Here is a 115,343-nt window from a genome sequence, read left to right as displayed (position 1 = left end):
GGCGCTAAACAGCAGCGAGACGGAAATCCAGATCAACGACCAAATGGCAGCTTGTTTAAATGACATGGTTTGTGCGCCACGACGTCCCTGCAATAAGAGATCGATCGCCAGCATGATGAGCACAACCACTGCAAAACTGCCCCAAAGCAATGGCGTTCCTACAGTTTGCATAATCGTATCCTGTTTAGAAATAAAAAAGGCTGAAGTCAGAAGACATCAGCCGCTTATTTTGATGTAAGCAAACCTCGCCTTCCGGCAAGGTCTCACTTACAACACAGAATGTTATTCCAGGTTGCCTGATGACCGGATGCTTGCGCACCGTAATGACGATCAATCAGCTTACAAGTTACTCCCCTTTGCAAACCGTAAAGTACGGACTTCACGGACAGGAAGCAATCGCGGCCAGTCATATTTAGAAATATTTACACTCCACCCTGATCGGCTGGAAATATCACCCCGGTTTGCTGACGAATTTGAGTCAGTAGCGCGGCAGTGATGCGTGAAATTTCCAGCGCAGGATGATCAACCTGACGTTGTTCAACCAGACGCACAAAGGCTTCAGCCTCATAAAGCATCGTATTAATGTGCTGCGGCTGAGTCAGATCTTGTTTATCGCCGCCGCGCGGAATAAAGCTAATTTGCTGACATTCGGAGATTTTTTGTATAACTAACGCGCCCGCTTCACCTTGAATTTCGCTGGGAAGGGCGGAATCGCTGACTTTGGAGTGCAAAATGGTTACGTCAAAATCACCATAATCCAAAACCACGACGCCATGTGCGTCGACGCCGGTATCCAGTAAGGTGGCCTGTGCCTGAACTTTTTTCGGTTCACCCCACAACGTGATGGCGCTGGCTAAGCAGTAATAGCCAATATCCATAATTGAACCGTTGGACCAACGCGGATCAAAGGTATTAGGATTTTCGCCGTTGAGATAGCGTGGGTAGCGCGAGGAATACTGACAATAATTGAGCAGCGCTTTACGCAATTTCCCCAACTGCGGCAGCGCCTGTTGCAGCTGCAAAAAGTTAGGTAAGCTGGCGGTTTTGAAGGCTTCAAACAGGATTACCTGATTCTCACGCGCGCAGGCGATCATCGCTTCAACTTCTTTGAGATTAGAAGCCAACGGTTTTTCGCAAATCACATGTTTGCCGTGCGAGAGAAACAGCAATGCCTGTTCGCAATGCAGCGCATTAGGGCTGGCGATATAAACGGCGTCAATATCCGCGCAGGCTGCCAGCGCCTCCAGTGAGGTAAACGTCTGGTTGCAGGGATAATCTTCAATAAATGCGTCTGCCTGCTGCTGGCTGCGCGAATAGACCGCGCTGAGTTTCATGCTTCCGCTCTCATGAGCGGCATCAATGAACTGGCGAGTAATCCAGTTGGTTCCCACAATGGCAAAACGAATCACGATGGTTCTCCTGCAGAGGTAAAGCGGCAGAGTAGCATGTCCCACGTGTCACGCAACGCAGTCGACCAATGTGAATTTGATCCTGCGATCCGCATTCCAATATTATGATCAAGCAACGGTTTATGGCAGAAAGAAGAGGCGCAGGTGAAAGGAAGTAAACACGCACTAAACTGGACCACTTTGTTAATTGCCATTCCGGTCGGCTTCGCTGCATCACTGGTTACGCTGGCTTTTCGCGGCATTATTGAGCTGATTAATCATCTGCTTTTTGGTAGCAGTAGTGAAATTACCGAGGCGATGCATGTCTGGCCGTGGATCCTCTGGCCGCTGCTGGTGGGTGCAGGTGGATTGCTGGCAGGGTTTTTCTTGCGTTATGCCGTGAACATTGAGCAGCAGCAAACGCTTAAAACTGATTATCTCGAAGTGATTAACGCACGGCTTGATGCGGTGCCGACGAAAACGTCGCTGTTTCGGGCATTATCCTCGATTGCCAGTATCGGTAGCGGCGCTTCTATCGGTAAAGAAGGGCCGATGGTGCAGCTTTCAGCGCTGTGCGGCAGCATGATAGGGAAATTTTTGCCCGCCTCGCTGAACCTCAAAAACAGTGATGTAGTGGCAATGGCCGCTGCGGCTGGCCTCTCTTCGGTTTATCACGCCCCGCTGGCATCGGCGATTTTTGTGGCTGAGATCGCCTTTGGTATTTCAGCGCTTCAGCGCCTTATCCCACTCATTATCTCTTCTGCCGTCGCGGTCATGACAATGTGGACGCTGGGTTTTCGCAGCGCGCTTTACCCGCTGGCTGATGTTAACTTCCACATGGACGCCAGTAGTTTATTCATGACGGTGATTATCGGTCTCTGCGCCGGGCTGGCAGGTTGGCTGTTGATCACGTTGATTGCGCGCAGCAAAAAGTTGTTTAGCCGTGTTAGCTCGCTGCCGCTGCGGCTAGGCGCAGGGGGTTTTGCGGTGGGTTTACTGGCGATCGTCTCAACCGATATTTTGGGTAACGGATATGAAGTCATCGTTAAAGTCATGGCGGGAGATTATCTGTTGCCGGGATTGCTATTGCTGCTGGTATTGAAAACGCTGGCGACCAGTTTGTCGGTGGGATCAAATGCGGTAGGGGGGCTATTTACGCCATCGCTGTTGATTGGCGCGTTGTTAGGTGTGGTGTTGGCGACGTGCGGACTGGCGTTGCATTTGCCCCTTGGTAATAGCTTGTTGTATGCCGCAATTGGTATGGCGGCGGTGCTGGCTGCGGTTAGCCAGGCGCCGCTCATGGCGATATTAATGGTGCTGGAGATGACGCTCAACAGCAGCTTGCTGTTCCCACTGATGATTGCGGCAGTATTGGCATCGATGGTGGTTTATCGCCTGCAATCCGCCAGTACCTATCCGGTCGTGAGCAATCATTTCAACCGTTCAGAAGCCAAATATGACTTTGATAATATGCGAGTGGCTGAGCTGATCATACCTGGCGCGGCCCTGAAACCCCAAGAGTCGGTTGGGCAAGCGCTGGCCGTGAGCTCACTAAAGCGTGAGCGTTATGTCTATGTGATTAATGACGAGGGCGCATTTCTTGGCGTGGTATCGATTCACGAAATATCGCGCAAAGTGCTGGCACAGGAAATTACGCTGGATTCGCCGGTACAGCAGGTGATGGATGACAACTTCCCCTGCGTTTATCAGAATCAAAGTATGCGAGAAGGCTGGGAAGCCTTCGCGCTGGTGACGCTGGAGCGCTTGCCGGTACTCAATAATCCACACGAACGCCGCTTCCTGGGGGCGCTAACCAAAACCAGTCTGATTCAGAAAGCGCAGGAGTTTCTTTAAGCGGCGTTACCGCGCATGGCTTGATCGGTCATCCACAGGCGAGCGTCAAATTCGAGCTGGTGGTAATCTGGCTCCATGTGACAACAGAGCTGATAAAAAGCTTTGTCGTGCTCTTTCTCTTTAAGATGCGCCAGCTCGTGAACCACAATCATGCGCAGAAAGGGTTCGGGCGCCATACGAAAGAAGGTGGAAATACGGATTTCCGCCTTGGCTTTAAGGTTGCCGCCCTGCACGCGAGAAATGGCGGTATGTAAACCCAATGCATGCTTCATCACTTTAATTTTGTTATCCCAAATGACTTTACTGATGGGCGGTGCATTTCGCATAAAGCGGTTTTTAAGCGATTGCGTAAAGTCATACAGGGCTTTATCGCTGATAACATTGTGCGTATCGGGATACCGTTCTTGCAGAAATGTCCCTAAACGCTGATGTTCAATCAACGTATGAACCTGCTCAAGAATGGGCTCAGGATAACCCTGAAGGTAGATCAGTGAGGACATTAGGGATTCCCGGTGAAAGACAGTATACTGCGCCCCCCTTTTTGGGGCGAAAATCAACCAAAGTGTACCATGCCGGAGAATTCATGAGCCAACTTGAACTGAACGATCGCACACTGATCCTGCATCGTTTCCCGCAGATGCGTGACGAAAGTCCGTTACAAGCCTGGGATGCGGCTGATGAATACCTTTTGCAGCAGGCGCTGCCAGAAGGTCCGATACTGGTATTTAACGACAGCTTCGGTGCGCTGACATGTGCGTTGAATCCCCGTCCGGTTTGGCATATCAGCGATTCATGGCTAAGCCAGCAGGCGACGCGTCAAAACCTGATTCTTAATGAACTTGATGATGGTGAAGTCCATTTCCTTGATAGCCTTGCGACATTGCCTGCCGCGCCCGCGGCGGTACTGATTAAGGTACCTAAAACGCTGGCCTTGCTGGAGCAGCAGCTGCGTGCAATACGTCAGGTAATTACCGTGGAAACGGTAATTCTGGCTGCCGCGCGTGCCAAGGAAATTCACAATTCGACGCTGCAATTGTTTGAGCAGATCATTGGTGAAACCAAAACCTCGCTGGCGTGGAAAAAAGCGCGAGTGATTTACAGCACCTTTACTCAGCCCGCTTTACGTGAGCAGCCGCTCACGACCGTTTGGCCGCTGGATGATACGCCTTACCAGATCCACAACCATGCCAACGTCTTTTCCCGATCCTCTTTGGATATTGGTGCGCGACTGTTTGTTCAGCATCTGCCTGAGAACATTGAAGGTGAAATTGTTGATTTAGGTTGCGGCAACGGTGTGATTGGGTTGATGGCGTTGGAACGCAACCCGCAGGCTGAAGTGCATTTCCTGGATGAGTCCTACATGGCGGTTGAATCCAGCCGCCTGAACGTAGAGATCAATCGTCCAGACGATCTGGCGCGTTGCCAGTTCCGCGTGAATAACGTGTTGAGTGGATATCCTTCTGACCGTTTACATGCGGTGTTGTGCAATCCGCCGTTTCATCAGCAGCACGCCGTTACCGATCATCTGGCATGGCAAATGTTCCGTGATGCCAAACGTTGCCTGCAATATGGCGGCGAACTGCGGATTGTCGGTAATCGCCACCTCGATTATCACCATAAGTTGAAAAAACTGTTTGGCAACTGCACCCTGGTGGCATCGAATCAAAAGTTCGTTATCTTGCGTGCAGTAAAAATGCGTTAAATTTTAGATTGTTAATGCCAGTTGTGTGGCCTGTGCAATGGCGCGTCGCGCATCTAACTCCATTGCGACATCAGCACCGCCAATCAGTCTTACCGTTTTCCCATTTTCACGCAGCGCAGCTTCCAGCTCGCGCTGCGGCTCTTGCCCAGCGCAAATAATCACATTATCAACGGGTAACAGCACCACTTCTCCCTCTCGCCGAATATGCAGACCCTCATCATCAATCAATAGATATTCAACGCCGCCCCACATCTGTACGCCGCGAGCTTGCAGGCTGGCACGATGGATCCAACCCGTGGTTTTCGCCAGTGTTGCACCGGGTTTACCCGCTTTACGCTGTAACAGCCAGATTTGACGCGTTGACGGATGCGGATGCGGATGCGGAGCGGTCAGTCCGCCGCGTTGCGTCAGGCTGCGGTCAATTCCCCACTCGGCAAAAAAGGTACTCAAGGTCTCTTCACCGTTGGGATTCGATAAATATTCTGCGGTATCAAAACCAATCCCGCCTGCGCCAATAATCGCAACACGGTTTCCGACCCGTTTTTTATCCTGAATTACATCAAGATAAGTGAGCACTTTAGGATGATTAATGCCTGGAATTAGCGGCGTACGCGGCTTGATACCACTCGCTAAAATCACTTCATCAGCATCCTTTAACAGCGCGATATCCGCTCGACAGGCAGTTTTTATTGTCACACCCGCCGCAGCTAATTGGTGGCGGAAATAGCGCAGCGTTTCATTGAATTCTTCTTTACCGGGGATTTGGCGAGCGATATTGAACTGCCCACCGATTTCAGATGCGGCTTCATAAAGGGTGATTTGATGACCACGCTGTGCCGCCTGTAAAGCAAACGCCATGCCTGCGGGACCCGCGCCCACAACAGCCAGGTTTTTCGGCGCTTCGCTGGCAAGCACGGGCATCAGTGTTTCATGACAGGCACGTGGATTCACCAGGCAAGAGGTCACTTTCCCGACAAAGATTTGATCGAGACAGGCTTGATTACAGGCAATGCAGCTATTAATACTGTCTGGTTCGCCGCGCTGTGCTTTGCTGACAAAGGCGGCATCAGCGAGAAACGGGCGCGCCATCGAGATCATATCCGCGCAGCCATCCTGCAAAAGTTGTTCAGCGACGTCAGGATGATTAATACGGTTGGTGGTGATCACCGGTACAGAAACATGGGCGCGCAGACGCTTGGTCACCCAGGCAAAAGCGGCCCGCGGTACACAAGTAGCAATGGTGGGAATGCGTGCTTCATGCCAACCGATACCGGTATTGAAGAGTGTCACGCCGCACTGCTCAAGTTCATGGGCCAGTAATAACGTCTCTTCCAGAGAGCTGCCTTGATGAATAAGATCGAGCATCGACAGACGAAAAATAATGATAAAGCTGTCGCCGGTTGCCTGGCGGACTGCACGTGTGATAGCGAGTGCGAACTGCATGCGCTGATTGAAATCGCCGCCCCAGCGATCGTCCCGTTGATTGGTGTGTTTAACCAAAAACTGATTTATTAGATAGCCTTCCGAACCCATGATTTCCACACCGTCATAGCCCGCTTGTTGGGCGAGGCGCGCGCACTGGGCAAAATCTGCAATGGTTTGCATAATTTCTGAATCGCTCATCGCTTTGGGGGTAAAGGCATTGATAGGAGCCTGAAGAGCAGAGGGGGCCACCAAATCTTTTTGATAGCTGTAGCGGCCCGTATGCAAGATCTGTAGGGCAATCTTCCCGTCATGTTGATGAACAGCTTCGGTTATTTGCTGATGCCAGGCGCATTGATCTTCATGAGTCAGCAGGGCGCCATGTGCCATGCCAACCCCCTGTGCATTGGGTGAAATGCCGCCGGTGACAATCAGCGCAACACCTTCGCGTGCACGCTCGGCATAAAATGCAGCTAGCCGAGCCGCACCTTCAGCATGTTCTTCCAACCCGGTATGCATTGAACCCATCAGGAAACGGTTTTTTAGCTGGGTAAAGCCTAAATCCAGTGGGGAAAATAATGCGGGATAAGATGCATTGCGCTCAGTCATCATCACTCTCAAGTAAGTGGTCGGATGAGTTTACTTTAGCGAGTTCTGCATTAAACAACAGGGCGACGATATGAGGTTGTGAGAGATATCAAAAAAGAGCAGGGTTCTGAGTCGCAGGCGACAGAAGTGGATTTCTGTCGTACAGGCACGGGAAGATACTCAGAACCCTGTAAAAGCATGAAGACCGGCTAATAAGATTAGCTCTGTTTGTAATGAATTCCTGTTTTCAATATAACCTGGTTTTTAACACTGAAATAAATCAGTATGATTTATGATAATCTGTTAACTGATAATATTCAGCAAGACCTGTCTCAATTAATGACCTAACAGGTTCCATTCCTGCGAGCCAGCTCGATAATTTCCACCAGGTTTTTAGTTTCAAGTTTTTGGAATATTTTTGTTTTATAGGTACTGACGGTTTTGTTGTGTAAACCCAGTTCACTCGCAATCATTTTATTACTTTTCCCCATGGCCAGTTGGCGAAGAATCAACATTTCCCGTGTGGTTAATTTTGACAGTAAATGTTGTTCACCTAAATAATCTTTTTTACGTTTAACCAGTTCGACCGGTAAGTAGTCTACGCAGTTATAGACACAACTAATGGCTGTAATCAGTGTTTGGATGTGCTCATGTTTTGAGACAAAGCCATTAGTACCGTTGAGAACAGATTGCATAATCAAGTTTTCGTTACTGCTTTGACTTAACAAGATTATTTTAATGTATCGCTTTGATTTTACGATGTCGCGTAAAAAGGCAATGCCATTATTATGTTTAAACTCAGGATCAAGAATCACAATATCAACGTGATGATGGGTTACTTCGTTTATCCCATCGTTAACGGTATTCACAACGTCGACATACTTAAAACCAGACATTAATAATAGGGCCTGGATACCCGATGAAACTAAGCGATGCTCATCGACGATGAGTATTTTTGCATTAAACATAACTTCCCCTTTCCGCTGGCACGATCAGGGGTGCCAGGGATTATATATTTTTAAAATATTATCTCCTTGAGTTTAATTTTATGAATCGAGAAATGTCCCGATAAAAAATTATTATTTTACAACTAACTCAGTTGCATCACCCTTGAGAGTTAATCAGTTGTTGATCGATATTTTTAATTTCATTCGTAATGTTTTCAATTAATGGCGCTAACGCAACCTCGTTTGTACGATTGTTTTCCAGCTCACGCCCCAATTGTTCAAGCACGGTAGCATTAAGTATTTGTGCGCCGCCTTTTAGCTTATGGCCTAACTCTGAGAGCGTATCGCGATCGGTGGATTGTTGTATCGCCTTCAGCAACGTTGCATGGCTGGTTTGAATACTTTGCAGCATCATTAGGTATCCGGCAGGATCTTTTTCAGCAAGTTGTGTCAGCAGAGGAGAGAAAAGTGGTGTGTAGTTTGCCTCTCCTGGTGCTTTCACCGGTGGTGAAATGAACTGTTTTGACGCGGGTTCACCTGAACGTTTATGGGTGCACCGAGTAAGATAATTTTGCAGCGCTCCCAAATCCAACGGCTTGAATAAGCAGTCATCCATACCGGCGTCAAGGCAGCGCTGGATGGTTTGACGTTCAGCCGATGCAGTTAACCCATAAAGCGTAGCGGGCATTAAGCCGCGTTCAGCTTCTTCTTTACGTAAGGCGCGGGCAAATTCGAATCCATTCATGCCGGGCATATTGCAATCGGTAATGATCAAGTCAAAGCGCTGCGGATCTTCATTCCACACAGCTAACGCCTGCGAGGCACTTTCAGTCACCATGACTTGATGACCGGCGAATTCCAGTTGCTTACCCAGCAACAGACGATTTGGTGCATGATCGTCAATGATCAAAATCGATAACTGTTCTGGATGAGGCGACGCGTCGACAGGTTGGAAAACAAATTCTGAGGGCTGGCTATGCGAAGCGCGAAAGGCGAAAGAAAAAACGGATCCTTCCCCTGGTTCGCTCTCCACGCGAAGCTCTCCGTTCAGCAGGTCGGCCAGATGGCGACAAATACTTAAGCCTAATCCGGTTCCCAGTTGCTGCTGCTGACGCGATCCAACCTGGACAAAGGGCTCAAAAATCGCCTGTCGCTGCTCTTCGGTTAACCCACAGCCACTGTCACTGACTTCAACGACAAATTCACCGTAGCCGGCTTCTTCGTCAATACCCTGTATTAGCACGATGCTGACCGCGCCTTGATCGGTGAACTTAATCGCATTACTTAATAAATTGGACAGAATTTGATTGAGAATAAGCGGATCGGTTTTGATCCAGCCTGTATTGACATCGATCTCGCACAGAAGCTGTAATTTTTTGTTGCTCGCCTTGGCGTAGAAAAGCGCTGCGATTTTATTGACCACATCGGGCAAATAAACGGTTTCTAATGTCGGCTGATGAAGCCCTGATTCGATTTTAGAAAGATCCAAAATGTTGCCTAACAAGGCCAGCAGCGCGCGTGCGGATCCATAAGCAACTTTTACATTTTCTGATAGGTTTTCAGGATGCTGGCGGTTCTCCATTTCCAGCAGACCGATAATGGCATGGAGTGGGGTGCGAATTTCATGACTCATACTGGCCAGAAAATCACTTTTAGACTGGTTAGCTTTTTCAGCTTCTTCTTTTGCCAGTTGCAGTTCACGAAGTAAAACATTGCGCTCACTGACGTCAACCCAACCTCCAATAACACCCACAACCTCTTCAAGCCGATCGCGGAACGGCAATGTCCAGTGATAGAGCGAGTAAGTGTGTTCCTCAACGTTCACTTCAATATCGCTTATAACCACTTCGCCACTGAGTAAAGTTTGCTGGTAGCTTTGTTCAATGCTGTCGATCATCGCATTATTGCTATCAATAATGTCTGAAAGCTTTTTACCTAGCACATCTTTCTCATCGACATTAAAAAAGCGGAGGTAAGCTTTATTGCAGTCAACCAGCCGCATTTGCTTGTCACGAATGCACATGGCAACAGGCGAATCATTAAATAGTGTGTGAGTAAAATTAAGCTGATTTTTCAGGGCATTTTCAGCTTGGGTTCGCTTTTGAATGACCTGACGTAAATGGTAATTCCACAGAATGACCAGCAGCATTAACCCGGCAGAAATAGTGATTACCAGTAAAATGGTTTGCTTATAATTTTGCCATGAGGTGATTAATAAGGGCGTTTCGGCCTGACGCCATCCTGCCAGCAGCTTGAATAACGTTTGGGGTGGCGTGGCCAGTAAAGCTTTATCGAGAATTGACACTAATTCAGGATGCTTTTTATCAACGCTCATGACGAAACGTGCAGCCTCAACATCTAATGCTTTCTCGATAATTAGCACGTTGGAAAAACGGTTGTGCAGATGATAATCCGCAAAGATTTTTGGCAAGATTACGGCATCTATTTTCTGCGCTTTTAAATCATTAAGTGCCTCAAGTGGTTTTTCAATCGGTAAAATCTGTAGTCTAGGATATTGCTCATTTAACCACGCTTGTGTGGTCTCGTTTTTAAGAACGGCAACGCGATTACGGCCTGATAATGCACTCTTTTGCTTTTCTTTTATTGCCTTTCGCGTGACAACAACCCAATGTGAAACCAACCAAGGACGCGTCAATACTGTTGGATCTTTATCCGTTTTCTCCATGATTTTTAACGGATTAATGCGTGGCAGTTGAGCCTGGCGTGAATCATGAACAGTGGGCCCTGAAGTGATAAAGGTTAAATTTCCTTGGTGTGCGAGCATGTTTAATAAGTCTTGTGCCATACCTTGCGACTGCTGATCTTTTTCCTGTTTTATCAGTGGCATTAACTCTGTTGTCATGGTTGCCAAAATAGAGGGGTGTATTTGCAGCCATGTCTCCTCTTCCGGTGTTAATCCCAGCGGATTGCTCTGCATGACATGGCGTGAATTGAGCTGCCAGCGGTTAGCAATTTGCATACGATTTGCTAAGGGAATCATAGACATTGCTTGATTCACTGCTTCTGCCAACTCGGGGAAATGTGGGCTGATACCAAAACTGACATTCAACGGGACCGAGTTTTCATGGCGTGAAAGCGTTAAGGCATCGGAAAAAAAATAGTGATTGAGATGAGTTAAAGTGGCTGCGTTGCCCAATACCTTGTCAGCCTGGTTGTAAATTACGGCTGCTACGGCATCATACTGGCTGGGATAATGTTGAGATTTTAGGGCAGTGAATTTCTGCAGCAACGAAGTATTTAATGTTTCGCTACCTGTCCAGGCCAGCGTCTCTACGTCTTTCGAGGAAGAGTCCATGTTTGCCGTGATTTGGCCAATAACACTGTAATCCAGCAGCCATGGCGGCCCGGCGATGAGCTGTAATGCTTCTGGCGTTTGCTGAGGTTGATACAGGGCCATCAGCTGCATTTCACCGCTCTTAACTGCGCGTAACGCTTCCTCCTGGGTTTCAAAATGATAAAGCTCAAGATCAATTTCCAGCATGGTTTGCAACAGTGAAAGATATTCTGCTGCAATGCCCTCAAAGCGTCGGCTATCTGCATCCATATAAAGAGGCGGTTGTGGCTTCCCGGCGATAGCGACTTTGACCGTTTTATCCTTAATTTCCCTCTGCACAGAAATAGGCATGTGCAGTATCGGTTGAGCATTGTCGTATCCGGGCTGTAATTGCAGCGGACGTAACGCAGCATGCGTGTCCAGCACCGTAAGCATTACGCTAACAAAAACGAACAGCAGCGAGAAAATAACTTGCTTATACACAGCGGTTTCTCTTTATATGAAAGAATAAATTAAGCTATTAAAAGATTTGAATAACTAATGGGGCGTGATTATAAGGAGTTCTAAGGAAATTATGAGCGCTTTCTCATTTGTTAGGCTTTTTTGCGACCATTCTCAAATTACTGTTATAGGATGGGCGTTTCTTGCGTTAAAAATTATAATTGATAGGCTGTGGCAATAAAATTGCTGCTTAAATTGCATGTTTAAGAAATGTCTTGTGTGGTCTTGTCTGTTTTCTGCGTCAGAATTTCTTTCATCAGCTATGCGGCGAATTTAGCATCTGTTTGTTGGGTTTTATAAATAAATCAATCAGTAAAGATTTTCCTAACGGGCGGTTATTATTTGTAAATAAGATGTAGCAGGCTGTTGGGTTATTGCATTGGCGTGTTTGTACATAATGACGCCAATAAGAAATGAAAGCTGAGTTGCTTTTATTTTTTTATTTTTATTTAAGATGTCTGTTTCCTTATTCCAAAGGCCGAAATCCTCCCGGAGAATTTTAGTCTAAGAAGTTTCTACGCTTCAATTGGTGTGGTTATCAAATAGGGGTGAGTGGTTTCACTGTAACAATAGGAATTTAATGATGAACGCCCACAACAAGCCAGTACGTGTTGCTGTACTAGATGACCATCCTATGGTCCGCACTGTATTTGAGATGTGTCTGAAACAAGAAGCAGACATAGAATTAATCGGAACGTGGGGATCCAGCGGCGAAATTTTTAATCAACTTAAGCAATCCACTGTTGATGTACTGGTACTTGATTTCTTACTTGGTGAGAACGAGTTAGACGGTTTAGCGTTAGTGAAACAATTAAGAAATCATTATCCGGATCAAAACATTTTAATTTCATCTTCAATGGAGAGCCCTGCCATTGTCAAAATGGTGCTTAGTGCTGGGGTAAAAGGCTTTATAGGCAAGAGTCACAAAATGCAGGAAATTATTCATGCAATTCGGCAGGTCGCTCAGGGGCGCTTGTATCTTTCCCAGGAAGTCGCTTACGAAGTTGAACATCTCTATGTAGTGAATGAAAAAGCGCTGCAAGAAAATTTCGATCTGGGCACCAAAGGCAATATGTATGAGAAGGTCAAACTTCTGAGCCCGCGTGAAGTTGAAGTTGTCCGCTGTTTTTTAGACGGGTTAAGTGTTTCACAAATCGCGGTAAAATTTAAACGGAGTCGCAAAACTGTCAGTGGCCAAAAGCAGTCGGCACTCAAAAAATTGGGATTACGTTCAGACTCAGAATTATTCAAATATAGCCATGACCTCATGTCTGGCAATTAACCCTAACGGCAGCGAGAGGCAACAGGCGAATCGCTGCCCATAAAGCAGTCACCTCGTTAAAAATTTGAATAACAGATTTGCCAATTTATTGACAGTACCTGGGCTCTGTACGCCCTTTTTATTTCCGTCGAATCCACGAGAAGCGTGATTGATAATCACTATTAAAATGCGTGTTATAGCGATAACTTGAACCTGCTTCTGCCATACAGTAAGTGCAAATGTTAACGTTCTCGATTTGGCTGTCCGGGATGCCCGCCTGAATCAACATCTGCTTCGCTAACTCAGGAAGATCAAACCAAATTCCGTTTTGTTGGGGATTGGCTTGTTTGCGTTGAGCATGAGAATTTTTCGGCTGTGATTGATGCCACTTTATGTGCTGCGGCACGCCCTCTGTTCGTTCGATTTCTGCCAGCATGCTTTCCCCCAATTCATAGCAACAGGGCGCGATAGCGGGTCCGATAGCAACGTAAAGACTTTGTGGCGTCGCACCCAATTCACAGAGCTTTTCTACTGTGCGATAAAGCACGCCCTTGAGCGTACCTTTCAAACCTGCATGTACCGCAGCGACGTTTTGCTGTTTAGCATCTGCAATTAACACCGGTAAGCAGTCTGCGGTATACACCGCTACTGGCCTTTCATCAGTGGCAATTACACCATCGGATTCACAACGCTTGGGGGGGAAGTTCTGACTCGCTAAAACCACGTTCGCACTGTGACGCTGATGTCCGTAAGCCGCATCGGCGGGTGGTGGCATTCCTGCAGGTTGAAAAGCGTAATCGACCCAACCGAGTGAATTAAGCAACGGTGAGCGTGGGTTCACGGACATAAGAATCTCCTGTCATAACGGCGCGTGTTCTGCTGCCCACAGCTTACGTTAACTGCTACATTTTTGAAGCTTTACGCAAACTGACCTTTCACACCTTAAGGATGAAACGATGAAAACTTCAGCGATTTTCGCTGTTACCAGCATAACGGCGCTGCTGCTAACTGGCTGCGCGCAACCCGCTCAACGCCAGGCACAACAGCAGCTTAACCAACAAACAGTATCAGCAGTTAACTGGTTCCAGCAATCGGGTGAATATGAAGCGTTGACCTGGCAAGCGTTTAACAGCGCACGATTGGCATTTGATCATGCGCCTTCTCTGACGGGTAAACCTAAAGCAGTGATTGTCGATTTAGATGAAACCATGTTGGATAACAGCGCTTATAGCGCCTGGCAGGCGAAAGGGGATCAACCTTTTACAGCAAAAACCTGGTCAGCATGGACGCAGGCAAAGCAGGCTAAAGCAGTTCCTGGCGCGGTTGAGTTTGCGCGTTACGTTAACAGCCACGGCGGCACAATGTTTTATGTCTCTAACCGCGATCAACGGGATTACGCTGCAACCGTGGCCAACATGCAGCAATTGGGCTTTACGGGCGTGAGCGAGAAAACCGTGCGTTTGAATACCGAAACATCTAATAAGCAGGCGCGCTTTGATGCCATTAAAAATGAAGGCTACAACGTGGCACTTTATATTGGCGATAACCTGAATGATTTTGGCGGTGCAACCTGGCATCAAGGTAATCAACAACGCCGTGAATTCGTGAACCTCAATCATCAACATTTTGGTACGCAGTTTATTGTATTGCCCAATCCGCTTTACGGTGACTGGGAAAGCGGAATGGCTGAAAACTACAATAAGTTAACGCCTGAGCAGCAGCTTTCGACACGCGCATCACGACTAGAAAGTTGGAACGGTAAATAATTCGTCAAGAAAAAGAGCCTGAGCTCTTCAGGCTCTTCTAAAAAGTGGATCTGATTTACTTTTCTGCGTCACTATATCCCTGCAAATTAAAATACCTATCTCTCGCTTTAAATTAAACGCACTTCAAGCATAAAATTTTGGTAAACCGGTTTTTACCCAGTGCATCTCGCTAATGGTAAGTTTTTATAATTAAGAGTATTCCTAACACTAGCGCATCATTATTGCCCGTAATGAATAGCGCTATAATTAGTACGTGTATTTTTACGTCAATAGTAAAAATACCTTTTCGCCTTTTATCCCTTTCAATCTATTGAATTTAAAGTTTTTTTTATTTATTTCTTTTTGCTTGCTTCCTGTTTGGCGCTTAATGATTTTTACCTGTCGCTGACATTAATTGAATTATTATTTACATTTGGAATTGTATTTTAATTACTTGAATCATTAATGGTGCAATCTGAATCATTAGCGTCTATAACCTTTTTCTGTGATGCAGTGCTTATTTCTATACGGCTCAACATTATTAGGTGAGCTGATTTACTCCGTGTTTTACCTGGAACCGATATTCCCGGCCGTGAAGAGAAGATGAATGTGACGACACTTAAACCCTTATTAGCGAAAAATCGCAGTTGGGCATTACAGCGCCGCCAGCGCAATCCAAATTACTTCGAAAAATATCTTCATCAGCAAAAACCGCATTCATTATGGATAGGATGTTCGGACAGTCGCGTACCGGCGGAAGTATTAACCGGGTCGCATCCAGGTGAGCTTTTTGTTCATCGCAATATTGCCAATATGGTGGTTGCCAACGATGACAACCTGCTGAGCGTCTTGCAATACGCCATTTTCTATCTTGGCGTAAAGCGCATCGTATTGAGCGGACATTATGGTTGTGGCGGGGTTCAGGCTGCGTTGAATTTGCCCGAAAGTCCATTGGCAGACGAGAACTCTGCATTAGCCAGACGCATTGCAACGTTACGTAATGATTTAAAACATGGGCTAAGCGCGCTTAGCGCTTCAAATGAAAATGAAATGGATAAGCTCAATCGTTTAGTTGAAGCCAATGTTATCGCCCAGTTCTCCCATCTGGTAGCAGTAGAACCGGTACGTAAAGCCTGGCAGTCGGGCCAGGAACTGGCTGTGTTTGGTTGCGTTTACGATCTGCAATCAGGCCATTTGAAAGAGTTGATTCAGCAATCAGCAGAGGAGCCTTTACCATGAACCTTGATACCTTGCGCCGGGATATACCCGCCGGTTTAGTGGTTTTTCTGGTCGCATTGCCGCTCTGTCTTGGCATTGCGCAGGCCAGTGGATTACCCCCATTTGCCGGCTTACTGACCGGCGTTATTGGCGGTCTGCTGGTAACGTCACTGAGTCCATCGCGCTTTGCCGTAAGTGGACCTGCGGCGGGACTTGTCACTATCGTGGTGGCGTCGATGGCCTCGCTGGGCAGTTTCTCTGCCTTTCTCACCGCATTGATCATCGCAGGCGCGATGCAGTGCCTGCTAGGATTACTGCGAGCCGGGCGCTTTATTTCTTTGGTGCCAGGCAGCGTGATTAAAGGCATGCTCGCCGCCATCGGTATTTTGCTTATCATGCAGCAAATTCCGGTAGCACTTGGCGCCTCAAGCGATGCTGAGCTCATTTCCGTGGTCAATGGCGAGATGACATTTTCGCTACCCGCGATGGCAGTAGCCGCCATTGGCTTGGTTATTCTCTGGTTCTGGACGACATCGGTGGTGAAAAGCGTTAAAGCGCTGGCATGGATTCCCGGACCGCTGATCGCAGTGTTGTTTGGTTGTCTGGCAACTGTGTTCGGTGGACGTTTTTTTCCCGACCTTGCTGGCGCTTTACCGCGTATCTCATTACCCGCTTTCGACAGTGTATCTGCGTTAATGAGTCAACTCGAAACACCGGACTGGATGGCCTGGCAAAATCCGCAGGTATGGATTGTGGCAGTGACTTTAGCGCTGGTCGCGAGTCTTGAAACATTACTCAGTCAGGAAGCGTTGAAAAAGTTGCGTTCGCAAAGCCCTGCGCCTTCGCCGAATAAAGAGATGTTTGCTCAAGGTATTGGTAATCTGACAGCCGGCTTTTTAGGTGCAATGCCAATCACCGCCGTGATCGTGCGTAGCTCGGTCAATGTGAGTGCTGGTGCACAAACCAAGCTGTCGATCTTTATTCATGGCGCTTTGCTGCTGATTTGCGGCTTGTGGTTCAGTGAAATGCTGAATGCGATTCCATTGGCGAGCCTGGCTGCGGTACTGCTCTATACCGGTTATAAGCTGGCTACACCCCGTCTCTTTATTGAACAATTCCGCATGGGGCCGCAACAATATGTGCCATTCCTGGCAACTATTGTCGGCATCATTACGCTGGGAATGCTGGTAGGAATTGGCATCGGTATCGCCACGCAAATTTTGTGCAGCATCTATAAAAGTCATCATAATGCACTGCAACTTACACGTTATGACGATCACTACGTTTTACGCTTTCAGCAAAACCTGACTTTTATGCACAACCCTAAGCTGCAAGGGTTGCTGGATGAGATACCAGAGAACAGTGTGCTTATTGTCGACAACGATAATGCTGAATACATCGATCCGGATGTCAAAGCGGTGCTGAAGGATTTTGGTGATAATGCGGATAAACGAGGCATTCGACTTAGTCAGTGGCCGGTAGCAGTAAAATAGTCATAAACTGCCGCTGAAAAAGGCATTACATAAGAAAAAATCGGATATCTCGGATAGCCGATTTTTTTATTTAAGGCGCATAATTGGCGCCGTTTCTTGCTGCCGTTAGGCTTAACCTGCATCGAATTCTGCTTTTTTTCGAAGTAAGGTCATGAAGTTGCGCTTTTCAAAGGATAACTTCGGTGGCGAATAGCGTTTAATTATTCTGACGCCAATCACCTCTATATTGGCGTGTACAGCAAGTGTTCCTGGTACAAGGTCCAGACGTATGCGCGTTAAGCTGTTTGAAGAGCACAATTTTAAAAAAAATATCCTTTCGCTATTTCTCATCACACTGCTGTTTTGTTTTGTCGGCAGTCATTTGCGGATCCCAGAAGAACTGTCACTTTTTTGGCCCGTAAACGCCCTGATTGCCGGGTTGATGGTACGCAATCCTTTTTTGCATCAGGCGCGTTATTACCTCGCCTGTTTCTCCGCCATGGTTTTTAACGACACCGTTTTTTCTGGCTGGGCACTTCCTGCTTTTACGCTCAACGTTGCCAATATTCTGTTTGTTCTGGTTGCGGTTTCGATGCTGATAAAACATTTTCAGGATCAATCCGGCAGCGAACGCATTACCCACGCGCTGCGTATTTTTCCCGCCTGTTTGCTGGCTGCTTTTGCCTGCGCAACCTGGGGCGCACTGGCGCAAGAAGGGAAATTTAATATGCAACTGGCTACCGCTTGGGGGGATTGGTTTAGTGAGCAATTTTCTACTGGCGCGATGTTGCTGCCTTGTTTGTTGATTCGTCACTGGCAATCTACGTCGTTTCGCCATCTTTTACAGATCAACAAAATTTCGCCCGTGATTGCTGTGATTTTATCATTAGGCCTGGGCGCAATGATGGGTGGGGCAGGTAGCCTGACGTTTCCGGTTCCCGCATTGATATGGTGCGCAATTGCCTTGCCCGTTCCGATGACGAGTCTGGTGATTTTAATCACGGGCATCGCTGAAATCATATTGGTTTCACATGGCGTAATGAACATTGAGGGCAACGAAAATTTGTTGCCACTAAGTCATCTCACCTCGGCACGTTTAGGGGTCGCCACCGTCGCGCTCAGCCCATTAATCGTTGCGGTGAGCATGGATGCTATCCGTCAACTCAACCAGCGTTTAGCGTTACGGGCCGATTATGATTTCCTGACTCAACTTCTCTCCCGCTCGGGTCTGTATGAAAGTTTGAAACAAGAGAAATTTAGCGCGGATCGCAATATGGGTGTGATCTTGTTAGATGTCGATTATTTCAAAGCAATTAACGACAATTTTGGCCACGATGCAGGCGATAAAGTATTAGAAGAGATCGCTCGGCGTATGCAGCGCGTAGTCGGTAATGAAGGTCACATTTGTCGCTTTGGTGGCGAAGAGTTTGTCGTTGTGCTCTTTGATCAAAACCAACATCAGCTCTACAAATTAGCCGAGGCGATTCGCCAAACGATGGTGAAAGAGAAGTTCTGGTTACATGGGAATACTGTCACCGTCACCGTTAGCCTTGGACTGGCATTAGACAGACCTGCCGAAGAGCGTGAATGGCAAAGCCTCGCCAATCGTTTAATCTCATCGGCAGATAAAAATCTTTATATATCAAAGCGTAATGGCCGTAATCAGACGTCACCGGTGAACGCTAAACACGAATTCACCAGCAACGTTGCCTGAAGGGGCTTTTAGCTTACGCTGTTTTTCAACTGGCTGGCTTGTTGATGGCGCTCTAGCGCCAACTCAATCAGCCGGGTGATCAAATCTTGATAGCTAACGCCCGCAGCTTGCCACAATTTTGGATACATGCTGATGTTAGTAAAGCCTGGCAATGTATTGACTTCATTAACGATTATTTCGCTATTCTCTGTTAAGAAAACATCTACACGCGCCATGCCACAGCATTCCAATGCGCTAAAAGCGCTGATCGCGACGCCACGAATGGCATCGCTGATTTCGGGCGAGATTACCGCTGGCACAACAGTTTGTGCACCGCTCTCGCTGATATATTTGGTGTCGTAAGAATAAAACGCATCATGAATCACAACTTCGCCGCAAGGGCTGGCTTGAGGATGGTCGTTGCCCAATACGGCACATTCAATTTCGCGACCTTTAATACCTTGTTCAATAAGAACTTTTCTGTCAAAAGAGAAGGCGAGCTCCAAAGCCACATCGAATTCTTCGACGCTGTTTACTTTGCTGACACCGACAGACGATCCCTGATTGGCCGGTTTAATAAAGAGCGGCAACCCAAGTTTGGCAATCACGGCTTTTACATCCAACTGCGCGCGTTGCGCCTGTGTGACGCTAATCCAGGGCGCTACCTGCAACCCCGCATCCCGCAACAGGCGCTTGGTAAAATCTTTATCCATGCTGACCGCAGAACCTAACACATCAGAACCGACAAAAGGCAACGACGCCATACGCAGTAAGCCCTGCAAAGAACCATCTTCCCCTAACGTGCCATGTACGATAGGGAAAATGACATCAACCTGAGACAGCGGATGTGAGTTGTGGCTGATGATCAGCTGCTGCTGAGTTTGACCTGGAATCAGCGCGACGTTATCTGTTGAACGATTCAGTGCAATGCTTGCTGGGTTCTCAGCATTTAACAGAAAGTTCGACGCATCGTTAAGATGCCAGCATCCCTGTTTATCAATGCCCAGCATCACTACGTCGAAACGCGTTTTATCAATGGCGTCGAGGATATTTTTTGCTGACTGTAACGATACTTCATGCTCAGCTGACTTCCCGCCAAACACAATGCCTACCCGCAATTTAGTCATCAATCTGTGTCCACTAAATAAAGCAAACGAACAAGATAGCATGCGGATTCGTGATGGAAACAGTCCAATGAAAGTATTCTACTGAGGCGCTTCATCGCCGGTTTTTTCACGGTTATCTGCAAACGGTTACACCTTCACACCAAATTTCCAGCTCGGTTTTGAATAGCGCATAAAGTGTCATAGCTCTGATCTACGTAACGCTAATTAAGCTGTTAGATGAGTTTTTTATACTGACAAATCACTCAGTATCTATTTGGTTTGCACGCTGCTCGTTACGCAGTAGCTGAATGGAATTAGAAACTCATGATTTGAAGTTAGTCCTGAAAGGTAGGAATGGCTTAAAGGATACATTATTGATAAGCCTGGACAGCTGATAGGTTTAGAGCGCAGTTCATTAAAGGTGTAGGGCACTTGCAGAAACGGTTATCAGAGTAATTGTCATTTCTTACGTCACCCAGCTTCTATTACATCATCCACTACAACATTTTAATCGCACCCAAAGAAAAAGGAGCCAGATGATTTCCCATCTAACTCCTTGTTTATTTGGTGGCCCCTGCTGGGTTTGAACCAGCGACCAAGCGATTATGAGTCGCCTGCTCTAACCACTGAGCTAAGGGGCCAGCGGAGCGGGGATTATAAAGTATCTGCTCGGGGCGATCCAGCATTGAACGGTTGGTTGCTGAAATAATCAGCATTTGATGACTGGTTGATTTTTATAGGAAATAATCTGAATAATTACAGAAAAGTCTCGAATCTGGATAAAGGGTTCACTCTTTTACTTCGATATTGATCTGCTCTTGCGGCTTTGCTGTACATAACATTCATAATTTTTTGACGCGCGGACTGCATCTGGCCGGCCACACGCGTTTTATTTAATAACCGGCTCTCGCCATAAAATTTGCTTTCAACTTAGCGTTGACGATAACGCGATGCTGACTGATCACGCGAGAGGAAAGGCAGCATCGCACCGCGAGCACGGTCATATTCGTGCCACAAAGCCAACTCTTCCAAAGCAGGAATAGTCACCGCTTCACCGCTGTCGAGGCCCGCGAGCGCTGCATCAACCATCTCATCTACATCCATCAGCATCTCTGCTGGGATCTCGCTAATAGACTTACCTGAACGATCAAAAATTTCGGTACGCGTTGCGCCAGGTAAAACGGCTTGCACCTGAACGCCACTTTCAGCCAGTTCATGCTGCATTGCTCGCGTTAATGTCAGGACATAAGATTTCGAAGCGTTATACGCGCCATTGAAATTTTCATGTACCAGCGACAACACGGAGGCAATGTTAATGATTGTCCCATTCCCACGCGCTTTGAACGATTGTGCCGCAGCATGAGCAAGTCGTGTCAGAGCAACAATATTCAACGTGAGCATGGTATCAATACGCTCGATATCGGCATTGATGAACTCGCCATCAACGCTCATACCAGCATTATTCAAAAGCAGGCTAATGTGCGAATGGGTTGTAAGTTCATGTTCTACACGGGCCAGATCCTCAGAGAGCGTTAAATCGGCTGTTAAGATTTTGACCTGAACGCCGTGCTGCTGAGTCAATGAAGAAGCCAGCGTATCCATGCGTGCCTTATCACGTGCGACCAAAATGAGATCATATCCGCGTGCTGCCAGCCGTTTCGCGTAAGTCGCGCCGATACCGCTTGATGCGCCCGTGATCAAAGCAAAACCTAAAGGAGATGCGTTCGACATAATGTATTCCTCGTATGATGGGTGTCATAATTTCATTCAATATGACGGTCATCATATATGGCGTCAAGCTGGAATATGATGATCATAATAATTACTATGATTGTCATAACGTATGCACAGCAAAATTGAGAATGATGATATGGAGAAACAAACGCACAAAGCGCGCACGCGCCAGCGCATTCTTGAAGAGGCCGCTCGTGTAATGCGCGAGAAGGGGACGGAAAGCATTGGCGTCGCGTCGTTAATGAAACGTGTGGGATTAACGCATGGCGGTTTTTACGCGCATTTCAGCTCGCGAGATGATTTAGTTCAGGAAGTGATGAAGCAAATGTTTGCGGATTCCGCGCAACGGGTTGAGCCTGCGGCGCAAGATGCACCGCCTGCACAGCGCTTGGTGGCTTTTATCAATTATTACCTTTCGGTTGTTCACCGTAATGCGCCCGCAGAAGGGTGCCCACTGCCCGCTTTGGTGAGTGAAGTGGCGCATCTTCCAGAGGAAGCACGGCAAATATTTTCCCAGGGAATGCATTCTGTTCATGAGCGACTGGCGAAGCCGTTGCGGGAAATGGGGCACGATCAGCCTGAAGCATTGGCATCCAGCATGTTAGCGGAAATGGTCGGTGCACTGGCATTAGCGCGAGCCTGTCCCGATGATCTGCTCGCTGATGAAATGCTGGCGCGCAGTCGTTACGCCTTAATGACCCGAGCTGGGCTGGAGTCTTAATGAGCGAGCACACCATCACCGATATTATTGCGCCTGACTTAAACGTACTCTTTTGCGGCATTAATCCGGGCTATTCCACCGCGCATAAAGGGTTCCATTTTGCGCATCCGGGGAATCGATTTTGGAAGGTTATCTATCTGGCGGGCTTCACGCAGCAACAGCTCAAGCCTGAGGAAGAGCAGCGCTTACTTGATACAGGATGTGGTATCACAATGTTAGTTGAGCGCCCGACTGTACAGGCAAGCGAGCTAGCAGTTAATGAGCTACAAGAGGGTGGTGAGCGTTTGATGGCAAAAGTTTTGCAATATCAGCCCGCCGCTTTGGCTATTTTGGGGAAAGATGCGTTTAAGCGCGCGTTTGGAAAAAACAAAGTTGAGTGGGGCGCGCAGCCGATATTTATGGGAAAAACCCAAGTGTGGGTGCTGCCTAATCCAAGCGGGTTAAATCGTGCGTCACTGGAAGAAATGGTTGAAGCATATCAACAGCTTCATCATGCGTTAGAAGCAAAACGGATGAAGAGTGACTGAGCAAAGCACAACGCGACTGATCATTAGCAATGTATCGGCAGGGAAGGGATCAGGAGTGAAATAGCAGAGGAAAAACGGCGGAAAAAGTACGCTGAAATAAAAAACCCCGGCGAACCGGGGTTTAGCTGACTTAGTCGTCGAGGAAGCTACGCAGCACTTCCGAGCGGCTCGGATGGCGCAATTTACGCAAGGCTTTGGCTTCAATCTGACGAATACGCTCACGCGTAACGTCGAACTGTTTGCCCACTTCTTCCAACGTATGGTCAGTGTTCATATCAATACCGAAACGCATACGCAGAACTTTGGCTTCACGTGCAGTCAGGCCAGCCAACACATCGTGAGTGGCATTACGCAGGCTTTCTGAGGTAGCAGAATCCAGCGGCAGCTCTAACGTGGTGTCCTCGATAAAATCGCCCAAATGTGAATCTTCATCATCACCAATCGGCGTCTCCATTGAGATCGGCTCTTTAGCAATTTTCAACACTTTGCGAATTTTATCTTCTGGCATCAGCATGCGTTCAGCCAGTTCTTCTGGCGTCGGCTCGCGGCCCATCTCTTGCAGCATCTGACGCGAAATACGGTTGAGCTTGTTGATTGTCTCAATCATATGCACCGGAATACGGATGGTACGCGCCTGGTCAGCAATAGAACGGGTAATCGCCTGGCGAATCCACCATGTGGCGTAAGTAGAGAACTTATAACCACGACGATATTCGAACTTATCAACCGCTTTCATCAGGCCGATGTTACCTTCCTGAATCAAATCAAGGAACTGCAGACCACGGTTGGTGTACTTTTTGGCGATTGAGATCACCAGACGCAAGTTGGCTTCCACCATTTCTTTCTTCGCGCGACGCGCTTTGGCTTCACCAATCGACATGCGACGGTTGATATCTTTCACTTGCTCAATGGTCAGGCCGGTCTCTTCTTCAATCTGAGCCAGTTTTTGCAGGGAACGCATAACGTCATCCTGCACTTCAAGCAGCTTTTCAGACCACGGCTTGTTCATTGCCAGCGCAGCTTTGAACCAGCTTTCATTGGTTTCGTTGCCGGTGAACAGCGTGATGAAGTTTTTCTTCGGCATTTTGCACAGTTCAATACACAGCTTCATGATCAAACGTTCCTGAGTACGGACACGTTCCATCATTACGCGCATGCTGTTTACCAGGTAATCGAACTGCTTCGGCACCAGGCGGAACTGTTTAAATACGTCAGAGAGATTCTGAATTTCAGCAACGGCATCAGCGTGGCTGCGGCCCTTGCTTTTGATAACGGTACGCGTAGTTTCATACTGCGTACGCAGGTCAGAAAACTTCTCACGTGCCAGCTCTGGATCGATTGAGTTATCGTCATCAGCACTGTCGTCATCTTCTTCGTCATCTTCTTCTTCATCGTTACGATCTGCTTCAGAAAGTTCAGAACCGACATGCGTTGCAGTCGGTGCGATATCTTCTTCAGCATTCGGATCGACGAAACCGGTGATCAGATCAGACAAGCGTGATTCGCCTGCTTCAACTTTATCGTACTGATCCAGCAGATAAGTAATCGCTTCCGGGTATTCAGCAACAGAGCATTGAACCTGGTTGATACCGTCTTCAATACGCTTAGCGATGTCGATTTCGCCTTCACGCGTCAGAAGTTCAACGGTACCCATTTCACGCATATACATGCGAACCGGGTCAGTGGTGCGGCCAATTTCAGATTCAACGCTGGATAATACCTGAGCGGCCGCTTCTGCAGCATCTTCATCAGTATCGGAGCTGTTTTCGTTCAGCATCAGATCGTCAGCATCCGGGGCTTCTTCAACCACCTGAATGCCCATGTCGTTAATCATCTGGATGATGTCTTCGATCTGATCGGAGTCGACGATATCTTCCGGCAGATGGTCATTGACCTCAGCATAGGTCAGATAGCCTTGCTCCTTACCACGGGTGACAAGAAGCTTGAGCTGTGACTGCGGGTTTTGCTCCATAAGACGGTATCCACACTTCTGTTAATTAGATTGGTGTCGGTCGGCAGCGAGCCAACAATAGCAGTGAAGGCATTATATTCTTGCCGCTACCCTCGTCGCGGCGTGGGCTACGCCCATCAGTAATCGGCACTTAAGCCGCAAATCTTGCTGTCCGAGATGGCCTTCATAACCCTTTGCAACGCGGCAAACGGGCGGCAGTAATGATCTCTCTGGAACAATGTTAATTAGGCTTGGCTTTTATGCCGACGTCTTCAAATTGACGAGACGCGCCTTTAAAACTGATTAGCCTGCTTTACTGCCATTTCTGGCGTCTTCAACTTCAGGCCCAATGAAACTGTTATTTCTTTGCAAGAGCCTGGCTCAAAGCCCAGAACTCACGGCGTTCTTCAGCACTTAATCCCTGTGTACGATCGCGTGCGATGAGCGCTTCAAGCCGCTGTTCAAGCGCGGAGTCGTAAACACTGGCCAGCGAGTCCTGAAACACCTCTTCAGCTTCCTCATCCACTATCATGTGGTTCCAGATTGCCAGGGTTTCAAGAGTCTGACTAAAATTTGTTCCGCGATATAACTCTAGTAGCTGGCCAGTGGTCAAGCCAGGATTCTCGTTACAACGGTTGATTAAGTCGACAAACAGCGGCAAACCGGCCATTTTCGATTCAGCAAGCCCGTCAAGCGACGGCACCATCGTGGCCAGTTGCGGATTCTGTATCAATAAGGCAACCAACACGCGCATGGTCGTTCGCTTAAGCGGCGGCGCAATCGGCGCCGCTCCGCTTGTAGCCAGCTTGGGCATCAACTTTTCAAGCTGATTGTCATCCAAAATGCCGAGCTTATTTCCCAGTTCCTGACGCATATAAATACGCAAGGTTTCACCTGGGATTTGTGAAATCAAAGGTAGTGCTAACGTGCTCAAGCGCGTTTTGCCATCACGTGAACTGAGATCGACCTGCGGCAGCAAAGAATCAAATAAGAAAGAGGAGAGCGGCATTGCCTGCTCCATACGCGCTTCGAACGCCTCTTTCCCTTCTTTGCGTATCAGCGTGTCTGGATCTTCGCCATCCGGCAAAAACATAAAGCGTAGCTGACGACCATCATTCATGTAAGGTAATGCGGTCTCGAGGGCACGCCATGCGGCTTCGCGACCCGCGCGATCGCCGTCATAACAACAGATGACATTATCAGTGCTGCGAAACAGCAATTGAATATGTTCGGCTGTGGTTGACGTACCGAGCGACGCTACAGCGTAATCAACGCCAAACTGCGCAAGCGCGACCACATCCATGTAACCTTCAACCACTAAAAGTCGTTTTGGTTCAGGATGATTTTTTAGTGCTTCATACAGGCCATAAAGCTGACGGCCTTTATGAAAAATGGGTGTTTCTGGCGAATTTAAATATTTGGGCGTGTCGTTACCCAATACGCGTCCACCAAAACCAATGACACGGCCTCGCTTGTCGCGAATTGGAAACATGACGCGCTCGCGAAAGCGGTCATAGGTGCGGCCCTTATCATTGGTCACTAACATGCCGGCTTCCATTAATGATTCACGATCGTCCGGCTGCTTACCAAAACGTTTGAGAACATTGTCCCAACCGGCGGGAGCATAACCAATCGCGAAATGATTAATGATGTCGGCGCTCAGGCCGCGGCGGTCAAGATAGTCGCGTGCGGGCTGGGCATTGGATTGCTGCAGGCTTTGCTGATAGAAACCATTCAGATTATCCATCAACTGATAAAGGCTTTGTCGCTGATGACGTTCCATCGGCGTTGGCCCGCTGCCTGCTTCATAAGGCACTTCTAAACCGTGGGAAGTGGCTAACTCTTCAATACTTTCAACGAACTCAAGACGATCATAGTTCATTAAAAAATCGATAGCGTTGCCGTGGGCACCACAGCCAAAACAGTGATAAAACTGTTTCTCACCGTTTACGGTAAAAGAGGGCGTTTTCTCGTTATGGAAAGGACAGCATGCGTGGAAATTCTTACCCTGCTTTTTCAGCTTAACGCGGGCATCGATAAGATCCACGATGTCCGTGCGGGCAAGCAAATCATTAATAAATACGCGTGGAATTCGTCCAGCCATACGCCCCAAATTTTTAGCTCATAAACGGCAACAAGCCGCGCTTCCTTTCGGAAAGCACGGCCTTTTACTTGACTCTGTCTGCGTATATTACGCGATGGAGGCGAACCTCCAGAAGAACTTAGTACAGACGAGTGCGGCGTGCGTTTTCGCGAGCCAGTTTCTTGGCGTGACGCTTAACTGCAGACGCTTTAGCGCGCTTACGTTCGGTAGTCGGTTTTTCATAGAACTCACGACGACGAACTTCAGCCAGAACGCCTGCTTTCTCGCAAGAACGTTTAAAGCGACGCAGTGCTACGTCGAACGGCTCGTTTTCACGTACTTTAATTACCGGCATGTAACCTCTTACCTCAATAATATTCGGTTTTGCTGCTGACTGCGGCGCCAGCACATTTCAAAATGGTGCAGCATTTTACTCCAACTCAAGTTGGTTTGTAAAGCGCCATGTATAATTTGAAACCAACAGGAGCGATTACCTGTGCGGCTGCCGGTTTTTTTTCAGGGGCGGAAGTATAGCGCACTCTTTAGGCGGCAGAAAATCACTTTTTGCAGGGTTTGGCACCTCTGTCTGCACATTTGCTGTGCTAAACTGCGCGCCGCAAGAAAGAGGTGATGCAATGCGAATTTTGGGTATTGAAACGTCATGCGATGAAACCGGCATCGCAATCTACGATGATCAGGCCGGTCTGCTGGCTAATCAACTTTATAGTCAGGTAAAACTGCACGCCGATTACGGCGGCGTCGTGCCTGAACTGGCGTCACGCGATCACGTGCGCAAAACCATTCCACTGATTCAAGCCGCGTTGAAACAGGCAAATTTACAGCCGCAGCAGATTGATGCGGTAGCGTATACGGCGGGTCCAGGTTTGGTCGGCGCGCTGCTTGTAGGGGCAACCATTGGCCGTGCGTTGGCCTTCGCCTGGAAAGTGCCGGCTGTGCCTGTTCACCATATGGAAGGGCATTTGCTGGCGCCGATGTTAGAGGATAATCCTCCCTCCTTTCCGTTTGTCGCGTTATTGGTTTCTGGTGGGCATACACAACTGATCAGCGTAACCGGCATCGGTGAGTATGAACTGTTGGGTGAATCGATTGATGATGCTGCCGGTGAAGCGTTTGATAAAACCGCTAAGCTGTTAGGACTCGATTATCCGGGCGGACCAATGCTGTCAAAAATGGCGCAGCAAGGTACGGCAGGCCGCTTTAAATTTCCCCGACCGATGACCGATCGCCCGGGGCTGGATTTTAGTTTCTCTGGCTTGAAAACCTTTGCAGCGAACACGATTCGCGGTAACGATGACGATGATCAAACGCGAGCCGATATCGCACGCGCGTTTGAAGATGCGGTGGTGGATACGCTCTCGATCAAGTGCAAGCGCGCGTTAGATCAAACCGGCTTTAAGCGTTTGGTCATTGCAGGTGGCGTCAGTGCGAACAGCACGTTGCGTGAGCAGATGGCTAAAATGATGCAGGCGCGCGGTGGAGAAGTTTTTTACGCTCGCCCTGAATTCTGCACCGACAACGGCGCAATGATTGCCTACGCGGGCATGGTGCGCTTAAAAGGCGGAACCCGCGGTGAGCTAGGCGTAAGTGTTCGTCCTCGCTGGCCGCTAGCGGAATTACCCGCCATTTGACGTAAAAAAAGCCGGCTAGCCGGCTTTTTTATTCTTCGCGCTTTTTCTTACGCTTCCAGATTTTTGTTTCTTGTCCGCGCCACAGGCGCTGGATGTTGTCGTGATGGCGCAACAGAATAAGACAAGAAAGCATCGAAACCGGGAACGTAAACTGCGGTTTAAACCACCATACGTAAAATGGCGCAATCAGTGCACTGATTATCGCACCCAACGATGAGTAGCCGCTTAATAATACGGTCAGCAACCAGGTTCCCGTCATTAATCCCGTCAGATCCCAGCCAATCGGCGCAATCGCACCTAATGCTGTTGCTACGCCTTTACCGCCGCGAAAACGGAAAAACACCGGATAGATGTGACCCAGACAAGCAGCAATTGCCGTTAAGCCAAGATAGAGCGGCGATACGTGCAACACATAAGCGAGCCAGACGGGCACCATGCCTTTCAATACGTCGAAAATCAGAACGCAGATCGCTGCCGCTTTGCCGCCCACGCGTAACACATTAGTCGCACCAGGGTTTCCTGAGCCGTGAGCGCGAGGATCGGGCAGGCCAGCGAGTTTGCAAACCAGGATCGCACTGGAAATCGAACCGCAAAGATACGCGAAAATAATCATACCAAGCGCGATAGCACTCATAACACAGTACCGTTTCCTTTAGGGTCGTTTTGTTCTCTTTAACCATGGATAATACGCATAATCCGCCGGAAGTGGTATCCGGCTTAGCCAAAAACAGAGACTGACATCATGGATATCGTATTTATAGAACAACTCACGGTGTTCACCACCATTGGCGTTTACGACTGGGAGCAAGGTATTCAACAGAAGCTGGTGCTCGATGTCGAAATGGCTTGGGATAACCGTTTAGCCGCGAGCAGCGACGATGTGAAGGATTGCCTGAGCTACGCTGACGTCTCCGAAGCCATCCTGACCCACTTAAACGGCAGCCGTTTTGCGCTTGTTGAGCGCGTAGCTGAAGAAATCGCGGATCTGTTGATGAACCGTTTCAATTCGCCGGGAGTACGTATAAAGGTAGCAAAACCGGGGGCTGTAGCCCAGGCAGCGCAGGTTGGCGTTCGAATTGAGCGCGGGACTATTCCTAAATAAACTCGATGTGATTGCCATCACAATGAAACCAAACCAAATTACTGTTTGTCATAGCAAGTGCCGTTTCGTTGCTTAACGCGAATTAGCCCAAAAACGTAAGGTTTTATTCAGGCGAATGCAGGCAGAATTTCAGGCGATAGCCCTCGCGCTACCGCCTTTTTAATGGTTTTAACACGGATAGAGGGAAAATTTGATGGCAGATATTCATCAGCTTTGGGTAGCTGCAATCCTGGGCATTGTCGAAGGGTTAACCGAGTTTTTACCGGTCTCTTCAACAGGGCACATGATTATAGTTGGCCACCTGCTGGGCTTTGAAGGGCAAAAGGCTGAAACGTTTGAAGTAGTGATTCAGCTGGGTTCGATTCTGGCGGTAGTGGTGATGTTCTGGCGCCGCCTGTTTGGTTTAATTGGTATTCGCTTCGGTGAAGTGAAACATGAGGGCATCGGCAGCGGACATTTAACGCTGATCCACATTCTGCTGGGCATGGTGCCAGCCGTGGTGGTTGGGCTGGCATTTCATGATCAAATCAAAACGCTGTTTAACCCGATAAACGTGATGTATGCGTTAGTGGTAGGGGGTGTGCTGTTGCTGGCGGCGGAGTTTTTCAAACCTAAGCAGCCTAAAGCGGTTGGTATTGACGATATCACTTATCGTCAGGCGTTTATGATCGGTTGCTTCCAGTGTCTGGCGCTGTGGCCGGGCTTCTCGCGTTCAGGTGCGACTATTTCTGGCGGCATGCTCATGGGCGTGAGCCGCTATGCGGCATCAGAATTTTCATTCATCCTGGCGGTGCCGATGATGATTGGCGCAACAGGATTAGACCTCTACAAGAGCATCGGTTTCCTGACCATGGAAGATTTCCCGATGTTTGCGGTGGGTTTCATTACTGCATTTGTCGTCGCGATGATCGCCATCAAAGTCTTCCTTGAACTCATCAAGCGAATCTCTTTCGTTTCGTTTGCTATCTACCGCTTCATCCTTGCAGCGGTGGTTTACACGATCTTTATGTAAACCGTTTCGCGGCCAGTCATGCTGGCCGCGAAGTCGTAATACCCTCAGCGACGGCAGCAATACGTCGTCGCGTGAGCTCCTCCCGCACTTCAATTCCTTTAAATCCAGCCTCAACCACTGCCTTGGTGGGTACAGCTTGTGCCACTGCAAAAGCGCGGCGTAAATAGTCGCCTTGCGGATAAGGCATGCTTTCTAAACCTGCACGTCCACGCGCATCCGCTTCACTGGTCAGCGCCATCTGTTCAACACGTTGGGGTTTACGCCAGGCATCAATGCGATCAAACAACGCCACTAACGACTCTGCAGATTGGCGCTCAATAGTATGCACCACGTCATGAAACTCAGTGACGACCAAGGCTAAATCTCGAATGGCGTTTGGTACGCGCAGGCGCTGACACAATGCTTCAACCAAGGGAACGCCTGCCGGGCCATGTCCATGATGGCTTGGCCACTTTTCGGGCGGCGTCAGGGCCTTGCCAATATCATGAAACAGCGTGGCAAAACGCACGTCCAATGAATCAGATAAAGCCGCTGCCATAGCCAGTGTCATCAAGGTGTGAACGCCTGTATCAATTTCTGGATGCCATTTTGCCGGAGCCGGAATACCAAAAAGATTATCGATCTCGGGGAACAACACCTTGAGTGCACCGCAATCACGTAAGACCTGAAAGTAAACCTGAGGATTACGCGTCGTCAGGGCTTTCTCAGTCTCTTTCCAGACACGCTCAGCGGTGAGATCAGCAAGTTCTCCGCTTTCCACCATCGCCCGCATTAGCGCTTGGGTTTCATCGGCAATGCGGAAATTAAGGTGTGCGAAGCGGGCTGCGAATCGCGCAACACGCAACACGCGCAGCGGGTCTTCATTAAAAGCCATGGAAACGTGGCGCAGCAGGCGCTCAGCAATGTCGCGTTGGCCATGATAGGGATCGAACAGGCGACCTTCTTCGTCGCGGGCAATGGCGTTAATGGTCAGATCGCGACGCTGCAGATCTTGCTCCAGCGTTACGTCCGGTGCCGACCACGTTACAAACCCGGTATAGCCTGTGCCGTTTTTGCGCTCGGTACGTGCCAACGCATACTCTTCCCGGCTTTTAGGATGGAGGAAAACCGGGAAGTCGCGCCCAACTTGTTGATAGCCTTGCTCAAGCATGGCTTCTGGCGTGGCACCAACAACGACCCAATCTTTGTCTTTAACCGGCAGATTCAAGAGCGCATCACGTACTGCGCCACCTACAAGAAACGTCTTCACTCAACAACTCCAGAGATAAATAAGTGACTTACGCACCTGCGGCTTCCTGCTCCTGAATTCAGGTGTGCATGTTGTTTTATTGTTGCACACATTTGCCAGATTGCAGGCATGCGAAAAAGGGCATCTGGCGATCCCCTTTTATAAACAAACAGATACGCGTTAGTTCATCCAGCGATCTTTTTTCTTCCGGCTTGGGATCATGTGTGGCAATAACAAGCCCAACAGCAGACCAACACCGAGTACGCCGCCACCATACATAAACCACTGCATAATGATGGTGCGCTGTTTGTCATCCAACTGCACGTTAGCGGCGCTGACTTTCTTCTGGGCGACAATCAGCTCGTTTTTCAGCTTCTGATTATCATTTTGCAGACCGGTAATGACGCTGTCGCTGTTAGCGACTTTGTTCTGCATTTCAGAGGTGCGTTGATTCCAGCTGTTATCGATGTTATCCAGCTTGGCGGTAAGATCTTTAACCTGCTGCTCTAGCTGCGGCACGCGTGTACGCAGGCTTGGACTGGCGCTCAACTGTGACAACGGAATCCACGTAGTGCGGCCTTCTGAATCACGGATCTGGCCGTAATTCGTGTCGTTGTTGGTTTGCACCAACTGCACTTCTTCACCTGCGTTCAGCTTACCAAGCAGGCGAAACTGATCGCCTGGTCCGCTGCGAACCCAGGTAGACAATTCATCAGAAACGTAACGTTTTTCTTCGGCGTGGGCAGGTGCGAGAGTGCTGAGAGCCAGCAAAGTAATTCCAGCGAGTGTGATTTTTTTCATTAGATTTCGTATTTGCTTGATGACTAAAAATTTACCGGCACAGTCTGGAGAGGCTTCGCATAAATCTGAATGAGAACTATCCTGGTCTCAATTACCTGCGAAAAGGGCTGCGAAAGCACAAAGAAAGCAGAGACAGCCCGGCTTCTGTGCATTAATCTTCGCCTGATAACCCCTTTAGCTTTCAAGCTGCAACTGCATTAATTCGCTGATTGCGGCCTGGAATATGCGAGGGAAAACCTCTTAAGTGCCAGCGGCGTATTGAATAAAAAATTATGACCATTGAAATCGAACTAAAGTTCATTGCGACATCACAGGCTGCCGAGAAATTGGCAGACGCACTCGTGGCGTGGCCGCATCAGTATCAGGCTGCGCGTGAGTTAACCAATATCTATTTTGAAACCGACGACAATCAGTTGCGTCGTTGGGATATGGGTTTGCGCATTCGTGGTGTCGATCAACGCTATGAAATGACGCTAAAAGGCGGCGGCAAAACGCTGGGTGGTTTACACCAGCGCCAGGAATATAACGTAGATCTGGTTGAGCCGAAACTCGATATCACTCAATTACCTGTTGAAATCTGGCCGAAAGAAACCGACATAGCTGACTTGCAGCAGCGTTTGCAGCCACTGTTTACTACGCATTTCCAACGCGAAATTTGGTTGGTGACCTTCGGCGGCAGTGAAATCGAAGTCGCATTTGATCGGGGTGAGGTTGCCACAGAGTCTTTCAGCGAGCCGCTGTTTGAAGTCGAGCTGGAACTCAAACAGGGCGAGCGTAGCGACATGCTGGCTTTCGCTCAACAGCTGATCGCAGTCAGCGGGCTTCGATTGGGCAGCCTGAGTAAAGCTGCACGTGGCTATCAACTGGCGCAGGGCAACCTGCCTCGTCCCGTTCGTGCTTTCTCCGTGTTGAAAACCGATGCAAAAGCCACGGTTGAAGAGGGCATGATTGCCGCGCTGTCAGCTGGACTAAACCATTGGCAATACCATGAAGAAGTTTGGTTACGGGGTAATGGCTCTGCGCAAGATGCCGTGCGCGAAGCGCTGGAAGTTTTACGTCAGGCGTTTGCTTTATTCGGCGCTTTAGTACCACGTAAAGCCAGCAGCGAGCTGCGCCAAAAGCTGACAACGTTAGAAGAGATCTTAGCGAATGAAGAGGTCAACGCGCAGGATTTTTGCTTCTCTCCACTCTCTGTTGAAACACAGTTAGCACTCACTCGCTGGTTGGTTGAATCGCACTGGCAACAATGGATTGATGAAAAAGGAAAGACCAAGCTTCAGGCTTCCTTCAAACGTTTCAGCGATATTATGTTAGCCCGCATCAATGCCGATCTTAAAGAGACGTTTAGCGCGGTCAAGCAGCCCAATGAGTACCATGACAAAGCGACACGCCTTGCTCGTCAGCTGCTCACCGTTCACTTGCTGGCAGGCGCGTATGTGCAGGAAGCCGTGGCGATTTGGCTGGCGCCATGGCAACAGCTGCAACTGGCTATTGAGGCGCACGAGGAAAATGGATTGCCGTGGCTGGCTGGGCAGGCCATCAAGCAACCTGCTTTCTGGAAAAGCAGCGGTCCAGCGCGTTAAGTCCGAACACATCATCAGGGAGGGAATATGTTGCCAGAATTACCTGCATTATTACGATCACAAGCTGAAAGTGCCGCAGTGCGATTGGGCGCGCCTTTTGCCTCGTTAAGCGCAGAGCAGGTCCCGGGCCTGGCGTTTAGCGATTTCGTGGTGGAAAATCTGCAACAACATCCCGACTGGTGGCAAGAGATCCAGCGAGAGTCGCCGCAAGCGGATGAGTGGCGACATTACGCTAACTGGCTGGCGTTGGAAATGCAGACAGTCGACAGCGAAGCAACATTGATGCGTGTGCTGCGGCTGTTTCGTCGTCGAATGCTGGTTCGCATTGCATGGATGCAGTGCTTGTCTCACGCGAGTACCGAACAAAGCCTGCAGCAGCTGAGCGTTTTAGCCGAAGTCCTTATTTGCCGCGCCCGTGATTGGGTGTATCAGGATTGCTGCCAGGATTTTGGCACGCCCTGCAACGCAGAAGGCGATGCCCAGCCGATGCTGATTCTCGGCATGGGTAAGCTCGGTGGAGGAGAACTCAACTTCTCCTCTGACATCGATTTAATCTTTGCCTGGCCAGAAAATGGCGTGACGCGTGGAGGACGGCGGGAGCTTGATAACGCGCAGTTTTTCACGCGCATGGGGCAGAGACTGATTAAAGTATTGGATCAGCCCACGATTGATGGCTTCGTTTATCGGGTTGATATGCGTTTGCGCCCGTTTGGTGATAGCGGCCCGCTGGTGCTCAGTTTTGCCGCACTGGAAGATTACTATCAGGAGCAAGGCCGAGACTGGGAGCGTTACGCCATGGTCAAAGCGCGCCTGATGGGCGATGAGCAGGATCGCTGGAGCCAGGAACTGCAACAAATGCTGCGACCTTTTGTCTATCGTCGTTACATCGACTTTGGCGTGATCCAGTCGCTGCGTAATATGAAAAGCATGATCGCGCGTGAAGTACGTCGACGCGGCCTGAAAAACAATATCAAGCTGGGTGCGGGTGGCATTCGTGAAACCGAATTTATTGTTCAGGTCTTTCAGCTGATTCGTGGTGGACGTGAGCGTTCACTTCAACTGCGTGCCCTCATGCCAACGTTGGCGGCGATTGGCGAGCTGGCGCTGTTACCCGCTGAGCAAATTGACGCATTACGTAATGCTTATCTGTTTCTACGTCGGCTGGAAAACCTACTGCAAAGTCTGGGCGATCAACAAACGCAAACCTTACCTGACGATGAACTTAATCGCGCGCGACTAGCATGGGCGATGAATACCGATGGCTGGCTGGCGTTAATGGCGCAAATGGAGACGCACATGTCATCCGTGCGCGCTATTTTCGATGAGTTGATCGGTGAAGATACACCCGACATTGACGACCAGCGCGAACTGGCTGAATTCATCGGGCTGTGGCAGGACAAGCTGGACGAGGATGATCTGGTGCCGTTAATGCCGCAACTCAATGAAGAGCAGCGTCGTTCGCTGCATCAAACGCTGGAGGCGTTCCGTCAGGATATTAATCGGCGCACTATTGGACCGCGTGGACGCCAGGCGCTTGATCAGCTCATGCCGCGCTTGCTCAGTGAAATCTGCCTGCGAACAGATGCTGCGGTGACGTTTAGCCGTTTGACACCTTTATTACTCGGCGTCATTACGCGCAGTACCTACCTTGAGTTGCTAACCGAATACCACGGTGCGCTGCGCCATCTCATTCGCCTCTGTGCCGCTTCACCGATGGTCGCCAGCCAATTGGCGCGCCATCCTTTACTGCTGGATGAGTTGCTTGATCCCGCTACGCTGTATCAACCTACTGCCACTGATGCGTATCGTGATGAATTACGCCAATACCTGATGCGTATTCCTACCGATGACGAAGAGCAACAGCTTGAAGCGCTACGCCAATTTAAGCAGGCCCAGCTTTTGCGTATTGCAGCAGCGGATATTGCTGAAACCTTGCCGGTAATGAAAGTCAGCGATCACTTAACCTGGCTGGCAGAAGCGATTATAGAATCCGTGGTGCAGCAAGCGTGGAACATGATGCTGCACCGCTATGGTCGACCTTCACACCTTAAAGATGAAAATGAGCGTGGTTTTGCGGTATTAGGCTACGGCAAGTTAGGCGGTTGGGAACTGGGTTACAGCTCAGATCTTGATTTAGTGTTCCTGCACGATTGCCCACTGAATGCAGTCACTGAGGGTGAACGCAGTATCGATGGCCGCCAGTTTTACCTGCGGCTGGCGCAGCGGGTGATGCATTTGTTTAGCACCCGTACCTCTTCCGGCATTCTCTATGAGGTTGATGCCCGCCTGCGGCCTTCGGGCGCAGCAGGCATGTTAGTCAGTACTTTCGACGCCTTTGCTGAGTATCAGCATCAAGAAGCCTGGACATGGGAGCATCAGGCGCTGGTGCGGGCTCGCGTAGTGTTTGGCGAACCCGCATTAGGGGAGCGTTTTAGCGAAATTCGTCGCGGTGTTTTATGTTTGTCGCGTGAGGCGGGTGGCCTGCAAACTGAAGTGCGGGAGATGCGCGAGAAAATGCGTACCCATCTCAGTAACAAGCATAAAGGTCGTTGGGACATCAAAGCCGACGAAGGCGGCATAACCGACATTGAATTCATCGCGCAATATCTTGTCCTACGCTACGCCACACAGCAACCAGCGCTGACGCGCTGGTCGGATAATGTGCGAATTTTCGAGCTGATGGCAAAGCACCACATCATGCAAGAAGATGAGGCACTCGCGTTGACGCAGGCTTACGTCGCGTTGCGTGATGCATTGCATCATCTTGCCTTACAGGAGCTTCCTGGCCATGTTGAGCCAGAAGCATTTGAAGTCGAACGACAAACGGTGAAAGAGAGCTGGCAGCGTTGGCTGGTTTCACCGGTTTCTCTCTAAGCGCCGGCTAATAGCACATTTCGCAACTGTGATATTATCCGCGCACTATTTTTACAGCAGTCTGGAGTGTCTGGAATGAAAGTGACTCTGCCCGCGTTTGGTCAAGCCTCGGTGCTGGTCGTCGGCGATGTGATGTTAGATCGTTACTGGTATGGCCCAACCAGCCGTATTTCACCTGAAGCGCCGGTACCGGTAGTGAAAGTGGACACGGTTGAAGAGCGTCCTGGCGGCGCGGCGAACGTAGCAATGAACATTGCTGCACTTGGCGCAGCATCACGTTTGATCGGTTTGACGGGCGAGGACGATGCGGCACGAGTACTGAGTAGCGCGCTGAAAGACGTCAATGTTAACTGTGATTTCGTGGCAATAAAAAGTCATCCTACCATCACTAAGCTGCGCGTACTTTCCCGTAATCAACAGCTTATCCGCCTTGATTTTGAAGAAGGATTTGAGCAGGTCGATCCAGAGCCCATTCATCAGCGTATGCGTCAGTCGTTAGCCTCCACCGGTGCGCTGGTGCTTTCTGATTACGCTAAAGGCGCCCTGAGCAGCGTGCAGGCAATGATTAAGTTGGCGCGCGAAGCGAAAGTACCGGTATTAATCGATCCTAAAGGTACTGATTTCGAACGCTATCGCGGTGCGACCTTACTTACCCCTAACTTTTCAGAGTTTGAAGCAGTGGTTGGCAAGTGTAAGAGCGAAGACGAAATCGTTACGCGTGGCATGCAGCTGATTGCAGACTATGACCTGTCGGCATTGCTGGTAACCCGTTCTGAAAATGGCATGACATTGCTTCAGCCGGGCAAAACGCCGCTGCATTTACCGACCCAGGCGCAAGAAGTTTACGACGTTACGGGAGCGGGCGACACAGTAATTGGCGTATTAGCCGCAGCCTTGGCCGCCGGAAACTCACTGGAAGAAGCCTGTTTCCTTGCCAATGCGGCAGCGGGTGTTGTTGTCGGAAAATTAGGCACATCAACGGTTAGCACCGTTGAGCTGGAAAACGCGATCCACGCCCGCCCTGAACAGGGTTTTGGCATCATGAGCGAAGCGCAATTGAAAGTGGCCGTTGAAATGGCACGCAAGCGCGGCGAAAAAGTGGTGATGACCAACGGTGTATTCGACATCCTTCACGCCGGTCACGTTTCTTATCTCGCTAATGCACGTAAGCTGGGTGATCGTTTGATTGTTGCGGTTAATAGCGACGCTTCTACCAAGCGGTTGAAAGGTGAAAGTCGTCCGGTTAATCCACAAGAAAACCGCATGATCGTACTGGGCGCGTTGGAAGCGGTAGATTGGGTTGTGGTGTTTGAAGAAGATACGCCGCAGCGTTTGATCGCCGGTATATTGCCTGATTTGCTGGTAAAAGGCGGCGATTACAAACCTGAAGATATTGCGGGAAGCAAAGAGGTTTGGGCCAACGGCGGTGATGTACGTGTGCTGAACTTTGAAGACGGTATTTCAACGACCAACATTATTAAAACCATTCGTGGCCAGTAAATAATGTAATAAGCGGGAGAAGGCTCTCCCGCTTTGTCATTTTATTCCGGGGTATTTTCCGGTTTGATCACTGCCGCTTCCTGTGGCGTGATCACTGCGGGTGCCGGTGCGGGTGCGTTTTGGCTCTCTAACTGTGCCAAACGTTGCTCCAACGCAGACAGTTTCTCGCGTGTACGCAGTAATACCTGCGTCTGCACATCAAACTCTTCGCGGTTGACCAAATCCATACGCGTCAGTTGCGCCTGAAGAACCTGACGAATTTTCTTTTCGACATCGTCACCAAACTCACGAATTCCCTTCGGCATCGCTTCATGGACCTGGCGTGCAATTTGTTCAATTTTTTTCGTGTCGATCATGATTATTTCCTGGTTACGGGTTGCTGATGGCAGCAGTTGTGCGCACTCGATATCTGCTAAGTGTAATGCCAGAAATGAAAAGGTTAAACCTGAAATCGGTAACGCAGGAAATGCCAAAGCATTTGCAGTTTTGTTGATTGCCGCTCCAGTTGATCGGCGCTATAGTAATTTTGCTTATTCTCAGGGCGGGGCGAAACTCCCCACCGGCGGTAAATCAGCGTCAGCTGAAAGCCCGCGAGCGCTTCACAAGTGATCGTGAAGGTCAGCAGATCCGGTGTAATTCCGGAGCCGACGGTTAAAGTCCGGATGGGAGAGGGTAAAGACATCTGCTGGGCTTTTTGTCCACGCCACGTTATTGCCACGTCTGTTGACGTCACTCCTAAGCTCGCCCTGATTCTGGTAACCCAATACATTTAAAAGGTTTTTATTACCATGAATCAGACGCTACTTTCTGAATTTGGCACGCCGGAACAGCGTGTAGAACGTGCCATCGCCGCACTGCGTAATGGACGCGGTGTGATGGTGCTTGACGATGAAAATCGTGAAAACGAAGGCGATATGATCTTTGCCGCTGAAACGATGACCGTTGAGCAAATGGCGCTCACCATTCGTCACGGCAGCGGCATTGTTTGTCTGTGCCTGACTGAAGAACGTCGTCAACAGCTCGATTTACCGATGATGGTGGAAAATAACACCAGCTCATACGGCACCGGTTTTACCGTCACTATTGAAGCTGCTGAAGGCGTTACCACCGGCGTTTCGGCCAAAGACCGCATCACAACGATCCGTGCAGCTGTTGCTGACAATGCCAAACCGAGCGATTTGAATCGTCCTGGCCACGTATTCCCTTTGCGCGCTCGCGATGGCGGCGTGTTAACGCGCGGTGGCCATACTGAAGCAACCATTGATTTGGTTACGCTGGCTGGTTTTAAACCCGCAGGCGTATTGTGTGAGCTTACGAATGATGACGGTTCGATGGCGCATGCACCTGAAGCTATCGTGTTTGCGAAACAGCATGATATGCCGGTAGTGACTATTGAAGATTTAGTGGCTTTTCGTCGCGATCGTGAAACGCGCCAGGCGAGCTGATTAACCTGCGTTATAAATGAAATGAAACAGGCCGGATTTCCGGCCTGTTTTGTCTTTTATCTACTGGCATAAAAAATGTGATTACCGATCACAACGGTACGTTCAAATGCGTGACGCCAGCCGGGCTTAACCCGATGAGCATGAAAATAAGTTGCTCCTTTCGTCACATCTTCCACTTCCCCATTAATAATTCTGTTCGCAAGCTCTTGCGCTCGCTGCCAGCTTTTGTCATGTGCTGGGGGATGTGAATGCGGATTTTTTTTTAGAGATGTCCAGGAAAACTGTTTCGGTGCATACACCACCGGACAGATTTCTTTCACATCCCATTTTGCCCTGTTCATGGTTACCGTGCCGACGGCAATTTGTCCCATTAACGGTTCACCACGCGCTTCGTGATAAATGTTCAGCGCCAGGCATAATATGGCACCTTGGACTAACATAACGCTCCGTTGGTTTATTGACGTGCAACGGAGTGTAATTAGTGAAGGTGGCCGACCGTACAAGACCCGTCTCGGTTAGAGGTTTATTGAGTATAAATCATTCAGCAATGCTTTTTTTATCAGTGATTTGCGACGATTCTTGCTCAGCCGATACCGGTGGTTTGTAAGAGCGTCAGGCTTAAACCCATGACGGTCATGCCACATAATACGCCGTAACTAGGATTGTTATGCGGGTCAATTTCGCGCGCTAATGGCATCAGTTCATCCACGGATAAAGCCACCATAATTCCTGCAACGGCCGCCATAACGGCAGCGATAATCACTGGCGAAACCATGGGTCCCAGCAGCATAAAAGCGATAATGCCACCTAAAATTTCTGCCATTCCCGATACGCAGGCCCAAAAGATTGCTTTCATTTTTGAACCCGTGGCAGCATACATCGGCCCGGCGACAGCTAATCCTTCCGGAATGTTATGTATGGCCACCGCAAGCGCGATCCCCATACCAAGTTCCATATCACTGCTGGCGGTAACATAGGTGGCAACGCCTTCCGGGAAGTTGTGCAAACTAATGCCCAACGTCAACAAGATAGCGGTACGACGCAAATTAGTCGGACGGCGTTTAACCGCGACCATATCTTGTGGATGCTGATGCGGCAGCATGCGGTCTAAAGCGAAGTATCCCAGCAGGCCCAGCATAAACATGCCATAACCCAAGATTGGCGACATACCTTCCGCATGTAATGCAGCAGGCAGCATCTCCATAAGCGAGATCAGCAGCATGATGCCAGCAGCAAAACCGAGAGCAAATGCGAGCACTCGATTAGAAGGTTTTTGTCCTATCACACCCAATAGCGCGCCGATAAAAGTCGCGGCACCTGCCAGCACGGTAAGCAGTAAAGGTACTGACATTGCACTCTCCTTAATGATAATGATTCCCAGTTAAAGTACCTTTAACCTTACAAAAGATCGAGTTTTGTTACGTAAAGAAATGTCGAAAAAAGATCATTCAAATTCTCTGATGATCATCATCATGCTTATCCGCGTGATTAGCGGCACAAACGGCGTATCGTAACGGCTATCAAGGCGGCACTTTTTAGGAAAGGTTTATGAGTCAGTTACGTATGCCGGCGCTGTTTTTGGGACATGGCAGCCCTATGAACGTGTTAGAAGAAAACCGTTATACCGAAGCCTGGCGGGAAGCAGGTGAAACGCTACCGCGCCCACGCGCCATTCTTGCTATTTCTGCGCACTGGTACACGCGAGGCACCGCAATAACGGCGATGGAAAACCCACGCACCATTCATGACTTTGGCGGTTTTCCTCAAGCACTGTTTGACACACGTTATCCTGCGCCGGGCTCGCCTGATTTGGCGGAAGAGATTGCTAAATTGCTGTCGCCTGTTCCGGTCCAGCTTGATCAGGAATGGGGATTCGATCACGGTTCCTGGGGCGTATTGATTAAAATGTATCCTGAAGCCGATATTCCTGTGGTGCAGTTGAGTATTGACGCGACTAAACCTGCAGCCTGGCATTTTGAAATGGGGCGTAAATTAGCAACGCTGCGTGATCAGGGCGTGATGATTGTGGCAAGCGGCAATGTGGTACATAACCTGCGAATGGTGCGCTGGGGCGGCGGGGATGACATCTATCCGTGGGCAAGTCGCTTTAATCAATTTGTGCGTGAAAATCTGGCATCACAAAGTGAGGCTGAAACGCATCCATTGGTGAATTTTATGCAGCATGAAGGGGCCAGCCTTTCGAATCCTACGCCGGAACATTATCTGCCACTTCTGTATGTTTTGGGCGCACGTCAGCCGGATGAACCCGTGACCATTCCCATTGATGGTATGGAATTAGGAGCAATCAGTATGTTGTCAGTACAGGTTGGGTAAAAATACTGAACAGGCCATTTATCTGGCCTGTTCATTTTTATTCAATAAAGGCGTGCGGATAAAAGCGAGAAAGATCTTGGGTGATCAAGTCACGATCTTCACGTAAGCCAATCCCGGCGGGTTGATCGTCTATTAGCCAACTGCCGATCAGCGTATAGCTGTCGCCAAATTTTGGCAGCGGATAAAATTCCTGCACAATCATGCCTTCTTCACCGTACGGCCCGTCAACGCGAGCAATTTCAGTACCATTCTCAACAATACGAATATTGGCACCTTCGCGTGAAAATAGCGGCTTGACCACATACTTCGTCATAGGTGGAACATCATCTTCCGCGAAATAGGCAGGCAACAAATTCGGGTGATTTGGGAACATCTGCCACAACATGGGCAACAAGGCTTTGTTCGACAAAATGCTTTTCCAGGCAGGCTCTAACCAGCGTACGCCAGCATCTGCCAACTTGGTTGAAAACATCTCGCGCAGCATGAATTCCCAAGGATAGAGCTTGAAGAGATTACTGATTACCTGATCGTGAGCATCAGTAAACTCGCCTTTTTCACCCAAACCAATTTCATCAATGAAAAGAAATTCGCTCGGTAAACCCGCTTCGGTCGCGCAATCTTGCAGATATTGCACGGTGCCGCGATCTTCATCAGTGTCCCGACAGCAGGCAAAATGCAACCACTGGAAGCCATGCTGCTGATGTAGGTTAGCGAAGCGCTCAATCAGCTTTTCTTGCAGGCTGTTGAATTGATCGCTGCCGGCCGGCAATTGGCCTGCATTAAGCTGATCTTCCAGCCAAAGCCATTGAAAAAAAGCCGCTTCATACAGTGAGGTTGGGGTATCGGCATTATTTTCCAGCAGCTTTGCATCACCTTTACCGTCCCAGGCGAGATCGAGACGCGAATAAAGAGAGGGTTGACGCTGTTGCCATGAATCGCGGACAAAATCCCACGTATGTTTGGGAATACGGAATTTAGTCAGCAACGCCTCGCTGCTCACCACTTTCTCCACTACCTGCAAACACATCTGGTGTAATTCAGCAGTGGTCTCCTCTAGCTGGTCAATTTGTGCCAGCGTGAACTGATAATAAGCGTCTTCACACCAGTAAGGCTCGCCATGCATGGTATGAAAACGAAAACCAAATTCAGTGGCTTTTTCTCGCCAGCCTGGGCGCTCAGAAATAGCAATGCGTTGCATATGGCGGTTTTAGCCTCCCAGCGAGCGGTTGGATGTTCCGGTGGCGCTGCTGCGTTGCATGGCATTTTGCTTGGCGACGGTTTCACCGAAGCCACCCCGCGTTACGGTTGACGTTGTCGCGGGTTTAGGGGCTAATGCGGTTTTTGGCACATTCATAGTGCGGCCTGAAGTGGCAGAACCATAGTTACGGCCTGAAGCATCAACAAACTGGCCTCGTGCTGGGCTGTTTGCGGCTTTCGGTGAGAACAGTGGTTGCTGCGCGAATCCCGCGCCGCCGCCCATCATGCGGCCCATCATATAGCCAGCCATTAATGGCATCCAGAAGCTGCCACTCTGTTGGTTTTCGGCATTATTCGTGCCGACGCCTGCTTGAGCAGGTGTTTGCTGGCATTGGTTTTCACCAAATTCAGCCACACAATCTTCACGCGTTGCATATTTTGGTGCAGTACGTTCTGCTTCCTTTACCGCGTTGTTGTAAGCCGTGGTGCATTGCGCGCTCTGACTTGGATTGGCTTTCGCACATTCATCCGCATTCTGGTAGAGCGACACGGTTTCATCGTTTTTTTCGCAGCCAGCCAGCATAAATACCGCCGAGACGGCGATAGCGACTGGCGTTAAATGTCTGGCTTGCCAGCTTTTGCGAAAAGCAGCATAGCGAATAGATTTTGTCCGTTTCATTATCATGATCCTTTGCCCAAAGGTAGCACTTAGGATAGGGGATGGAGGGGGGAAATTGAAGCTGAAGCCGGGAAGGGGAAAGGATCTTTACGTAGCTATACGTTTGAAAGAGAAGCGGGCCGCAAAGCGACCCGCATCAGGATTAATTACCGAATGGGTTTCCGGTATTTCTGGCTGCAGCAGGACGTGCAGCTGATGCCGATGCATTAGCAGCAGGGCCATTATCAACGCGAGCTGTTTGCTGAGCATTTTCAGGCGCAACAGTTTCTGGTGAAGTCGCGATCTCTTTACCCAGTTGGCTGTTCAGCGTCTGCAGGTTTTGCTCATTGAGCGTACCCAGCGCATAGCTGATGTTAAGCTGGTTAATCAGATAGCTATAACGTGCATCAGAAAGTTGCTGTTTGGCGTTGTATAACGTCGTGGTCGCATCCAACACATCAACGATAGTACGCGTACCAACTTGATAACCCGCTTCTGAAGCATCCAGTGAGCTCTGAGCAGAAACAACCGCCTGTTTGTAGGCATCAATGCTACTTACTGAAGCATTAACGTTGTTGTAAGAAGAACGCACGGTTTGCACGGCAGAACGGTGCGCGCTTTCTAACTGCTCGCTGGCACTGACAAAGTTGTACTGCGCTTGTTTAACCTGCGACGTGACCGAACCACCACTGTACAGCGGTAATGAGAAGCTCAGACCAACCTGATTCGAGCCTGTAATCGAGTCAGCTGAACTGGTTGATTGATTCGCACGGCTGCCACCGTATTTGCTGTTAGACATACCCGTTGAAGCAGTCAAATCCAGCGTTGGCATGTGGCCCGTTTCAGCAGAACGAATTTGCTCACGCGCTAAATCTTGGTTCAGGCGTGCGGACAACAAGGTCAGGTTACGGCTTTCCGCTTGCTTCAGCAGTGCGTTCACTGCATCTGGCTTGCTGGTTTTGAAGCGATCAATATTCAGTGATGCTAACGACAAATAATCCATACCGGTAATCTGACGCAACGACTCAACGGTATTATCAAGGTTGTTGCGTGCAGTCACTTCGTCCGCTAAGACGCTGTCATATTGCGCACGGGCGTTCTGCACGTCAGTAATGGCAACCAATCCCACATTAAAACGCTGTGTAGTTTGATCTAATTCACGATAAATCGACTGTTTCTGCGCTTCAGTGTAGGAAAGGGTATCAATCGCTTTCAACACGTTGAAGTAGGCGGTCGCCGTGTTCAGGATCAGATCCTGTTGTGCAACCTGGTAAGTGACATCCTGGATGCCCGCAGCTTTCTCTTGCAGCGTCAGCGCACGCCATTTTGACATGTCAAAGATGGTTTGCGTTAATTGTAAGGTTCCGCTAGTGGTATTGGAGTGAAGTCCGCTGCTGTCGCGATAACCGTTATTGTAGGTGTAATCTGCACCCAAACCGAGTTGGGGTAATAAAGGGCTTCGCGCTTCGTTGATTTTCTCAAATGCTGAATCACGATCTGCCGCAGCACTGCGCAGATCTGGGTTACTCAGTCGCGCTTGTTGATAAACCTGAAGCAGGTCTTCTGCCTGACTGGCGAAGCTGAAACCGCCCAGGCTCAGCCCAATAAAAAATGGGAGCAGTTTTTTCATTTGCATTCCTTTTGTTGCAGCAAATTGCAGTGGTAGCGCTGCCGAATAAGCCAAAAAATTATCGCCGATTCTAGCAGAGTGCAACTGTGTGATAAGTTGGCTGAACGTGCCTTCTACGCCTAATTTACGTAAATAATTCAGAAACAACCACTCGGATAAAGCATAAAGGTTGGCTTTTATTCGCTCCATCCCAATCTGGATAAGGAATAAGAAGATGTCGGAAGAAAAAAAATCCCCTGTGACTTTTACAAAAAACGATGTAGAAATTATTGCACGCGAAACAGTCTACGACGGTTTTTTTTCGATTGTGCGCTATCGCTTCCGGCATCGTCGTTTTAATGGCGAAATGAGTGCGGAAGTGCAGCGTGAAGTTTTTGAGCGCGGACATGCCGCCGTACTGCTACCTTATGATCCCTTACGTGATGAAGTGGTGCTGATCGAACAGATCCGCATCCCTGCTTATGATGCGGGTTCCACGCCCTGGCTGCTGGAAATGGTGGCGGGGATCATCGATCCAGGTGAAAGCGTTGAACAAGTGGTACGCCGTGAAGCGGTCGAAGAGGCGGGATTACAGGTTGGGCGAGTCAAACCGATGCTCAATTACCTCGCCAGTCCCGGTGGCACCAGCGAAAGATTGTCGATTTTGGTCGGAGAAGTGGATGCCAGCCAGGCTCAAGGATGCCATGGTCTGGAGGAAGAGAATGAGGATATTCTTGTGCATGTGGTCAGCCGCGAACAGGCTTACCGCTGGGTGGAACAGGGGATAATTGATAACGCTGCGTCTGTCATCGCACTGCAATGGCTGGCGTTGCACCATGAGAAATTAAGAGAAGAGTGGGCACAAAAATGAAACAGCGCTATACCCCTGACTTTCCGGAAATGATGCGGCTGTGCGAAACCAATTTCGCTCAGTTGCGCCGTTTGCTGCCGCGCAGTGATGAGGCGGGCGCATCGGTGGTTTATCAGGTGAGTGGCGCCCGTTATCAGCTGACAATAGAAGAGTCGACGCGCTATACCACCTTGGTTGAAATTCGCCAGGTCGCGCCATCTGTGAGTTACTGGAGTCTGCCTTCCATGTCCGTAAGGTTGTACCATGATGCGATGGTCGCTGAAGTGTGTTCCACTCAGCAGATCTATCGTTTTAAAGCACGTTATGATTATCCTAATAAAAAATTGCATCAGCGTGATGAGAAACACCAGATAAATCAGTTTCTCGCGGACTGGTTGCGCTATTGCCTGGCACATGGTGCAATGGCAGTGCCTGTTTGCTGAATGCGTATAATGCATCAAATGGCGTGGAGATGAAGGAAACGCTTTGGATAGCCTGCTAACTCTTCCTGCGGCAAAAGGGTCCGAAATCAGGATTTTACAAATCACGGATACCCATCTTTTCGCGGGAAAACATGAATCGCTGCTTGGGGTTAATACTTGGGCGAGCTTTGACGCAGTATTGGATGCGATCATTGCTCAGCAACGCGACTATGACCTTGTTATCGCGACCGGCGATCTCGCTCAGGATCACTCTGTTCAAGCTTATCAGCATTTCGCTGAGGGCATTGCTCGTTTGCCAAAGCCCTGCGTCTGGCTGCCCGGAAATCATGACTTCCAACCCGCCATGGTTGATACCCTGGCAGAGGCAAAGATCAACGCCGAGAAACATGTCTTGCTGGGCGAACATTGGCAACTTGTGTTGTTAGACAGTCAAGTCTTCGGCGTTCCACACGGCATGCTAAGTGATTACCAGCTGGAATGGCTTGAAAAAACGCTGGCGCGCCATCCAGAACGTCACACGTTGATTTTGCTGCATCATCATCCGCTGGCCTCAGGTTGTACCTGGCTTGATCAACACAGCTTACGCAATTCGCATCAGCTGGATGCGGTATTGCAAAACTATCCGCTGGCCCAAACCCTGGTCTGTGGGCACATTCATCAGGAACTGGATATGGACTGGCGCGGACGCCGCGTATTGGCTACGCCCTCTACCTGCGTTCAATTCAAACCGCATTGCACCAGTTTTACCATTGATACTGTCGCACCCGGCTGGCGCTGGTTTACGCTCCATCCACAAGGCAAAGCAGAAACCGAAGTCGAACGTTTGCAAACTGATGCGTTTTGCCCCGATCTTGATTCAGAAGGATATTAACGGATGGCTGCGCTGCTTTATCTCCATGGCTTCAACAGTTCACCGCAATCGGCGAAAGCGACCCAGTTTCAACAATGGCTTAATACACATCATCCTGAAATCGACATGATCATTCCGCAACTGCCGACATTCCCTGCTGAGGCGGCTGCCATGCTGGAAGATATCGTGTTGAGTCGTAGCGGAGAAACGCTCGGCCTGGTGGGCTCTTCATTAGGCGGTTATTACGCAACCTGGCTGTCGCAATGTTTTATGTTGCCAGCGGTAGTGGTGAACCCCGCAGTGCGTCCTTTTGAGCTGCTGGTGGATTTCCTTGGTGACAATCAGAATCCCTACACCGGCCAACAATATGTGTTAGAGTCTCGGCACATTTACGATCTGAAAGTCATGCAGATTGACCCGCTGGAAGCGCCGGATTTACTGTGGTTGCTACAACAAACCGGCGATGAAGTACTCGACTACCGTCAGGCGCTCGACTATTACAGCGCGTGCCGACATCATGTAGAAGAGGGCGGTAATCATGCTTTTATCGGATTCGAACGCCATTTCCCGCAGATTCTGGATTTTCTAGGCTTGAATCACCCTTAAGTGATGCGGAAATCGCAACTATTTCACCCTTCTAATCAGACATTTACCATGAGTCAATCAAACTATAACGCGGATGCTATTGAGGTCCTGACTGGCCTTGAGCCTGTTCGCCGTCGCCCGGGTATGTATACCGACACGACGCGACCTAACCATTTGGGTCAGGAAGTGATTGATAACAGCGTCGATGAAGCGCTGGCAGGTCACGCCAAGCGGGTTGAAGTGATTCTACACGCCGATCAATCACTGGAAGTGATTGATGACGGACGCGGTATGCCAGTGGATATCCATCCCGAAGAAGGCATTCCTGCGGTTGAGCTGATCTTTTGTCGTCTGCACGCAGGCGGCAAATTCTCCAACAAAAACTACCAATTCTCTGGCGGCTTACATGGCGTAGGGATTTCCGTGGTTAACGCCTTATCTAAACGCGTTGAAGTTACCGTTCGTCGTAATGGTGAAATCTATGACATGGCGTTTGAGAACGGCGACAAGGTGCAGGATCTCACTGTTTCTGGCACCGTTGGTAAGCGCAACACCGGCACGCGCGTGCATTTCTGGCCTGATGAAAGCTTCTTTGACAGCCCACGCTTTTCCGTTTCTCGCCTGTCGCATCTGTTGAAAGCTAAAGCGGTGTTGTGTCCCGGCGTGGAGATTGTCTTCAAAGACAAGCTGAACAATACGGAACAACGCTGGTGCTACGAAGATGGCCTGACCGATTATCTGCTTGAGGCTGTGAATGGCTTGCCAACGCTGCCAGAAAAGCCGTTTGTTGGCGCATTTGCGGGTGATGTTGAAGCGGTTGATTGGGCGCTGCTCTGGTTACCGGAAGGTGGCGAACTGCTGACTGAAAGCTATGTCAACTTAATCCCCACCATGCAAGGCGGCACGCACGTGAACGGCCTTCGCCAGGGTTTGCTGGATGCAATGCGTGAATTTTGTGAATACCGCAACATTCTGCCGCGCGGCGTGAAGCTTTCTGCGGAAGATATTTGGGATCGCTGCGCCTATGTCTTGTCGGTGAAGATGCAGGATCCGCAATTTGCTGGACAGACCAAAGAGCGCTTGTCGTCGCGTCAATGTGCCGCCTTTGTTTCAGGGGTGGTTAAAGATGCGTTCAGCCTGTGGCTCAACCAGAACGTGCAGGCAGCAGAACAGCTTGCTGAACTGGCGATTAGCAGTGCGCAACGTCGTATGCGCGCAGCAAAAAAAGTGGTGCGTAAAAAACTTACCAGCGGCCCGGCGCTGCCTGGCAAACTGGCAGATTGCTCTGCGCAGGATCTCAATAAAACCGAACTGTTTTTGGTGGAGGGGGATTCCGCAGGTGGATCGGCCAAGCAGGCACGCGATCGTGAGTATCAAGCGATCATGCCGCTTAAAGGTAAAATCCTGAATACCTGGGAAGTCTCTTCCGACGAAGTGTTGGCTTCTCAGGAAGTTCATGACATTTCAGTCGCGATTGGTATTGATCCAGATAGTGAAGATCTAAGCCAACTGCGTTACGGCAAAGTGTGTATTCTCGCCGACGCCGATTCAGATGGCTTGCACATCGCCACGCTGCTCTGTGCGCTGTTCGTTAAACACTTCCGCTCGCTGGTAAGAGGTGGCCACGTTTATGTCGCCATGCCGCCGCTTTATCGCATCGATCTTGGCAAAGAAGTTTACTACGCGCTGGATGAAGATGAAAAAGAGGGCGTATTGGAGCAGTTGAAGCGCAAAAAGGGAAAACCCAACGTTCAGCGCTTCAAAGGTTTGGGCGAGATGAATCCGCTTCAGTTGCGAGAAACCACGCTTGATCCAAACACGCGCCGTCTGGTGCAATTAACTATCGATGACGATAATGTTGAGCAGACGTTACGCGTTATGGACATGCTGCTTGCTAAAAAACGTTCCGAAGACCGGCGCAACTGGTTGCAGGAAAAAGGCGACATGGTCGACATCGAAGTGTAAAAATCGGGACGCAGCGGCGTCCCGATTTATTATTTGTTTCCGGCTACGCTAAGTTTTAGACATTATTATTGACAGGTGAAGTGAATTTTTCATTTAACAAAAATCAAAGTAACGTCTTCAGACTTGACCCTTAAAGTGTTACTCAGTTCCTATTTCGGCTTCCCTGTCAGTTATTTTAAACTTTATTAAATCGTGTCAGAAATCAAACCTAAACGATGATGATGAGCGCTGTTCCCTGGCATAATAAAACGTTCAGCCTGTTTTTCCGTTTACGATATTATTGTTTGATATTCATTAACGATTCGGATCCACCGTTGCTACAGTGAATTGTTCGATATAACGAGGTATCGATTAATCCTGGCCTGATTTATTGGGATAAATATCAAGATAAACCCTATGTGGTTCACGAAAGACAGGAAGAGAGAGTGAAAATCACGCTGGAAGAATTGCGCGCTTGGGTTTCAGTGGTCGATACCGGTTCAATAACGGCTGCGGCTGAACAATTGGGGCAAACCAGCTCCGGGATTAGTCGTGCTCTGAGCCGTCTTGAGAGTAAGTTGCGAACAACGCTGTTAAATCGTACAACACGCCGGCTGGCGCTGACAGAAGAGGGACAGATCTTTCTTGAGCATGCCCGACAAATACTGACATCTGTGGAGCAGGCGGAAGAACAGATCGCACATCGCAGTGGGATGCCTTCCGGTCGTCTTCGAATAAATGCTGCCGCGCCATTTATGTTGCACCTGATTGTGCCGTTAGTGGAAGCGTTCAGTAAACGTTATCCCTTAATTAATCTGGAACTCAATACCAACGATATTGTGATTGATCTGCTTGAACAGCAAACCGATATTGCCATTCGCATTGGAGAGCTGCGCGACTCGACCATGCATGCTCGCAAATTGGGTAGCAGCGCAATTCTGCTGGTTGCTAGCCCAGCTTACCTTCAGAAATACGGTACGCCAGCCAACGTAACAGATCTGGAGTCGCATCAGCTAATTGGATTTAGCCAGGTAGAGACACATAACGTCTGGCCAGTATTGCAGCGTGACGGCGAATACCTTCGCATTAAACCCAATATCACTGCCTCAAGCGGCGAAACCATTCGTCATTTGGCATTAGCAGGCCAAGGCATCGCGCGATTATCTGACTTTGTGAGTCGGGAAGACCGCGCGGCGGGTCGGCTAGTGCAAGTTCTGCAAGACGAAACGCATGAATTACGTCTCCCCATTCACGCCGTTTATTACCGTAATAATATGCTTTTCTCGCGTATTACCTGCTTTTTAGACTTTCTGCGTGAGCAGATTGAAACAAAAAAACTGCTTTAAGCGTGTCATAAAATAACCCTCTCCATTCAATAAGATTTATTGAGCTCCTCTTTTCGGTCGCTAACTTCATGGCGTGCGTTCAGTACGTAACATCACTAACCCCGATAAGGGGGAGCGTAGAAAAGGATAAAGCGCTGACGCTGGATGCCGGAAGGAAAGGACTGGTAGCAAGCGGAAGGCAGCGTTACCGTGGCGGGCGTTGAAGAGGATGTATTCGAAAACGGGATCGGCGATGCACAACGGCTGATTCAGCAGGAAGTCACTAATCAGCAATAAATGTATAACGGTTGAGTTTCAACGTTAAAAAAGCCCTTGTCATATGACAAGGGCTTTTTTGTTTGCAGCGAAAGCCAATAAATCAGGCCGTCGGCTCCAGCACTAAAATCTTCACATCAATGACATCATCTTTGATCTGCTCACGATGTGTTTCCATATGTGGCATTTGCTGATGCTGCTCCAGATGGCGTAACGATTCCCACTGCTCCAGCATAAAAATGGAGTCCGGGGAATTTTGTTTCCACGGCACCTGCGCCTGATGATCCACTAAGGCATCGTATTGATGACAACCTTCTTCATCTAACACTGTGGGAATCAGTTTGTTGATGATATCCAGCACCCTCTGTCGACGACCGGGCTTAATACAAATTTCAGCAACCACAGTTAACATGCGCGCTTCCTCTTTTGCAGTGAATTTCACCTCACGCTATCTTACGCAAAAACGTGACTGAGATGAGTCCGATAACGTTCAATATCACGCGGAACATCCGGTTGTTTGATCACGTCGTTACAAATAAAGGTTGGCAATGCTTCCATTCCCAGGAACTGGTTGGCTTTATGGAAGTGTAAATAAAGGCCATCAACACCCACGCCTTCAAAGAACTGATCTGGATCGGTGAAGGCATCCAGCGGGGCATTCCACGTCAGAGAAAGCATATATTTTTTGCCCTGAAGCAGACCGCCAGAACCGTATTTCTTTTCAGCATCTGAACGAGAACGACCATCACTGGCATACAGTGAACCGTGACCTTCAGTAAAGATTTCATCAATGTAGCGTTTTACCGTCCACGGCTCGCCCATCCACCAGCCTGGCATTTGATAAATCACCACGTCGCTCTCTACATATTTTTGCACTTCGTCGGCAACCACATAATCGCTGTCCGCAACGGTGACCGAAACTTCATGTCCTAAGTCGCGCAGCTGGCTGGCAGCCACGTCGGTCAGGGTGTGATTCAGTTCGCCTTTGGAATGGGCAAACGTTTTGCCACCATCAATAATTAAAATCTTGCTCATTAACTGTGTGCTCCGTTATTTGACTATGGGCCACAGCTTACGCGCGAAGCGGCACGGGAAAAATGGGATTTGGATCACAACACTTTTGCCTGTACAGCAATAATCCCTGCATTTATGTCACCATCAGCGCGCGAATCAACATCAAATAAGACGCATAACCCATGAAAAAAAGCTTTCTATTTGTACTGCTGCTGGCCTCTGGTGCCGCGCAGGCACAATCCCATCTCGATAACATTCTCAGCAGTAAAACGTTGAAAGTCTGCACCACTGGCGATTACAAGCCTTACAGCTATCTGCGTTCAGATGGCAATTATGAAGGGCTGGACATCAGCATGGCGCAGTCGCTGGCGGCTTCACTTGGCGCAAAAGTCGAATGGGTGCCCACCACATGGAAAACCCTGATGCAGGATTTCCTCGCGAAGCACTGCGACATCGCGCTCGGTGGCGTGTCGGTGACATTAAAACGTCAGCAAACGGCGTGGTTCGCTCAGCCGCTGGGAGTAGACGGAAAAATTCCGCTGGTGCGCTGTACGGATAAAGAAAAATATCAAACCGTTGAGCAGCTAAATAAGCCCAGCGTCCGTTTGATTGAACCGGCGGGCGGCACCAACGAAGCCTTTGTCCATAGTCATTTACCACAGGCTTCGCTGACGTTGTTCCACGATAACGTCACCATTTTCCAGCAGTTGGTGGATAACAAAGCGGATGTGATGATCACCGATGCCTCAGAAGCGCTTTATCAACAGAAGCGCTTTCCGCAACTTTGTGCGTTGAATGCGGATAAACCGCTGCAATATGGCGAGAAGGCTTACATGATTCCGCGTGATGACATCAGCTGGAAACAGTATGTCGATCAATGGCTGCATCTGAGTACGGCAACCGGTGAATACGCGCGCGTTGCAGAACAATGGATGGGCGTTAGTCAGTAAAAACGTGTTAACGGAACAGGCCGGGATCGTCCCGGCCTTTTATTGCCTTTAATAAAGGTTGGCTTTACCCAAACCACCAAACAGGTTCATCTTGTAGCGAATGACCGCTTTGGCTGCATCAATCGCTTCTGGATAGATAACATTCGGGTCCCACCAGGTTTCACGCGTTAACACTTCACGGACTTTCTGGAAGTAAGCGAACTTCATATCGCTGGAAATATTTATTTTTCCGACACCTAACGTCACAGCCTCCGCTACTTCGGCATCGGGATTAGCTGATCCGCCATGCAGCACCAGCGGAATATCGACGCGCTGCGAGATTTCTCGCAAAATATGCATCTGCAATTCTGGCTTCATATCTTTTGGATAGATGCCGTGTGCGGTGCCAATCGCCACCGCTAAAGTATCAACGCCGGTACGCTGAACATAATCTTCGGCCTGAGCCGGATCGGTGTAGATGACTTTACTGACGCCGCCTTCAACCGAGGTTCCCGTATCGCCGATGGTGCCCAACTCACCCTCTACCGAAACGCCTACTGCATGCGCCAGTTTCACGACTTCTTTGGTCAATGCCACGTTCTCTTCATAAGGCAGCAGCGAACCATCGATCATTACCGAGGTGAACCCGCACTGAATTGCACGCAACACCTGCGCTACCGAAGCGCCATGATCAAGGTGCAGAGTAAATGGCACTTTGCTTTTCAGCGTACGCTCGCGGACGTAGCCAAAGAACGCATCGGTGACAAATTCCAGTTCGCTGGGATGGATCGAAATAATGGCCGGGGTTTGCGTTGCTTCTGCTTCTTCTACCACTGCACGAATAAAGCAGCTATCCGCCACGTTAAACGCGCCAATGGCGAAACGGTGTTGGCGAGTAGGGCTTAACATCTCTTTCATTGAAATCAACATGTTAACTATTCCTCAGCTTGTTTTACGACAAAGGATTCCCGCGCCTGTGTGGTCACAGACTTTTTTGCGGTGATCTAAAAAGGATTATCAGGCTTGGTTAGCAGCGCCTGACCAGCTCAAATATTCAATAACCACTTCACGGCAGGCGGATTCCATTAATCCTTGTAAATCCGCCAGTTCAGCATCGGGATGTTGTTTCAGCGCTTGCTGCAATGCCTGTTTTCCGGCATCAAACACCGCAGCACCGACATTGATTTTGACCACGCCATGCTGACTGACGCGGCGAATATCATCGGCGGGCGTACCGCTGCCGCCATGTAGCGCGAGTGGAACGGATGAAGCCGCGTGTATCTCGCTCAAGCGCTGAAAGTCGATTTGCGGTTTAACGCCAGCCGGATAAAGGCCGTGCGCTGTGCCCACCGAAACCGCCAGCAGATCGATTTGAGTCTGTTCAATAAAGGGCAGCACATCTTTCACCTGCGTCATTTTCACCGCCGCATCCGCCCGTTCATAGGTAGGCGCATCGGCGATATGCCCCAGTTCGCCTTCAACGCATACGCCTGTGGTATGCGCCATGTTCACTACTTGCACGGTCTGCCGAATATTCTCCGTTAGCGGCTCTGATGAAGCATCAATCATCAGGCCGGTAAAACCTGCGCGAAAGGCTTGCCCAATCAACGCAAAAGCTTTGCCATGATCGAGTGCCAGCGCAATCGGGACGTTGGCCGCTTCAGCCAGCGCTCGCACCAGCGGCACGGCAATGGCGGGCGGGAAGTGTGCGCTGTGCCCCTGATAAACGTTGAGGATCAGCGGCGCACGCTGCTGCTCGGCTGCCTGAATAGCTGCGCGGGCAGTTTCCAGATTGAAGCAGTTGATAGCCAGCACCGCATACTTGCCGCGTGCTGCCTGAGTAATCAGGTCGTTCATTGCTGCATACATACATGGCTCCTTATTCCAGCGTGAATTTGATGTCATCGTCGCGAACACTGTGGTCTTCCACGTCGTCAAACTCTTCATCCGCTTGGGTAACCGTTTTTTTCAGCAGAGAAAGCATCACGCCGCATATTGCCGTGCCGATACCAAGCGCCAGACAAAACAGCCAAGGTTTGGTAAACAGCGGCACCACGAACATGCCACCGTGCGGCACTGGCGCTTCCACGCCCCAGACCATGATCAATCCGCCAGCAATGGAAGAGGCCACCACGCAACTACCAACCACACGGAACAAGTCACGGGCAGCAATCGGAATCACACCTTCGGTGATCATGCAGATACCCATCGGAAAGGCTGCTTTTAGCGCCTCTTTTTCTGCCTGTGTATATTTGTGACGCGTTAGCAAGTAAGAGAGGGTGATGCCAAACGGGGGAATAATCGAACCGACAAATTTCACCGCTTCAGGGCCATAAATACCGTCAACTAACATGCCATCGGCGAACAATGACATGGTTTTGTTGATTGGCCCGCCGAAGTCAAAGGTCGCCATTGCGCCCAGAATGGCCCCCATCACAAACTTCGAGCCGCCCTGCATCGACTCCAGCAGCGCAATCAAGGTCTTTTGTAGCCAGACAATGGGCTGGCCCACAAACGTCATCATCAGCAGTCCAGCGATAACCGTGCTGAGCACCGGCAATATCATGACGGGCATCAATCCCTGCATCGACTGCGGCAGTTTGATGCTGCGGCGCAGTAGCAGCACGGTGTAGCCCACCAGAAAACCGCCGAGAATGCCGCCGATAAAACCGGTGCCGATCTGCCCGCAGATGAAACCGACGATCAGGCCGGGTGCAAAACCGGGTCGATCAGCAATCGAATATGCGATCGCCGCGCTGATCAACGGCACGATCAATCCCATTCCCCATCCGCCGATCTGGTTAAGCATCCAGGCGATACTGCCGGTCTGTTTACCGACGTCGGGCCCCCCGATCACCTGACCTAGCGCGATACAGATCCCGGCAGCGACGATCAGCGGGATCATCCATGAAATCCCAGTGAGAAGATGCCCTTTGATCTCTTGACCATATTGCCGTTTGATAGTGTTCATGCTGGATCTCCTCACGCACGCGCCAGTGAATCCGCCACTTTCTCGAGGAATTTAACCGGCGACTTGATCACCACTTCGGTTTTCACTCTCACGATCGGTTTGCCGCGAAAGCGATCTTCACCGCTGATTTTCACATCAACCGCCAGAATCACTACATCCGCCGCCGCAATAGCTTCATGGCTCAAGGCATTTTCAGTACCGATGGTGCCTTGCGTTTCTACCTGGATGGTATGACCCAGCGCGTGTGCGCCTTTAATCAGTTTTTCACGCGCAATATAGGTATGCGCGATGCCCGCCGTGCAGGCGGCAACACAGACGATATTCATGTTTTACCTCGGGATTGTAGGATTAACAGAGATCGGTTTCGGCGTACTGACTAAACAGCCGGATGATTTTGCTGGGATCGTTTTCTGCCAGCAGTTGGGCAATCACCTCATCATCGGCCAGCGCGCTGGCCACTTGTGACAACAGGCGAATATGGGTGGTGTTCTGATCTTCGAGCCGTACCGCAAACAGAATGATGCAGCGCACCGCACTGTCATCCAGCGTTTCCCACGGAATGTCATGTTGCGTACGGCCAATCGCCAGCGTGGTTTGCAGCACCGCAGAGGATTTCCCGTGCGGAATAGCAACATGATTTTCAAAGCCGGTAGAGCCTTCCGCCTCGCGTAGCCAGACATCCTCTATAAATGCCTGCTTGTCGCTGATGGCGCCGTCCTGATAAAGCAGTTCGGTTAATTCATTTATTACCTCTTCCTTGCTGGTAGCGTGCAGTGCCAGGTTTACGCGGCGCGGGTTAAGAATGCGGGAAATATCCATCAGTCAAACCTCATTCAATTAATTGCCATAGCGCAATGCGCCGTGTGCGGCAGCTGGCTGCCAATCATCGCTTCCGTCACGCGCCGAATGTCGTCGTCATTAAAAAAGGCGGTAACGTAAACCATCGGTAAATCAGTGCTATCGAGATGAATCGTGGTGATCACTAAATCCACCGTTTCCTGCTGGCAAAAGCGGCTCAGATTGTTGGCAGAGACCACGCCGACGATGATCCAATCCGGGAAAGCGCGCAGAATGCGGCTTTTCAACAGATGCGAAGTGCCTACGCCGCTGGAGCAGACCACCAAAATGCGTTTATGGGCAATCTGCCGCTCCAGTGCGGCCTGGAAATGTACGCAGAGATAACCCACTTCATCATCCGCCACGGTTGAGAGCTGGAAGTGCTTTGCCGTCAGACGCATGGCGAGTTGCGTCAACGAAAATATCTCGCTTAACTCATTTTTAATATCATCGAGTAAAGGGTTACGGATATTAATGTGATATTTAAGTCGATTGATGAGTGGCTTAATATGAATAAGTAACCCTTCAAATAATAAGCGGTCCTGGGACACGTCACGTTGAATTAATTCTGAGAAGCAGCGGATTAATTCATGGGTTATTTTTAACGACTCTTCACTGGCGAATTGATATTGCGCAGCCATTTCATTGCCACGCTCTTCCATGACAATGCCAGACGAAACGATATACTGATAAATAAAACCGACTTCATCGACGGGCAAGGGTGCTTGAATACGTTGCTCAATGCGCGTCACCATCTGGCGAGCAATAAGTAAAATGCGACTATCCAGTTCCGGTGAACTCAGTGCCGACGGCAGCGACAACGCGTTTCCCTGCGCCATACGATGCATCATGATCAAAATATGGGTGCAGAGATTAATGTAGTAGGCATCGCTGAGCGGATAACTCAACTGCTGCTCCATCTGCTGCAGCAAAGCCTGCACGAAGGCGACATCCTGTTCACCGAAATAGTGAATCAGCGCCTGATAGCTGCCCGGATCGAGGCGTGGTTCCAGTGAGTTGCTGGCCGTATGATGCTGCATAACGTCATTGATCAGCGAAACGATCGCCTGACGCAGCGCCTGCTCGCTGCCCTCAACGTGTGTGCCGCTCTGGCTGCGCACCAGCAGCAATCCCAGCGGTTGCAGCCACTCTTCAATCACTCTTAAATCATTCACTATTGACGCATGGCTAATGAAGTAGCGCTCTGAAAGCTTGCTGATTGAGGTTTCTCGCGGTGATTCACTCAGCAGTTGCGAAGCAATCTTCACGCGACGTGCATTATGACTAAACCCTTCTGACCAATGTTCTTCGCTGGTCAAATGCTGTTCCAGCTGTGCTCTTTGCTGCATGTCACCAATCTGTAAACGCAATCCACGGCCCGGCAATTTTTCTATTGCGATGTGCCAGTCGACCAGCCATAGCTCAATACTTTGTAAGTCACGGTAGATACTTTTCTCTGAGACTTCTAACTGTTGCGCCAGCAGCGGCAAAGTAAGCGGGGCGCTGTTTTGCAGCAGTAATTTCAGCAGGCGATGTTGTCTTGACGTCAAATTTTGCATGAGTCACCTTATCTTTAAAGCTGCGTATATTTCATTTCGCTGCTTTAGCGGAGTTAATTAAATCAAGAGACAAGCGTGCAATAAAAATCAGGTCGTAAGGCATGGAGATAAATTTAGGTGGGGTCGGAAATAACGACAATACTAAATCTTGTCCAGTTACGGGACAGCGTTAATACGATAAGGCTTGGTGAGTTTTTAATTGCGAACGCGATCACAATTAATTATCACTATTATTTTGTGAGCGTTATCTCATTCTGTTTTTTATTTACGCGCTGGGTCACATAAAAAAAAGGATTAATTCTCAGCCTGCCGTGCCACGCTTCCCCTGTGACTAAATCAGGCGAATAAGGTACTATCCTCGCCAAACAACCGTCGGGTGTCCCGCTGTTGTGGGCCACGATGTGAGGATGAAAGCATAATGAGTGAATTGACGCAGGATGGTGCAGAGCGTCTTGCCTTGCACACATTTACTGAGAATGCGTACTTAAACTATTCCATGTACGTGATCATGGACCGCGCCTTGCCTTATATTGGCGACGGTTTGAAGCCGGTTCAGCGCCGCATTGTTTACGCCATGTCGGAACTGGGGCTAAACAACAGCGCAAAATTTAAAAAATCTGCCCGTACCGTGGGTGATGTATTGGGTAAATACCATCCGCACGGCGACAGCGCCTGTTATGAAGCGATGGTGTTAATGGCGCAGCCGTTTTCCTACCGCTATCCGCTGGTTGATGGTCAGGGAAACTGGGGCGCACCGGACGATCCGAAATCGTTCGCAGCAATGCGTTACACCGAATCTCGCCTGTCAAAATATGCCGAAGTGCTGTTGGGCGAATTAGGCCAGGGCACGGTTGATTACATCCCCAACTTTGACGGCACGATGCAAGAGCCGAAAATGTTGCCGGCGCGTCTGCCCAATATCCTGCTAAACGGCACCACCGGTATTGCCGTGGGGATGGCGACCGACATTCCACCGCACAACTTGCGTGAAGTGGCACAGGCGGTGATCGCGCTGATCGATAATCCTAAAACCACGCTGGATGATCTGCTGGATATCGTTCAGGGACCTGATTTCCCGAATGAAGCGGAAATCATTACGCCGCGCGACGAGATCCGTAAAATCTACCAGAATGGTCGTGGCTCTATTCGTCAGCGCGCTGTCTATAAGAAAGAAGATGGCGAAGTGGTGATCAGCGCTTTACCGCATCAGGTTTCGGGTGCGCGCGTGCTGGAGCAGATTGCTAACCAGATGCGCAATAAAAAGCTGCCGATGGTGGAGGATTTACGTGATGAATCCAACCATGAGAACCCAACGCGCTTAGTGATCGTGCCGCGATCCAATCGCGTCGATCTCGATCAGGTGATGAACCATCTGTTCGCCACCACCGATCTGGAAAAAAGCTATCGCGTAAACCTGAATATGATCGGCCTGGATAACCGTCCAGCGGTGAAAAACCTGCTGGAGATCCTGTCCGAATGGCTGGTGTACCGTCGCGATACCGTGCGTCGTCGCCTGAATTACCGGTTAGAGCGCGTGCTGCGTCGTTTGCATATCCTTGATGGTTTGCTGGTGGCGTTTCTCAATATTGATGAAGTGATTCATATCATCCGTACCGAGGACGAACCAAAACAGATATTGATGTCGCGCTTTGATATCAGCGAAACCCAGTCTGAAGCGATCCTCGAACTGAAACTGCGCCATTTGGCGAAGTTGGAAGAGATGAAGATTCGTGGCGAGCAGAGCGAACTGGAAAAAGAGCGTGATCAGCTGCAGGCGATTTTGGCTTCCGAACGCAAAATGAACACGCTGCTGAAGAAAGAATTGCAAGCCGACAGCGCCAGCTACGGCGATGATCGCCGTTCTCCGCTGCGTGAACGTGAAGAAGCGAAAGCCCTGAGTGAAACGGAACTGGTTCCGTCAGAACCGGTCACTATTGTGTTGTCGCAAATGGGCTGGGTGCGCAGCGCCAAAGGTCATGATATTGATCCCAGCGGTTTGAGCTACAAAGCTGGCGACAGTTATCTGGCTGCGGCACGCGGCAAGAGTAATCAGCCGGTGGCATTCATCGATTCCACGGGGCGCAGCTATACGCTGGATCCCACTTCATTGCCTTCCGCACGCGGGCAGGGCGAGCCGTTAACGGGCAAGCTGACGCCGCCGCCGGGCGCGGTAGTTGAACAAGTGTTGATGGAGCCTGACGACCAACGGCTGTTGATGGCGTCAGATGCGGGCTACGGTTTCATTTGTACGTTTAACGATCTGGTGTCGCGTAACCGCGCCGGTAAAGCGTTGCTGACGCTGCCGGACAATGCGCGCGTCATGACACCCATGGCGGTTCATCATGAAGATGACATGCTGCTGGCGATCACCCAAGCTGGACGGATGCTGATGTTCCCGGTCGGTGAGCTGCCGCAAATGTCGAAAGGCAAGGGCAACAAGATTATCTCTATTCCGTCTGCAGAAGCGGCAGCGGGTACAGACAAGCTGGCGTGGCTGATGATTCTGCCGCCAGGTAGCAATATCACGCTGCACGTAGGTAAACGTAAGTTATTGCTGCGCAGTGAAGAGTTACAAAAATTCCGCGCCGATCGCGGTCGTCGCGGCACCTTACTGCCACGCGGCCTGCAAAAAATTGATCGTGTGGAGCTGGATGCCCCAGCGCGTCCAGGAAATACGGATAGCGAAGAGTAAGCAACCGGGCTGACATTCGCGTCAGCCTCGGGACAATGAGGAAGCTATGTTACTAATACTGCGTACGATTATCGTGGTGATTTATTCAATCCTGGTGTGTGTGTTTGGTTGTATCTGGTGTCTGTTTTCACCGCGCAATCCACGCCATGTCGCCACTTTTGGTCATCTGTTCGGCAAATTGTCGACAGTGTTTGGCGTTAAGGTAGAGTTAAGAAGGCCGCCGGGCGCGGATAAGTACGGTAATGCGATTTACATCGCGAACCACCAGAACAACTACGACATGATCACTGCCGCTAAAATCGTGCAGCCTACCACGGTGACGGTCGGTAAAAAGACGCTGTTGTGGGTGCCGTTTTTTGGGCTGCTCTACTGGTTGGCCGGTAACTTGCTGATCGATCGTGATAATCGCTCTAAAGCGCATGGCACCATCGGTGAGTTAGTGGATCAGTTCAACAAAAAGCGTATCTCGTTCTGGATGTTCCCGGAAGGAACCCGCAGCCGTGGACGCGGCCTGCTGCCGTTTAAAACGGGCGCATTTCATGCCGCCGTTGCAGCGGGTGTGCCAATCATCCCGATTGTGGTGTCTAACACGCATGGAAAGATTAACCTAAACCGCCTGAAAAACGGTTTAGTGATCGTTGAAATGCTGGAGCCGGTGGATATAAAGCAGTTTGAGGCCACATCGGTACGTAAACTGGCTACGCATTGTCGTGAATTGATGGCGGCGAAGCTGGAAGAGCTTAACGCCGAAGTCGAAGAACGCGAAAAAAACGGTAAAATCTGACCGGCGAGTTCATCGCCGACTATCCTGCAGGGATGCCTACGGCAGCGGACTCTTTTGTCGCTGCCGTAAACGCAGCACAGCAAATACAGCAATAAAAACAGGGTTGGCGTTTGAACGCCACGCGTAAAAGGTCAGAAGTTTTATGTCTTTCAGCAGACGTCAGTTCATCCAGCTTTCTGCTGGAGTGGCGCTTAGCGCCAGTGCCATACCTCATGCGGCTCGTGCCGCCTCAAATCCCAGTGGTGAAACGCCGCTTCCGATTCCGCCGTTGTTTGAATCACGTCGCGGCCAACCGCTGTTTCTGACTTTACAGCGCAGCCATTGGTCATTTAGCGGCGACAATAATAAAGTCCCGGTGTGGGGCCTGAACGGCATGTATCTTGGGCCGACAGTGCGCGTCTACAGCGGTGATGATGTCAAACTCATCTACAGCAACCGTCTTAATGAACCGGTTTCAATGACCGTTAGCGGCTTGCTCTTGCCGGGGGCGCTGATGGGCGGCGCACCGCGCATGATGTCGGCGGGTGCTGACTGGGCACCGGTATTGCCGATTCGTCAGGGCGCATCAACGTGCTGGTATCACGCCAATACGCCAAACCGTATGGCACCGCACATCTATAACGGCCTGGCGGGAATGTGGTTGATTGAAGATGACGTCAGCAAGCAGTTACCGTTACCAAACCATTATGGCGTCGACGATTTCCCTATCATCATTCAAGACAAGCGGCTCGATAACTTTGCTACGCCGGTGTATGACCCGCCGCAAGATGGCGGTTTTCTTGGCGATACGCTGTTGGTTAATGGTGTGCGCAATCCGTTTGTTGAAGTGTCACGCGGCTGGGTGCGTTTACGCTTGCTGAACGCCTCGAATGCCCGTCGCTATGAAATGAGCCTGAGCGACAATCGTCCCTTTACCGTGATCGCTAGCGATCAAGGTTTTTTGCCCGCGCCGGTTGCCGTGCAGCGGCTAACCTTGGCACCAGGCGAACGCCGAGAAGTGCTGGTGGATATGTCGCAGGGCGATGAAGTCTCCATTACCGCCGGTACAGCAGCAAGCATCATGGATCGTCTGCGCGGCTTCTTTGAGCCTTCATCCATTTTGACCTCAACGCTGATTTTGACGCTGCGTCCAACCGGCTTACTGCCGCTGGTGACAGACACGTTACCGATGCGGTTACTGCCGGATCAGATCCTTGATGGCGTTGCATCACGTACGCGTGAATTCCGCCTCGGCGATAGCATGCCGGGTATTAATGGCGCTATGTGGGATATGAATCGCATTGACACCACGACACAGCAAGGCACGTTTGAGCGCTGGATCGTGCGAGCCGATCGTCCGCAAGCACTGCATATTCAGGGTGTGATGTTCCTGATTAAAAGTGTGAACGGTGCGCAACCGATGGGCGAGGATCGCGGCTGGAAAGATACGGTTTGGGTGGATGGTGATGTGGAGTTGTTAGTGAGTTTCCCGCAAAGTTCGTCCGATCATTTCCCTTTTGTTTACTACAGTCAAACGCTGGAGTTAGCCGATCGCGGTACAGCGGGGCAGTTGGTGGTGAACCCAACGAATTGATGTTGAAGGTACGCGCTGAGTTCTGAGCGCGCTGTCCCCCATCCCAGCCTTCCCCCGCGAAGCGGGGGAAGGAGACGCTGCCATATGCAGGTACTGAGTCGGCATAGGGCAGCATCTTCCTCCCCCATGTATGGGGGAGGATTGAGGTGGGGGACAAACGACCTCGCACTTAAGAGGATTGAGGTGGGGGACAAACGACCTCGCAATTCAGAGAATTGAGGTGGGGGACAAACAACCTCGCACTCAATCAGCCGTTAAAGGTCTCAGGATTCGGCCCTAAACGGTTGCCGCTGTCCAGTTTGGCAATCTCACTCACTTCATGTTTATCCAGACGGAAATCAAACACCTTGAAGTTTTCCTCAATGCGTTCTGGTGTGACGGATTTCGGAATCACCACCAAACCGCTGTCGAGATGCCAGCGAATCACAATCTGGGCGGCTGTTTTACCGTACTTTTTCGCCAGCTCTTTAATGATCGCCTGATCAAATACGCCTTCACCGCCCTGCGCCAGCGGGCTCCAGGATTCAGTCTGAATCTGATGCATTGCATTCCAGGCATGCAGCGTGCGCTGTTGCAGCATAGGATGCAGCTCAATCTGATTCACCACTGGCGTCACACCGGTTTCATCCAATAGACGTTTTAAATGTGCTTCATGGAAATTACAGACGCCGATGCTTTTGGCCAGGCCTTGTTGCTGTAGTTCGATCATCTTTTTCCAGGCATCAACATAATGATCTTTTTCTGGGCACGGCCAATGCATCAAATAGAGATCAACCTTGTCTAGTTTGAGTTTTTCCAGACTGGTTTCCAGGGCTTGTTGCACGTTCTGTTGATCGTCATTCCACAGTTTGGTCGTAACAAAAATATCTTCGCGCGCCACGTCAGTTTCCTGCAAGGCCTGCCTGATCGCTTCCTCATTTTTGTAAGCCGCGGCGGTATCGATGGAGCGATAGCCGACATCCAGCGCTTTCAGCACCGCTTTGCGCGCATCTTCAATGCTCGCCTGCCACACGCCAAGTCCCAGTTGCGGCATCATGTTGCCATCGTGCAGTTTGATAATGGGTTGGTCTGCCATACTTGCTCCTTTATGTTGCAGTTAACCTGTGACTTTCAATGTGTTTAAGTCTAGCCAACAATTTTGAGGCTGCTTTTCAGCATGGTAGGCAAACGGCGCTTTTGCACTGCCTGATCCTGTTAGCTTCTTGCCTGATTCTCCATTTTGCTGGCGATTCAGGCACGCGCACGGCAGACTGGTCGTTTTATATATCCAGGAGTGTTTATGGCGCACGACGCTCTTTGTCATCGCCTGGCGCAGCAGGTGGTGGCGTTAATGACCCACGACCACGCCCGCTTGTGTCCGGTTGAAAATGTCTCGCTGATCTATGCCAATCAATATCGTCCGCGTACGCCGATGATGTATCAGCCAGGTATCGTCATTCTGTTTCAGGGCAGCAAAACCGGCTATCTCGGTAGCACGGTCTTCCAATATGACGCGACAAAATATTTGATGCTGACCGTGCCGTTACCGGTGGAGTGTGAAACCTGGGCCTCACCTGAGCAGCCTATCGCGGGCCTGTGTCTGAACGTGGATACCGCCAGCCTGCAGGATCTGCTGATTGAGATTGGTGATGACGAAGCCTTTCAGCCACAACCACAAACGTCGGGTATTCATTCAGCCTGGCTGACAGAGCCGATGCTGTGCGCCGCAGAACGTCTGTTGGATGTCATGCTCCAGCCGCGTGACGCCCGCGTGCTCGGGCCGCAAATTGTGCGTGAGATTATCTATTACGTGCTGACGGGGCCGATCGGCGGTGCGCTGCTGTCACTGGTGAGCCGCCAAACGCAGTTCAGCCAGATAGCCCGTGCGCTGCGCCGCATTGAAAATCATTTTGCTGATAATCTCAGCGTGGATACGCTCGCGGCGGAAGTTAACATGAGCGTGTCAGCGTTTCATCACAACTTTAAAGCTGTGACGCAAACCTCACCGCTGCAATACCTCAAGCGCTATCGACTGCATCAGGCGCGATTATTAATGTTGCATGAAGGGATGAAAGCGAGCGTGGCGGCGGTGCGAGTTGGCTACGAAAGCCCATCGCAATTTTCGCGGGAGTTTAAACGCTATTTTGGCGTGACGCCGGGAGAAGAGGTGAATCGCGTGCGTCAGACGGTGGCAGAGCCATCTGCCTGACGCACGTGGTCTGGTCAGGCTTTGCTTTGCCGACGCTTTTTCCAAATAATCGCGATGCTGCCAGCCAGTCCAAGAAACAGCAACACCATCGGCAGCACCATTAAAATCGCCATCACCTGATCTTCATGGCGTTTGATGAAAGGCACCTGACTGATACCATAACCAAACGCCACCACAATGCCCACCCACAGCGCGCCGCTCAGCCAGTTAAACAGCTGGAAACGGCCATTCTGCAAGCCTGAAATGCCCGCCATGGTGGGCAAAATGGTGCGCACAAAGGCGAGAAAGCGGCCTACCAGCAGCGCCATCAAACCGTGACGATTAAACATATTCCAGGCGCGCTGGTGATACTGTGCCGGTAAATGCATCAGCCAGCCTTTCACTATTTTGGTATTGCCTAGCCAACGCCCCTGCAAATAACTGAGCCAACAGCCGAGGCTGGCGGCGGTGGTCAAAATCACCATGGTGGGAATAAAATCCATCACGCCTTTAGCGACCATCGCACCCGCCAGCAGCAGCAAGCTGTCGCCGGGAAGAAACGAAGCGGGTAACAGACCATTTTCTAAAAACAGCGTCAAAAACATCACGCCGTAAACTACCCACACCACGTCTGGATTAGCCAGCGCAGCAAAGTCCTGATGCCAGAGCGCGTGGACAATCTCGTGTAATACACCCATTAGCTTTCCCATCAAGTCACAAGGATTCTATACCCGTCATATTTTAAGCGGCGGCGCGTTGACCATGCTGACTCGCAGCTGAGTCAATTCCTGTGGCTAACAACCTTGCCGCTCTACTGCGCTCAAACTATTCAGGATATATTTTAACAGTTAGCCAGCAGCGACCTGTTGATCTCTGCGGGTTGCCGTCGCACGGTTTACGTTTTGTTGATATTCGTTAGCGCGCCAGACGCGCAAAGCCCGCCGCAAGGTCGGCAAGCAAATCATCGACATGTTCTAAACCAATATGCAGACGCACCAGCGTGCCGTCGAAATCAACGCCACCCGCCGGGCGAATAGCGGCCAGCTCTTCTGGCTGGTTCGCCAGAATCAGCGATTCATAGCCGCCCCACGAGTACGCCATGCTGAAGTGATGAAAATGATCGAGATAGTGCGCCAGCTGCTCGTGGCTTAATTTTTCTTTCAGCACGAACGAAAACAGCCCGCTGCTGCCGGTGAAGTCACGTTGCCAAAATTCATGGCCTTTACACTGTGGCAACGCCGGATGATTAACGCGTGCCACTTCAGGGCGCGCCGCCAACCATTCAGCAACCTGCATGCCGCTCTCTTCATGCTGACGCAGACGAGTGCCCAGCGTGCGTAAACCCCGGCTCGCCATATAAGCGGTGTCGGCATCGACCATCTGGCCCATCAAATAGGAATTTTCACGCAGTTGATCCCAGCAGCGCGCGTTAGCCACTGCGGTGCCGATCATCGCGTCGCTGTGACCAATTAAATACTTGGTGCCTGCCTGAATAGAAATATCTACGCCGTGCGCCAGTGCGTTAAACAAGATGCCTGCGGCCCAGGTGTTATCAATCATGATAATCGCGTCAGGGGCTTTAGCGCGTACTGCCGCCACGATGGCGGGTACATCCTGCACTTCTAAGGTGATTGAGGCGGGAGATTCAAGAAACACCACGCGGGTATTCGGCTGCACTAACGCGCCGATTTCGCTGCCAATGCAGTGATCAAAATAGGTGGTGGAAACCTGAAGTTTGCTTAGAATTTTATCGCAGAAGTCTTGGGTCGGCTCATACACCGCGCCGCTCATCAAAATATGATCGCCAGCTTCAACAAACGCCAAAATCGCGTTCGACACGGCTGCTGCACCACAAGGATAAAGCACGCAGCCTGCGGCGCCTTCCAGTTCTGTCATCGCGTCTTGCAGCGCGAAATGCGTCAGCGTGCCGCGACGACCATAAAAAAGTTCGCCTTTGGCGCGCCCTGCGGTGGCCTGTTTTTTTTCCGCTACGGTGTCAAAAACTAATGAAGAAGCACGTTGAATGACGCTGTTTACCGAGCCTTGGGTATAACGCTTGCTGCGTCCTGCGCTAACGAGCGTGGTATCAATCTTTTTGGTGGTCATTTTTCTCTACCTTGCCGCTTCCAACAAAGGCTTCACGTTAACATGAAACCGGTGGCAGGGTTGACTCTGAATAATGATTATCAGAGCACGGCGCAGTAAAAAACGGGCCTGTTCAGCCCGTTTTTTTCCCTGCTACATCACACCCATTATTCGGGGTAACCAGAGCGAAATGGCCGGAATATAGGTTATCAGCATCAAGACAATAAACAGCATGCCGTAGAACGGCAGCATCGCCCCGACAACTTGCTCAATCTTCTGTTTACTCACCGCGCTGGCAACGAATAAAACCGTCCCTACCGGCGGTGTAATCAAACCAATGCCAAGGTTGGTTAGCATGATCATACCAAAATGCACCGGATCGATGCCTAACGCGGTTGCCACTGGCAGCAGCACCGGTGTCAGAATAAGAATCAGCGGTGCCATATCCATCAGTGTGCCAACCACTAACAGCAGCACGTTGATGCACATCAGGATCACGTACTTATTACTGGAAAAACTGGTAAAGGCTTCGGTGATGAGGGTTGGCAACTGCATAAAGGTCATTATCGCACCAAACCCAGCGGCAAACGCGATCAGCACCATTACAATGGTCACGGTTTTGATGGTGCGAAACAGCAGAATATGCAGCTGATTCCATTTAAAATCGCGATAGATGAACATGGTGACGAAGAACGCCCAGACACAAGCAATGGCTGCTGATTCAGAGGCGGTGAATATGCCAGAGAGAATCCCGCCCATAATGATGATGACGGTAAACAAGCCCCAAAATGCATCGAAGAAAATCTTCAGCGCCTGACGAAACGGAATTCGCTCACCTTTTGGATAACCACGTTTCCGCGCAAAGCCGAGGCACATCACCATCAAACAGCCGCCCAGCATCAATCCTGGTAAAATACCCGCCACAAACAGAGATGAAATGGTGACCATGCCGCCCGTTGCCAGCGAATAAATCACCGAGTTGTGGCTCGGCGGTGTTAACACCGCCTGCACCGAACCGCTGGCGGTCACGGCGGCGGCGAAATCACGCGGATAGCCTTTCTCTTCCATCTGCGGAATCATCACTGAACCAATCGAGGCGGTATCCGCCACCGAGGAACCTGAGATTGCACCAAAGAAAGTTGAGGCGACAATATTCACCAGCGACAAGCCGCCGCGAATGAAGCCGACGAAGATATAGGCAAAATTCACCAGCCGTCGCGCAATGCCGCCTTCAGCCATGATCGCGCCGGCCAGAATGAAGAACGGAATAGTCAGCAGGGAAAACTTGTTGATGCCGTTGGTAATTTGAATCACCACCGCTTCTAGCGGCAGATCAATCCACCAGGCGCCAATAAAGGCGCTCAGGCCGACAGCAAACGCCACCGGAAAACCCAGCATCAGCAGCACCAGCAAACTGCCAATCAAAATCAGTGCGTCCATTTTTCTGCTCCTGTTAGTGGGTGCCGCCCAAAGTAACTATGGGTCGCTGACTTTGGTCGCCATTCAGCAACCGCTCAACAACAAACAGCAGGGTAAAGATGGCGCCAATCGGTATCGGTAAATACATCTCGCCGTAGGTCACCAGCGGCAGCGAGGCGAGCGGCTGAATCCACATCGCTTCACACAGGTTGTAGCTGGCCTGGAAGATCACCAGACAGGTGATAATCATCAACAGATCACAGACGCGCAGCATCAGGCGTTGCGTATTTGGTGACAGGCGATCGGTGACCATCGACACGCAAATATGTGTACCCGCTCGCAGTCCAACCGGCGCGCCGATAAAGGTAAAAATGATCATACAGATGATGGCCACCGGTTCTGGCCAGGCCAGCGCGCCGTTCATCACGTAGCGGGCAAAAATCCCGATCGGAATCACCGTCACCATAATCAATAGCGCGACCGCGGCGATCAGCATGCACAGCAGATAAACCCCATCCATCAGACGAGAATATGCAGTCATAATTGATACCTGATTGAGCACGCCACATGGCAATGTGGCGCGGGAAGGGTTATTTCACGTCGGCGATCTGCGTCATCAGACTCTGGTATTTGCCGCCAAACTGATCGCGTACCGGTTGAGTCGCTTTAACAAAATAGTCCCGATTGGTTTGCTGGAAGGTCACACCGCCCGCTTTCATCTTGGCGATCGACTGGTCGGTGTAGGTGGCCCAAAGTTGGCGCTCTTCATCCTGCGCCTCTTTACCGAGCTTCTTCAGCAGCACCTGATCTTCAGGCTTCATGCGATCCCAGGCGCGTTTTGAAAACAGGATCATCTCGGGTTGAATAAAGTGTCCACTCAGCGTGTAGTACTTGGCGACCGGCATGTAGTTGTGGGCGACAAACGTCGGTGGGTTGTTCTCCGTGCCATCAACCACACCGGTTTGCATCGCACTAAAGACTTCACTCACGCCCATTGCCACCGGATTTGCGCCCATCGCTTTCAACGTTGCGAGCGAAATCGCACTATTTTGCACACGGATCTTCATGCCTTTTAGGTCTTCTGGTTTCGCCAGCGGCTTTTTAGTGATCATGTTACGCTCACCGGCATCGGTCCAGCCGAGAAACACCATGCGGGTATTGGGATCCTGATCGAACTTCTCGACGATCTCTTTGCCCACATCGCCATCCAGTACTTTGTGCATATGATCGACATCGCGGAAAATATAGGGCAGCGTTAACACGCTGGTTTCTGGTGCGATGGTGGTCACGGGTGCCAGCGACACGCGGATCATATCGATCGCACCCAGTTGAACCTGCTGCAGCGCTTGATCTTCATCGCCGAGAACGCCGCCCGCATAGATTTTCATCTCCAGCCGGCCGTTGGTTGCTGTTTTGAGCTTCTCGCCCATGCTTTGCAGCGCCACTACCGTTGGATAACCGGCGGGTTGAACTTCCGCCACCTTCAATACCTGTGCCGAAGCCGCAGCGCTGAATAATATCGCTGCGGCAGAAAGGGGCACAGCAAGGCGTGTTTTCATCGTTGTCATTCTTTTTCTCCAGCATGGGAAGGGCAGTAAAGGAACGGCGCATAGGTATTAGCCAGCAGGGTGGCCGCTTGGCATCAGCATTCATGAAAATGTGGTACGGCGAAACAAAGCAATAACGATTGGATGAATAAGATCACATTTTGAAACGATGTTTTAATAAATTTATATGCACCGTCACAATTTCAAAACATCCTTATAAATTGTCGAGGATCCAATCAGATTGCGTTTAAAAAACGCATCTTTGGTTTGTAAATAGTAATGAGAACTACTATCAATTCGCTGGTTTTTTGCTATTATTCGCGCTTGTTCCGTATCCGTGCACATGAGTTGGAGAAGCAGCGTGGTAGCCAGTGATTTGATGCAAACGGACCTCTCCGTTTGGGGCATGTATCAACATGCCGATATCGTGGTAAAAGTGGTGATGATTGGCCTGTTGTTGGCTTCAGTCGTGACGTGGGCCCTCTTTTTCGGCAAATTTGCTGAACTGACATCGGCCAAACGACGCCTGAAACGCGAACAATTAGCGCTGGGCGAAGCCCGCAACCTCAATGACGCCACACGTGCTGCCCAGCAGTTCACCGACAACAGCCACAGCGCTGTACTGCTGAACGATGCGCGTAACGAGCTTGAGCTTTCTGCCGGTGCTGAAGACACCAACGGCATTAAAGATCGTACCAGCTTCCGCCTTGAGCGCCGTGTTGCGGCCTTTAGCCGTCACGCCGGTCGCGGTAATGGTTTTCTGGCTACCATCGGTTCGGTCTCGCCTTTTATCGGGTTGTTCGGCACTGTTTGGGGCATCATGAACAGCTTTATCGGCATCGCTAAAACCCAGACCACTAACCTGGCTGTGGTTGCGCCGGGCATCGCAGAAGCGTTACTGGCAACGGCAATTGGCCTGATCGCAGCGATTCCTGCGGTGGTGATCTACAACGTTTTCGCTCGCATGATCGCCAGCTACAAAGCGTCGCTGGGCGACGTTGCTGCGCAGGTTTTGCTGCTGCAAAGCCGTGACATCGATCTGGGTAACGTCGCTTCTCAACCTGAAGCAGCGCGTCCTGCGACAGCGCAAAAACTGCGTTTAGGATAAGTTCTCATGGCAATGCGATTAAACGACGACCTCGACACTGATGGCGAAATGCATGAAATCAACGTAACGCCGTTTATCGACGTGATGTTAGTTCTGCTCATCATCTTTATGGTGGCAGCGCCGCTGGCGACCGTAGATGTACGCGTTAATCTGCCTGCTTCCACCAGTACGCCGCAGCCACGTCCTGAGAAACCGGTTTACCTCTCGATCAAGGCCGATAAGCAGTTATATATCGGTAACGAGCAGGTCAATGCCGAGACGCTGGTCAACGTGTTGAATAACCAAACGGAAGGCAATAAAGAAACCACGATTTTCTTCCAGGCGGATAAATCGGTCGATTACGAAACCCTGATGGGCGTGATGGATAAATTGCGAACCGCAGGTTATCTCAAGATTGGTTTGATGGGGATGGAAACGGTACAGAAGTAACGTTCCTCTCAACGACGCTTTTTAAACAGAAAGGCAGCTGAATGCAGATTCAGCTGCCTTTTTTGTTTCAGGTAAAAGGCTTACAGCATAAACAGTAAAAAATCAGCGCCTGTGAAGGTGGTTATCCTCTTGGTGCTGATATGTTGATTATTTGTTACTTTTGCACATAGTTTTGTAAAGTGAAATGGTGAGGCTGCTCACATCATTCGCGCGGTTCGCGGGGTAAAACTGAAAAAAAACCTCAGGAAGCCGTTATGAGCCGCAGTCAATCTTTACAAAAGTCGTCGCGAGGCACAGCCAAAACTATCTTTAGCGTTACCAGCGGTAACTTTCTCGAAATGTACGATTTCATGGTGTTTGGCTATTACGCCAGCGCCATTGCCAAAACCTTTTTTCCCGGCGACAACCCTTTTGCCTCATTGATGCTGACGCTAATGACCTTCGGCGCGGGATTCCTGATGCGTCCGCTGGGCGCGATCATTTTAGGTGCTTACATCGACCATCATGGACGGCGTAAAGGACTGCTGCTGACGTTGGGTCTAATGGCGATCGGTACGCTGACCATTGCGCTGGTGCCCGGCTACGCCACATTAGGCGCGGCGGCGCCGATTCTGATCTTGCTGGGGCGGCTGTTGCAGGGCTTCTCGGCGGGCGTTGAGTTAGGCGGTGTATCGGTTTATCTGGCTGAAGTTGCGCCAAAAGGGCGTAAAGGCTTTTTTGTCAGTTGGCAATCGGGTAGCCAACAGGTCGCGGTGATTTTTGCGGCGCTGCTGGGTTTACTGCTTAATCATCTGTTAGCAAAAGAGGCGGTCACCGAATGGGGCTGGCGCATTCCCTTCGTGGTTGGCTGTTTGATTGTGCCGTTTCTGTTTTATATTCGTCGCACGCTGGAAGAAACCGAAGCCTTTAGCCAGCGTAAACACCATCCGAGCATGAAGGAAATCATGCGTTCGGTCGCCAGTAATTGGGCGCTGGTGTTAGCCGGTATGTTGATGGTAGTGACCACCACTGTGATGTTCTACATGATTACCGCCTTCACCCCCACTTTTGGCAAAACCGTGTTGATGATGAGCGATAAGCAGAGCTTTCTGGTGACGCTGTTCGTCGGGATTTCCAACCTGATTTGGCTGCCGCTGATGGGCGCGCTGTCGGATCGTGTAGGGCGTCGTCCGCTGATGATTATTTTTACCCTGCTGATGATCGTTACCACCTGGCCGGTACTGCACTGGCTGGTGGGATCGGCCAGCTTCGCCCATTTGTTAGAAGCGGAACTGTGGCTCTCGTTCCTGTACGCCAGCTATAACGGTGCGATGGTGGTTTATCTGGCTGAAATCATGCCTGCTGAAGTCCGTGCAGCGGGCTTTTCACTGGCCTACAGTCTTGCAACAGCGCTGTTTGGTGGCTTTACGCCAGCAATCTCCAGCTATTTGATTCATGCCACTGGCGATAAAGCGATGCCGGGCATCTGGCTCACCTTTGCGGCAATATGCGGCTTGGTTGGCACGTTGCTGATTGGCCGGATGGTAAAACAGTATCAGGCGCGCCATAGCGGCGCGCCCATCAACGCTTAGAAAGTGAGATCGACGACCACGCTGTCAGTGTAATTTCCTGCTGGCGGCGTGTTCTGGCTGGTTAAGACGCGCGCGGTATAGTTAAAGCCGCGCGTTAATCCATCAGCGGTTACGCTGGTTGACGTGCTGCTGCTCCAGCGCTCCGTGCCGCTCGGCCCCCAGCGATTGCTGGTGGTGCCTTTATAAATCTCGTAGCTCAGACGATTGGTGCCGTTGGCCATATTCCTCACGTTTCCCGCTGCGTAGCTGCCATTACTCAATCCAACCGTGTAAGTGCTGCCTTTGCTGCAGAGCACATTAATGGTCTGCGATACGGCAGAAAAGCTGCCGACCAGCGGCGCGCTGCCAAAGCTGACATTGGGCGCGGTAATTGCAGTGCAGTCGTTAGTGAGAATGACGGTGACAGTGATGGGAATGACGCCGCTGCCGGTTTGCGGCGACAGGCAAATTCCCAGCAGGTTGACGCTGGTGCAGATGTTATAGGTCACCGCCATATTCAATGTCACCGTATAGGTTCCGGCTGCCACCGTTTGTCCGGCAACCGAGCGCAGATAGACCGGGATTGCGAAGTTCAGGCTACCGAGCAATCCAGCCAGATTCAGCAACGTTGTGGAGTTATAAACGTAGGCCGCGCCACCAATAACCAGCTCATTGGCACAGGCGCTGTCGGTACACAATCGCACCGGAATATTATCTGTACCGGTATCACCACTGCGCTTCAGCGTGCCGCGCGTGCCGTTCACATTGGTTGCCCCGGTTAATCGAAACGTGATCTGATTTCCGCCGAGCAGCGACAAGCCTGCACCTGCGCCACAGTTAACATTGGCGTTGGTTGAGGTTGAACTGACCGTGGTATTGGCGGCAAAGGTGGTGACGGTACCAAAGCTGGCGTTCGAGGCGGGAAGGCCGCACGCAGCCTGCGCCAGCGAAGGCAGTATCAGCAGCAATCCCAGCAGTAACACTATTTTTTTCATGGAATAATTCCTGAGGTCGCATTGTCAGGGTTGGCCACCGGCGTGCCAGCCGGCGCGGGAGGTAATCGGCAGGTTAGCGGGCCATAGGTTTTCAGCGCTTGCGGCTGCCCTTCGGGAATCAAGAGTTCGGTTTGGCAACTGCGGCCATCCGGGGTTTCGACACGAATTTTATTGGTGCTGGTTAATTCATCTATCCAGGCGATGCCGTCAAAACCGACATAACCGGTGGCCTGACCTGGGCGTAAAACCTGACTGGAAACGGGCAGTGGATTTCCGTCACTGTCATGCAGAATCACGCTGGCGGCACGTAACCGCTCAACAGGGAAATCGAGCAGAAAACCGCTCTGACGTTTCACGGCAAAGCGCTGTTCAACCTTTGGCGTGGTCATGTCGGCAGGCAAATCCAGGGTGTCGATATCATATTTGGCCGGATAATAACTGCTGATCGACGGCACCAGCAGATAGCCTTTTTTATCGGTGCGGCCCATTGATTGATTCTCGTAACGCACGTTGACGTCGGGGATGTTGGTTTTCACCACCACAAATGCATCATTAATGGTATTGGCGGCAAACATTTGGTTGTCCATTAACACCAGCGAACCGCTTAAATCAGCCCATTGCGTGGTGTTGTCATTGTCGCCATAGAAACCGGCTGAGGTATCAATTTTGTTATTGCGATAGCGCAGACTCCCCTGGCGGTAATCACCGCTGTTACCGCCCTGGTTCGCCCAGGACGCATCCCACGACATGCCGCCGTCGCTGGGCATGGCGCGTGACAGATAAACGCGCTGATTATTCTGCCCTTGCTGATCGCGCTCCATGCTCACTGAGGCGCTGCCATGTTCACCGAACGGAATAATTAGCGACACCGCACCGCTCCATTCACCTTGTTCCTGATCGCGGCTGGCAGAAACGTAGAGGCTTGAGTTGCCCCACAGCGTTTTGCTCCACGAAAGGTTCCATAAGCGCGTGCGTTCATTGTCACCACTGGCGATATCGATGTAAGCCGCGCCGAGGCTGCCATAGCGGTTTAGCGAAAGGCTGGCGTTGTACTGCGACGTCCGACGCGCCAGGCTGTAACTGATTTGATTGGTGGTGTTACTTTGGTTGCTCAGCAGCGCCAAATTACCAAAGTCGGCATTACGTATCGTGTGCTGCGTGCCGAGGCTAAACCAGCTGTTGTTGTATTGATAACCCCAACTGTATTGCGTGCCGGGTTTGCCCTGAAACTGACTTTGCGCCACCGCCCCGTTTACTACACCCCAACTGCGCACCTTGAACTGTGCACCTACGCCGCCCATCGCCAGGTTATCGCTGCCTTCTGCGTGGCTTTCCAGCGTCAACCAGTCAGTTAATCCGTAACGATACGATCCACTTGCCGCCGCTGCGCCGTAATCGAAATTACTGATACCGTAGTTTTCACGCACCGCACCCGCCGAAAAGGAGTAATCCGACAAACCCGATTTCAAGAGGTTGCTGGAGACATAAAACGGCAGGGTGGTGATCACCTGACGACCTACCGCATCGGTGGTGGTGATCACCGCATCACCTGCACCATTCACAAACGGCACGTTGGTCAATGACCACGGGCCAGGCTGTACATTGGCCTGGCTGGAGCGAGAACCATTCACAAACAGATCGACGGTGGACGGCACTGCAGCCTGCCCAGAAAAAGCGGGCAGCGGATAGGTGATCAGGTCTGGACGTACGCTGAAATCGCGGCCAATCTGCACCCCGCCAAGCCGCACACTGCTGCTCCACGCCAGCGCATCTGTGACTAAATCACCCGCCCGCCAACTCACGATGGCGTTTTCATTTTCATTGCTCCACCAGGTGTCGTAGCGGATATAGCCATCATCTTGATAGCTGTTGCTGCCCTCGATCTGCTGTTGCCAGACGCCATTACTGGAGAATTGCCCGGCGCTGCCAAAGAATCGCAGCTCATTCCAGGCGGAGAGGCGGGTGCCGGTTGTGTCGGTACGCGTTGCATAGAGGTCGTAATTCAGCAGCGCACCGCTACTGACCTGGCCAGGATAGCGCGGGCCATTGCGCGCTTCGCCAATCGTCTGGCCGGGAAGCCAGGCTGGCGGTACGCTGAGTAACAGGCGTTGGCGGCGATCGTCATATTCTACTTTCACTTCCGCCAGCTGGTTCACGTCTACCTGCTGCTGCCCCTGAAACTTTTCGGCAGGCAGCCCCGCACGCTGTAAATCGCCTGCACGCACGTAGAAATGGCCGTCACGCTGTTCAACGGGCACGATGTCGCCACGTTCTCGCTGATTCACGACCAGCTCGAGCATATATTGCTGACCGCTGGCGCTGGTGTTTAAGGTCGGCGGCGGCGGCAGCGACGAAAACGTCTCCGCCCGGAGCAAACCGGGTGTCAGGCAGAACAGGCCAGCCATAGCCAGCGTAAGAGGATGCGGCTTAAAATGCATGGTTGCGCACTTAACGGCTTTCAGTGCTGCGCCACTGACCCTTATTCATTTCTGCAGTCAGTACGCCGCTGACGGCACTTTTAAGCGGCCAGCGATTGCTGCTGTTCGCCAGCACATAACCAAACAAGCCGTTACCTAATTTACGTCCACCGATGTTGAGATTGCTGAGCCGTGCATGACCGTTGCCGCGATTGGTTAATTGCAGGTAGCGCTCGCCTCCGCTGTTCACCACTTGCCAGCTTAGGTCTGGATGTGTGTTGTCGCGGTTCACGCCATCGCCATAAACAAACAGCGGCACTGAATAGCGCATTTGAAAATTCAATCCTGCCTGATTATCTCCAGCGGAATGCGGCGTCGGAATTTCATCTAATACCACGCGGTACGCCATTTCTTTGCCCGCTGCAGGCGGTATCTGTTTTATCAAACGTACCAGCTGTTTCTGACCAGGTTCAATGCGCACCAGCGGTGGGCTGGCAGCCACCTGCTGCTGGGTTTGATACTGTTCCTTATTATCGGTTTGTTGCCAGGCAAAGATACGAACCTGCATCAGCGTGGTGGTATTACCGCGATTTTCCAGCCACAGTTCGCTGGCTTTATCCTCGGGATTAATCGCTGGATCGATCGGCCAAATCATCACTGAGTTGGCCGCCTGTGCGTGAGGGAGCAGCACCAGTGTGAGGAGAAAAAATAGGGCGCGCAGTAATCTCATGATAAAGCTCCTTAGTACTTTGCCTCACCAGGTCAACGTGACGGTGAGGGTGTCGGTATAAACCCCGGCGCGCGTCGGGCCGGGTAATTGCAGCAAGCCGTAAATCGGTAACGTTATGTTGTTGGCATTGCTATAGCTCAGCGGCACAGCTTGCCCTACCGGAATAGCATTGGTATGCGCCGCATTGGTGTAGAGGTAATAGGGCACAGTATTTGTATTGCTGGCGAGTTTCAGATTGCGGGTGGAGGTGTAATGACTGCCGCCGTTGAGGGTCATGCTTAGCGTTGTACCCGGCGTGCAGGCGAGGTTGATAGTGGAGCTTTGAACATAGCTGGCGCTCACGCTATTAGTCGCTACGCCAGATTGCGTACCAAAATTAAGCGTGCCGAATACACCGGTATTGGTACCGGAAATGACGCAGCCTGCCACTATTGAAGCGGAGACCTGAAAGGTCGTTGAACTGGTGGTGATACTCCACGCACCTGTACTCCACAGCAATAGCAGCAAACTCCATGCGATCGCAATGAATGACCGCTTTACTTCCACCTGAAAATACTCAAAACACGGCTCAGTAATTCACAGCCACATTAATTGTATCGGTGTAAGTACCTGCGGGAATAACCGGATTAAAGCCACCGCCAACCACCCGTCCATAAATGGCAAAGTTAGTGCCGAGTGTCGGATCGGTAGTGCCGCTGGGCGTAATGTCGGTGTTGTTAGCGATGGCGGTACTGAAGGCGGCGTCGCTGTACAGAGTGTAAGCGATACCTTGGGTATTATCGGTGCCAAGCAGCAGATAGCGCGGTGCAGCTGAAACCGTTCCATATACCGTTCCTGGCGCGGCATTGCTGCTGGTCACCTGAACATTAAAGGGTTGGTCTACAGTACAGCGCACAAAAATACCGTTACCCGCTGAACCGACCAGCGTGGCATTCAGCGTTTCAAAGGTTGCTGCGCTACTACCGAAATCTAACGTACCAAAGTTAACGCCCGTGGTGGCCGACTGACCATTCACTAAACAACCGGCGGTTAAGGTCAGCGTCGCGTTGATGGTCCCTGTGGTGGTGGCAGCAAATGTTAACGACGGAATTGCCGTGGTCATTGCCGCAGCAGCGAAGAGAAAAAGCTTGAGTTTCATAATCATTCCTTACTGATTATCCAAGGTCAGTGCTTTTTCGCCTGGTTTTAATTAATTATTCATCCAAAAAGTAACGCAAAATCGACACTAATTATTCTTTTATGTGCCGTCAGGCTAAGAAAAGCCTTAGACATGAGCTAAATGATTTATATCAGTTTTACTTACTATAGATCAGCAAAACTGTAACAGGGAAACTTCGCGCCATTTTTTCATTAATCTATTCGTTCTGTTCGCCGATAACCCAATAATCACAAGGGATTGCGGACAGCGAATAAAACTAAACTCAATACCATTTAGCCCTCTACCGTCCTGTTAGCTTCAGTGATATGTTCATACATCAATCAGACCTGATTACGCTTTTAAGAAAGATGTTACGAGATTGAGATAAAAAGTCCTAAAAATCGAAGGACAGCAAAATCTGGCCTTAATGCGTTTAAATGCATCGGGCCACGTTACTTTCACCTTTACGGTGTTTTTAGATTGACTGTTTAAGACACACACAGCACCTGCTTATCGCAGGTGGTGAGGAGTTGCACATGCTGCTGGTCACCTGGGATGGCGTTTTGATCTGCGTTTCGCTGATCGTCGCTTTTATTGCCTCTTTTACTGCTCTGGATACGGCGGGACGCGTAGCGGTTTCTCGTGGCTGGCTGGCGCGCTTATGGCTGGTGATCAGCGGCACCGCGATGGGCATTGGTATCTGGGCGATGCACTTCATTGGCATGTTAGCGATGATGATGCCGATGACCATGCGCTATGACGTGCGACTGACCGCAATATCGCTGGCGGTAGCGATCGCCGCATCAATATGGGCTTTTAACCAAACTGTCAACGAGCATCACTTGACGCGCCGCCGTCTGTTATATGGCAGCCTAATTCTTGGCGCAGGCGTAGTGGTTATGCACTACCTTGGCATGAATGCGTTGTTGATCGCGCCTACACCGCACTGGAAACTTGCGCTGGTTGCGCTCTCAGTTTTGATTGCTTTTGTGGCGTCAGGCGTCGCGCTGTGGCTGGCTTTTCATTTGCGTCAAGGCGAGAAAAACCTGTTATTAATGCGCGGACTCGCCTCGTTGGTGATGGGTATAGCCATTGCGGGGATGCACTATGTTGGTATGGCGGCGGCAGAATTTGATCAGGCCAGCAGCATGCACAGCCATGGCGTTAGCGATCAAGGTTTAGCGGTGTGGGTAACTATGATTACGCTTACCATCCTTGGCATAACGTTGTTGATTTCCATGTTGGATGCGCAACTGCACGCCGCGCGTCTTACCGCCAAACTCAACCGTGCCAATCTCGAACTTCGCCAACTGGCGATGCATGACAATCTCACGGCACTGCCCAACCGCGTCATGCTTGAGCAGCGACTGCAGAACGCCATCAAAAAGGCGACGCTGGATGACAGCGGATTTACGGTGATGTACATGGATCTCGATGGCTTCAAAGCGATCAATGACACATGGGGACATCACGTTGGCGATCACTTACTGATTGCGGTTGCTGCTCGTTTGCAGGATGCATTGACCGACCAGATGCTGTTGGCTCGATTAGGTGGCGACGAATTCGTACTGATGTTTGACGATGGCGATGAAAAGCGTGCCATCGCGCTGGCGCAGAAGCTGGTAAAAATGATTGAGGCACCGTTTGAGTTAGATCGCTACTCGCTGCATGTCTCGCTGAGCCTGGGCATCGCGCTTTTCCCGCTGCACGGGCGCAACAAGCAAGAGCTGATGTTCAACGCCGACTCCGCGATGTACCACACCAAACACAATGGGCGTAATGGCTGGAGCCTGTTTGAAGCGGCGATGAGTACCTCTGCGCAACATCAACTGGAACTGGCGAACGATTTATGGCAAGCCATTGATCGCCAAGAGATGCGGCTATTTTATCAGCCAAAGTTCCGTTCCAGCGGCAGCGAGCTGATCGGTTTTGAGGCGCTTCTGCGCTGGCAACATCCTACACGCGGCTTGCTGATGCCCGATCTTTTCCTACCGCGAGCCGAGAAAACCGGGCAAATCGTAGCGTTGGGTAATTGGGTAATCAACGAAGCCTGCCGTCAACTCAAGCAGTGGCATAAAGAAGGCAACAGCCGTTGGACCGTATCAGTTAACCTGTCAGCACTGCAATTTCATCAGCGCGATTTGCTCAACACTCTGGCGCAGGCCTTGTCGCATCATCAGTTACCCAGCGGTGCATTGATGCTGGAAATTACCGAAACCATTGCCATGCGCGATCCGCTGTTTAGTCAGCTGCGCATCCGTGAGTTACAGCAGTTGGGGGTCAAAATTGCCATCGATAATTTCGGTATCGGCTACGCCAATCTGCTGCATCTCAAACATCTTGAGGCCAGTGAACTTAAAATTGACCGCAGCTTTATCAACTGTCTACGTGCAGACAGCGAAGATGCGACAGTGGTCAGCGCAATGTTAACGCTGGCGCAGAGTCTGAACTTAAGCATGGTGGCTGAAGGCGTGGAGACAGAAGAACAGCAGCGTTTACTGACCGGTTTGGGCTTTGATGCGCTGCAAGGTTATTTACTGGGTAAACCGACACCCGCTGAATATGTGAGTGAATTTATGACGATCGCCTCTTTCTCCGCGTTGCGCACCGAGCGCTTAATGCCGTTAACCGATGCCTGACGATTGATTTTAACTTTCACAGGCATCGGAACCTTTCATCGTGGAGAGCTAATTAAGTGTTTAGCATTGCCGATAACTTGTACAACAAAACAGTGCGCGATCCGTTTCTCATAATTAACACCACAGCTGCTCGCACGGCTTTCTCCGGGAACTCAGTATGTTAGTGACTTCATACGACTCTTTTATCGTCATTGTTTCAATTTTGGTGGCGATGCTCGCCTCGTTCACCGCATTAGACATGGCGGGGCGCGTGGCGACTTCAACCGGCAAAGCAGCGATTATTTGGCTGCTTGGCGGGGGTTTTTCCATGGGTATCGGTATTTGGGCGATGCACTTCATTGGTATGCTTTCGATGAGCATGGACATGGTGATGAGCTACAGCCCAACCTTTACCGCGATTTCAGCGGCGATTGCCGTCTGCGCATCAATTTTTGCGCTCTGGTTGGTTTGCCAGGGTGAGTTGCCGATGCAGCGTTTGATAGGCGGCGCGCTGATTATGGGCACTGGCGTGGCAGCAATGCATTACACCGGCATGGCAGCATTGATGTTTTCACCCGGCATTGTCTGGAACTGGGGCTGGGTGGCCGTTTCGATAGTGATTGCGCTGGTCGCTTCAGGCGCTGCGCTGTGGCTGGCATTTAACCTGCGCGAAGGCACATCCAACCGCGTGACGGTATTACGATTGGGCGCCTCGGTGGTAATGGGATTTGCCATCGCGGGAATGCATTATACCGGGATGATGGCAGCCAAATTTCCTTTGCATGGACACCCGACGCAGGAGGGGGTTAACAGTAACTGGCTGGCGATTCTGGTCACGGTTGTCACGATAGCTATCCTCGGTATCACGTTGCTGGTATCAATGCTGGATGCACGTATGCAGGCACGCACTTCAATCCTCGCCAGTTCACTGGCTGAGGCGAACCGCGAGCTGGCACAGTTGGCATTGCACGATAACCTGACGCGTTTACCTAACCGTATTCTGCTGGAAGATCGTCTGGAGCAGGCGATCAACAAGGCCAACCGCGAACGTACCCATTTCGCGCTGATGTTCATGGATCTGGATGGCTTCAAAGCGGTGAACGACGCTTTTGGCCACCATATCGGTGATAATTTATTGATTGGTGTGACCGAGCGTATGAGCCAGCAGATGGAAGGCTATTACACCCTGGCGCGGCTCGGCGGCGATGAGTTTGTATTGCTGATTGAGATCAACGATCCCAACGATGCCGCGGCGGTTGCAGACAATCTGGTTAAAGCGGTGGATCGTCCGTTCGACATTTCGCGCTATGAGCTGGTGGTGTCGCTGAGTATCGGTATCGCTGTTTATCCGGGTGATGGCGTTGATGAGCGCGAGCTGATGTTCAACGCTGACGCCGCGATGTATCACACGAAAAATAATGGCCGCAACGGTTACACCTTCTTCCAGCCATCGATGAATATGCAGGCGCAAAGTCAACTCCAGCTGAACAACGATCTGTGGCACGCGCTGGATAACAACGAACTGCGCCTGTTTTACCAACCAAAATATTGCGCGCCGCGCGGCCCGATTCTTGGCTTCGAAGCGCTGCTGCGCTGGGAACATCCAGCGCGCGGATTACTGACGCCAGACCATTTCCTGCCGATGGCGGAAAAGACCGGCATGATCGTGAGCATCGGTAATTGGGTGATTAACGAAGCCTGCCGTCAGCTGCGCCAATGGCATCTGCAAGGACATCCCCATTGGTCAGTTGCGGTAAATTTATCGTCGCTGCAATTCGAGCAGAGTAATTTGGTGGAAACGGTGACGGAGGCGCTGGCGAAGCATGAGATTCCGCCAGAGCTGTTGACGCTAGAAGTGACGGAAACCACGGCCATGCGCGATCCCGATGAAAGCGTGCGTATCCTCACTGAGTTGACCAAGTTGGGTGTGAAGGCTTCTATTGATGACTTTGGTACTGGCTATTCCAGCTTGCTGTACCTGAAACGTTTACCGGCAAGCGAACTCAAAATTGATCGCGCGTTTGTGAATGAGTTACAGCATCACTCTGAAGACGCCACCATCGTCTCGGCGATTGTGGCGCTGGCGCAGTCGTTGCAACTGAAAGTTGTCGCCGAAGGGGTGGAAACTGCCGAACAGCAGGCTTTTCTGACCGGCCTGGGCTGCAACACATTGCAAGGTTATTTGCTGGGCAAACCTATTCCACCTGAACGGATCAGTGAACTGGATAATTTTGTTGGCACACAAGAGAATGAATTAAAGACAGAACTGCATACAGTTAACTCATCTCTTACCTGAGCAAGCAACGTGAAAAAGGCCACATGAGAATGTGGCCTTTTTGTTTATCAGGCAGCAACGCTGGATAATCACGGTGTATAAGCAGTAGCGGAATAGAAAAATGAACGTCAGCTTTGAATAGTGAATGCTTATAAAGAGTTAATCGCATTAAATCTACAAAAAGTGAAGGGCTGTTTTCGGTGATTATCTCTTGTACATGCTAAAGTCACGGCGTGAAAAAGGAGTAAAACCGCGTGGCAAAATACCAACGATTAATGGATGACGTTCAGCAGCAGATCGAGGCGGGAATCTGGCCGCCAGGCACGAAATTACCCTCCTTGCGCCAGCAGGTCGCGCAGCAAGGATTGAGTTTAATGACGGTGCTGCATGCTTATGAATTGCTGGAGAGTCAGGGCTGGATTGTTTCACGGCCGCAATCGGGTTACTACGTAGCACCACGCGCGTTAGCCGTAAAACCGTTAAGCGTGGCGATCAGTGAAAAGGTCGATATCAACGACTTTGTGTTTGATGTATTGCAGGCCACGCGTGATCCCAGCATTGTGCCGTTTGGTTCCGCTTTTCCCGATCCGGCGCTGTTCCCCCAACGTCAGTTAATGCGCTCGCTGGCAAATGTTTCGCACCAACTCACCGCCTCCGATGCGCTGCACAATTTACCTCCCGGCAATGCCACCTTGCGTCAGCTGCTGGCGCAACGCTATGCGCGTCAGGGCATTATGTTGTCGCCGGATGAAATCGTCATTACCAGCGGCGCGCTGGAAGCGCTGAATCTCAGCCTGCAATCACTGACAGAACCCGGTGATTATGTCGTGATTGAGCAACCCAGTTTTTATGGGGCGCTACAGGCGATTGAGCGGCTGAAACTCAAAGCGTTGGCGATCCCCAGCGATCCCACCCACGGTATTGATTTAGTTCAGCTTGAAGAGACGCTTCAGCGCTGGCCGGTAAAAGCGTGCTGGTTAATGACCACGTTGCAAAATCCGCTTGGCGTGACCTTAACGCCGGAGCGCAAACAACAGCTGGTTGAGCTGCTGGCGCAGCATCAGGTTCCCATGATTGAAGATGATGTCTATTCAGAGCTTTGGAACGGCACCACGCCGCCGTTACCCGCTAAAGCGTGGGATCGTCAGGGAAATGTTTTGCACTGCGGCTCATTTTCAAAATCGCTGGTGGCGGGTTTTCGTGTGGGGTGGGTAGCGGCAGGAAAGCATGCGCAACGCATTCAGCGTTTACAGTTAATGAGCACTCTCTCTACCAGTGCACCGATGCAGCTGGCGCTGGCAGATTTCCTGGCCACGCGTCGTTATGACGTGCATTTAAAGCGCTTACGGCAGATTTTGGCGAAGCGACAGCAGATGGCGCGCCAAAGTTTATTGAAAGTGTTACCGGCCAGATCAACGGTGACTGAAGCGTCAGGCGGCTATTTTCTCTGGGTGACGCTACCAGAAACCATTAATACCATAGTGCTTTATCAGCAAGCTTTGGCTGCAGGTATCAGCATTGCGCCGGGCCAGCTCTTTGCGACGGGCGATCAATTTAATCACTGTTTCAGGCTGAATACCGCCTGGCCGTGGGATACGCGGGCCGAGGCGGCAATGGAAACGTTAGGCAGGATAATGGCAGAAATGGCGCAAAGCTAAACGCGCGCCGCTTCCTGATGGCCCCATGTCAGATAGTAAATATCGTAAAAATCCACTTCACCTTTCTGGTTCAGCAAACGCTGAATACCCATTTTTACGCGCTCCGGTGTTTCCGGCAGTGACAAGATGCGCGACACCGCTTGCTCGCGTACGGGTTGTACGTAATACCATTCGCCGTTGTAGCAAACACGCAGATCCAGCGCATCGATATCTTCAAAGCGGTACTTGGGATTGATGTCCATTAACATCAGAAAGCTCATCACCAGCACGAATGCGGTTGCGAACCAAAACGCGGGCCAGCCGAGCATATCAGTGGTGAAGATTAACGCCACGCACAGGCCGTAGCACAAATACATCACCGCCCAAAGGCCGGGATGCTTTCTCAAAAATGACAAGCTAAAGCGCGGCAAATTGTCGCGGCGTTCTTCGCGGTTAAGCGTGGCAATCTCGTCGATCAGGATTTGTTTAATGTTTTCCATCGTTCACCTCACTTTCATCTGTTGATGATTTAAACAGATAACAGTCAAGGTAAGCAGACACAGATTTGTACGGTTTTTATATAACAGTTTGGTGAGATGGGTAAGGTGCGCGCAGCCGCATGTTGTCACCGAATTCGCAGGTTGCAGCATCGTCCTCTTCCATTTATGGGGAGGACCGAGGTGGGGGACAAACGATCTCCTCTGCGCGCTGCCCCCCATCCCGGCCTTCCCCCGTTTTGACGGGGGAAGGAGACGCTGCCGCATGCCGTCACCGAATTCGCATGTTGCAGCATCTTCCTCCCCCATTTATGGGGGAGGACTGAGGTGGGGGACAAACGACCTCCTCTGCGCGCTGCCCCCCATCCCGGCCTTCCCCCGTTTTGACGGGGGAAGGAGACGCTGCCGCATGCTGTCACCGAATTCGCAGGTTGCAGCATCTTCCTCCCCCATTTATGGGGGAGGACCGAGGTGGGGGACAAACGACCTCGCACTAAAAAGCCGAGGAGGGGGATAAACTATCTCTTCTGCGCGCTGCCCCCCATCCCGGCCTTCCCCCGTTTTGACGGGGGAAGGAGACGCTGCCGCATGTTGTCACCGAATTCGCATGTTGCAGCATCTTCCTCCCCCCTTTATGGGGGAGGATGGAGGTGGAGGACAAACGACCTCCTCTGCGCGCTGCCCCCCATCCCGGCCTTCCCCCGTTTTGACGGGGGAAGGAGACGCTGCCGCATGCCGTCACCGAATTCGCATGTTGCAGCATCTTCCTCCCCCATTTATGAGGGAGGACTGAGGTGGGGGACAAACGACCTCGCCCTCACTCATCAAAATCCTCGAGCCGGCTCCAGAATTCTACTCACCTCACTTTCATCCAATACTGTTCTCACTCATGCTGCGCAAAAAGAGGAACCCCTATGCGCCATGGAATTGAACGCAGCCGTGAATTACGACGAAACGCAACCGATGCCGAACGTTTACTCTGGCGTTATTTGCGCCATAAACAGTGTCTCGGCCAGCGTTTTAGGCGACAACATCTTATCGCCCCTTACATTGTGGACTTCGCCTGCCTTGAACAACATTTGGTGATCGAGCTCGACGGTTCGCAGCATGCCGACGCGCATCGTTACGACACACAATGCACACATTACCTCAGCTATCTCGGCTGGCACGTGCTGCGCTTCTGGAATCATGACGTACTAAAGCAACCAGAAGCAGTGATCACAGCGGTCATAAACGCATTCACCAGGAAGTCACAAAACTGTTAACAACAAATTTGGGTTTAGTTAGTTAATTCAGGTAATTATGTTAATTCTGTCGGGCAGAGCACATTGCGTTACCCCCGGAATTTGCCACACTTAAACAAAAAAGGAGAACCTGTATGACTGCTAAAATTTCCAGTCTGATGTTACTGATGTCCTTCGCTGCGGGTACGTTCTCAGCTGGCGCGTCTGATAATCCTCAGCATCTGATGTTATCGACGCCATCGGGCGGTGTGCCGAACAATCCCTTGCCGCTGATTATCTGGCCGCGCGTGGTGCCGGATGACCAGGAAGACAAAGCTGCGTGGTTTGAAAAAACCTTTGCACAGCATGGTTGGCCACCAGCGTGGCGCTATCCTATTTTTCCCTATACCCATTATCACCCAAACACGCATGAGCTTCTTGGCGTAGCGGAAGGCTGGGCAGAAGTGTTGTTTGGCGGTGACAGCGGCCGCATGGTGACGCTGCGGGCTGGGGATGCGGTATTAATTCCGGCAGGTGTTGGGCATAAACAAATTCATGCCAGCGACGATTTTATCGCCGTCGGCGCCTATCCTGAAGGAATGTCACCCGAAACGCTGCGTGACGAGCCGGACAAACTCCAACATTCGCTGGTACAGATAAAACAGGTACCCATGCCAACCCGCGATCCTTTTACGGGTAAAGCGGGCGCAATGACAGAGATTTGGGCACCTGTAGCCAATCTGACATCGCACCAATAAAGTGCATTTTGAGCCTGATTTCCCCTAGCCCGGTGCTCACAGGCTAAGCAGAGAAAGACGACGCTGCCGCATAACAACGCCAACGTTGCTGATGTCGGTCTCTTTCTCTGCCAGGCGTGAGCGAAACAGCCAGAGAGGTGAACACGGTCACACGCTAAAAACACCTGCCCAAGCCCTGGCACACTTTGTGCAATCTCTGTTTTATCTTCTCTGACAAGCGCCGGGTAATTCATGAAAGATAGCTACCAGATAGCACCACATTTCTATGATGAGATGTTAATGGGCGATGGTCAGTACCGCGCACATTATCAAACTTACTGGAAGTGGTTACAAAACGCGGACAAAGAGGCGATTGCACGCAAGCGCCAGGAAGCGGAACTTTTGTTTCATCGGGTGGGGATTACCTTTAACGTCTATGGCGACGATGGCGGAGCGGAACGTTTAATTCCTTTCGACAGCGTACCGCGCATTATTCCTGCTCAGGAATGGGCGATGCTGGATCGCGGTATTCGCCAGCGCGTTCAGGCGCTCAACGCTTTCCTTCATGACATCTATCATCAGCAGCACATCCTGAAAGCGGGCATCATCCCGGCGGAGCAGGTGATGGTGAACGATCAATATCAGCCCTGCATGCATGGCGTCGATCTGCATCGTGATATCTATGCACACATTGTTGGCGTAGACATGGTGCGTAACAGCGATGGTGAATATTACGTACTGGAAGATAACCTGCGCACGCCTTCCGGCGTTTCCTATATGCTGGAAAACCGCAAGATGATGATGCGGCTCTACCCGGAACTGTTTGCCGAGCAGCACATCGCGCCGGTCGAACGTTATCCTTCACATCTGCTGCAAACCCTGCGTGAAAGCTCGCCAGTCAACGATCCGGTGGTGGTGGTATTGACGCCGGGCCGCTTTAACAGCGCCTATTTTGAACACAGTTTCCTTGCCCAACAGATGGGTGTTGAACTGGTGGAAAGCGCTGACTTGTTCGTTAAAGATGGCGCAGTAATGATGCGAACCACCGCCGGACCCTGCAAAGTGGATGTGATTTATCGGCGGGTTGATGATGCATACCTCGATCCGCTGGCCTTCCGCCCCGACTCAATGCTTGGTGTGCCGGGCTTGTTATCGGTCTATCGTGCTGGCAACGTGGTGCTGGCGAATGCCATTGGTACCGGCGTGGCCGACGATAAATCGATCTACCCTTATGTGCCAGACATGATCCGCTTCTATCTTGATGAAGATCCGATCCTGAATAACGTGCCGACATGGCAATGCCGCAAGCCGAAAGATCTCTCCTATGTGCTGGCGAATCTGCATGAAATGGTGGTGAAAGAGGTGCATGGCGCCGGCGGCTACGGCATGTTGATCGGCCCGGTTGCCAGCCAGCAAGCGCTCAGCGATTTTCGGGCGCGATTACAGGCGCGGCCCGATAACTACATCGCGCAGAACACGCTGGCGCTTTCGACGTGTCCCACATTTATCGAAAACGGTCTGGCTCCACGCCATATCGATCTCCGTCCTTTTGCCTTGTGCGGGGCTGAGATCCGCTTGGTGCCAGGCGGCTTAACGCGCGTTGCGTTGACGGAAGGCTCGTTGGTGGTGAACTCGTCTCAGGGCGGCGGCACCAAAGATACCTGGGTTCTGGAGGATGACGCATCATGCTAAGTCGTACAGCCAGCGGTCTCTATTGGATGGCGCGCTACCTGGAACGCGCAGAACAACTCGCCCGCGTATTAGATGTCACCAACCGGCTGTCGCTGATGCCCGTGCGCGGCAGTCACGACAACGAGCTCATGCTGCCGCTGAATTTTACCGGGACCAATCAGCTGTTCGAAACGCTGAACGGACACTTCACCATGGCGCAGCTGTTTCACTTCTTTGCGCTTGACGATCGCAATCCCAGCAGCATCTTCAACTGTTGGCAGTCGGCGTGGAACAATGCACATGCCGTGCGCGGGAGCCTCTCTTCAGAAGTATGGGAAAGCATAAACTCGACGTGGATAGAGATGCGTAAAATCCGTCAGCGCGGATTAACCAGCGCAGGCGCAGACACTTTTTTTGATTGGGTAAAAGAGCGCTCACATCTGTTTCGTGGTGCGATGTTCGGCACTTTATTGCGCGGTGATGCCATGTGCTTTATCCGCATCGGCACTTTGCTAGAGCGCAGTGAAGGTACGGCAAGGTTATTGAGTGTGAATCAGCAACTGCTGGAACAAGATCCTGATTCGGTGCGCGAATACTATTGTCTCGACAATCTATTGCGTGCGGTGTCTGCGCGTGAAGCCTACAACGCGATCTTTAAAGAGCAGCTGTTTCCAGACAACGTCAATGAGATGCTGATCCTGCGCAGTGAAAGCCCACGATCGCTGCACTCTTGTATTGAAGAGATCGCTAACCAACTGGAAATGATCGGTAGCAGTGGGGAAGATCGTCCACGCTATTTGATTACCGTGCTGCTGGCGCAGCTGCGCTTCAGTACCTGGGAAAGCCTGACGCGAAATGGCCTGCAAAACTGGCTGAACACCTTTCTGGACAGCTGCAACGAACTGGCTGAAAGCATCAATCAAACCTATCTGGAGGCGAAATGAGACTGAACATTGAGCACAAAACCTGGTATGCCTACGAGCAACAGGTAAAACTCAGCACCCAGTATCTGCGCCTGACGCCGCAAGACTCTGTGCATCAACAGATCATCTCATGGGAATTGATCTTGCCCTGCGAGGCAACGCGCACGCGAGATGCCTACGGTAACGTGATGCACGTTTTAACGCTGGATACGCCCCATCAAAAGCTGGAGATTGCCGCGCGGGGTGAAGTGGAGATTCTTGACGGCGGCGAAATGGCAGCCGATCCCGATTGCGCTTTATCACCGCTGATTTTTCTGCGTGCCACGCCACTGACTCAGCCAGACGGTGCCATCATGGACTTTGCCTTGCGCTACTGGCGGCCCGAAGCGCCGATCGCCAGCCTGGAAAAGTTGATGGATGCATTACTGTTGAAAATGCCCTATCGGCCAGGCAGTACGCAGGTTACGGATGCAGCAGCAAAAGTTTTTGCTGCCGGTTCAGGCGTATGCCAGGACCACAGTCATGTGTTTCTCGCCTGTTGCCGTACGCTGGGCATCCCCGCTCGCTATGTCAGCGGCTACCTTTATACTGACAATGTTGAACACGTCGCTACTCACGCTTGGGTTGAAGCCTGGCTGGATGGCAATTGGCACAGCTTTGATATCACCAATAATACCCGCAGCACGCGCCAGCATTTACGGTTGGCGGTTGGCGTGGATTATCTGGATGCCTGCCCGGTACGCGGAATGCGTTTAGGCGGCGGCGGTGAAGATATGCTGGCAATCGCTGCGGTGCAAAAAATAATTCCGCAGCAATAAACCTTTACGAGCGTAATGATGACTTATTGTGTGGCAATGCGTTTATCGTCTGGAATGATTTTCGTCTCTGACTCACGCACCAATGCAGGCGTGGATCACATCTCATCTTTCCGTAAACTGCACGTTTTTCAGGTCAACGATGAACGCACGCTGGTGCTGCAAAGCGCGGGCAATTTAGCGACCACGCAAAGCGTTATGAGCTTACTGCGGCGAAACTGTGAAGATGATAATCAGCCCAATTTGCTCAACGGTAAATCGCTGTATGACGTGGCGCTGCTGGTGGGTGATACCTTGCGAGAAGTGATCCGGCGTGACGGTGAAGAGTTCGGCGGATCGCTGCTGTTAGGCGGGCAGATTCGGGGTGAAGAACCGCGCTTGTTTCAAATCTATCCGCAGGGCAACTTCATTGAAGCCAGCGTGGATACGCCATACTTCCAAATTGGTGAGAGCAAATACGGTAAACCGATTATTGATCGCGTATTGCGTTTTGAAACACCGCTCAGCCAGGCGATGCAGTGTGCCCTGATTTCAATGGATTCAACACTGGCGAGTAATATTTCGGTGGGATTACCGCTGGATGCGATGGTGTATCGCAGCGACAGTTTTAGCGACAGCGAGCAGTATCACATCACCGATCAGCATCCTTATTTCTCCCAAATCCGGCAACTGTGGAGTAAAGGGTTACTGAGCGTATTTTCTCAATTACCGCCGCTACAGCTTTAATCTTGTTGCCGCCGGATTATTGACGGCGGCAACGCCCAGTTACGGCATTGATTGTTCGTTAAATAAGGTCATTGCGTTCAGCTATAGCAATAATTTCCCGGATTCCTTTAATTTCCAGTTTTTGCTGAATAGCGATTTTATACGTGCTAATTGTCTTATTGCTGAGATGAAGCAGCGCAGCGATCTCTTTATTGGAATAACCCGCAGCGAGCTTGACTAAAACCATTAATTCACGCCGTGTCAGGCTCATTAATTTATCATCTTCATAATGGGCCCAGAGCAGCGAATCGGATGAAGACATCGGATAACAGCGCTTACCCTGTATCACATCGTTTAAGGCATTGAGCAACTCCTCTGGCTCGTCGCGCTTACGAAGGTAGCCTTCGACACCTAGCTGTAAACAGCAGCGCTGATAAAACAGGCTTTCTGAAGCGGTAAAAATGATGATTTTTTGCTTAGATAAGACTTGTTTTAGGTCTTTAACTAACGCAATGCCTGAATGGCCAGGTAAATTGAGATCCAGGATTAAAACATCGGGCTTAAGATGGAAAATATCCAGAAATAAAGAATCACTTTTATTCGCAGTACCGACCACCCGATAATTATTAGCCTGAGCATAAAGTTGGATGCTATCGCAGATCAATGGGTGATCATCAACAATATAAATCGTATTAGTCATTGCACTTTTCCAGAGTCTACACCGCACAAAATGAACTGCGGTAAAAATAATAAAACAGGAATGATGGTCTGACCTGTTTATTACCAGCCTGCTGGAATAAGTGCGTTAAGCTCTGTCTTAAATTTGAACAGTATCGCAATTAATGACATGAAATAATCACAGTATCGTATTTACCTCTTTTGACGCCCACGGCATAAACCCAAGTAAAAGGTGTGCAGTCTATTCGCTGCCCGATTGATTACGCATTAAAAGGCCATTGGCTTACTTTGTTGTTAATTTATGACAGGGTCAGGGTGATGTCTGCTAAAAACGGCGTGCACTGATTTGGATGCTAAGCGTTCTTGCTGAGATAAAAAAGGGGCAATGGTCAGCTGGCAAGCTGCACTGTGCCACTGTGTTGCAGCGTATTTTTCGCTTTACTCTTGCCGGAAAGGTATTGTCTGACCTCTCCAAAACATGACCCACTGCATGACAATTGAACGTTTTCTCGCCATTGCCGATAAACAGCCTACTAACTTTTGTCATTTGACTCATTGAGCTTGTTATTAGTCCGCATTTGGTCTTAAGTTCGATGTCAAATTAAGAACATTCTTAAGCCACACCAGGGCTTAGCAGCAGCAGGCAAATAAAAATGGATAATAATTCTGATGTCATGTATCGAATGCTGGTTCAAAGCGTGATCGATTACGCTATTTACATGTTGAAGCCGGACGGAACCGTGGCGAACTGGAATACAGGGGCGCAGCGGGCCAAAGGTTATACACCAGAAGAGATCGTCGGAAAAAACTTTGCGCTGTTTTACAGCGAGGCAGACCGTCTAAAAGGCATGCCGCAGCGCAGTCTGGAAACAGCGTCTATCACTGGACGTTTTGAAACCGAAGGCTGGCGCTACCGTAAAGATGGCAGCGCGTTTTGGGCGCATGTCATCATTGATGCTATTCGCGACGATTACGGCCAGCTACTGGGTTTTGCCAAAATCACCCGCGACTGCACACAGCAGCAAGAGCAGCAGCGTAAAGCGCGCGAAGACGAAGCCCGTTTTCGTTTATTGGTCGAGGGCGTGACCGATTACGCGATCTATATGCTGGATCACGACGGCAACGTAGTGAACTGGAATGCCGGGGCGCAGCGCGCCAAAGGCTACGTAGCAGAAGAAATTGTTGGCAAACACTTCTCGCGCTTTTACAGCGTACAGGATCGGCTGGAGCACATCCCCAACAAGAACCTCCAAACCGCGTTTAAGACCGGACGTTTCGAAGATGAAGGCTGGCGCTATCGCAAAGATGGCAGCGCGTTTTGGGCGCATGTGGTCATCGATGCCATACGCGACGAGGCTGGCAAACTTATCGGTTACGCTAAAATCACCCGCGACTGTACCGAGCAGCAACGTATCCGCCGCGAGCAGCACGAACAGGCAGAACGCTTCCGTCTGTTAGTCGAAGGCGTTACCGATTACGCCATTTATATGCTCGACGTTAAAGGCCACGTGGTGAACTGGAACGCTGGCGCGCAGCGCGCCAAAGGCTATGTTGCTGAGGAGATCGTCGGACAGCACTTCTCCCTGTTTTACAGCTCGCAAGACCGCGCGATGAATTTACCTGAAGCCAACCTGGGTATTGCGATGAAAACCGGGCGCTTTGAGGATGAAGGCTGGCGCTATCGCAAAGATGGCAGCGCGTTTTGGGCGCATGTGGTCATCGACGCGATTCATGACGAAGAGGGCAAGCTGCTTGGCTTCGCTAAAATTACCCGCGACAACACCGATCGCCGCGAGCAGGAGCAGCTGTTACTACGCGCCAAAGATCAGGCTGAGGCGCAAAGCGCGCAAAAAACCGCACTGTCGAAGTTCCTCGATAACATCATTACCCATATTCCTTCCTGCGTGATTGTGGAAGACGCGATTACCCGCGAAATCTTGCTGGTCAACGACCAGTCGCAAAAGCTGTTTGGCCTCTCCAAATCGCTGATTGTAAACAAGCGGCCGCATGAGTGCATGTCGCCAGAGTTGAGTGATTATTTCAACAGCCTGGCCGATATGGCGCTGCGCAGCGAAGGTATTCATGAGCGTGAGCAGCTGATGATCACCGCTAGCGGCGAGCGCATTTTGCACACCCGCGCCACGGCAATTAGCGGTCAGGATGCGCGCCAAAATTATCTAATGCTGATTGTGGAAGATGTCACCGATCAGCGTGCCGCCGACGCACGCATTCATCATATGGCGCACCACGATAACCTCACCAGCTTGCCAAACCGCATCCTGTTCCGCCAGCGTCTGAGCGAAGCGCTGCGGCAGGATGGACACAATCAAAAGCAGACTGCCGCGCTGTGCCTCGACCTTGATAACTTCAAAAACGTCAACGATGCACTCGGCCACCAAATTGGTGATGACCTGCTGCGCGTGGTGGCGAAACGCCTGCGTAATACCTTACGCGACCACGATACGCTGGCGCGCATTGGCGGTGACGAATTTGCTGTCGTGCTGCCGTCGGTTAGCAATGCAGATGAAGCCAGCATTGTGGCGCAGCGTCTGATCGAAGCGATTCGTCCGCCGGTTAATATCGAAGGGCATAACTTATCGGTTGGGTTAAGCGTCGGCATTGCACTAAGCGCCAGCATTACCAACACGCCGGAGCAGCTGCTGCGCTGTGCTGACATGGCGTTGTACGAGGCTAAACGCAACGGCCGCAACCGACACGAACACTTTACGCTGGCGATGGATGATGTAGCACGCAGCCGTCGCGTAATTGAAAATGATCTGCGCGAAGCCATCAGCGGCCGCCAGCTCAAACTCTATTACCAGCCAATCACCAACGGCGATAACAAAACCATTATCGGTTATGAAGCGCTGATGCGCTGGCATCACCCGATTAAGGGGCTGATCATGCCGAATGATTTTATCCCAATAGCGGAAGAGACCGGGCTGATTCACATGTTGGGCGCTTTTGCGTTGTATGACGCCTGTCGTGAAGCCGCCAGTTGGGAAGGGGAACAATCGGTGTCGGTGAATCTGTCGCCGCTGCAGTTCAAAAACAGCTCGCTGGTGTCGGTGGTTGAAGGTGCGCTGCAAGAATCTGGGCTGAATCCAAGCCGACTGGAAGTGGAGATTACCGAATCGGTGTTACTGGATGATTCGCTGGGCAACATCCGGACGCTTGAAAGCCTTAAAGCGTTGGGCGTACAGATTGCGCTGGATGACTTCGGCACCGGCTATTCATCGCTGAGCTATCTGCGTTCGTTCCCGTTCGACAAGATTAAAATCGATAAGTCATTCATTAATGACATGGGCGACAGTCGCGAAGCGCTGGCAATTATTCGCGCCATTACGGGGATGAGCCGCAGTCTGGATATTCAGATCACGGCTGAGGGCGTCGAAAGCAGCGAGCAGTTTGCCAAACTGCGCGAAGAGGGCTGTACCCTGTTCCAGGGGTATCTGTTTGGTCGTCCACAGCCTTCGGAATTGCGCCTAAAAGCGCTCAGCTAATCGTATAAGCCATACTGCTGAACGGGCGCATGGCTGAGGTTATCGCGTATCCGGCGCACCGATTCGCGCACCACCAGCTTGCCATTGAGCAGCAAGGTACCGGGCGGAGCGCCGGGATGCAGCCGCAGCTGTTGCAGCATGCGTACCGCCGCTTCACCCAACTCATCGCGGGGCACCTGCACCGACGTCAGTGGAATATCGTGTATCGCGGCAAGGTTAAAGCCATCCATACTCATCACCGAAATGTCCTGTGGCACGCGTAGTCCAGCCTGTTGCAGCGCCGTCACCGCGCCAGCGGCAATGTAATCGCCGCTGGCCAGAATCGCTGTCGGCCTTTGTGCCTGCGGACAATGCCGCAAATATTCCGTTAAACGCTCTGCGGCTTCATTGCTGCTAAAACTGTTGAGGGTTAACAGATGCTGGCGGCTGTCGAAGCGCAGATTCATCGCATGCCAGGCATCGCGCACGCCCTGCAATCGCTGCTCCATGGTGTAACGCCGCAGACAGTGCAGCGACAGGATCTGGCGATGACCTTGCTCAAACAGATAACGGGCCGAGAACTCGCCAATTAACTGATGATGCGGCGCCACAGAAGGCAAACGCATGCGGCGATCCAGGGCGTTAATCAGTACGCACGGCTTGTTCATTTCGGCCGCTAGCTGATGAATGTGCTCATCATCTATCCCCACCAGTAACGCGGCTTCGGTCTGCTGCATTTTTTCAATAAACAAGGCCGCGTCGCTTTCCACTTCTTCTAGTGGACAGTAACGCAGCCGTACTTCATGCGGTTCAACCGCCTGACTAATGCCCTGAATCACCTTGTAATAGAAGATATCGCTGCGCACATCAAAGGCGCGCGGGGGCGCAAATACCATCAGATTATTCAGCAGCAAACGTCCGCTGTGCAGATTATCCAGCACGCCTTGCTGCTGCGCGATCGCCAACACTTTGTCGCGGGTGCTGGGCCGGGTATTGGATTTTCCCGCCAGCACCCGCGAAACCGTGCTGATCGACACGCCGCTGAGCGCCGCAATTTCGCTGACTTTAAGCCTTTGTTTCATTCTGTGATCGCCTTCAAATCTCTAAATGAAAAATTTTTCATACGCTGCTGAATCGGGTCATATCGCAATTTACTGCGGATTTAACGTGGCGAAATAGCCTGGCATGAAAAAGCTTGCAAAAAAGTGGCTGTACCCACGTTTTGCACTTTTCTATGTTCGATGCAGGTCACGCGGTACGTCGGACGACGGTGTGAAGAATTCACGGCCATCTCGGCTTTCACAGGAGTTGCATCATGAGCCTCGACTCAACAACTAAGCCCATCAGCGCCTCGCGCACGGTGCGAACGATAAAAAATCTGCGCTGGTGGATGCTGGGCATGTTTCTGCTGGGTGTGACCGTCAATTACATCACCCGTAACTCGCTCGGCATTCTGGCACCCGAACTGAAAACCAGCCTCAACATGAGCACCGAGCAATATTCCTGGGTAGTGGCGACGTTTCAGCTGGCTTACACCCTTTTTCAACCGATCTGCGGCTGGCTGATTGATGTGATCGGTTTGAAGATGGGCTTTCTCATCTGTGCGGTGATTTGGTCTGTGACCTGCTTACTGCACGCTGGCGCAGGAAGCTGGCTCCATCTGGCGCTGCTGCGCTTTGTCATGGGCGCTTCGGAAGCTGCGGCCACGCCGGCTAACGCCAAAGCGATTGGCGACTGGTTCCCGAAAAAAGAGCGCCCGGTTGCAGCAGGTTGGGCAGGCGTTGGTTTCTCTGTTGGCGCGATGCTGGCACCGCCGATCATCTACATTGCGCATATCTCGTTTGGCTGGCAGGGCGCATTTTTGCTGACTGGCGGCCTGGGTTTGCTGTGGGTCGTATTGTGGTGGTGGGGTTATCAATCACCAGAAAAACATACGCGCCTTTCCGATGAGGAGCGCGCCTTTATTAATCAGGACAATGAGGAGATCGGCGAAAAGCTGCCGTTCTTCACCGCGCTCAAAGTCATCGGCAAAGAGAAAAAATTTTACGGCATTGCGATCCCAGCTTTTCTCGCCGAACCGGCGTGGGCGGTGCTGAGTTTCTGGGTGCCGCTCTATCTCGCCAATGAGCGCGGCATGGATCTAAAGCAGATTGTGATGTTTGCCTGGCTGCCGTTTCTCGCCGCCGATCTCGGCAGCGTGGCCAGCGGTTATCTGACCAAACTTTATGTACGCTGGTTTGGCCTGACGCGCGTGAATTCCATTGTTGCCAGCTCTGTGACAGGAGCGGTGTTGATGGTATCGCTGGGCTTGATGACGCTGGTCGACGATCCCTATTTAGCTATCGCGCTGATCTCCGTCGGCGGTTTCGGACATCAGGTGATCTCCTGCATGCTCAGCGCCTTGGTGGTTGAGCGTTTTGACCGCCGTCAGATGGCCACCGTCAACGGTATGCGTGGCTCTTGCGCCTGGATCGCCAGCTTTATCTTCTCCCTGATCATCGGCGTCACCGCCGACACCCTTGGCTTCAATCCGCTGTTTATTGCCATGGGCTTCTTTGACTTAATTGGCGCGATTTTCCTGGTGATGTTTATCGCCGAACGTCGCCAACGCACTGCGAATCAATAAGGAAAGCACGATGAAAACCCTGAAAAACTGGACGCTGCAGCAACAGGCTGATCACTTCGTTGAACTGAATGTAGAAGATCGCCACCTTCTGCGCCTGTATGTGCTGGAATCGGGACTGATGCGCGTGCTGTTAAAACGTAATGGCGAACTGGCGCTGAATCGTACCTGGAGCATTGCGCCGGAAGAAGATGTGCCGTGGGAAGGACGCGATCGTGAATCACTGGCGGGATTTTCGCTGCCTGATTTCAAGGTTGAACACGATGCGCAGCAGCTGCGCGTCAGCAGCGATAGATTGCGCGTCACGGTGCATCAGCCGCTCTGTTTGAGTTGGGAACATTTTGATGGCACCACCTGGCAGCCGCTGGCCGCCGATCGCCACACCGGCGCCTATCTTCTTAACGCGCATGGCGATGGCGTTGAACATTATCAGCGTCGCCAGCCACAGGATCGCGTGTATGGATTGGGGGAGAAAAGTGGCGATCTCAATCGAGTCAATCGTCGCTATGAAATGCGTAATCTGGATGCGATGGGTTACAACGCGCAGAGTACCGATCCGCTCTATAAACATATTCCGTTTACCCTGACGCAGCGTGATGGGGTGAGCTTTGGTCTGTTTTACGACAACCTCAGCAGCAGCTGGCTTGATTTGGGCAATGAGCTGGATAATTATCATCTGCCCTATCGCCGTTATCGCGCTGAAGCGGGCGATCTCGACTATTACTTCATGCTCGGTCCAAAACTGCTGGATGTGACCAAAGCCTTTGTGCGGCTGACCGGGCGCACGCTGTTTCAGCCAAAATGGAGCCTGGGTTACAGCGGCTCAACCATGCATTACACCGATGCGCCCGATGCGCAGCAGCAGCTGCAGTCGTTTATTCGCTTGTGTCGCGAGCACGAAATTCCCTGCGACTCTTTCCAGCTCTCTTCCGGTTATACCTCAATCAACAACAAGCGTTACGTGTTCAACTGGAACTACGACAAAGTACCTAACCCGAATGCGATGAGTGAGGCGTTTCACCGCGCCGGTATGAAGCTGGCGGCGAATATCAAACCTTGTCTGTTGCAGGATCATCCACGCTATCAGGAAGTGGCGTCGCAAGGGCTGTTCATTCGTGACTCAGAGCGGGATCGCCCTGAACGCTCCGTTTTTTGGGATGACGAAGGCTCGCACCTCGACTTTACCCATCCGCAAGCGGTGCGCTGGTGGCAGGACAATGTGACGGAGCAGCTGCTGGCAAAAGGCATTGATTCCACCTGGAATGATAACAACGAATATGAAGTGTGGGATGGCGAAGCGCGCTGCCATGGCTTTGGCACTGAAATTGCCATCAAGCATATTCGCCCGGTGATGCCGCTGCTCATGATGCGTGCCTCAATGGAAGCGCAGCAGCGTTTTGCACCGGAGAAACGGCCTTATTTGATTTCACGTTCTGGCTGTGCCGGTATGCAGCGCTACGTGCAAACCTGGAGCGGCGATAACCGCACCAACTGGCAGACGCTGCGTTACAACATTCGTATGGGACTGGGCATGAGTTTGTCTGGGTTGTTCAACGTTGGGCATGATGTCGGCGGCTTTTCGGGTGATAAACCCGATGCTGAGCTGTTTGTGCGTTGGGTGCAAAATGGCGTCATGCACCCCCGTTTTACCATCCATTCGTGGAATGACGATCACACCGTAAATGAGCCGTGGATGTACCCCGAAGTCACGTCGATGATCCGCGAGGCGATTCGCCTGCGTTATCGGCTGATGCCTTATTTGTATACGTTGGCGTGGCAGGCCAGCGCGCAAGACGAGCCGATGCTGCGCCCAACGTTTCTCGATCATGAAGAGGACGAGAAGACTTACCAAGAGTGCGACGACTTCTTGCTGGGCCGCGATGTGCTGGTGGCGAGTGTGGTGGAGCAGGGTGCACGTGAGCGTGAAGTTTATCTACCGCATAACGCACACGGTTGGTATGACTGGCACAGCGGAAATTGGTTTGCGGGTGGGCAGCAGGTGACGCTGGACGCGCCGATTGATCGCTTGCCGCTGTTGGTGCGTGCTGGCGCGGCAATCCCACTCGGAAGTTGTGAAAGCACCACCAATGCGCAACTGGATAATATACGTGAACTGCAATTGTGGCCTGCGCCTGGTGAAGTGACTACTCAAGGCGAGCTATTTGATGATGATGGTGAAAGCCATGGCTGGCGTGAAGGCAATGCGCTGTGGCTGAGCTGGTCGTTAAAAGGCAGCGCAACACGGCTGGATCTGACGCTGGAAAAACGCGGTGACTACCAACCGGCATGGCATGAAATGACGATTCTGTTGCCGCCAGGAGAAACGCGTGAGTTGTGGGTGAATGGAGAAAAAACCGCGCGTTATCGCTTGGTTTAGGCGCGGGAGAAAATCGCAATCACCTGATCAAGATGCGCCTTCATGGCCTGACGCGCGCGGCGACTGTCGCGCGCTTCCAGCGCCTCAAGAATCTGCAAATGTTCCTGCTCAGAGCGGTGCGGCATATCTTCTGGCGTAAAGCGCTGTTGCAGGGTACGAAACATGGTGCCATAGCGATGTCCCAGCAGTTGGCCAATGATAAAGCCGTAGGTCTGATTGCCGCTCGCTTGGGCAATCCGAATATGAAACAGACGGTCACCGGGATGGGTTTGCGAATTGGCGCGGTTATCTTTGCAGTTCTGTTCAAAGGCGGCACGGATTTGCAGCAGTTGTTCGCTGCTGGCATTGCGCGCAGCCAGCGCTGCAGTTTCGGGTTCTATCAAACGCCGGGCCTGAAGCAACGAAAAAGGCGCTAATTCAGCATTAAAATCGATATCAATATTGAGTTCGCTGTCCATTTCCTGCCACGGTTGACGTGGCGTGCGGCTCGACATTGTGGCCTTCGGCAGCGCTTTCACCACCACGCCGTTTCCGACTTTCACATCCACCAAACCCACCACTTCCAGCGCGATCAACGCTTCCCGTACTGATGCACGGCTCACCTGCAGCTGTTTAGCCAGTTCCCGTTCTGCCGGTAAACGGCTGCCGGGCGGAAATTCACCACGCTCGATCAGGCCACGTAGCTGATCGGCTATCTGGCGATAGATGCGCGGATTTTCGAGTCGGGTGATCGGCATGGGCAACGTCCTTCGCAAAATTTTATGCGATTCAGCGCGCATTTTGCAGATCGCTGAATTGTGGCATGTTAGAAACTTGTGTCATTACTGAAACGCGCTGGTTACATCTTAAGCGCGGTGTGCAGATCAGCATACCTGATTATGTGGGTAGAGAAACGCGTTTATTGGCCTGACCTTTGAGCCTTAGGTTCAATCACTCAGGCCATTTTAATGGGCTTCAATGGCCTGACCATTGGGCCTTTTACTTCTCTAAATACACCGGATTTTAGTGAGTACTTTATGAGGTAATCATGACAACCATCACCGCTCTTCGCGTCGACGACGTTCGTTTTCCGACCTCCGCGCAGCTCGACGGCTCGGATGCCATGAATCCCGATCCTGATTACAGCGCGGCCTACGTGACGCTAGAAACAGACGATCCGGCGTTATCCGGTTATGGGCTGACGTTCACCATTGGGCGCGGCAATGAAATTTGCTGCGCGGCGATTCGCAGCCTGCAACATCTGGTGGTTGGACGCACGCTGGAAAGTATCCGCGACAATATGGGGCAGTTCTGGCGCGATATAACGAGCGACAGCCAGCTGCGCTGGATCGGACCTGACAAAGGCGCGATCCACCTGGCAACGGGTGCGGTGGTGAATGCTGTCTGGGATCTATGGGCGCGTGCCGAGCAAAAACCGCTGTGGCGATTGGTGGCTGACATGACACCGCAAGAATTGGTGCGCTGTATCGATTTCCGCTATTTAAGCGACGCGATTACGCCGCAGGAAGCGCTGCAACTCCTGCAACGACAGGAATCGGGTAAGGCGCAACGCATCGCCAGCCTCGAACAGAACGGTTATCCCTGTTACACCACGTCGGCTGGCTGGTTGGGTTACAGCGATGAAAAGCTGCGCGGCCTTTGCCAGCAGGCAGTCGATGCCGGGTTTAACTTTGTGAAGCTCAAAGTCGGGCAGGATCTTGAGGATGATATTCGCCGCGTGCGCATTGCTCGCGAGGTGCTGGGCGAGAATCGTCAACTGATGATCGACGCGAATCAGGTATGGGAAGTGGATGAGGCGATTCGCTGGGTAAAAGCGCTCTCCTTTGCGCGCCCGTGGTTTATCGAAGAACCCACCAGCCCGGACGACATTGAAGGTCACCGTAAAATCCGCGAAGGGGTGCTGCCGGTGAAAGTCGCGACCGGCGAAATGTGCCAGAACCGCATCATCTTTAAACAGCTGATGATGCGCGGTGCGATTGACGTGGTGCAGATTGATGCTTGTCGTCTTGGTGGCGTCAATGAAGTGCTGGCAGTGATGCTAATGGCGGCGAAATACAATCTGCCGGTCTGCCCACACGCGGGCGGCGTTGGGCTGTGTGAATACGTTCAGCATCTGTCGATGATTGACTATGTTGCTATCGCCGGAACCCACGAAGGACGCGTCATAGAGTATGTTGACCATCTGCATCAGCACTTCAAAACGCCGTGTGAAATCCGTGGCGCCGCCTACATGCCGCCGCGTGAACCGGGCTATTCCATTGAGATGTATCCCGAATCCATCGCCGAATATCGCTTTCGGGGAAATGTTTAATGCTGCGGATCGATGCACATCAACACTTCTGGCATTACCAGCCGGAGGCGTTTAGCTGGGTCGACAATTCGGCGCTAAAGCAGGATTTCTTGCCCGCGCAATTACGGTCCGAGCTGAGCGCGGCGAAGATCGACGGCTGCATTGCGGTGCAGGCACGGCCCTGTGAAGCGGAAAATCAATTCTTATGCGACCTGGCGGCGCGCCATGACGAGATCCTCGGCGTAGTGGGGTGGATCGATCTGCAGCAGCCCGATCCGGTCGCCTTGGATCCGCGCTGCTGCGGCTTTCGTCATCCGGTGCAGGACGAAGCCGATCCTGTGGCGTGGCTGGCTTCTGACGTAGTGGCGCGTGGCATGCGTCAGTTGCAACAGCAGCAGTTCAGTTGGGATCTGTTGGTCACTCATCACCATATGCAGCAGGCCGCTGTTTTTGCTCAACGCCACGATGCGCACTGGATAGTACTTGATCACCTCGGTAAACCCGATATTGCGGCGGGAGCTGAACAGTGGAAGCAGCAGATCGCCCCGCTGGCGGCGTTGCCTCATGTGGTGTGCAAATTGTCAGGGTTAGTCACGGAAGCGGGCGCGGGCTGGCAAGGCGCGCAGCTACTGCCATTTTTTGATGCGGCGCTGGCGCTGTTCGGGCCATCACGCTTGATGTTTGGCTCCGATTGGCCAGTTTCGCAGGGCGAAGCCCGCTATCAACAGGTGTGTGATCTGTGCCAGCAGTTGACACAAACGCTGTCGCAGCCCGAGCAGCAGGCGATTTGGGGCGGAACCGCTCAGCGTGTTTATCTCAAGGGGAATACAGCATGAATCTGTTTCTGACCAACAAAGTGGTGATCGTGACCGGCGGCGGTTCGGGCATCGGTGCCGCCATTAGCCAGCAACTGGTGGAGGAGGGCGCGATTCCGGTGATTGTCGCCAATCAACCGCCCGCTGACGCCTGGTTTGAACAACTGCAACAGCAACAACCGCAGGCGCTGTTTATCGCCGCCGAACTGAGTGATGAAACGCAATGCCGCGCTGCAGTAGAACAGACGCGGGCACGTTTTGATCGTATCGATGGCTTGGTAAATAACGCGGGAGTGAATGATGGCGTCAGCCTTGAAGCGGGGCGCAGCGCGTTTGTCGCCTCGCTGGAAAAGAACCTCATCCATTTCTATCAAATGGCGCACGACTGTTTGCCTGCGCTGCGTCAATCGCAAGGTGCCATCGTCAACATTGGCTCCAAAACTGCCCTAACTGGGCAAGGTGATACCAGCGGTTATTGCGCGTCAAAAGGGGCGGTGCTGGCGTTGACGCGTGAATGGGCCGCCTCGCTGTTGCAGGATGGCATTCGCGTCAATGCGGTGATCCCGGCTGAAGTGATGACGCCACTTTATGAACGCTGGATTGCCACCTTTGACCAGCCTGATGACAAGTTGGCAGAGATCACTCGCCGTATTCCGCTCGGCCAGCGCATGACCACACCGCAGGAGATCGCCAACAGCGTGGTGTTTTTGCTTTCCGCACGCGCGTCGCATACCACCGGGCAATGGTTGTTTGTCGATGGCGGCTACGTTCACCTTGATCGAGCATTAGGAGGATGAGTCGCCGTTTCTGTCAGGCGCTGGATTTGATCGACGATCCGGCACTTATCGCGGAGTACCAACAGCTGCATCAGCGCATCTGGCCAGAAGTGGCTGCGGCGATGCGGCAGCATGGCATTGAGGAGATGGAGATTTATTGCCTCGGCAACCGCCTGTTTATGGTGGTGGAGGTAAACGACACGTTTAACGGGCAGCAGTATGCAACGCATTGCCAACAGGATCCGGTGATCCAACGCTGGGAAACGCTGATGTGGAAATTTCAGCAGCCTACGCCATGGAGCGCAGCGGGCGAAAAATGGGCGCTGATGCCACGCATCTTTGCCCTCAGCACGCAGTCGGAATAAAACACTTTGGTGAGGAAATTCTATGTTTGCACAAAAAGAGTCGCTACGCGGTCGTCGGGCCAGCAGCGCAAGCGTCAGCACGCGTTGGGCGTTCATGCTGGTAACCAGCCTGTTTTTCATGTGGGGATTGTCGTATGGGCTGCTCGATGTTTTAAACAAACACTTTCAGTTAACGCTTAATGTCAGTAAAGCGCAGTCGGGTTTATTGCAGGCGGCCTACTTTGGCGCGTATTTCATCGTTGCGCTGCCTGCGGGTTATTTCATGGATCGTCGCGGCTATCGCGCAGGTATTATCCTGGGATTACTGTTTTACGCGGCGGGCGCGCTGCTGTTTATCCCGGCGGCCAGCGCCAACAGCTTCGCGCTGTTTCTGTTTGCCCTGTTTGTCATTGCCTGCGGATTAGGTTGTCTGGAAACGGCTGCGAATCCATTCGCTACGGTTTTAGGCGATCCCAACGGGGCTGAGCGAAGGCTTAATCTGGCGCAATCGTTTAATGGATTAGGTCAATTTATGGGGCCGTTAATTGGCGGCGCGATGTTCTTCTCCTCTCAGCAACCCGCCAGCGGGGCGCAGGAGAGCGTGAAATTCACCTATGTCGCGATTGCGGTGCTGGTGTTACTGATTGCGTTTCTGTTTAGCCGCACGACGATGCCGGATGTCCGTGAGGCGCAAGATCAAAAAGATCTGCAGCAAGGTGCGACCCGCAGTTTGTGGCAGCATAAACACTTTACCGGCGCGGTGATTGCCCAGTTTTTCTATATAGCGGCCCAGGTTGGCGTTGGCGCATTCTTCATTAACTACGTTACTGAGCATTGGGCAGATATCAGCAACGCAACAGCCGCTTATTTGCTATCGGTGGCGATGATCGCGTTTATGGTTGGCCGCTTCTTCTCAACCTGGCTGATGGGGCGTATTCGTCCAGCCACGCTATTGGCTGTGTACGCCATCATCAACGTGGCGCTGTGCGCGTTGGTAGTTTCAGGTATTGAGCGCGTGGCGGTGGTGGCGCTGATTGCGGTGTTCTTCTTTATGTCGATCATGTTTCCCACACTGTTTGCGATGGGGGTCAAAAATATGGGCGCGCAGACTAAACGTGCCAGCTCATTCATGATCATGTCAATTGTAGGCGGGGCGATTATGCCGTGGTTTATGGGCTCAATGGCCGACCATTTCGGCACAGCATCGGCTTACAGCTTGCCGCTGCTCTGTTTTGTCGTGGTGTTTAGGTATGCGTTAAGTCAACGCAAGGCGGTATAAACAGATCGGCCCACTTTTCAGTGGGCCGATTCGCATTACGCGGTGTGGTTTTCGGTGCTCATGCGTGCCAGATCTTTGTCGACCAGGAACAAACCGTTACCGCTGTTGCTGACCAGCGCCAGTTTATCCAGCACGGTTTTGAACAGCTTCTCTTCTTCGTGCTGCTCAGACACGTACCATTGCAGGAAGTTAAAGGTGGAGTAATCTTGCGTGGTCATCGAAAAATGCGCCAGTTCATTGATTTTACTGGTGATAAGCTGCTCATGTGCCAGCGCTTGCTCTAAAATTTCGTTCAGTGAGGTGAAAGCAACCGGCGGTGCTGCGATAGTGCCAAGAACCGGCATGGCACCCGTATCACTCAGGTAATCAAACAGGCGCTGCATGTGTTCCATCTCTTCACGAGAGTGCATTTTCAGGAAGGAGGCGGCACCTTCAAAACCTTTGTCGCTGCACCAGGCGCTCATCTGCAGATAAAGATTGGCGGAGAAAAATTCCAGATTTAACTGGTCGTTCAAACGCCCGGTCATTTCGGCGGTTAGCATGATCGCGTCCTTTTAGAATAGGTTAATTAAACAGGTGAGATGCGGTGGATTATGCATCAAATCGGTTAAGAAAGTGAAGCCTTTTCCTTAAAAACGGCTAGATTATCATATTGATTTAAAAAGAATTATTCCATGTTTTGAATGCGAGCGATTATCATTGTTGTCCGTTTTTAGCCTTTGTCGCCTCTTATCTTTCTCCGCACCTTATTAGTGCATCGCGACTGTTCAATAATAGTGCGTCTGGCGAAAAACTGTTTTATTTTCCTTCAAAGTGATTTCATCCAGAAATAATACCGATGACGGCAAAGTAAAAAGATAAATAATAATCCGCTAAAGCTGGGCGTTATTTATCCAAAATTATCAGCACGGGAAAACATTAATTTCATAAGTCGGTAAATAACAGTCTCTGGCATAAATCCTGCTTAGAACTCAGTTCCATATATTGCAACTTGTCGCTGGATAGATAACGGCAAAGCTGAAAATGCAGGAGATGTTATGTCAGATGAAAATATATTAACCACGTCAGAAAAGGTTACGGCTAGCAAAGGCAGTTATCTGGCACTGATCTTTGCCATTCTGTTTTTTTCAGGACTCTTATACAAAGTTGATGGCCTGTCATGGCTTGGCGCTTTTGACTTCACCACGCTGGGCGGCAGTTTCGGTACGATGAAAGATCCCGCCAGCAATACCTTTCTCGGCGCGGGCGGTCTGAGTGCAAAAGCGGGATTCCTGTTCGCGCTCTCTCTGACACCCACGGTGATGCTGGCGCTGGGCGTGCTGGAAATCTTTACCCATTACGGCGCGATTCGTGCGGCGCACAAGCTGCTGACCCCCTTATTAAAACCGCTGATGGGATTACCGGGACGCTGTGGCCTGGCACTGATCACGGATCTGCAAAGCACCGACGCGGGCGCGGCATTAACCAAAGAGATGTATGACCAAAAACAGGTGACGAAAAAAGACATTGTGGTGATGAGCGCCTGGCAATATTCCGGGGCCGGATTAATTAATAATTATTTTGCGATCGGTTCAGCCCTGTTTGCCTCAATGACGCTGCCGATCATTATTCCGCTAGCGCTGATGTTTGTCCTGAAATTTGTCGGTGCGGCAATAACCCGCTTCGTGTTAAACAGTGTTTATAAGAAGGATTTCATCGATGGAAAATAATAACGCCGTCAAAGTCAGTCAAAATCCTTTCGATGTTTTCGTCACGGGTGCACGCAAGGGCTTTCATATTGCCATTCACAACCTGATGCCGAATGTGGTGATGGCATATGTGTTGGCGGAAGTGCTGAATCTGCTTGGCATCATGCAGTTTCTGGGGCACGTATTTGAACCGTTGATGGGGCTGTTTGGCCTGCCAGGTGAAGCGATAACCGTGCTGCTTACCGCGTGGCTTTCCTCGTCTGCCGGAACCGGCGTTGCGGTTAGCCTGTTGACTAAAGGCTTGCTGACGGGTGCGGATATCACCATTTTAGCGCCCGCCATTTTCCTGATGGGTTCGCAGCTGCAATATATGGGACGCCTGCTGGGCGTTGCGGATGTACCCAAAAAATACTGGCCGCTGCTGATGCTGGTGAGCATCGTCAACGCGCTGATTGCCATGTTTGTTATGCGCCTGTTTGTCTAGGAGAGAAGCCGTGTCTAACGTTTTAGAGCATTACCATTATCTGCACGAAATCCCGGAGCTGGGATTTGAAGAGATCAAAACCTCAGCGTATATCGCCGACCAGCTGGAAAAAGCGGGTTTAAAAGTCACGCGCGGCATCAATAACACCACCGGCATTGTGGCGGAAATTGACAGCGGCGTGCCTGGCCCGGTGCTGGCGCTGCGTGCCGATATGGACGCGCTTGGCCATATCATTGACGGTGTGCCGTGTGCGCGACATACCTGCGGACATGATGGTCACTCTTCCGTGGTGCTTACCGCCGCGCAGGAATTATTAAAAGAGGGTGCGGTAAAACGTGGGCGGCTAAAAATTCTGTTTCAACCTGCGGAAGAGCTGGGCGCCGGTGCGCTGGCCATGGTTGAAGGCGGCGCGATTGACGATGTGGATATGATTTTTGGTTTCCACGTTCGTCCGCTGGAAGAGTGTGTTGTAGGGCAGGCGGTACCAGCGGTGCTCTATTCCGCTTGCAGCACGCTAGAAGCGACGATTAAAGGTCAGCCTGCTCATGCGGCGCGTCCACATTTGGGCGTTAACGCGCTGGATGCCGCGGTTCAGGCGGTGCAGGCAGTGAACACCATTCATCTGTCGCCTGGTTTAAACTGGAGTGTAAAAGCAACGCGTTTTCTGTGCGATGCTGGCGTCACCAACTCAGTGCCCGATGAAGCGCGCGTAGTCTGGGATCTGCGTTCACAAGAGAATGGGCCAATGGTGTTGCTGAAAGAGAAGGTGACGCAAGCCATTATTAACAGCGTGGCTGCGCTGGGCGCTCAGGCTGACGTAGTCGTGTTGAAAGAGATGCCTGCCGCAGAAATTCATGACGAGGCGACAGCGATTATTCGTGACGCAATTGTTGATGTGTTGGGTGAAGATGGCTTACTGGACACTAAAACCACACCTGGCAGTGAAGACTTTTTCTATTACCCCGTGAAGCGTCCGGGCGTGAAAGCCGGTTTCTGGGGATTAGGGACGAATTTGGTGCCGGGGCTGCATCATCCTGATATGCATTTTGACCTGAACTCGCTGGAGATTGGCGTTAAGATTTTTAAATCATGCGTGGGTAAAGTGCTGGGATAAGCGGGATTGTGCTTTTTTGGGGGCGAGGTCGTTTGCCCTCACCTCAATCCTCTCTCATAAATAGGGAGGGAGACGCTGCTTTATGTTAGCTCGTAACTCGCATGCGGCAGTGTCTCCTTCCTCCGCTTCGCGGGGGAAGGCCGGGATAGGGGATAGCGCGCACCTCACGGGGATAGCGCACACCTCACACACATTCACTCTACCTCACCGCAACAGCCTGTAGGCCGCGCCAACAAAATATTGTATGCTATGCCGCCTTAATGCTGACTGGGTAACCGGGATTGCCGCCAATGTAACTTCGCGCTTAAATGCCGACGAAAAATAATCGCATTCGGCACCGATTACCTGCCGGTAAGGTTCTACCGGCCATCGTGATTTATCAGCAGCGCCTGGCAATACACTATGCCGCCGCGCTGCCCCGTTGAGAAGAATTCACTCATGTCTAATCCCATTTTAGAAGAGGTGGCACGCCGCCGCACCTTCGCGATCATCTCGCACCCCGATGCCGGTAAAACCACTATTACCGAAAAAGTCCTGCTGTTCGGACAAGCAATCCAAACCGCCGGTACAGTAAAAGGCCGTGGCTCCAACCAGCACGCCAAATCTGACTGGATGGAAATGGAGAAACAGCGCGGCATCTCCATCACCACCTCAGTGATGCAGTTCCCGTATCGTGATAGCCTGGTTAACCTGCTGGATACCCCAGGACACGAAGACTTCTCGGAAGATACTTACCGCACGCTAACCGCCGTTGACTGCTGTTTGATGGTGATTGATGCCGCGAAAGGCGTCGAGGATCGTACCCGTAAGTTGATGGAAGTGACACGTCTGCGCGATACGCCGATCCTGACCTTCATGAACAAACTTGACCGTGACATCCGCGATCCGATGGAAGTGCTGGATGAAGTTGAGAGCGAGCTGAAAATTGCCTGCGCGCCCATTACCTGGCCAATTGGCTGCGGCAAATTGTTTAAAGGTGTTTATCACCTTTATAACGATGAAACCTATCTCTACCAGACCGGTAAAGGTCACACCATTCAGGAAGTGCGCGTTGTAAAAGGACTGGATAACCCCGATCTTGATGCAGCGATCGGTGAAGAGCTGGCTGCTCAGCTGCGTGAAGAGCTGGAGCTGGTGCAGGGCGCCTCGCACGAGTTCGAGCGCGAAGCTTTTCTTGCAGGCAAGCTGTCGCCGGTGTTCTTCGGCACCGCGTTAGGTAACTTCGGTGTGGATCATATGCTGGATGGTTTAGTTGCCTGGGCACCTACGCCAATGCCGCGCAAAACCGACACCCGCGTAGTCGAAGCTAAAGAAGAGAAGTTCACCGGCTTCGTGTTTAAGATCCAGGCCAATATGGATCCAAAACATCGCGACCGTGTAGCGTTCATGCGTGTGGTCTCCGGTAAATATGAAAAAGGCATGAAACTGCGTCAGGTTCGGACCGGAAAAGACGTGGTCATTGCCGATGCGCTGACGTTCATGGCAGGCGACCGTTCTCACGTTGAAGAAGCGTATCCGGGCGATATCATCGGGCTGCACAACCACGGTACCATTCAGATTGGTGACACCTTTACCCAAGGTGAAAACATGAAGTTCACCGGCATTCCGAACTTCGCGCCAGAGCTGTTCCGCCGCATTCGTCTGCGCGATCCGCTCAAGCAGAAACAGCTGCTGAAAGGCTTGGTTCAGCTCTCTGAAGAGGGCGCGGTACAAGTGTTCCGTCCTGTACATAACAACGATCTGATTGTGGGTGCGGTTGGTGTGTTGCAGTTCGACGTGGTCGTCGCGCGCCTGAAGAGTGAATACAACGTTGAAGCGATTTATGAAGCGATCAACGTGTCGACCGCGCGTTGGGTTGAATGCAGCGATGCGAAGAAGTTCGAAGAATTCCAACGTAAAAATGAGGTTAACCTCGCGTTGGATGGCGGCGATAATCTGACTTATATCGCGCCCACCATGGTGAATTTGAACATCACTCAGGAACGTTATCCTGAAGTGAAATTCCGCAAAACACGCGAGCATTAATCGTTTCACAGTAGCCATTCTATACGCTAAATAATTCGAGTTGCAGCAAGGCGGCAAACGCGTAAAGCCCGATGATCTTACCGTTGTAGGTGATTCGGGTGAGAAACAGCCGTTAACGCCTCTGCCGCTTGAAGGTGGATGGGTATACTTAAGAGTGGCTCTGTTTTCCCCTGTTACAGACTCTTCCTAAAAACACACCGTTTCGCCTATTTCGACCAGCTATCAACCAGTTACTCCGGCAAAATCCAAAATACCGACTATCATTGTTCTATCGGACGGCGAAAGAGACGTTTCTTCTCCTTGCGTCCAGTATTGCAGTAGCGCCGTTTGCTACTGTCGCGCCTACGGTTGTGGGTGAGTTAACTGATAGAAGGAATATATCGATGAAGAATACTAAGATTGCTAAAACCCTGATTGCCGCGATGGTAGGTTCTGCTTTACTGAGCGGCAGCGCGCTGGCTGAAGATTCAATGTCGCAAAAAGCACAGCAGACTGCAGACAGCACGGGTTCGAAAATCGATAGTTCTATGAAAAAAGTCGATGGTTTTATGGACGACAGCGGCGTAACTGCCAAAGCTAAAGCCGCTCTGGTAGATGACGAAGCCATTAAAAGTACGGATATCTCAGTTGAAACGCATCAAGGCGTTGTGACGTTAAGCGGTTTTGTCACTTCACAGGATCAGGCTGAAAAAGCGGTGGCCCTGGTGCAGAAGGTTGAAGGTGTTAAATCCGTCAGCGATAAACTACACGTTAGAGACAGCAAATCTCAGTCAATGAAAGGTTATGCAGGCGATGCTGCAACAACCAGCGAAATTAAAGCTAAGCTATTAGCGGATGACATTGTTCCGTCGCGCAAGGTGAAAGTTGAAACAACCGATGGCGTTGTTCAGCTCTCAGGTACCGTTGAGAACAAAGCTCAGTCAGATCGTGCTGAAGGTATCGCAAAAGCTATCGAAGGCGTGAAAAGCGTTAAGAATGACCTGACGGTTAAATCTTAATGGTGAACGTGCGGCATTTTCGAATGCCGCACGAATAAGAAAACCCATCCTGGGCTCAAATAAGCAGTTCGATTTTCACTATTGGTAAGGAGAGGCTTATGTTTCGTTGGGGCATTATTTTTCTGGTAATCGCGCTGATTGCCGCAGCGTTAGGTTTTGGTGGTTTAGCCGGCACAGCAGCATGGGCGGCTAAAGTTGTCTTCGTTGTTGGTATTATCCTGTTCCTCATCAGCCTGTTCACTGGCCGTAAAAAACTTTAGCCGATGAGTCTTGCAGTTTAATGCGAACCAAGTACGCATAAAGCGGAGACCAGTCATCTGTAGCGAAAGGTGTGAGGAACGGAAATCCTCATCACGCTACAATGGGCAGGCGGCATTAAGCCGCCTGCCCGGTTAAGGAAATCATGACTGGTTCTCCGGAATGCTGCGAACAACAACGGAAAAAATCCCTCAGCCATTCTGACCGAGAACCCCTTTCGAGGTTCAGACATTGGGCATACGCATACCTGTCACACTTGGGGCGATCGAACCCCTTGCGCTTACACCGTTCAAAGCAAAAAAAATGGCGTTGGTATGTGAAGGTGGCGGACAACGCGGCATCTTTACTGCCGGTGTACTAGATGAATTTCAACGCGCTAACTTCAATCCCTTTCACTTAATGCTTGGCACCTCCGCGGGTGCGCAAAACTTGTCAGCATTTGTCTGCGCGCAACCGGGCTACGCTCGCCGCGTTATTACGCGTTACACCACCAGTAAACTCTTTTTTGATCCCCTGCGTTTTGTGCGTGGCGGCAATCTGATCGATCTTGATTGGCTCATTGAAACCACCCGCAGTGAATTCCCGCTTGAAATG

General features: G+C 51.0%; 100 protein-coding genes, 1 tRNA gene and 1 riboswitch (2 of these 102 cut by a window edge). Of the genes, 55 read left to right on the top strand and 46 right to left on the bottom strand.

The window, feature by feature from the left end; genetic code table 11:
• A protein-coding gene (locus ACF2G4_RS11750) for a TerC family protein (RefSeq protein ID WP_409074875.1) crosses the window boundary here: on the bottom strand, positions 1-171 show its 5' end (the start). Its footprint begins 798 nt before the window's first position; only the first 171 of its 969 coding nucleotides appear in the window; the start codon lies at positions 169-171; its stop codon lies beyond the left edge, outside the window.
• A gap of 251 nt (positions 172-422) precedes the next feature.
• Positions 423-1,409 (bottom strand): Gfo/Idh/MocA family protein, encoded by a 987-nt coding sequence (locus ACF2G4_RS11745; RefSeq protein ID WP_409074874.1) that lies wholly within the window; start codon positions 1,407-1,409, stop codon positions 423-425.
• A gap of 144 nt (positions 1,410-1,553) precedes the next feature.
• Between ACF2G4_RS11745 and ACF2G4_RS11740 the strand changes: the two genes are divergently transcribed.
• A complete protein-coding gene (locus ACF2G4_RS11740; protein ID WP_332625826.1) occupies positions 1,554-3,242 on the top strand; it encodes a chloride channel protein in 1,689 nt (562 codons plus the stop codon).
• On the opposite strand, the gene ACF2G4_RS11735 is transcribed toward ACF2G4_RS11740, so the two are convergent.
• Positions 3,239-3,742 (bottom strand): M48 family metallopeptidase, encoded by a 504-nt coding sequence (locus tag ACF2G4_RS11735; protein ID WP_215845529.1) that lies wholly within the window; start codon positions 3,740-3,742, stop codon positions 3,239-3,241. The two genes, ACF2G4_RS11740 and ACF2G4_RS11735, sit on opposite strands and share 4 nt — an antisense overlap.
• Before the next feature lie 83 nt (positions 3,743-3,825).
• Here ACF2G4_RS11735 and rlmG point away from each other — a divergent pair, with 83 nt between their 5' ends.
• Positions 3,826-4,944, top strand: coding sequence for a 23S rRNA (guanine(1835)-N(2))-methyltransferase RlmG (gene rlmG / locus ACF2G4_RS11730; RefSeq protein WP_409074873.1), 1,119 nt, complete (start codon positions 3,826-3,828; stop codon positions 4,942-4,944).
• 3 nt (positions 4,945-4,947) lie between these two features.
• Here rlmG and ACF2G4_RS11725 read toward each other — a convergent pair whose 3' ends face one another.
• The 3 genes from ACF2G4_RS11725 to ACF2G4_RS11715 all read right to left on the bottom strand — a co-directional run bounded on the left by ACF2G4_RS11725 (position 4,948) and on the right by ACF2G4_RS11715 (position 11,679).
• Entirely contained in the window at positions 4,948-6,975 is a 2,028-nt protein-coding gene (locus ACF2G4_RS11725) for an FAD-dependent oxidoreductase (RefSeq protein WP_409075972.1), read from the bottom strand.
• A gap of 323 nt (positions 6,976-7,298) precedes the next feature.
• Positions 7,299-7,922, bottom strand: a complete 624-nt coding sequence (locus ACF2G4_RS11720) for a LuxR C-terminal-related transcriptional regulator (RefSeq protein ID WP_409074872.1) — start codon at positions 7,920-7,922, stop codon at positions 7,299-7,301.
• 136 nt (positions 7,923-8,058) lie between these two features.
• A complete protein-coding gene (locus tag ACF2G4_RS11715) occupies positions 8,059-11,679 on the bottom strand; it encodes an ATP-binding protein (protein WP_409074871.1) in 3,621 nt (1,206 codons plus the stop codon).
• Between the two features lie 598 nt (positions 11,680-12,277).
• Between ACF2G4_RS11715 and ACF2G4_RS11710 the strand changes: the two genes are divergently transcribed.
• Positions 12,278-12,979: a response regulator transcription factor gene (locus ACF2G4_RS11710; protein ID WP_215845537.1), complete on the top strand. Its 702-nt coding sequence runs from the start codon at positions 12,278-12,280 to the stop codon at positions 12,977-12,979.
• Between the two features lie 118 nt (positions 12,980-13,097).
• Here ACF2G4_RS11710 and ACF2G4_RS11705 read toward each other — a convergent pair whose 3' ends face one another.
• Positions 13,098-13,805 (bottom strand): polyphenol oxidase family protein, encoded by a 708-nt coding sequence (locus ACF2G4_RS11705; RefSeq protein ID WP_409074870.1) that lies wholly within the window; start codon positions 13,803-13,805, stop codon positions 13,098-13,100.
• 109 nt (positions 13,806-13,914) lie between these two features.
• On the opposite strand from ACF2G4_RS11705, the gene ACF2G4_RS11700 reads away from it, so the two are divergent.
• The 4 genes from ACF2G4_RS11700 to ACF2G4_RS11685 all read left to right on the top strand — a co-directional run bounded on the left by ACF2G4_RS11700 (position 13,915) and on the right by ACF2G4_RS11685 (position 19,107).
• Positions 13,915-14,724 (top strand): 5'-nucleotidase, lipoprotein e(P4) family, encoded by an 810-nt coding sequence (locus ACF2G4_RS11700; RefSeq protein ID WP_215845538.1) that lies wholly within the window; start codon positions 13,915-13,917, stop codon positions 14,722-14,724.
• A gap of 582 nt (positions 14,725-15,306) precedes the next feature.
• The gene (locus ACF2G4_RS11695) at positions 15,307-15,942 is read left to right on the top strand and encodes a carbonic anhydrase (RefSeq protein WP_409074869.1); all 636 of its coding nucleotides are present in this window, start codon (positions 15,307-15,309) and stop codon (positions 15,940-15,942) included.
• Positions 15,939-17,414 (top strand): SulP family inorganic anion transporter, encoded by a 1,476-nt coding sequence (locus tag ACF2G4_RS11690; RefSeq protein ID WP_409074868.1) that lies wholly within the window; start codon positions 15,939-15,941, stop codon positions 17,412-17,414. The genes ACF2G4_RS11695 and ACF2G4_RS11690 overlap by 4 nt, the downstream gene beginning before the upstream one ends.
• A gap of 268 nt (positions 17,415-17,682) precedes the next feature.
• Positions 17,683-19,107, top strand: a complete 1,425-nt coding sequence (locus tag ACF2G4_RS11685) for a diguanylate cyclase (protein ID WP_409074867.1) — start codon at positions 17,683-17,685, stop codon at positions 19,105-19,107.
• An 8-nt stretch (positions 19,108-19,115) separates the two neighbouring features.
• Here the strand turns inward: ACF2G4_RS11685 and ddlA are convergent, their stop codons facing one another.
• The 3 genes from ddlA to ACF2G4_RS11670 all read right to left on the bottom strand — a co-directional run bounded on the left by ddlA (position 19,116) and on the right by ACF2G4_RS11670 (position 21,923).
• Complete coding sequence (gene ddlA, locus ACF2G4_RS11680) at positions 19,116-20,213, bottom strand: D-alanine--D-alanine ligase (RefSeq protein ID WP_409074866.1); 1,098 nt, start codon at positions 20,211-20,213, stop codon at positions 19,116-19,118.
• A 544-nt stretch (positions 20,214-20,757) separates the two neighbouring features.
• A tRNA-Ile gene (locus ACF2G4_RS11675) sits at positions 20,758-20,833 on the bottom strand.
• 289 nt (positions 20,834-21,122) lie between these two features.
• Positions 21,123-21,923: an SDR family NAD(P)-dependent oxidoreductase gene (locus tag ACF2G4_RS11670; RefSeq protein ID WP_409074865.1), complete on the bottom strand. Its 801-nt coding sequence runs from the start codon at positions 21,921-21,923 to the stop codon at positions 21,123-21,125.
• Between the two features lie 139 nt (positions 21,924-22,062).
• On the opposite strand from ACF2G4_RS11670, the gene ACF2G4_RS11665 reads away from it, so the two are divergent.
• Both ACF2G4_RS11665 and mug read left to right on the top strand, forming a co-directional pair.
• The gene (locus ACF2G4_RS11665; RefSeq protein ID WP_409074864.1) at positions 22,063-22,647 is read left to right on the top strand and encodes a TetR/AcrR family transcriptional regulator; all 585 of its coding nucleotides are present in this window, start codon (positions 22,063-22,065) and stop codon (positions 22,645-22,647) included.
• Positions 22,647-23,174, top strand: a complete 528-nt coding sequence (mug, locus tag ACF2G4_RS11660) for a G/U mismatch-specific DNA glycosylase (protein ID WP_409074863.1) — start codon at positions 22,647-22,649, stop codon at positions 23,172-23,174. Before ACF2G4_RS11665 ends, mug begins: the two co-directional genes overlap by 1 nt.
• A 130-nt stretch (positions 23,175-23,304) precedes the next feature.
• Here mug and rpoD read toward each other — a convergent pair whose 3' ends face one another.
• The 3 genes from rpoD to rpsU all read right to left on the bottom strand — a co-directional run bounded on the left by rpoD (position 23,305) and on the right by rpsU (position 27,563).
• On the bottom strand, positions 23,305-25,146 hold the full coding sequence (gene rpoD / locus ACF2G4_RS11655; RefSeq protein ID WP_215845552.1) for an RNA polymerase sigma factor RpoD: 1,842 nt from the start codon (positions 25,144-25,146) through the stop codon (positions 23,305-23,307).
• Between the two features lie 337 nt (positions 25,147-25,483).
• Positions 25,484-27,229: a DNA primase gene (dnaG, locus tag ACF2G4_RS11650; RefSeq protein ID WP_243078923.1), complete on the bottom strand. Its 1,746-nt coding sequence runs from the start codon at positions 27,227-27,229 to the stop codon at positions 25,484-25,486.
• Positions 27,230-27,347: 118 nt separating this feature from the next.
• Positions 27,348-27,563, bottom strand: coding sequence for a 30S ribosomal protein S21 (rpsU, locus tag ACF2G4_RS11645; protein WP_001144069.1), 216 nt, complete (start codon positions 27,561-27,563; stop codon positions 27,348-27,350).
• A gap of 280 nt (positions 27,564-27,843) precedes the next feature.
• Here rpsU and tsaD point away from each other — a divergent pair, with 280 nt between their 5' ends.
• A complete protein-coding gene (tsaD, locus tag ACF2G4_RS11640) occupies positions 27,844-28,857 on the top strand; it encodes a tRNA (adenosine(37)-N6)-threonylcarbamoyltransferase complex transferase subunit TsaD (protein ID WP_243078924.1) in 1,014 nt (337 codons plus the stop codon).
• 28 nt (positions 28,858-28,885) lie between these two features.
• On the opposite strand, the gene plsY is transcribed toward tsaD, so the two are convergent.
• Positions 28,886-29,491, bottom strand: coding sequence for a glycerol-3-phosphate 1-O-acyltransferase PlsY (gene plsY / locus ACF2G4_RS11635; RefSeq protein ID WP_215845554.1), 606 nt, complete (start codon positions 29,489-29,491; stop codon positions 28,886-28,888).
• Positions 29,492-29,599: 108 nt separating this feature from the next.
• Between plsY and folB the strand changes: the two genes are divergently transcribed.
• Entirely contained in the window at positions 29,600-29,959 is a 360-nt protein-coding gene (gene folB / locus ACF2G4_RS11630) for a bifunctional dihydroneopterin aldolase/7,8-dihydroneopterin epimerase (protein WP_243078925.1), read from the top strand.
• 193 nt (positions 29,960-30,152) lie between these two features.
• Complete coding sequence (gene bacA, locus ACF2G4_RS11625) at positions 30,153-30,971, top strand: undecaprenyl-diphosphate phosphatase (RefSeq protein ID WP_215845555.1); 819 nt, start codon at positions 30,153-30,155, stop codon at positions 30,969-30,971.
• 16 nt (positions 30,972-30,987) lie between these two features.
• Here the strand turns inward: bacA and ACF2G4_RS11620 are convergent, their stop codons facing one another.
• Both ACF2G4_RS11620 and ACF2G4_RS11615 read right to left on the bottom strand, forming a co-directional pair.
• Positions 30,988-32,220 (bottom strand): multifunctional CCA addition/repair protein, encoded by a 1,233-nt coding sequence (locus ACF2G4_RS11620; protein WP_332625812.1) that lies wholly within the window; start codon positions 32,218-32,220, stop codon positions 30,988-30,990.
• 159 nt (positions 32,221-32,379) lie between these two features.
• Positions 32,380-33,000 carry a TIGR04211 family SH3 domain-containing protein gene (locus ACF2G4_RS11615; protein ID WP_243078927.1) on the bottom strand — a complete coding sequence of 207 codons (621 nt, stop codon included), beginning with the start codon at positions 32,998-33,000 and terminating at the stop codon, positions 32,380-32,382.
• Positions 33,001-33,272: 272 nt separating this feature from the next.
• Here ACF2G4_RS11615 and ACF2G4_RS11610 point away from each other — a divergent pair, with 272 nt between their 5' ends.
• The 3 genes from ACF2G4_RS11610 (at position 33,273) to hldE (ending at position 38,957) form a co-directional block, all read left to right on the top strand.
• Positions 33,273-34,583, top strand: coding sequence for an inorganic triphosphatase (locus ACF2G4_RS11610; RefSeq protein WP_409074862.1), 1,311 nt, complete (start codon positions 33,273-33,275; stop codon positions 34,581-34,583).
• Positions 34,584-34,610: 27 nt separating this feature from the next.
• Positions 34,611-37,457 carry a bifunctional [glutamate--ammonia ligase]-adenylyl-L-tyrosine phosphorylase/[glutamate--ammonia-ligase] adenylyltransferase gene (gene glnE, locus ACF2G4_RS11605; protein ID WP_409074861.1) on the top strand — a complete coding sequence of 949 codons (2,847 nt, stop codon included), beginning with the start codon at positions 34,611-34,613 and terminating at the stop codon, positions 37,455-37,457.
• 75 nt (positions 37,458-37,532) lie between these two features.
• Positions 37,533-38,957, top strand: coding sequence for a bifunctional D-glycero-beta-D-manno-heptose-7-phosphate kinase/D-glycero-beta-D-manno-heptose 1-phosphate adenylyltransferase HldE (gene hldE, locus ACF2G4_RS11600; protein WP_409074860.1), 1,425 nt, complete (start codon positions 37,533-37,535; stop codon positions 38,955-38,957).
• A gap of 41 nt (positions 38,958-38,998) precedes the next feature.
• Here hldE and ubiK read toward each other — a convergent pair whose 3' ends face one another.
• On the bottom strand, positions 38,999-39,313 hold the full coding sequence (gene ubiK, locus ACF2G4_RS11595; protein WP_243078931.1) for a ubiquinone biosynthesis accessory factor UbiK: 315 nt from the start codon (positions 39,311-39,313) through the stop codon (positions 38,999-39,001).
• Positions 39,314-39,485: 172 nt separating this feature from the next.
• Positions 39,486-39,635: riboswitch (FMN riboswitch) on the top strand.
• A gap of 110 nt (positions 39,636-39,745) precedes the next feature.
• Here ubiK and ribB point away from each other — a divergent pair.
• Positions 39,746-40,402 (top strand): 3,4-dihydroxy-2-butanone-4-phosphate synthase, encoded by a 657-nt coding sequence (gene ribB / locus ACF2G4_RS11590; RefSeq protein WP_332625805.1) that lies wholly within the window; start codon positions 39,746-39,748, stop codon positions 40,400-40,402.
• 56 nt (positions 40,403-40,458) lie between these two features.
• Here ribB and ACF2G4_RS11585 read toward each other — a convergent pair whose 3' ends face one another.
• Both ACF2G4_RS11585 and zupT read right to left on the bottom strand, forming a co-directional pair.
• Positions 40,459-40,773, bottom strand: coding sequence for a cell wall hydrolase (locus ACF2G4_RS11585; protein ID WP_409074859.1), 315 nt, complete (start codon positions 40,771-40,773; stop codon positions 40,459-40,461).
• Between the two features lie 212 nt (positions 40,774-40,985).
• Entirely contained in the window at positions 40,986-41,753 is a 768-nt protein-coding gene (gene zupT / locus ACF2G4_RS11580; RefSeq protein WP_215845562.1) for a zinc transporter ZupT, read from the bottom strand.
• Between the two features lie 197 nt (positions 41,754-41,950).
• On the opposite strand from zupT, the gene ygiD reads away from it, so the two are divergent.
• A complete protein-coding gene (gene ygiD / locus ACF2G4_RS11575; RefSeq protein WP_409074858.1) occupies positions 41,951-42,736 on the top strand; it encodes a 4,5-DOPA dioxygenase extradiol in 786 nt (261 codons plus the stop codon).
• Positions 42,737-42,773: 37 nt separating this feature from the next.
• Here ygiD and ACF2G4_RS11570 read toward each other — a convergent pair whose 3' ends face one another.
• The 3 genes from ACF2G4_RS11570 to tolC form a co-directional block, all read right to left on the bottom strand.
• A complete protein-coding gene (locus ACF2G4_RS11570; RefSeq protein WP_243078935.1) occupies positions 42,774-43,934 on the bottom strand; it encodes a glutathionylspermidine synthase family protein in 1,161 nt (386 codons plus the stop codon).
• A gap of 9 nt (positions 43,935-43,943) precedes the next feature.
• Positions 43,944-44,612 (bottom strand): DUF1190 family protein, encoded by a 669-nt coding sequence (locus tag ACF2G4_RS11565; RefSeq protein ID WP_409074857.1) that lies wholly within the window; start codon positions 44,610-44,612, stop codon positions 43,944-43,946.
• A gap of 142 nt (positions 44,613-44,754) precedes the next feature.
• Complete coding sequence (gene tolC / locus ACF2G4_RS11560) at positions 44,755-46,221, bottom strand: outer membrane channel protein TolC (protein WP_243078937.1); 1,467 nt, start codon at positions 46,219-46,221, stop codon at positions 44,755-44,757.
• Between the two features lie 214 nt (positions 46,222-46,435).
• Here tolC and nudF point away from each other — a divergent pair, with 214 nt between their 5' ends.
• The 6 genes from nudF (at position 46,436) to ACF2G4_RS11530 (ending at position 52,218) form a co-directional block, all read left to right on the top strand.
• Positions 46,436-47,071, top strand: a complete 636-nt coding sequence (gene nudF, locus ACF2G4_RS11555; RefSeq protein ID WP_243078938.1) for an ADP-ribose diphosphatase — start codon at positions 46,436-46,438, stop codon at positions 47,069-47,071.
• A complete protein-coding gene (locus ACF2G4_RS11550) occupies positions 47,068-47,493 on the top strand; it encodes a DUF1249 family protein (RefSeq protein WP_215845565.1) in 426 nt (141 codons plus the stop codon). The genes nudF and ACF2G4_RS11550 overlap by 4 nt, the downstream gene beginning before the upstream one ends.
• A 43-nt stretch (positions 47,494-47,536) precedes the next feature.
• Positions 47,537-48,364 carry a 3',5'-cyclic-AMP phosphodiesterase gene (gene cpdA / locus ACF2G4_RS11545; RefSeq protein ID WP_215845566.1) on the top strand — a complete coding sequence of 276 codons (828 nt, stop codon included), beginning with the start codon at positions 47,537-47,539 and terminating at the stop codon, positions 48,362-48,364.
• 3 nt (positions 48,365-48,367) lie between these two features.
• A complete protein-coding gene (gene yqiA / locus ACF2G4_RS11540; protein WP_409074856.1) occupies positions 48,368-48,949 on the top strand; it encodes an esterase YqiA in 582 nt (193 codons plus the stop codon).
• A gap of 48 nt (positions 48,950-48,997) precedes the next feature.
• Positions 48,998-50,893, top strand: a complete 1,896-nt coding sequence (gene parE / locus ACF2G4_RS11535; protein WP_243078939.1) for a DNA topoisomerase IV subunit B — start codon at positions 48,998-49,000, stop codon at positions 50,891-50,893.
• A 425-nt stretch (positions 50,894-51,318) separates the two neighbouring features.
• Entirely contained in the window at positions 51,319-52,218 is a 900-nt protein-coding gene (locus ACF2G4_RS11530) for a LysR substrate-binding domain-containing protein (RefSeq protein WP_409074855.1), read from the top strand.
• Positions 52,219-52,576: 358 nt separating this feature from the next.
• On the opposite strand, the gene ACF2G4_RS11525 is transcribed toward ACF2G4_RS11530, so the two are convergent.
• Positions 52,577-52,885, bottom strand: coding sequence for a putative quinol monooxygenase (locus ACF2G4_RS11525; RefSeq protein ID WP_215845569.1), 309 nt, complete (start codon positions 52,883-52,885; stop codon positions 52,577-52,579).
• Positions 52,886-52,926: 41 nt separating this feature from the next.
• Entirely contained in the window at positions 52,927-53,508 is a 582-nt protein-coding gene (locus ACF2G4_RS11520; protein WP_215845570.1) for an NAD(P)H-dependent oxidoreductase, read from the bottom strand.
• Positions 53,509-53,669: 161 nt separating this feature from the next.
• On the opposite strand from ACF2G4_RS11520, the gene ACF2G4_RS11515 reads away from it, so the two are divergent.
• Positions 53,670-54,437: a transporter substrate-binding domain-containing protein gene (locus ACF2G4_RS11515; RefSeq protein WP_215845571.1), complete on the top strand. Its 768-nt coding sequence runs from the start codon at positions 53,670-53,672 to the stop codon at positions 54,435-54,437.
• A gap of 48 nt (positions 54,438-54,485) precedes the next feature.
• On the opposite strand, the gene ACF2G4_RS11510 is transcribed toward ACF2G4_RS11515, so the two are convergent.
• From ACF2G4_RS11510 to ACF2G4_RS11485, 6 genes are all read right to left on the bottom strand, one after another.
• On the bottom strand, positions 54,486-55,346 hold the full coding sequence (locus ACF2G4_RS11510) for a ketose-bisphosphate aldolase (protein WP_215845572.1): 861 nt from the start codon (positions 55,344-55,346) through the stop codon (positions 54,486-54,488).
• An 87-nt stretch (positions 55,347-55,433) separates the two neighbouring features.
• Complete coding sequence (locus tag ACF2G4_RS11505) at positions 55,434-56,285, bottom strand: class II fructose-bisphosphate aldolase (RefSeq protein WP_409074854.1); 852 nt, start codon at positions 56,283-56,285, stop codon at positions 55,434-55,436.
• 10 nt (positions 56,286-56,295) lie between these two features.
• Positions 56,296-57,387 carry a PTS fructose transporter subunit IIC gene (locus ACF2G4_RS11500; RefSeq protein WP_243078942.1) on the bottom strand — a complete coding sequence of 364 codons (1,092 nt, stop codon included), beginning with the start codon at positions 57,385-57,387 and terminating at the stop codon, positions 56,296-56,298.
• An 11-nt stretch (positions 57,388-57,398) separates the two neighbouring features.
• Positions 57,399-57,713, bottom strand: coding sequence for a PTS fructose transporter subunit IIB (locus tag ACF2G4_RS11495; RefSeq protein ID WP_215845574.1), 315 nt, complete (start codon positions 57,711-57,713; stop codon positions 57,399-57,401).
• A gap of 22 nt (positions 57,714-57,735) precedes the next feature.
• Positions 57,736-58,206, bottom strand: coding sequence for a PTS sugar transporter subunit IIA (locus ACF2G4_RS11490; protein WP_215845575.1), 471 nt, complete (start codon positions 58,204-58,206; stop codon positions 57,736-57,738).
• 14 nt (positions 58,207-58,220) lie between these two features.
• Positions 58,221-59,783: a BglG family transcription antiterminator gene (locus tag ACF2G4_RS11485; RefSeq protein ID WP_409074853.1), complete on the bottom strand. Its 1,563-nt coding sequence runs from the start codon at positions 59,781-59,783 to the stop codon at positions 58,221-58,223.
• Between the two features lie 418 nt (positions 59,784-60,201).
• On the opposite strand from ACF2G4_RS11485, the gene parC reads away from it, so the two are divergent.
• The 3 genes from parC to ftsP all read left to right on the top strand — a co-directional run bounded on the left by parC (position 60,202) and on the right by ftsP (position 64,832).
• The gene (gene parC, locus ACF2G4_RS11480) at positions 60,202-62,475 is read left to right on the top strand and encodes a DNA topoisomerase IV subunit A (RefSeq protein WP_243078944.1); all 2,274 of its coding nucleotides are present in this window, start codon (positions 60,202-60,204) and stop codon (positions 62,473-62,475) included.
• Positions 62,476-62,521: 46 nt separating this feature from the next.
• On the top strand, positions 62,522-63,259 hold the full coding sequence (locus ACF2G4_RS11475) for a 1-acylglycerol-3-phosphate O-acyltransferase (protein WP_215845577.1): 738 nt from the start codon (positions 62,522-62,524) through the stop codon (positions 63,257-63,259).
• A 142-nt stretch (positions 63,260-63,401) separates the two neighbouring features.
• The gene (gene ftsP, locus ACF2G4_RS11470; RefSeq protein WP_409074852.1) at positions 63,402-64,832 is read left to right on the top strand and encodes a cell division protein FtsP; all 1,431 of its coding nucleotides are present in this window, start codon (positions 63,402-63,404) and stop codon (positions 64,830-64,832) included.
• A 247-nt stretch (positions 64,833-65,079) separates the two neighbouring features.
• Here ftsP and dkgA read toward each other — a convergent pair whose 3' ends face one another.
• Positions 65,080-65,907 (bottom strand): 2,5-didehydrogluconate reductase DkgA, encoded by an 828-nt coding sequence (gene dkgA / locus ACF2G4_RS11465; protein ID WP_409074851.1) that lies wholly within the window; start codon positions 65,905-65,907, stop codon positions 65,080-65,082.
• A 204-nt stretch (positions 65,908-66,111) separates the two neighbouring features.
• Here dkgA and ACF2G4_RS11460 point away from each other — a divergent pair, with 204 nt between their 5' ends.
• The gene (locus ACF2G4_RS11460; protein ID WP_215845580.1) at positions 66,112-67,020 is read left to right on the top strand and encodes an AraC family transcriptional regulator; all 909 of its coding nucleotides are present in this window, start codon (positions 66,112-66,114) and stop codon (positions 67,018-67,020) included.
• Positions 67,021-67,034: 14 nt separating this feature from the next.
• Here ACF2G4_RS11460 and ACF2G4_RS11455 read toward each other — a convergent pair whose 3' ends face one another.
• The 5 genes from ACF2G4_RS11455 to ACF2G4_RS11435 form a co-directional block, all read right to left on the bottom strand.
• Positions 67,035-67,697 carry a DedA family protein gene (locus tag ACF2G4_RS11455; protein WP_215845581.1) on the bottom strand — a complete coding sequence of 221 codons (663 nt, stop codon included), beginning with the start codon at positions 67,695-67,697 and terminating at the stop codon, positions 67,035-67,037.
• A 217-nt stretch (positions 67,698-67,914) separates the two neighbouring features.
• Positions 67,915-69,105: a cystathionine beta-lyase gene (gene metC, locus ACF2G4_RS11450; RefSeq protein ID WP_409074850.1), complete on the bottom strand. Its 1,191-nt coding sequence runs from the start codon at positions 69,103-69,105 to the stop codon at positions 67,915-67,917.
• 132 nt (positions 69,106-69,237) lie between these two features.
• Positions 69,238-70,524 (bottom strand): TRAP transporter large permease, encoded by a 1,287-nt coding sequence (locus ACF2G4_RS11445; RefSeq protein ID WP_215845582.1) that lies wholly within the window; start codon positions 70,522-70,524, stop codon positions 69,238-69,240.
• Positions 70,525-70,537: 13 nt separating this feature from the next.
• Complete coding sequence (locus tag ACF2G4_RS11440) at positions 70,538-71,044, bottom strand: TRAP transporter small permease (protein WP_215845583.1); 507 nt, start codon at positions 71,042-71,044, stop codon at positions 70,538-70,540.
• A 49-nt stretch (positions 71,045-71,093) separates the two neighbouring features.
• On the bottom strand, positions 71,094-72,071 hold the full coding sequence (locus ACF2G4_RS11435; RefSeq protein WP_215845584.1) for a TRAP transporter substrate-binding protein: 978 nt from the start codon (positions 72,069-72,071) through the stop codon (positions 71,094-71,096).
• Between the two features lie 358 nt (positions 72,072-72,429).
• On the opposite strand from ACF2G4_RS11435, the gene exbB reads away from it, so the two are divergent.
• From exbB to ACF2G4_RS11420, 3 genes are all read left to right on the top strand, one after another.
• Positions 72,430-73,158 carry a tol-pal system-associated acyl-CoA thioesterase gene (exbB, locus tag ACF2G4_RS11430; protein WP_215848216.1) on the top strand — a complete coding sequence of 243 codons (729 nt, stop codon included), beginning with the start codon at positions 72,430-72,432 and terminating at the stop codon, positions 73,156-73,158.
• A gap of 6 nt (positions 73,159-73,164) precedes the next feature.
• Entirely contained in the window at positions 73,165-73,587 is a 423-nt protein-coding gene (exbD, locus tag ACF2G4_RS11425) for a TonB system transport protein ExbD (protein WP_215845585.1), read from the top strand.
• Positions 73,588-73,841: 254 nt separating this feature from the next.
• Positions 73,842-75,158, top strand: a complete 1,317-nt coding sequence (locus ACF2G4_RS11420; RefSeq protein WP_409074849.1) for an MFS transporter — start codon at positions 73,842-73,844, stop codon at positions 75,156-75,158.
• Here ACF2G4_RS11420 and ACF2G4_RS11415 read toward each other — a convergent pair.
• From ACF2G4_RS11415 to ACF2G4_RS11395, 5 genes are all read right to left on the bottom strand, one after another.
• A complete protein-coding gene (locus ACF2G4_RS11415) occupies positions 75,155-76,132 on the bottom strand; it encodes a spore coat protein U domain-containing protein (RefSeq protein ID WP_409074848.1) in 978 nt (325 codons plus the stop codon). The two genes, ACF2G4_RS11420 and ACF2G4_RS11415, sit on opposite strands and share 4 nt — an antisense overlap.
• Positions 76,129-78,570, bottom strand: coding sequence for a fimbria/pilus outer membrane usher protein (locus tag ACF2G4_RS11410; protein ID WP_409074847.1), 2,442 nt, complete (start codon positions 78,568-78,570; stop codon positions 76,129-76,131). The genes ACF2G4_RS11415 and ACF2G4_RS11410 overlap by 4 nt, the downstream gene beginning before the upstream one ends.
• Before the next feature lie 10 nt (positions 78,571-78,580).
• The gene (locus ACF2G4_RS11405) at positions 78,581-79,279 is read right to left on the bottom strand and encodes a molecular chaperone (RefSeq protein WP_215845589.1); all 699 of its coding nucleotides are present in this window, start codon (positions 79,277-79,279) and stop codon (positions 78,581-78,583) included.
• Between the two features lie 24 nt (positions 79,280-79,303).
• The gene (locus tag ACF2G4_RS11400) at positions 79,304-79,786 is read right to left on the bottom strand and encodes a spore coat U domain-containing protein (RefSeq protein ID WP_252515352.1); all 483 of its coding nucleotides are present in this window, start codon (positions 79,784-79,786) and stop codon (positions 79,304-79,306) included.
• A gap of 61 nt (positions 79,787-79,847) precedes the next feature.
• Positions 79,848-80,417: a spore coat protein U domain-containing protein gene (locus tag ACF2G4_RS11395; protein WP_215845591.1), complete on the bottom strand. Its 570-nt coding sequence runs from the start codon at positions 80,415-80,417 to the stop codon at positions 79,848-79,850.
• Positions 80,418-80,953: 536 nt separating this feature from the next.
• Here ACF2G4_RS11395 and ACF2G4_RS11390 point away from each other — a divergent pair.
• The 3 genes from ACF2G4_RS11390 (at position 80,954) to ACF2G4_RS11380 (ending at position 86,968) form a co-directional block, all read left to right on the top strand.
• A complete protein-coding gene (locus tag ACF2G4_RS11390) occupies positions 80,954-83,056 on the top strand; it encodes a putative bifunctional diguanylate cyclase/phosphodiesterase (protein WP_409074846.1) in 2,103 nt (700 codons plus the stop codon).
• 157 nt (positions 83,057-83,213) lie between these two features.
• Positions 83,214-85,331 carry a putative bifunctional diguanylate cyclase/phosphodiesterase gene (locus tag ACF2G4_RS11385; RefSeq protein WP_409074845.1) on the top strand — a complete coding sequence of 706 codons (2,118 nt, stop codon included), beginning with the start codon at positions 83,214-83,216 and terminating at the stop codon, positions 85,329-85,331.
• Between the two features lie 233 nt (positions 85,332-85,564).
• Positions 85,565-86,968, top strand: a complete 1,404-nt coding sequence (locus ACF2G4_RS11380) for a PLP-dependent aminotransferase family protein (protein WP_409074844.1) — start codon at positions 85,565-85,567, stop codon at positions 86,966-86,968.
• On the opposite strand, the gene ACF2G4_RS11375 is transcribed toward ACF2G4_RS11380, so the two are convergent.
• On the bottom strand, positions 86,965-87,447 hold the full coding sequence (locus ACF2G4_RS11375) for a YlaC family protein (protein ID WP_215845595.1): 483 nt from the start codon (positions 87,445-87,447) through the stop codon (positions 86,965-86,967). The genes ACF2G4_RS11380 and ACF2G4_RS11375 overlap by 4 nt on opposite strands.
• A gap of 911 nt (positions 87,448-88,358) precedes the next feature.
• Here ACF2G4_RS11375 and ACF2G4_RS11370 point away from each other — a divergent pair.
• The 6 genes from ACF2G4_RS11370 to ACF2G4_RS11345 all read left to right on the top strand — a co-directional run bounded on the left by ACF2G4_RS11370 (position 88,359) and on the right by ACF2G4_RS11345 (position 93,539).
• Positions 88,359-88,709 (top strand): endonuclease domain-containing protein, encoded by a 351-nt coding sequence (locus ACF2G4_RS11370; RefSeq protein WP_409074843.1) that lies wholly within the window; start codon positions 88,359-88,361, stop codon positions 88,707-88,709.
• 113 nt (positions 88,710-88,822) lie between these two features.
• Positions 88,823-89,425, top strand: coding sequence for a cupin domain-containing protein (locus tag ACF2G4_RS11365; RefSeq protein WP_215845597.1), 603 nt, complete (start codon positions 88,823-88,825; stop codon positions 89,423-89,425).
• A gap of 231 nt (positions 89,426-89,656) precedes the next feature.
• Positions 89,657-91,096 (top strand): circularly permuted type 2 ATP-grasp protein, encoded by a 1,440-nt coding sequence (locus tag ACF2G4_RS11360; RefSeq protein WP_215845598.1) that lies wholly within the window; start codon positions 89,657-89,659, stop codon positions 91,094-91,096.
• Positions 91,090-92,019 carry an alpha-E domain-containing protein gene (locus ACF2G4_RS11355; protein WP_243078953.1) on the top strand — a complete coding sequence of 310 codons (930 nt, stop codon included), beginning with the start codon at positions 91,090-91,092 and terminating at the stop codon, positions 92,017-92,019. Before ACF2G4_RS11360 ends, ACF2G4_RS11355 begins: the two co-directional genes overlap by 7 nt.
• Complete coding sequence (locus ACF2G4_RS11350; RefSeq protein WP_215845599.1) at positions 92,016-92,816, top strand: transglutaminase family protein; 801 nt, start codon at positions 92,016-92,018, stop codon at positions 92,814-92,816. Before ACF2G4_RS11355 ends, ACF2G4_RS11350 begins: the two co-directional genes overlap by 4 nt.
• 18 nt (positions 92,817-92,834) lie before the next feature.
• Complete coding sequence (locus tag ACF2G4_RS11345) at positions 92,835-93,539, top strand: proteasome-type protease (protein WP_215848217.1); 705 nt, start codon at positions 92,835-92,837, stop codon at positions 93,537-93,539.
• Between the two features lie 58 nt (positions 93,540-93,597).
• Here ACF2G4_RS11345 and ACF2G4_RS11340 read toward each other — a convergent pair whose 3' ends face one another.
• Positions 93,598-94,218, bottom strand: coding sequence for a response regulator transcription factor (locus tag ACF2G4_RS11340; protein WP_215845600.1), 621 nt, complete (start codon positions 94,216-94,218; stop codon positions 93,598-93,600).
• A 631-nt stretch (positions 94,219-94,849) separates the two neighbouring features.
• Here ACF2G4_RS11340 and ACF2G4_RS11335 point away from each other — a divergent pair.
• On the top strand, positions 94,850-97,699 hold the full coding sequence (locus tag ACF2G4_RS11335; protein ID WP_409074842.1) for an EAL domain-containing protein: 2,850 nt from the start codon (positions 94,850-94,852) through the stop codon (positions 97,697-97,699).
• Here ACF2G4_RS11335 and ACF2G4_RS11330 read toward each other — a convergent pair.
• The gene (locus tag ACF2G4_RS11330; RefSeq protein WP_409074841.1) at positions 97,696-98,760 is read right to left on the bottom strand and encodes a LacI family DNA-binding transcriptional regulator; all 1,065 of its coding nucleotides are present in this window, start codon (positions 98,758-98,760) and stop codon (positions 97,696-97,698) included. The two genes, ACF2G4_RS11335 and ACF2G4_RS11330, sit on opposite strands and share 4 nt — an antisense overlap.
• A gap of 233 nt (positions 98,761-98,993) precedes the next feature.
• Here ACF2G4_RS11330 and ACF2G4_RS11325 point away from each other — a divergent pair, with 233 nt between their 5' ends.
• Positions 98,994-100,304 (top strand): MFS transporter, encoded by a 1,311-nt coding sequence (locus ACF2G4_RS11325; protein ID WP_243078957.1) that lies wholly within the window; start codon positions 98,994-98,996, stop codon positions 100,302-100,304.
• Positions 100,305-100,314: 10 nt separating this feature from the next.
• Entirely contained in the window at positions 100,315-102,678 is a 2,364-nt protein-coding gene (locus tag ACF2G4_RS11320) for a glycoside hydrolase family 31 protein (protein ID WP_243078958.1), read from the top strand.
• On the opposite strand, the gene ACF2G4_RS11315 is transcribed toward ACF2G4_RS11320, so the two are convergent.
• Positions 102,675-103,415: a FadR/GntR family transcriptional regulator gene (locus ACF2G4_RS11315; RefSeq protein WP_332625790.1), complete on the bottom strand. Its 741-nt coding sequence runs from the start codon at positions 103,413-103,415 to the stop codon at positions 102,675-102,677. The genes ACF2G4_RS11320 and ACF2G4_RS11315 overlap by 4 nt on opposite strands.
• Before the next feature lie 290 nt (positions 103,416-103,705).
• Here ACF2G4_RS11315 and ACF2G4_RS11310 point away from each other — a divergent pair, with 290 nt between their 5' ends.
• Genes ACF2G4_RS11310 through fucP form a run of 5 tightly spaced genes read left to right on the top strand, consistent with a single transcriptional unit; the run spans position 103,706 to position 108,182 of the window.
• On the top strand, positions 103,706-104,989 hold the full coding sequence (locus ACF2G4_RS11310; protein WP_332625788.1) for an L-fuconate dehydratase: 1,284 nt from the start codon (positions 103,706-103,708) through the stop codon (positions 104,987-104,989).
• The gene (locus ACF2G4_RS11305; RefSeq protein WP_409074840.1) at positions 104,989-105,804 is read left to right on the top strand and encodes an amidohydrolase family protein; all 816 of its coding nucleotides are present in this window, start codon (positions 104,989-104,991) and stop codon (positions 105,802-105,804) included. Before ACF2G4_RS11310 ends, ACF2G4_RS11305 begins: the two co-directional genes overlap by 1 nt.
• Complete coding sequence (locus ACF2G4_RS11300) at positions 105,801-106,580, top strand: SDR family oxidoreductase (RefSeq protein ID WP_409074839.1); 780 nt, start codon at positions 105,801-105,803, stop codon at positions 106,578-106,580. The genes ACF2G4_RS11305 and ACF2G4_RS11300 overlap by 4 nt, the downstream gene beginning before the upstream one ends.
• A complete protein-coding gene (locus tag ACF2G4_RS11295; protein WP_215845607.1) occupies positions 106,577-106,924 on the top strand; it encodes an L-rhamnose mutarotase in 348 nt (115 codons plus the stop codon). Before ACF2G4_RS11300 ends, ACF2G4_RS11295 begins: the two co-directional genes overlap by 4 nt.
• A gap of 22 nt (positions 106,925-106,946) precedes the next feature.
• A complete protein-coding gene (gene fucP / locus ACF2G4_RS11290; RefSeq protein ID WP_409074838.1) occupies positions 106,947-108,182 on the top strand; it encodes an L-fucose:H+ symporter permease in 1,236 nt (411 codons plus the stop codon).
• Positions 108,183-108,217: 35 nt separating this feature from the next.
• On the opposite strand, the gene ftnA is transcribed toward fucP, so the two are convergent.
• The gene (ftnA, locus tag ACF2G4_RS11285; RefSeq protein ID WP_215845609.1) at positions 108,218-108,724 is read right to left on the bottom strand and encodes a non-heme ferritin; all 507 of its coding nucleotides are present in this window, start codon (positions 108,722-108,724) and stop codon (positions 108,218-108,220) included.
• 495 nt (positions 108,725-109,219) lie between these two features.
• On the opposite strand from ftnA, the gene ACF2G4_RS11280 reads away from it, so the two are divergent.
• The 7 genes from ACF2G4_RS11280 to ACF2G4_RS11250 all read left to right on the top strand — a co-directional run.
• Positions 109,220-109,891 carry a nucleoside recognition domain-containing protein gene (locus tag ACF2G4_RS11280; protein ID WP_243078963.1) on the top strand — a complete coding sequence of 224 codons (672 nt, stop codon included), beginning with the start codon at positions 109,220-109,222 and terminating at the stop codon, positions 109,889-109,891.
• On the top strand, positions 109,881-110,354 hold the full coding sequence (locus ACF2G4_RS11275; protein WP_243078964.1) for a YjiG family protein: 474 nt from the start codon (positions 109,881-109,883) through the stop codon (positions 110,352-110,354). The genes ACF2G4_RS11280 and ACF2G4_RS11275 overlap by 11 nt, the downstream gene beginning before the upstream one ends.
• Positions 110,355-110,364: 10 nt before the next feature.
• Positions 110,365-111,468 carry a M20 peptidase aminoacylase family protein gene (locus ACF2G4_RS11270; RefSeq protein ID WP_409074837.1) on the top strand — a complete coding sequence of 368 codons (1,104 nt, stop codon included), beginning with the start codon at positions 110,365-110,367 and terminating at the stop codon, positions 111,466-111,468.
• Between the two features lie 438 nt (positions 111,469-111,906).
• Complete coding sequence (prfC, locus tag ACF2G4_RS11265; protein ID WP_370661480.1) at positions 111,907-113,493, top strand: peptide chain release factor 3; 1,587 nt, start codon at positions 111,907-111,909, stop codon at positions 113,491-113,493.
• 383 nt (positions 113,494-113,876) lie between these two features.
• Positions 113,877-114,491, top strand: coding sequence for a molecular chaperone OsmY (osmY, locus tag ACF2G4_RS11260; protein WP_215848218.1), 615 nt, complete (start codon positions 113,877-113,879; stop codon positions 114,489-114,491).
• Positions 114,492-114,589: 98 nt separating this feature from the next.
• Complete coding sequence (locus ACF2G4_RS11255) at positions 114,590-114,751, top strand: DUF1328 domain-containing protein (RefSeq protein WP_003848537.1); 162 nt, start codon at positions 114,590-114,592, stop codon at positions 114,749-114,751.
• Positions 114,752-114,980: 229 nt separating this feature from the next.
• Positions 114,981-115,343, top strand: partial view of a patatin family protein gene (locus ACF2G4_RS11250; RefSeq protein WP_409074836.1) — the beginning only. 690 nt of this gene lie beyond the right edge of the window; only the first 363 of its 1,053 coding nucleotides appear in the window; the start codon lies at positions 114,981-114,983; the stop codon falls past the right edge of the window.

The sequence above is a fragment of the Pantoea phytostimulans genome (assembly GCF_046118715.1).
GTDB classification, from domain to species: Bacteria; Pseudomonadota; Gammaproteobacteria; order Enterobacterales; family Enterobacteriaceae; genus Pantoea; species Pantoea phytostimulans.
This window is presented reverse-complemented; position numbering and strand designations above follow the sequence as displayed.

What these genes read in the sequence shown, in the direction of transcription:
- ACF2G4_RS11735 (WP_215845529.1), bottom strand. Translation starts at nt 3,742, where the DNA reads ATGTCCTCACTGATCTACCTTCAGGGTTATCCTGAGCCCATTCTTGAG.
- rlmG (WP_409074873.1), top strand. Translation starts at nt 3,826, where the DNA reads ATGAGCCAACTTGAACTGAACGATCGCACACTGATCCTGCATCGTTTC.
- ACF2G4_RS11725 (WP_409075972.1), bottom strand. Translation starts at nt 6,975, where the DNA reads ATGACTGAGCGCAATGCATCTTATCCCGCATTATTTTCCCCACTGGAT.
- ACF2G4_RS11720 (WP_409074872.1), bottom strand. Translation starts at nt 7,922, where the DNA reads ATGTTTAATGCAAAAATACTCATCGTCGATGAGCATCGCTTAGTTTCA.
- ACF2G4_RS11710 (WP_215845537.1), top strand. Translation starts at nt 12,278, where the DNA reads ATGATGAACGCCCACAACAAGCCAGTACGTGTTGCTGTACTAGATGAC.
- ACF2G4_RS11705 (WP_409074870.1), bottom strand. Translation starts at nt 13,805, where the DNA reads ATGTCCGTGAACCCACGCTCACCGTTGCTTAATTCACTCGGTTGGGTC.
- ACF2G4_RS11700 (WP_215845538.1), top strand. Translation starts at nt 13,915, where the DNA reads ATGAAAACTTCAGCGATTTTCGCTGTTACCAGCATAACGGCGCTGCTG.
- ACF2G4_RS11695 (WP_409074869.1), top strand. Translation starts at nt 15,307, where the DNA reads ATGAATGTGACGACACTTAAACCCTTATTAGCGAAAAATCGCAGTTGG.
- ACF2G4_RS11690 (WP_409074868.1), top strand. Translation starts at nt 15,939, where the DNA reads ATGAACCTTGATACCTTGCGCCGGGATATACCCGCCGGTTTAGTGGTT.
- ACF2G4_RS11685 (WP_409074867.1), top strand. Translation starts at nt 17,683, where the DNA reads ATGCGCGTTAAGCTGTTTGAAGAGCACAATTTTAAAAAAAATATCCTT.
- ddlA (WP_409074866.1), bottom strand. Translation starts at nt 20,213, where the DNA reads ATGACTAAATTGCGGGTAGGCATTGTGTTTGGCGGGAAGTCAGCTGAG.
- ACF2G4_RS11670 (WP_409074865.1), bottom strand. Translation starts at nt 21,923, where the DNA reads ATGTCGAACGCATCTCCTTTAGGTTTTGCTTTGATCACGGGCGCATCA.
- ACF2G4_RS11665 (WP_409074864.1), top strand. Translation starts at nt 22,063, where the DNA reads ATGGAGAAACAAACGCACAAAGCGCGCACGCGCCAGCGCATTCTTGAA.
- mug (WP_409074863.1), top strand. Translation starts at nt 22,647, where the DNA reads ATGAGCGAGCACACCATCACCGATATTATTGCGCCTGACTTAAACGTA.
- rpoD (WP_215845552.1), bottom strand. Translation starts at nt 25,146, where the DNA reads ATGGAGCAAAACCCGCAGTCACAGCTCAAGCTTCTTGTCACCCGTGGT.
- dnaG (WP_243078923.1), bottom strand. Translation starts at nt 27,229, where the DNA reads ATGGCTGGACGAATTCCACGCGTATTTATTAATGATTTGCTTGCCCGC.
- rpsU (WP_001144069.1), bottom strand. Translation starts at nt 27,563, where the DNA reads ATGCCGGTAATTAAAGTACGTGAAAACGAGCCGTTCGACGTAGCACTG.
- tsaD (WP_243078924.1), top strand. Translation starts at nt 27,844, where the DNA reads ATGCGAATTTTGGGTATTGAAACGTCATGCGATGAAACCGGCATCGCA.
- plsY (WP_215845554.1), bottom strand. Translation starts at nt 29,491, where the DNA reads ATGAGTGCTATCGCGCTTGGTATGATTATTTTCGCGTATCTTTGCGGT.
- folB (WP_243078925.1), top strand. Translation starts at nt 29,600, where the DNA reads ATGGATATCGTATTTATAGAACAACTCACGGTGTTCACCACCATTGGC.
- bacA (WP_215845555.1), top strand. Translation starts at nt 30,153, where the DNA reads ATGGCAGATATTCATCAGCTTTGGGTAGCTGCAATCCTGGGCATTGTC.
- ACF2G4_RS11615 (WP_243078927.1), bottom strand. Translation starts at nt 33,000, where the DNA reads ATGAAAAAAATCACACTCGCTGGAATTACTTTGCTGGCTCTCAGCACT.
- ACF2G4_RS11610 (WP_409074862.1), top strand. Translation starts at nt 33,273, where the DNA reads ATGACCATTGAAATCGAACTAAAGTTCATTGCGACATCACAGGCTGCC.
- glnE (WP_409074861.1), top strand. Translation starts at nt 34,611, where the DNA reads ATGTTGCCAGAATTACCTGCATTATTACGATCACAAGCTGAAAGTGCC.
- hldE (WP_409074860.1), top strand. Translation starts at nt 37,533, where the DNA reads ATGAAAGTGACTCTGCCCGCGTTTGGTCAAGCCTCGGTGCTGGTCGTC.
- ubiK (WP_243078931.1), bottom strand. Translation starts at nt 39,313, where the DNA reads ATGATCGACACGAAAAAAATTGAACAAATTGCACGCCAGGTCCATGAA.
- ribB (WP_332625805.1), top strand. Translation starts at nt 39,746, where the DNA reads ATGAATCAGACGCTACTTTCTGAATTTGGCACGCCGGAACAGCGTGTA.
- ACF2G4_RS11585 (WP_409074859.1), bottom strand. Translation starts at nt 40,773, where the DNA reads ATGGGACAAATTGCCGTCGGCACGGTAACCATGAACAGGGCAAAATGG.
- zupT (WP_215845562.1), bottom strand. Translation starts at nt 41,753, where the DNA reads ATGTCAGTACCTTTACTGCTTACCGTGCTGGCAGGTGCCGCGACTTTT.
- ygiD (WP_409074858.1), top strand. Translation starts at nt 41,951, where the DNA reads ATGAGTCAGTTACGTATGCCGGCGCTGTTTTTGGGACATGGCAGCCCT.
- ACF2G4_RS11570 (WP_243078935.1), bottom strand. Translation starts at nt 43,934, where the DNA reads ATGCAACGCATTGCTATTTCTGAGCGCCCAGGCTGGCGAGAAAAAGCC.
- ACF2G4_RS11565 (WP_409074857.1), bottom strand. Translation starts at nt 44,612, where the DNA reads ATGAAACGGACAAAATCTATTCGCTATGCTGCTTTTCGCAAAAGCTGG.
- tolC (WP_243078937.1), bottom strand. Translation starts at nt 46,221, where the DNA reads ATGAAAAAACTGCTCCCATTTTTTATTGGGCTGAGCCTGGGCGGTTTC.
- nudF (WP_243078938.1), top strand. Translation starts at nt 46,436, where the DNA reads ATGTCGGAAGAAAAAAAATCCCCTGTGACTTTTACAAAAAACGATGTA.
- ACF2G4_RS11550 (WP_215845565.1), top strand. Translation starts at nt 47,068, where the DNA reads ATGAAACAGCGCTATACCCCTGACTTTCCGGAAATGATGCGGCTGTGC.
- yqiA (WP_409074856.1), top strand. Translation starts at nt 48,368, where the DNA reads ATGGCTGCGCTGCTTTATCTCCATGGCTTCAACAGTTCACCGCAATCG.
- parE (WP_243078939.1), top strand. Translation starts at nt 48,998, where the DNA reads ATGAGTCAATCAAACTATAACGCGGATGCTATTGAGGTCCTGACTGGC.
- ACF2G4_RS11525 (WP_215845569.1), bottom strand. Translation starts at nt 52,885, where the DNA reads ATGTTAACTGTGGTTGCTGAAATTTGTATTAAGCCCGGTCGTCGACAG.
- ACF2G4_RS11520 (WP_215845570.1), bottom strand. Translation starts at nt 53,508, where the DNA reads ATGAGCAAGATTTTAATTATTGATGGTGGCAAAACGTTTGCCCATTCC.
- ACF2G4_RS11515 (WP_215845571.1), top strand. Translation starts at nt 53,670, where the DNA reads ATGAAAAAAAGCTTTCTATTTGTACTGCTGCTGGCCTCTGGTGCCGCG.
- ACF2G4_RS11510 (WP_215845572.1), bottom strand. Translation starts at nt 55,346, where the DNA reads ATGTTGATTTCAATGAAAGAGATGTTAAGCCCTACTCGCCAACACCGT.
- ACF2G4_RS11505 (WP_409074854.1), bottom strand. Translation starts at nt 56,285, where the DNA reads ATGTATGCAGCAATGAACGACCTGATTACTCAGGCAGCACGCGGCAAG.
- ACF2G4_RS11500 (WP_243078942.1), bottom strand. Translation starts at nt 57,387, where the DNA reads ATGAACACTATCAAACGGCAATATGGTCAAGAGATCAAAGGGCATCTT.
- ACF2G4_RS11495 (WP_215845574.1), bottom strand. Translation starts at nt 57,713, where the DNA reads ATGAATATCGTCTGTGTTGCCGCCTGCACGGCGGGCATCGCGCATACC.
- ACF2G4_RS11490 (WP_215845575.1), bottom strand. Translation starts at nt 58,206, where the DNA reads ATGGATATTTCCCGCATTCTTAACCCGCGCCGCGTAAACCTGGCACTG.
- ACF2G4_RS11485 (WP_409074853.1), bottom strand. Translation starts at nt 59,783, where the DNA reads ATGCAAAATTTGACGTCAAGACAACATCGCCTGCTGAAATTACTGCTG.
- parC (WP_243078944.1), top strand. Translation starts at nt 60,202, where the DNA reads ATGAGTGAATTGACGCAGGATGGTGCAGAGCGTCTTGCCTTGCACACA.
- ACF2G4_RS11475 (WP_215845577.1), top strand. Translation starts at nt 62,522, where the DNA reads ATGTTACTAATACTGCGTACGATTATCGTGGTGATTTATTCAATCCTG.
- ftsP (WP_409074852.1), top strand. Translation starts at nt 63,402, where the DNA reads ATGTCTTTCAGCAGACGTCAGTTCATCCAGCTTTCTGCTGGAGTGGCG.
- dkgA (WP_409074851.1), bottom strand. Translation starts at nt 65,907, where the DNA reads ATGGCAGACCAACCCATTATCAAACTGCACGATGGCAACATGATGCCG.
- ACF2G4_RS11460 (WP_215845580.1), top strand. Translation starts at nt 66,112, where the DNA reads ATGGCGCACGACGCTCTTTGTCATCGCCTGGCGCAGCAGGTGGTGGCG.
- ACF2G4_RS11455 (WP_215845581.1), bottom strand. Translation starts at nt 67,697, where the DNA reads ATGGGTGTATTACACGAGATTGTCCACGCGCTCTGGCATCAGGACTTT.
- metC (WP_409074850.1), bottom strand. Translation starts at nt 69,105, where the DNA reads ATGACCACCAAAAAGATTGATACCACGCTCGTTAGCGCAGGACGCAGC.
- ACF2G4_RS11445 (WP_215845582.1), bottom strand. Translation starts at nt 70,524, where the DNA reads ATGGACGCACTGATTTTGATTGGCAGTTTGCTGGTGCTGCTGATGCTG.
- ACF2G4_RS11440 (WP_215845583.1), bottom strand. Translation starts at nt 71,044, where the DNA reads ATGACTGCATATTCTCGTCTGATGGATGGGGTTTATCTGCTGTGCATG.
- ACF2G4_RS11435 (WP_215845584.1), bottom strand. Translation starts at nt 72,071, where the DNA reads ATGACAACGATGAAAACACGCCTTGCTGTGCCCCTTTCTGCCGCAGCG.
- exbB (WP_215848216.1), top strand. Translation starts at nt 72,430, where the DNA reads ATGCAAACGGACCTCTCCGTTTGGGGCATGTATCAACATGCCGATATC.
- exbD (WP_215845585.1), top strand. Translation starts at nt 73,165, where the DNA reads ATGGCAATGCGATTAAACGACGACCTCGACACTGATGGCGAAATGCAT.
- ACF2G4_RS11420 (WP_409074849.1), top strand. Translation starts at nt 73,842, where the DNA reads ATGAGCCGCAGTCAATCTTTACAAAAGTCGTCGCGAGGCACAGCCAAA.
- ACF2G4_RS11415 (WP_409074848.1), bottom strand. Translation starts at nt 76,132, where the DNA reads ATGAAAAAAATAGTGTTACTGCTGGGATTGCTGCTGATACTGCCTTCG.
- ACF2G4_RS11410 (WP_409074847.1), bottom strand. Translation starts at nt 78,570, where the DNA reads ATGCATTTTAAGCCGCATCCTCTTACGCTGGCTATGGCTGGCCTGTTC.
- ACF2G4_RS11405 (WP_215845589.1), bottom strand. Translation starts at nt 79,279, where the DNA reads ATGAGATTACTGCGCGCCCTATTTTTTCTCCTCACACTGGTGCTGCTC.
- ACF2G4_RS11395 (WP_215845591.1), bottom strand. Translation starts at nt 80,417, where the DNA reads ATGAAACTCAAGCTTTTTCTCTTCGCTGCTGCGGCAATGACCACGGCA.
- ACF2G4_RS11390 (WP_409074846.1), top strand. Translation starts at nt 80,954, where the DNA reads ATGCTGCTGGTCACCTGGGATGGCGTTTTGATCTGCGTTTCGCTGATC.
- ACF2G4_RS11385 (WP_409074845.1), top strand. Translation starts at nt 83,214, where the DNA reads ATGTTAGTGACTTCATACGACTCTTTTATCGTCATTGTTTCAATTTTG.
- ACF2G4_RS11375 (WP_215845595.1), bottom strand. Translation starts at nt 87,447, where the DNA reads ATGGAAAACATTAAACAAATCCTGATCGACGAGATTGCCACGCTTAAC.
- ACF2G4_RS11370 (WP_409074843.1), top strand. Translation starts at nt 88,359, where the DNA reads ATGCGCCATGGAATTGAACGCAGCCGTGAATTACGACGAAACGCAACC.
- ACF2G4_RS11365 (WP_215845597.1), top strand. Translation starts at nt 88,823, where the DNA reads ATGACTGCTAAAATTTCCAGTCTGATGTTACTGATGTCCTTCGCTGCG.
- ACF2G4_RS11360 (WP_215845598.1), top strand. Translation starts at nt 89,657, where the DNA reads ATGAAAGATAGCTACCAGATAGCACCACATTTCTATGATGAGATGTTA.
- ACF2G4_RS11355 (WP_243078953.1), top strand. Translation starts at nt 91,090, where the DNA reads ATGCTAAGTCGTACAGCCAGCGGTCTCTATTGGATGGCGCGCTACCTG.
- ACF2G4_RS11350 (WP_215845599.1), top strand. Translation starts at nt 92,016, where the DNA reads ATGAGACTGAACATTGAGCACAAAACCTGGTATGCCTACGAGCAACAG.
- ACF2G4_RS11345 (WP_215848217.1), top strand. Translation starts at nt 92,835, where the DNA reads ATGACTTATTGTGTGGCAATGCGTTTATCGTCTGGAATGATTTTCGTC.
- ACF2G4_RS11340 (WP_215845600.1), bottom strand. Translation starts at nt 94,218, where the DNA reads ATGACTAATACGATTTATATTGTTGATGATCACCCATTGATCTGCGAT.
- ACF2G4_RS11335 (WP_409074842.1), top strand. Translation starts at nt 94,850, where the DNA reads ATGGATAATAATTCTGATGTCATGTATCGAATGCTGGTTCAAAGCGTG.
- ACF2G4_RS11330 (WP_409074841.1), bottom strand. Translation starts at nt 98,760, where the DNA reads ATGAAACAAAGGCTTAAAGTCAGCGAAATTGCGGCGCTCAGCGGCGTG.
- ACF2G4_RS11325 (WP_243078957.1), top strand. Translation starts at nt 98,994, where the DNA reads ATGAGCCTCGACTCAACAACTAAGCCCATCAGCGCCTCGCGCACGGTG.
- ACF2G4_RS11320 (WP_243078958.1), top strand. Translation starts at nt 100,315, where the DNA reads ATGAAAACCCTGAAAAACTGGACGCTGCAGCAACAGGCTGATCACTTC.
- ACF2G4_RS11315 (WP_332625790.1), bottom strand. Translation starts at nt 103,415, where the DNA reads ATGCCGATCACCCGACTCGAAAATCCGCGCATCTATCGCCAGATAGCC.
- ACF2G4_RS11310 (WP_332625788.1), top strand. Translation starts at nt 103,706, where the DNA reads ATGACAACCATCACCGCTCTTCGCGTCGACGACGTTCGTTTTCCGACC.
- ACF2G4_RS11305 (WP_409074840.1), top strand. Translation starts at nt 104,989, where the DNA reads ATGCTGCGGATCGATGCACATCAACACTTCTGGCATTACCAGCCGGAG.
- ACF2G4_RS11300 (WP_409074839.1), top strand. Translation starts at nt 105,801, where the DNA reads ATGAATCTGTTTCTGACCAACAAAGTGGTGATCGTGACCGGCGGCGGT.
- ACF2G4_RS11295 (WP_215845607.1), top strand. Translation starts at nt 106,577, where the DNA reads ATGAGTCGCCGTTTCTGTCAGGCGCTGGATTTGATCGACGATCCGGCA.
- fucP (WP_409074838.1), top strand. Translation starts at nt 106,947, where the DNA reads ATGTTTGCACAAAAAGAGTCGCTACGCGGTCGTCGGGCCAGCAGCGCA.
- ftnA (WP_215845609.1), bottom strand. Translation starts at nt 108,724, where the DNA reads ATGCTAACCGCCGAAATGACCGGGCGTTTGAACGACCAGTTAAATCTG.
- ACF2G4_RS11280 (WP_243078963.1), top strand. Translation starts at nt 109,220, where the DNA reads ATGTCAGATGAAAATATATTAACCACGTCAGAAAAGGTTACGGCTAGC.
- ACF2G4_RS11275 (WP_243078964.1), top strand. Translation starts at nt 109,881, where the DNA reads ATGGAAAATAATAACGCCGTCAAAGTCAGTCAAAATCCTTTCGATGTT.
- prfC (WP_370661480.1), top strand. Translation starts at nt 111,907, where the DNA reads ATGTCTAATCCCATTTTAGAAGAGGTGGCACGCCGCCGCACCTTCGCG.
- osmY (WP_215848218.1), top strand. Translation starts at nt 113,877, where the DNA reads ATGAAGAATACTAAGATTGCTAAAACCCTGATTGCCGCGATGGTAGGT.
- ACF2G4_RS11255 (WP_003848537.1), top strand. Translation starts at nt 114,590, where the DNA reads ATGTTTCGTTGGGGCATTATTTTTCTGGTAATCGCGCTGATTGCCGCA.